Source organism: Pseudoalteromonas sp. NZS127, from assembly GCF_015864805.1.
GTDB lineage: Bacteria > Pseudomonadota > Gammaproteobacteria > Enterobacterales > Alteromonadaceae > Pseudoalteromonas > Pseudoalteromonas nigrifaciens.
The window spans coordinates 115,343-230,685 of sequence record NZ_JADYWN010000002.1 but is presented as its reverse complement, the minus strand read 5'-3'; the positions used below and the strand labels follow the sequence as shown (position 1 = coordinate 230,685).

Annotated in this window: 103 protein-coding genes and 1 tRNA gene (1 of these 104 cut by a window edge); 71 read left to right on the top strand and 33 right to left on the bottom strand. The window is 41.2% G+C overall.

Annotated elements, in window-relative coordinates:
* Positions 1-933, top strand: partial view of an acyl-CoA dehydrogenase family protein gene (locus I6E78_RS02940; RefSeq protein ID WP_197107685.1) — the 3' portion only. The gene continues 180 nt to the left of window position 1, outside the view; the window shows 933 of its 1,113 coding nt (coding positions 181-1,113); the start codon falls outside the window, past its left edge; it ends in the stop codon at positions 931-933.
* Positions 934-1,037: 104 nt separating this feature from the next.
* Here the strand turns inward: I6E78_RS02940 and I6E78_RS02935 are convergent, their stop codons facing one another.
* The 3 genes from I6E78_RS02935 to I6E78_RS02925 all read right to left on the bottom strand — a co-directional run bounded on the left by I6E78_RS02935 (position 1,038) and on the right by I6E78_RS02925 (position 4,997).
* Positions 1,038-1,826: an SDR family NAD(P)-dependent oxidoreductase gene (locus I6E78_RS02935; RefSeq protein ID WP_197181899.1), complete on the bottom strand. Its 789-nt coding sequence runs from the start codon at positions 1,824-1,826 to the stop codon at positions 1,038-1,040.
* 153 nt (positions 1,827-1,979) lie between these two features.
* Positions 1,980-4,100: an oxidoreductase gene (locus tag I6E78_RS02930; protein ID WP_197181898.1), complete on the bottom strand. Its 2,121-nt coding sequence runs from the start codon at positions 4,098-4,100 to the stop codon at positions 1,980-1,982.
* A gap of 42 nt (positions 4,101-4,142) precedes the next feature.
* The gene (locus tag I6E78_RS02925) at positions 4,143-4,997 is read right to left on the bottom strand and encodes an alpha/beta fold hydrolase (RefSeq protein WP_197181897.1); all 855 of its coding nucleotides are present in this window, start codon (positions 4,995-4,997) and stop codon (positions 4,143-4,145) included.
* Between the two features lie 270 nt (positions 4,998-5,267).
* Here I6E78_RS02925 and I6E78_RS02920 point away from each other — a divergent pair, with 270 nt between their 5' ends.
* The 16 genes from I6E78_RS02920 (at position 5,268) to I6E78_RS02845 (ending at position 22,083) form a co-directional block, all read left to right on the top strand.
* Complete coding sequence (locus I6E78_RS02920; RefSeq protein ID WP_011327587.1) at positions 5,268-6,011, top strand: SDR family NAD(P)-dependent oxidoreductase; 744 nt, start codon at positions 5,268-5,270, stop codon at positions 6,009-6,011.
* 8 nt (positions 6,012-6,019) lie between these two features.
* Entirely contained in the window at positions 6,020-6,655 is a 636-nt protein-coding gene (locus I6E78_RS02915) for a nuclear transport factor 2 family protein (RefSeq protein ID WP_011327588.1), read from the top strand.
* A gap of 20 nt (positions 6,656-6,675) precedes the next feature.
* Entirely contained in the window at positions 6,676-8,544 is a 1,869-nt protein-coding gene (locus tag I6E78_RS02910; RefSeq protein ID WP_197181896.1) for a long-chain-acyl-CoA synthetase, read from the top strand.
* Entirely contained in the window at positions 8,544-9,755 is a 1,212-nt protein-coding gene (locus I6E78_RS02905; RefSeq protein WP_011327590.1) for a thiolase family protein, read from the top strand. The genes I6E78_RS02910 and I6E78_RS02905 overlap by 1 nt, the downstream gene beginning before the upstream one ends.
* A gap of 1 nt (position 9,756) precedes the next feature.
* Positions 9,757-10,692, top strand: coding sequence for a bifunctional OB-fold nucleic acid binding domain-containing protein/MaoC family dehydratase (locus tag I6E78_RS02900; RefSeq protein ID WP_197181895.1), 936 nt, complete (start codon positions 9,757-9,759; stop codon positions 10,690-10,692).
* A gap of 192 nt (positions 10,693-10,884) precedes the next feature.
* A complete protein-coding gene (locus I6E78_RS02895; protein WP_011327592.1) occupies positions 10,885-11,775 on the top strand; it encodes a VOC family protein in 891 nt (296 codons plus the stop codon).
* Positions 11,775-12,650: a CoA transferase subunit A gene (locus I6E78_RS02890; RefSeq protein ID WP_058372859.1), complete on the top strand. Its 876-nt coding sequence runs from the start codon at positions 11,775-11,777 to the stop codon at positions 12,648-12,650. Before I6E78_RS02895 ends, I6E78_RS02890 begins: the two co-directional genes overlap by 1 nt.
* 14 nt (positions 12,651-12,664) lie before the next feature.
* Entirely contained in the window at positions 12,665-13,471 is an 807-nt protein-coding gene (locus tag I6E78_RS02885; RefSeq protein WP_011327594.1) for an acyl CoA--acetate/3-ketoacid CoA transferase subunit beta, read from the top strand.
* Positions 13,471-14,340, top strand: coding sequence for an enoyl-CoA hydratase (locus I6E78_RS02880; RefSeq protein WP_011327595.1), 870 nt, complete (start codon positions 13,471-13,473; stop codon positions 14,338-14,340). The genes I6E78_RS02885 and I6E78_RS02880 overlap by 1 nt, the downstream gene beginning before the upstream one ends.
* Positions 14,341-14,342: 2 nt before the next feature.
* Positions 14,343-15,458 carry an NAD(P)H-dependent flavin oxidoreductase gene (locus I6E78_RS02875; RefSeq protein ID WP_197181894.1) on the top strand — a complete coding sequence of 372 codons (1,116 nt, stop codon included), beginning with the start codon at positions 14,343-14,345 and terminating at the stop codon, positions 15,456-15,458.
* A gap of 3 nt (positions 15,459-15,461) precedes the next feature.
* Positions 15,462-16,214 carry an enoyl-CoA hydratase family protein gene (locus I6E78_RS02870; RefSeq protein ID WP_089367916.1) on the top strand — a complete coding sequence of 251 codons (753 nt, stop codon included), beginning with the start codon at positions 15,462-15,464 and terminating at the stop codon, positions 16,212-16,214.
* Between the two features lie 8 nt (positions 16,215-16,222).
* The gene (locus tag I6E78_RS02865; RefSeq protein ID WP_089367917.1) at positions 16,223-17,386 is read left to right on the top strand and encodes an acyl-CoA dehydrogenase family protein; all 1,164 of its coding nucleotides are present in this window, start codon (positions 16,223-16,225) and stop codon (positions 17,384-17,386) included.
* 11 nt (positions 17,387-17,397) lie between these two features.
* Positions 17,398-18,462: an acyl-CoA dehydrogenase family protein gene (locus I6E78_RS02860; RefSeq protein ID WP_197181893.1), complete on the top strand. Its 1,065-nt coding sequence runs from the start codon at positions 17,398-17,400 to the stop codon at positions 18,460-18,462.
* Positions 18,459-19,610, top strand: coding sequence for an acetyl-CoA C-acetyltransferase (locus I6E78_RS02855; protein WP_011327600.1), 1,152 nt, complete (start codon positions 18,459-18,461; stop codon positions 19,608-19,610). The genes I6E78_RS02860 and I6E78_RS02855 overlap by 4 nt, the downstream gene beginning before the upstream one ends.
* Positions 19,611-19,624: 14 nt before the next feature.
* Positions 19,625-20,506: an SDR family oxidoreductase gene (locus I6E78_RS02850; RefSeq protein ID WP_089367919.1), complete on the top strand. Its 882-nt coding sequence runs from the start codon at positions 19,625-19,627 to the stop codon at positions 20,504-20,506.
* Positions 20,506-22,083 (top strand): amidase, encoded by a 1,578-nt coding sequence (locus I6E78_RS02845; protein WP_197181892.1) that lies wholly within the window; start codon positions 20,506-20,508, stop codon positions 22,081-22,083. The genes I6E78_RS02850 and I6E78_RS02845 overlap by 1 nt, the downstream gene beginning before the upstream one ends.
* Positions 22,084-22,285: 202 nt before the next feature.
* On the opposite strand, the gene I6E78_RS02840 is transcribed toward I6E78_RS02845, so the two are convergent.
* Positions 22,286-22,531, bottom strand: coding sequence for a hypothetical protein (locus I6E78_RS02840; RefSeq protein WP_011327603.1), 246 nt, complete (start codon positions 22,529-22,531; stop codon positions 22,286-22,288).
* Positions 22,532-22,637: 106 nt separating this feature from the next.
* Entirely contained in the window at positions 22,638-23,081 is a 444-nt protein-coding gene (locus I6E78_RS02835) for a hypothetical protein (protein ID WP_182683967.1), read from the bottom strand.
* A 104-nt stretch (positions 23,082-23,185) separates the two neighbouring features.
* Here I6E78_RS02835 and I6E78_RS02830 point away from each other — a divergent pair, with 104 nt between their 5' ends.
* Positions 23,186-23,569 carry a response regulator gene (locus I6E78_RS02830; protein WP_011327605.1) on the top strand — a complete coding sequence of 128 codons (384 nt, stop codon included), beginning with the start codon at positions 23,186-23,188 and terminating at the stop codon, positions 23,567-23,569.
* Between the two features lie 174 nt (positions 23,570-23,743).
* Here I6E78_RS02830 and rpsT read toward each other — a convergent pair whose 3' ends face one another.
* Positions 23,744-24,004: a 30S ribosomal protein S20 gene (rpsT, locus tag I6E78_RS02825; protein ID WP_002958225.1), complete on the bottom strand. Its 261-nt coding sequence runs from the start codon at positions 24,002-24,004 to the stop codon at positions 23,744-23,746.
* A 295-nt stretch (positions 24,005-24,299) separates the two neighbouring features.
* Here rpsT and murJ point away from each other — a divergent pair, with 295 nt between their 5' ends.
* The 13 genes from murJ to I6E78_RS02760 all read left to right on the top strand — a co-directional run bounded on the left by murJ (position 24,300) and on the right by I6E78_RS02760 (position 39,188).
* Entirely contained in the window at positions 24,300-25,838 is a 1,539-nt protein-coding gene (murJ, locus tag I6E78_RS02820) for a murein biosynthesis integral membrane protein MurJ (protein WP_011327606.1), read from the top strand.
* 85 nt (positions 25,839-25,923) lie between these two features.
* Complete coding sequence (gene ribF, locus I6E78_RS02815) at positions 25,924-26,850, top strand: bifunctional riboflavin kinase/FAD synthetase (protein ID WP_011327607.1); 927 nt, start codon at positions 25,924-25,926, stop codon at positions 26,848-26,850.
* Between the two features lie 29 nt (positions 26,851-26,879).
* The gene (gene ileS, locus I6E78_RS02810; protein ID WP_197181891.1) at positions 26,880-29,708 is read left to right on the top strand and encodes an isoleucine--tRNA ligase; all 2,829 of its coding nucleotides are present in this window, start codon (positions 26,880-26,882) and stop codon (positions 29,706-29,708) included.
* Positions 29,709-29,718: 10 nt separating this feature from the next.
* Entirely contained in the window at positions 29,719-30,219 is a 501-nt protein-coding gene (gene lspA / locus I6E78_RS02805; RefSeq protein ID WP_058372872.1) for a signal peptidase II, read from the top strand.
* On the top strand, positions 30,216-30,656 hold the full coding sequence (gene fkpB / locus I6E78_RS02800; protein ID WP_011327610.1) for an FKBP-type peptidyl-prolyl cis-trans isomerase: 441 nt from the start codon (positions 30,216-30,218) through the stop codon (positions 30,654-30,656). The genes lspA and fkpB overlap by 4 nt, the downstream gene beginning before the upstream one ends.
* A complete protein-coding gene (gene ispH / locus I6E78_RS02795) occupies positions 30,656-31,585 on the top strand; it encodes a 4-hydroxy-3-methylbut-2-enyl diphosphate reductase (RefSeq protein ID WP_197181890.1) in 930 nt (309 codons plus the stop codon). Before fkpB ends, ispH begins: the two co-directional genes overlap by 1 nt.
* Before the next feature lie 47 nt (positions 31,586-31,632).
* On the top strand, positions 31,633-32,667 hold the full coding sequence (locus I6E78_RS02790; protein WP_089367923.1) for a sensor histidine kinase: 1,035 nt from the start codon (positions 31,633-31,635) through the stop codon (positions 32,665-32,667).
* Complete coding sequence (locus I6E78_RS02785) at positions 32,664-33,365, top strand: LytR/AlgR family response regulator transcription factor (protein WP_182678537.1); 702 nt, start codon at positions 32,664-32,666, stop codon at positions 33,363-33,365. Before I6E78_RS02790 ends, I6E78_RS02785 begins: the two co-directional genes overlap by 4 nt.
* Before the next feature lie 142 nt (positions 33,366-33,507).
* Positions 33,508-34,068, top strand: a complete 561-nt coding sequence (gene pilV, locus I6E78_RS02780) for a type IV pilus modification protein PilV (protein ID WP_182683964.1) — start codon at positions 33,508-33,510, stop codon at positions 34,066-34,068.
* A 1-nt stretch (position 34,069) separates the two neighbouring features.
* Entirely contained in the window at positions 34,070-35,065 is a 996-nt protein-coding gene (locus I6E78_RS02775) for a PilW family protein (RefSeq protein WP_197181889.1), read from the top strand.
* Entirely contained in the window at positions 35,053-35,556 is a 504-nt protein-coding gene (locus tag I6E78_RS02770) for a pilus assembly protein PilX (protein WP_086993274.1), read from the top strand. The genes I6E78_RS02775 and I6E78_RS02770 overlap by 13 nt, the downstream gene beginning before the upstream one ends.
* 1 nt (position 35,557) lies before the next feature.
* A complete protein-coding gene (locus I6E78_RS02765) occupies positions 35,558-38,758 on the top strand; it encodes a pilus assembly protein (RefSeq protein ID WP_197181888.1) in 3,201 nt (1,066 codons plus the stop codon).
* Positions 38,759-38,777: 19 nt separating this feature from the next.
* Positions 38,778-39,188, top strand: coding sequence for a type IV pilin protein (locus I6E78_RS02760; protein WP_011327618.1), 411 nt, complete (start codon positions 38,778-38,780; stop codon positions 39,186-39,188).
* Here I6E78_RS02760 and I6E78_RS02755 read toward each other — a convergent pair whose 3' ends face one another.
* Positions 39,189-39,725, bottom strand: coding sequence for a GspH/FimT family pseudopilin (locus tag I6E78_RS02755; RefSeq protein WP_197181887.1), 537 nt, complete (start codon positions 39,723-39,725; stop codon positions 39,189-39,191). It lies immediately after the preceding gene.
* Between the two features lie 75 nt (positions 39,726-39,800).
* Positions 39,801-40,352, bottom strand: a complete 552-nt coding sequence (locus I6E78_RS02750) for a GspH/FimT family pseudopilin (protein WP_197181886.1) — start codon at positions 40,350-40,352, stop codon at positions 39,801-39,803.
* Positions 40,353-40,512: 160 nt separating this feature from the next.
* On the opposite strand from I6E78_RS02750, the gene glnB reads away from it, so the two are divergent.
* Positions 40,513-40,851: a nitrogen regulatory protein P-II gene (glnB, locus tag I6E78_RS02745; RefSeq protein ID WP_011327621.1), complete on the top strand. Its 339-nt coding sequence runs from the start codon at positions 40,513-40,515 to the stop codon at positions 40,849-40,851.
* Between the two features lie 64 nt (positions 40,852-40,915).
* Here the strand turns inward: glnB and I6E78_RS02740 are convergent, their stop codons facing one another.
* A complete protein-coding gene (locus I6E78_RS02740; protein WP_182678528.1) occupies positions 40,916-41,680 on the bottom strand; it encodes an outer membrane protein assembly factor BamD in 765 nt (254 codons plus the stop codon).
* 141 nt (positions 41,681-41,821) lie between these two features.
* Here I6E78_RS02740 and rluD point away from each other — a divergent pair, with 141 nt between their 5' ends.
* The 3 genes from rluD to clpB all read left to right on the top strand — a co-directional run bounded on the left by rluD (position 41,822) and on the right by clpB (position 46,207).
* Positions 41,822-42,799 (top strand): 23S rRNA pseudouridine(1911/1915/1917) synthase RluD, encoded by a 978-nt coding sequence (gene rluD, locus I6E78_RS02735; RefSeq protein WP_058372884.1) that lies wholly within the window; start codon positions 41,822-41,824, stop codon positions 42,797-42,799.
* Positions 42,799-43,533, top strand: a complete 735-nt coding sequence (gene pgeF / locus I6E78_RS02730; RefSeq protein WP_197181885.1) for a peptidoglycan editing factor PgeF — start codon at positions 42,799-42,801, stop codon at positions 43,531-43,533. The genes rluD and pgeF overlap by 1 nt, the downstream gene beginning before the upstream one ends.
* Before the next feature lie 97 nt (positions 43,534-43,630).
* Complete coding sequence (gene clpB, locus I6E78_RS02725; RefSeq protein ID WP_182678524.1) at positions 43,631-46,207, top strand: ATP-dependent chaperone ClpB; 2,577 nt, start codon at positions 43,631-43,633, stop codon at positions 46,205-46,207.
* 61 nt (positions 46,208-46,268) lie between these two features.
* Here clpB and I6E78_RS02720 read toward each other — a convergent pair whose 3' ends face one another.
* Positions 46,269-47,816, bottom strand: a complete 1,548-nt coding sequence (locus I6E78_RS02720) for a methyl-accepting chemotaxis protein (RefSeq protein ID WP_197181884.1) — start codon at positions 47,814-47,816, stop codon at positions 46,269-46,271.
* 427 nt (positions 47,817-48,243) lie between these two features.
* On the opposite strand from I6E78_RS02720, the gene gshA reads away from it, so the two are divergent.
* Both gshA and I6E78_RS02710 read left to right on the top strand, forming a co-directional pair.
* Entirely contained in the window at positions 48,244-49,821 is a 1,578-nt protein-coding gene (gshA, locus tag I6E78_RS02715) for a glutamate--cysteine ligase (protein ID WP_197181883.1), read from the top strand.
* Positions 49,822-49,954: 133 nt separating this feature from the next.
* Positions 49,955-50,566 (top strand): transglycosylase SLT domain-containing protein, encoded by a 612-nt coding sequence (locus I6E78_RS02710; protein ID WP_058372888.1) that lies wholly within the window; start codon positions 49,955-49,957, stop codon positions 50,564-50,566.
* A 59-nt stretch (positions 50,567-50,625) separates the two neighbouring features.
* Here I6E78_RS02710 and I6E78_RS02705 read toward each other — a convergent pair whose 3' ends face one another.
* Both I6E78_RS02705 and I6E78_RS02700 read right to left on the bottom strand, forming a co-directional pair.
* The gene (locus tag I6E78_RS02705; RefSeq protein WP_140391177.1) at positions 50,626-51,894 is read right to left on the bottom strand and encodes an HlyC/CorC family transporter; all 1,269 of its coding nucleotides are present in this window, start codon (positions 51,892-51,894) and stop codon (positions 50,626-50,628) included.
* A 61-nt stretch (positions 51,895-51,955) separates the two neighbouring features.
* The gene (locus tag I6E78_RS02700) at positions 51,956-52,762 is read right to left on the bottom strand and encodes a cytochrome C assembly family protein (protein WP_011327630.1); all 807 of its coding nucleotides are present in this window, start codon (positions 52,760-52,762) and stop codon (positions 51,956-51,958) included.
* A gap of 252 nt (positions 52,763-53,014) precedes the next feature.
* Here I6E78_RS02700 and ffh point away from each other — a divergent pair, with 252 nt between their 5' ends.
* From ffh to rplS, 5 genes are all read left to right on the top strand, one after another.
* On the top strand, positions 53,015-54,394 hold the full coding sequence (gene ffh, locus I6E78_RS02695; protein WP_011327632.1) for a signal recognition particle protein: 1,380 nt from the start codon (positions 53,015-53,017) through the stop codon (positions 54,392-54,394).
* Positions 54,395-54,654: 260 nt separating this feature from the next.
* Entirely contained in the window at positions 54,655-54,903 is a 249-nt protein-coding gene (gene rpsP / locus I6E78_RS02690; RefSeq protein WP_011327633.1) for a 30S ribosomal protein S16, read from the top strand.
* 17 nt (positions 54,904-54,920) lie between these two features.
* Positions 54,921-55,457, top strand: a complete 537-nt coding sequence (gene rimM, locus I6E78_RS02685) for a ribosome maturation factor RimM (protein WP_011327634.1) — start codon at positions 54,921-54,923, stop codon at positions 55,455-55,457.
* A complete protein-coding gene (gene trmD / locus I6E78_RS02680) occupies positions 55,457-56,224 on the top strand; it encodes a tRNA (guanosine(37)-N1)-methyltransferase TrmD (protein ID WP_011327635.1) in 768 nt (255 codons plus the stop codon). Before rimM ends, trmD begins: the two co-directional genes overlap by 1 nt.
* 33 nt (positions 56,225-56,257) lie before the next feature.
* Positions 56,258-56,617, top strand: a complete 360-nt coding sequence (gene rplS / locus I6E78_RS02675; protein WP_011327636.1) for a 50S ribosomal protein L19 — start codon at positions 56,258-56,260, stop codon at positions 56,615-56,617.
* A gap of 536 nt (positions 56,618-57,153) precedes the next feature.
* Here rplS and I6E78_RS02670 read toward each other — a convergent pair.
* On the bottom strand, positions 57,154-57,987 hold the full coding sequence (locus tag I6E78_RS02670) for a mechanosensitive ion channel family protein (protein ID WP_086995304.1): 834 nt from the start codon (positions 57,985-57,987) through the stop codon (positions 57,154-57,156).
* A gap of 306 nt (positions 57,988-58,293) precedes the next feature.
* On the opposite strand from I6E78_RS02670, the gene tyrA reads away from it, so the two are divergent.
* Entirely contained in the window at positions 58,294-59,427 is a 1,134-nt protein-coding gene (gene tyrA, locus I6E78_RS02665; RefSeq protein WP_197181882.1) for a bifunctional chorismate mutase/prephenate dehydrogenase, read from the top strand.
* Positions 59,428-59,482: 55 nt separating this feature from the next.
* Here the strand turns inward: tyrA and I6E78_RS02660 are convergent, their stop codons facing one another.
* On the bottom strand, positions 59,483-60,643 hold the full coding sequence (locus I6E78_RS02660; RefSeq protein WP_086997942.1) for a chorismate mutase: 1,161 nt from the start codon (positions 60,641-60,643) through the stop codon (positions 59,483-59,485).
* Between the two features lie 439 nt (positions 60,644-61,082).
* On the opposite strand from I6E78_RS02660, the gene I6E78_RS02655 reads away from it, so the two are divergent.
* Complete coding sequence (locus tag I6E78_RS02655) at positions 61,083-64,091, top strand: EAL domain-containing protein (RefSeq protein ID WP_197181881.1); 3,009 nt, start codon at positions 61,083-61,085, stop codon at positions 64,089-64,091.
* A gap of 15 nt (positions 64,092-64,106) precedes the next feature.
* Here the strand turns inward: I6E78_RS02655 and I6E78_RS02650 are convergent, their stop codons facing one another.
* Positions 64,107-64,436 carry a stress response translation initiation inhibitor YciH gene (locus tag I6E78_RS02650; protein ID WP_089367934.1) on the bottom strand — a complete coding sequence of 110 codons (330 nt, stop codon included), beginning with the start codon at positions 64,434-64,436 and terminating at the stop codon, positions 64,107-64,109.
* Between the two features lie 130 nt (positions 64,437-64,566).
* On the opposite strand from I6E78_RS02650, the gene I6E78_RS02645 reads away from it, so the two are divergent.
* From I6E78_RS02645 to I6E78_RS02630, 4 genes are all read left to right on the top strand, one after another.
* Positions 64,567-64,872 carry an STAS domain-containing protein gene (locus I6E78_RS02645; protein WP_011327642.1) on the top strand — a complete coding sequence of 102 codons (306 nt, stop codon included), beginning with the start codon at positions 64,567-64,569 and terminating at the stop codon, positions 64,870-64,872.
* A 264-nt stretch (positions 64,873-65,136) separates the two neighbouring features.
* Entirely contained in the window at positions 65,137-66,786 is a 1,650-nt protein-coding gene (locus I6E78_RS02640; RefSeq protein ID WP_197181880.1) for a fused response regulator/phosphatase, read from the top strand.
* A 55-nt stretch (positions 66,787-66,841) separates the two neighbouring features.
* A complete protein-coding gene (locus tag I6E78_RS02635) occupies positions 66,842-67,501 on the top strand; it encodes a GAF domain-containing protein (protein ID WP_197181879.1) in 660 nt (219 codons plus the stop codon).
* 189 nt (positions 67,502-67,690) lie between these two features.
* Positions 67,691-68,884, top strand: coding sequence for an amino acid aminotransferase (locus I6E78_RS02630; protein ID WP_011327645.1), 1,194 nt, complete (start codon positions 67,691-67,693; stop codon positions 68,882-68,884).
* Between the two features lie 273 nt (positions 68,885-69,157).
* On the opposite strand, the gene I6E78_RS02625 is transcribed toward I6E78_RS02630, so the two are convergent.
* From I6E78_RS02625 to I6E78_RS02585, 9 genes are all read right to left on the bottom strand, one after another.
* The gene (locus I6E78_RS02625; RefSeq protein WP_089367937.1) at positions 69,158-70,009 is read right to left on the bottom strand and encodes a Tim44 domain-containing protein; all 852 of its coding nucleotides are present in this window, start codon (positions 70,007-70,009) and stop codon (positions 69,158-69,160) included.
* A 160-nt stretch (positions 70,010-70,169) separates the two neighbouring features.
* Positions 70,170-70,925 carry a DUF3379 domain-containing protein gene (locus tag I6E78_RS02620; protein WP_011327647.1) on the bottom strand — a complete coding sequence of 252 codons (756 nt, stop codon included), beginning with the start codon at positions 70,923-70,925 and terminating at the stop codon, positions 70,170-70,172.
* The gene (locus I6E78_RS02615; RefSeq protein WP_231613562.1) at positions 70,925-71,440 is read right to left on the bottom strand and encodes a sigma-70 family RNA polymerase sigma factor; all 516 of its coding nucleotides are present in this window, start codon (positions 71,438-71,440) and stop codon (positions 70,925-70,927) included. The genes I6E78_RS02620 and I6E78_RS02615 overlap by 1 nt, the downstream gene beginning before the upstream one ends.
* Positions 71,441-71,541: 101 nt before the next feature.
* A complete protein-coding gene (locus I6E78_RS02610; RefSeq protein ID WP_197181878.1) occupies positions 71,542-73,188 on the bottom strand; it encodes a BatD family protein in 1,647 nt (548 codons plus the stop codon).
* Positions 73,182-75,059, bottom strand: a complete 1,878-nt coding sequence (locus tag I6E78_RS02605) for a vWA domain-containing protein (protein ID WP_193038681.1) — start codon at positions 75,057-75,059, stop codon at positions 73,182-73,184. The genes I6E78_RS02610 and I6E78_RS02605 overlap by 7 nt, the downstream gene beginning before the upstream one ends.
* Positions 75,059-76,045, bottom strand: a complete 987-nt coding sequence (locus I6E78_RS02600) for a vWA domain-containing protein (RefSeq protein ID WP_197181877.1) — start codon at positions 76,043-76,045, stop codon at positions 75,059-75,061. The genes I6E78_RS02605 and I6E78_RS02600 overlap by 1 nt, the downstream gene beginning before the upstream one ends.
* The gene (locus I6E78_RS02595) at positions 76,038-76,472 is read right to left on the bottom strand and encodes a DUF4381 domain-containing protein (protein WP_197181876.1); all 435 of its coding nucleotides are present in this window, start codon (positions 76,470-76,472) and stop codon (positions 76,038-76,040) included. Before I6E78_RS02595 ends, I6E78_RS02600 begins: the two co-directional genes overlap by 8 nt.
* A 2-nt stretch (positions 76,473-76,474) precedes the next feature.
* Positions 76,475-77,419, bottom strand: coding sequence for a DUF58 domain-containing protein (locus I6E78_RS02590; RefSeq protein WP_086998270.1), 945 nt, complete (start codon positions 77,417-77,419; stop codon positions 76,475-76,477).
* A gap of 3 nt (positions 77,420-77,422) precedes the next feature.
* The gene (locus I6E78_RS02585; protein WP_089367942.1) at positions 77,423-78,379 is read right to left on the bottom strand and encodes an AAA family ATPase; all 957 of its coding nucleotides are present in this window, start codon (positions 78,377-78,379) and stop codon (positions 77,423-77,425) included.
* Positions 78,380-78,707: 328 nt separating this feature from the next.
* On the opposite strand from I6E78_RS02585, the gene fadI reads away from it, so the two are divergent.
* Both fadI and fadJ read left to right on the top strand, forming a co-directional pair.
* Positions 78,708-80,018, top strand: coding sequence for an acetyl-CoA C-acyltransferase FadI (gene fadI / locus I6E78_RS02580; protein WP_011327655.1), 1,311 nt, complete (start codon positions 78,708-78,710; stop codon positions 80,016-80,018).
* Positions 80,018-82,207, top strand: coding sequence for a fatty acid oxidation complex subunit alpha FadJ (gene fadJ / locus I6E78_RS02575; RefSeq protein WP_197181875.1), 2,190 nt, complete (start codon positions 80,018-80,020; stop codon positions 82,205-82,207). The genes fadI and fadJ overlap by 1 nt, the downstream gene beginning before the upstream one ends.
* Positions 82,208-82,549: 342 nt before the next feature.
* Here the strand turns inward: fadJ and I6E78_RS02570 are convergent, their stop codons facing one another.
* Positions 82,550-82,936: an MmcQ/YjbR family DNA-binding protein gene (locus I6E78_RS02570; RefSeq protein WP_011327657.1), complete on the bottom strand. Its 387-nt coding sequence runs from the start codon at positions 82,934-82,936 to the stop codon at positions 82,550-82,552.
* 192 nt (positions 82,937-83,128) lie between these two features.
* Between I6E78_RS02570 and efpL the strand changes: the two genes are divergently transcribed.
* The gene (gene efpL, locus I6E78_RS02565; protein ID WP_011327658.1) at positions 83,129-83,701 is read left to right on the top strand and encodes an elongation factor P-like protein EfpL; all 573 of its coding nucleotides are present in this window, start codon (positions 83,129-83,131) and stop codon (positions 83,699-83,701) included.
* Positions 83,702-83,840: 139 nt separating this feature from the next.
* On the top strand, positions 83,841-84,035 hold the full coding sequence (locus I6E78_RS02560; RefSeq protein ID WP_011327659.1) for a hypothetical protein: 195 nt from the start codon (positions 83,841-83,843) through the stop codon (positions 84,033-84,035).
* A 23-nt stretch (positions 84,036-84,058) separates the two neighbouring features.
* Here the strand turns inward: I6E78_RS02560 and I6E78_RS02555 are convergent, their stop codons facing one another.
* Together I6E78_RS02555 and I6E78_RS02550 are read right to left on the bottom strand one after the other, a co-directional pair.
* Positions 84,059-86,314, bottom strand: coding sequence for a sensor domain-containing protein (locus I6E78_RS02555; RefSeq protein WP_089367946.1), 2,256 nt, complete (start codon positions 86,312-86,314; stop codon positions 84,059-84,061).
* A gap of 64 nt (positions 86,315-86,378) precedes the next feature.
* The gene (locus I6E78_RS02550; RefSeq protein ID WP_197181874.1) at positions 86,379-89,102 is read right to left on the bottom strand and encodes an insulinase family protein; all 2,724 of its coding nucleotides are present in this window, start codon (positions 89,100-89,102) and stop codon (positions 86,379-86,381) included.
* Between the two features lie 192 nt (positions 89,103-89,294).
* Here I6E78_RS02550 and sixA point away from each other — a divergent pair, with 192 nt between their 5' ends.
* Complete coding sequence (gene sixA / locus I6E78_RS02545; protein WP_086998294.1) at positions 89,295-89,765, top strand: phosphohistidine phosphatase SixA; 471 nt, start codon at positions 89,295-89,297, stop codon at positions 89,763-89,765.
* 43 nt (positions 89,766-89,808) lie between these two features.
* Here the strand turns inward: sixA and I6E78_RS02540 are convergent, their stop codons facing one another.
* Together I6E78_RS02540 and smrB are read right to left on the bottom strand one after the other, a co-directional pair.
* Complete coding sequence (locus I6E78_RS02540) at positions 89,809-90,732, bottom strand: AEC family transporter (protein WP_086998297.1); 924 nt, start codon at positions 90,730-90,732, stop codon at positions 89,809-89,811.
* 41 nt (positions 90,733-90,773) lie between these two features.
* On the bottom strand, positions 90,774-91,331 hold the full coding sequence (smrB, locus tag I6E78_RS02535) for an endonuclease SmrB (RefSeq protein WP_041454372.1): 558 nt from the start codon (positions 91,329-91,331) through the stop codon (positions 90,774-90,776).
* Between the two features lie 123 nt (positions 91,332-91,454).
* Here smrB and prmB point away from each other — a divergent pair, with 123 nt between their 5' ends.
* The 3 genes from prmB to I6E78_RS02520 all read left to right on the top strand — a co-directional run bounded on the left by prmB (position 91,455) and on the right by I6E78_RS02520 (position 94,078).
* Positions 91,455-92,390 (top strand): 50S ribosomal protein L3 N(5)-glutamine methyltransferase, encoded by a 936-nt coding sequence (prmB, locus tag I6E78_RS02530; RefSeq protein WP_011327671.1) that lies wholly within the window; start codon positions 91,455-91,457, stop codon positions 92,388-92,390.
* Positions 92,391-92,495: 105 nt separating this feature from the next.
* On the top strand, positions 92,496-93,593 hold the full coding sequence (aroC, locus tag I6E78_RS02525) for a chorismate synthase (RefSeq protein ID WP_086998304.1): 1,098 nt from the start codon (positions 92,496-92,498) through the stop codon (positions 93,591-93,593).
* Positions 93,594-93,718: 125 nt separating this feature from the next.
* Positions 93,719-94,078 carry a DUF4112 domain-containing protein gene (locus tag I6E78_RS02520; protein ID WP_179807220.1) on the top strand — a complete coding sequence of 120 codons (360 nt, stop codon included), beginning with the start codon at positions 93,719-93,721 and terminating at the stop codon, positions 94,076-94,078.
* A 9-nt stretch (positions 94,079-94,087) separates the two neighbouring features.
* Here I6E78_RS02520 and I6E78_RS02515 read toward each other — a convergent pair whose 3' ends face one another.
* Positions 94,088-94,780 carry a 2'-5' RNA ligase family protein gene (locus I6E78_RS02515; protein WP_231617928.1) on the bottom strand — a complete coding sequence of 231 codons (693 nt, stop codon included), beginning with the start codon at positions 94,778-94,780 and terminating at the stop codon, positions 94,088-94,090.
* 303 nt (positions 94,781-95,083) lie between these two features.
* On the opposite strand from I6E78_RS02515, the gene I6E78_RS02510 reads away from it, so the two are divergent.
* The 4 genes from I6E78_RS02510 (at position 95,084) to I6E78_RS02495 (ending at position 98,767) form a co-directional block, all read left to right on the top strand.
* Complete coding sequence (locus tag I6E78_RS02510; protein WP_011327675.1) at positions 95,084-95,638, top strand: elongation factor P hydroxylase; 555 nt, start codon at positions 95,084-95,086, stop codon at positions 95,636-95,638.
* Positions 95,628-96,743 (top strand): ATP-NAD kinase family protein, encoded by a 1,116-nt coding sequence (locus I6E78_RS02505; RefSeq protein WP_089367957.1) that lies wholly within the window; start codon positions 95,628-95,630, stop codon positions 96,741-96,743. Before I6E78_RS02510 ends, I6E78_RS02505 begins: the two co-directional genes overlap by 11 nt.
* A gap of 30 nt (positions 96,744-96,773) precedes the next feature.
* Complete coding sequence (locus I6E78_RS02500; RefSeq protein ID WP_011327677.1) at positions 96,774-97,049, top strand: YfcL family protein; 276 nt, start codon at positions 96,774-96,776, stop codon at positions 97,047-97,049.
* Positions 97,050-97,210: 161 nt separating this feature from the next.
* Positions 97,211-98,767 carry an AbgT family transporter gene (locus I6E78_RS02495; RefSeq protein ID WP_011327678.1) on the top strand — a complete coding sequence of 519 codons (1,557 nt, stop codon included), beginning with the start codon at positions 97,211-97,213 and terminating at the stop codon, positions 98,765-98,767.
* Between the two features lie 481 nt (positions 98,768-99,248).
* Here I6E78_RS02495 and I6E78_RS02490 read toward each other — a convergent pair whose 3' ends face one another.
* Positions 99,249-101,099: a DEAD/DEAH box helicase gene (locus tag I6E78_RS02490; RefSeq protein WP_197181872.1), complete on the bottom strand. Its 1,851-nt coding sequence runs from the start codon at positions 101,097-101,099 to the stop codon at positions 99,249-99,251.
* 160 nt (positions 101,100-101,259) lie between these two features.
* Positions 101,260-101,523 carry a GrxA family glutaredoxin gene (locus I6E78_RS02485; RefSeq protein WP_011327680.1) on the bottom strand — a complete coding sequence of 88 codons (264 nt, stop codon included), beginning with the start codon at positions 101,521-101,523 and terminating at the stop codon, positions 101,260-101,262.
* 349 nt (positions 101,524-101,872) lie between these two features.
* On the opposite strand from I6E78_RS02485, the gene I6E78_RS02480 reads away from it, so the two are divergent.
* The 3 genes from I6E78_RS02480 (at position 101,873) to I6E78_RS02470 (ending at position 103,793) form a co-directional block, all read left to right on the top strand.
* Positions 101,873-102,319: an Hsp20 family protein gene (locus I6E78_RS02480; RefSeq protein WP_011327681.1), complete on the top strand. Its 447-nt coding sequence runs from the start codon at positions 101,873-101,875 to the stop codon at positions 102,317-102,319.
* 290 nt (positions 102,320-102,609) lie between these two features.
* On the top strand, positions 102,610-103,056 hold the full coding sequence (locus I6E78_RS02475) for an Hsp20 family protein (RefSeq protein ID WP_011327681.1): 447 nt from the start codon (positions 102,610-102,612) through the stop codon (positions 103,054-103,056).
* A gap of 290 nt (positions 103,057-103,346) precedes the next feature.
* A complete protein-coding gene (locus tag I6E78_RS02470; protein WP_011327682.1) occupies positions 103,347-103,793 on the top strand; it encodes an Hsp20 family protein in 447 nt (148 codons plus the stop codon).
* A gap of 80 nt (positions 103,794-103,873) precedes the next feature.
* Here the strand turns inward: I6E78_RS02470 and I6E78_RS02465 are convergent, their stop codons facing one another.
* A complete protein-coding gene (locus I6E78_RS02465; protein WP_197181871.1) occupies positions 103,874-105,427 on the bottom strand; it encodes a cryptochrome/photolyase family protein in 1,554 nt (517 codons plus the stop codon).
* A 290-nt stretch (positions 105,428-105,717) separates the two neighbouring features.
* Here I6E78_RS02465 and I6E78_RS02460 point away from each other — a divergent pair.
* The 8 genes from I6E78_RS02460 to pnp all read left to right on the top strand — a co-directional run bounded on the left by I6E78_RS02460 (position 105,718) and on the right by pnp (position 115,207).
* Positions 105,718-105,794, top strand: a tRNA-Met gene (locus tag I6E78_RS02460).
* A 279-nt stretch (positions 105,795-106,073) separates the two neighbouring features.
* Positions 106,074-106,529: a ribosome maturation factor RimP gene (gene rimP / locus I6E78_RS02455; RefSeq protein WP_041454374.1), complete on the top strand. Its 456-nt coding sequence runs from the start codon at positions 106,074-106,076 to the stop codon at positions 106,527-106,529.
* 38 nt (positions 106,530-106,567) lie between these two features.
* Positions 106,568-108,067, top strand: coding sequence for a transcription termination factor NusA (gene nusA / locus I6E78_RS02450; protein ID WP_011327685.1), 1,500 nt, complete (start codon positions 106,568-106,570; stop codon positions 108,065-108,067).
* Between the two features lie 25 nt (positions 108,068-108,092).
* A complete protein-coding gene (gene infB, locus I6E78_RS02445; protein WP_011327686.1) occupies positions 108,093-110,753 on the top strand; it encodes a translation initiation factor IF-2 in 2,661 nt (886 codons plus the stop codon).
* A gap of 109 nt (positions 110,754-110,862) precedes the next feature.
* Positions 110,863-111,363, top strand: coding sequence for a 30S ribosome-binding factor RbfA (rbfA, locus tag I6E78_RS02440; RefSeq protein ID WP_011327687.1), 501 nt, complete (start codon positions 110,863-110,865; stop codon positions 111,361-111,363).
* Positions 111,347-112,306: a tRNA pseudouridine(55) synthase TruB gene (truB, locus tag I6E78_RS02435; RefSeq protein ID WP_197181870.1), complete on the top strand. Its 960-nt coding sequence runs from the start codon at positions 111,347-111,349 to the stop codon at positions 112,304-112,306. The genes rbfA and truB overlap by 17 nt, the downstream gene beginning before the upstream one ends.
* A gap of 154 nt (positions 112,307-112,460) precedes the next feature.
* The gene (gene rpsO / locus I6E78_RS02430; protein ID WP_011327689.1) at positions 112,461-112,730 is read left to right on the top strand and encodes a 30S ribosomal protein S15; all 270 of its coding nucleotides are present in this window, start codon (positions 112,461-112,463) and stop codon (positions 112,728-112,730) included.
* A gap of 350 nt (positions 112,731-113,080) precedes the next feature.
* Positions 113,081-115,207, top strand: coding sequence for a polyribonucleotide nucleotidyltransferase (gene pnp / locus I6E78_RS02425; protein WP_011327690.1), 2,127 nt, complete (start codon positions 113,081-113,083; stop codon positions 115,205-115,207).
* The last annotated feature ends 136 nt before the right edge of the window (positions 115,208-115,343 follow it).

Sequence of the window (115,343 nt, the reverse complement as noted above, 5' to 3'; positions counted from 1 at the left end):
GAAGAGCTGGGTGGCCTAGATTTTGGTTATAAAGGAATGGGCGCAATATTTGAAGCTATGGGTAAACACCTGAGTGCTTCGCCAATGTTATCGTCGGTAACCCTGTGTGGTTCATTATTACAACAACTAGCCAACGCAGAACAGCAAACCTGGTTAACAGCAATAATGAGTGGTGAAAAACGCTTAGCCTTAGCGGTTGACGAACACGCAAGGCACGATCCCGACAGCATGCAAACAACGGCAACAACAGCGGTAGATGGCTTTGTGTTAAATGGTAAAAAAACCATGGTTATTGATGGTGTCAGCCCCGATGGTTGGATAGTTGCGGCGCAGCATAACGCTGGCTGTAGTGTGTTTATTGTGCCATTTAGTGAGCAAGTAAAGGTTAAGCGCCTTAACCTTATCGATGCACGCAATTACGCCGAGCTTACTTTTAATGACTTAAAACTACCCGCAGAAGCCTTATTAGGCGATGCTGGCAATAGCTTAAAAGCACTGCAACAAGCACTCGATTTAGGTCGTTTATGTTTAAGTGCTGAAATGCTTGGTGCTATTAAAGCGCTGTTTAATATGACTATAGAATACTTAAAGGTACGTGAACAATTTGGTGTAAAAATTGGTACTTTTCAGGCATTACAACATCGTGCGGCACGCTGTTATGTAGAATTAGAATTAGCTCAATCTTGTGTTATAGCCGCACTTTCGGATGCAGATAAGGCTGACGCAAATTTAGCCTCAAGCGCTAGTTTAGCTAAATGGAAACTATCAAAAGTAGCCGATTTAATCAGCGGTGAAGCGGTGCAAATGCATGGCGGCATTGGGGTTACTGATGAGCTAGACATTGGTCTTTACCTAAAGCGCATTCGCGTAGCACAAATGTGCCTTGGTGATGCCGATTACCATCAAGCGCGGTTTGCAGCTTTAGCGCCTTAAAACTCATCTTGAGTTAAACATAAAAAACCAGCCAACAGTTATTCACTGCTGGCTGGTTTTTTTGTTCATGCACTGAGAGCCTTAATGCGCGTTGAAGGTCGCTTTTACTGTGCTGGCGCGCCAGGTACACCATAATAATATTGACCAGCCGTTAGGCCGCCATCTACCACCATTTCGGTGCCATTACAGTAAGATGCCTGATCCGAGACTAAAAAGTTAACCATATTGGCTACTTCTTCAGGCTGACAACCACGTTGCTGTGGAATAAATTTATAGCGTGGGTTCAGCTCTTCGCTACTTAGCCCCTGTGGGTTAGTCATGGGGGTATTTACAGCACCAGGATGCACACTATTTACACGTATACCAAACGGGCCTAGCTCAAGCGCTGCGGTGCGAGTTAACCCTCTTACTGCATATTTACTTGCAGCATACGCACCTGTGCCATTGTTAGGTAAAATAGACGAGGCTGATGAAATATTAACAATAGCGCCACTGCCGGCTTTTTTCATGCAGGGGATCACGCTATGTAAGCCTAAAAAGGTGCCGGTAATATTAATATCGATTAATTTACGAAACTGCTGCGGCTCTGTGGTTTCGAGCGTTGCGAACAGTAAAATCCCCGCATTATTAACTAAAATATCTATTTTTTGGTGCTTTTCTAAAATTGCTGATACGATCGACTGCCATTGTAGCTCATCGGTTACATCGTGTGTCATTGGCGTAACCTTGTCGCCAAGCTCTTGCGCCATTTGGTTAAGCTCTTCAGTTAAAATATCAGTGGCTATAACAGTGGCTCCAGAGTCAACCAGTGCTTGGCATATTGCTCTACCGATACCCCGTGCGGCACCGGTAACTAAGGCGACTTTATTGGTTAAATGTGTAGCGTTTTTCATTGTTAGTTTCTCGCTTTAAAATAGTTGTAAGTATTATTGCTGAGGTTCTTGCTGAGCCATAAAAAGGCAGCAGCTTTAATTATGGTAATAAAATAGGGGCGAGTGCCCCTATGTTAAAAGTGTTAGTAGTTAGTAGTTAGTAATTAGTGGCTATTAGCAGCTTAAGCCAGCTTTATAACCGGCACTAATTGCACCCTCTATATAGGCAACGTTATTACAATCACCAATGTCTTTTACTGTATGGCCAGCTGCAATTAAGCTGTTTGTTAAGCTATTATCAGTGGTAATACCCGTTGCCATTACTACGGTATCGGCAAGGCAGCTGCGGGGTTGCTCGTCCACTTTATAGTGCACAGCGTGGGTATCGATAGCGGTAACGTCTGCCTGAGTAATTAAAGTAACGCCTAATTGCCTAACATGATCAAGTACCCGCCAGCGCCTAACAATACTCAGCTCGATGCCTAAGTTACGTCCGGCTTCTATAACGGTAACTTCGCGGCCACGCTCAGCTAAAAACTCGGCCAGCTCTAAGCCCACTAAGCCACCGCCAACAATAGTGACGCGCTTGCCAAGTGGCATCCATAAATGCGATAAACGTTGTAATTTATCTACGTGTTTTGTTAAGCCAAGGGTGTTGCCCGCTCCTAACATTAAGCGCTGTAGCGCGGTTAGCTTATTGCTAGTGTTAGTACTTACTTCGCCGGTAAGTAACTGTCTAAGTTGTTCGCCAGACCAAACGTGGCTTAACTCACAACCCTGTATGTCGGGCATGCCACGGCTGGCGCCGGTTGCTACAAACACTTCATCGGCATTTAGTGTGCTAATTAATTTCGGAGTCGCTGTGGTATTCAGTTTTACTGTAACCTTAGATTGGGCTAGTTGCCTTAAATGGTAGTCGAGTAACTTGCCATTTTCGGGATAGGCCAGCGCTGCAAAAAATAATGTGCCGCCTAAGCGTTTACTGCGCTCTAACAAGGTTACTTTATGGCCTCGTTCACTGGCGGTTACAGCAGCTTCTATGCCAGCAGGCCCGCCACCAACTACCACAATATGTTTGGGCTTATCGGTCATTATTACTTTTAGTTCAAATTCTTTACCAGTCGCGGCATTAACAGCACATTTAACGCGCTGATTAATAAATACTTGGCTTACGCATACATAGCAATAAATACAGGGACGAATGTCGGCTTCACGATCTGCGGTGAGTTTATTTGGTAGTTCGGGATCGGCTAATAATTTACGTCCCATTGCAATAAAATCACACTTACCGCTGGCAATAGCAGCATCGGCAATATCGGGCTCTAAGCGGCCAACGGCAATTACCGGTATAGACACTTCTTTCTTCACTGCTGCAGCCCAATCTAAAAAGCCTGCTGGTTTATGCACTAGCGGCGCGGCGGTAAATGCAGAGCCTGTGGTTAAGGTGGCATAAGCAGAAATACTAACGGCATTTACACCCGCTTGTTCAACCATTTTGCTCACTGCAATACAGTCCTCAAGGGTAATACCGCCAGGGGTGTTGAGTTCGTGCGCGTCTAGGCGTACCCACAATGGAAAATTTTGGCCTACGCGTTCGCGTATGGCGGCTATTACCTCTAGCAGTAAACGTGCGCGGTTTTCAATACTGCCGCCATATTCGTCATCACGTTTATTATAATAGCTCGATAAAAAGCCAGCCAAAATATACGAGTGCGCGCTGTGCAGCTCAATAGCATCAAAACCCGCTTGCTGAGCACGTTTTGCCGCTGCGGCAAACCATTCGACCATTTGGACAATATCGGCTTTTTCCATTACTTTTATGGTAATGGGTTTATCTGCTGGAGGTCTAACAAAGGTACTTAATTCTGTTGGTGTTACCGCTTGCATAATATCGCTTTGTGGTGGCGCAGGGGGCAGTGAAGGCACCCAAAGCTCGCGGCCTTCGGCTAAATCGCGTACTGCCGTTTTACCAGCATGCTGTAATTGCACCGCAATTTTTGCACCATGCTTATGCACCCGCTCGGTAAGTGCTTTTAATCCAGGAATAAACTCATCTTTAGAAATACCCACCTGATAAGGTTCGGCAGTTCCTGCGGGAAACGCAATAGCAATAGATCCCATAGTAATAAGGCCCACACCGCCTTTTGCTCTGGCTTCATAAAAAGCTTGAATACGCTCACTACAATGGCCATCAGGGTCAGCATAATTAGAGCCCATTGGCGCCATCATAATGCGGTTACGCAGCGTTAGTCCGCCTACTTTCCCTGGTTTAAGCAAGTGCTGATAATGTGACATAGATTATTACCTCTTATTATTTATGTTTTTTGAGGTGCTGTATTAGCCGTGTTGTAAAAAATCAATACAGCTGCTGTTAAACAGGCGTTGATGTTCTACTTGTACCCAATGACCACAACGATTAAGCATAATAAAGCGCGCTGTTGGTACGTTATTCAAAATTTTATGCATGCCTTGATGTGGATTAAATTTATCGTTAGTGCCCCAAAAGCCAAGCACTGGGCAGTTAAGCTCGCCAAGGCGTTCGGTCATGTTTGGCACCATCATAGTGCTAAATAAATTAGCCGGTTGAGTTACTGCCACTGCAGCGCGCTCTGCTAATATATCATCAGAAAGTACAGCTGAATCAAAAAGTTGTAACGACATCACTTCGCGCATTTGATCAACACCCATAGGGCCACGGCTGTATACTTCTACCATACGCACTATACCTTCCATTTGAAAATACGTTTCGCGCTCTTCAACACCACCCGGGGCCATTAAAATTAGGCGCTCTACCGTATCGGGATAATCGAGAGCTTGCCCCAGCGCAATAGCACCGCCTAAAGAATTGCCTAATAAAGTCACCTTAGGTAAATCAAGGGCGTTTATAAAACCATTAAGTGCTGTGACAAAAAAAGCTAAATCGTAATTAACGTCATCGGGTTTATCTGAGCGACCAAAACCAGGTAAGTCGAGCACAATATTACGATAGCCCGCATCAGCAAATTCAGGATAATTGCCTTTAAAGTTACTAAAACCACTGGCACCTGGGCCACTACCATGAAGCCAAATAACAATAGGGCCTTGGCCTTGCTCTAAATAATGTAATTTAAGGCCGTTTTCTAGGGTAACAAAGTGTCCCAGTGGTAACGGTAAATCCTGTGCTTTCTCTGGATTAGTTGTTTGCTGATTCAAAACTCTTACTCCTAATTTTGCCTTGCTAACAAGGTAATGAACGCTCACCACCTCTGCTTATTTATATAATTTTCCTACTCAATACTGCGTTGCTCGTTTGCTTAAAACATCGTCCATTTAGACCAGTGTTTTGTTTGTGTTGGTTAGTCTTATTGGACGATGCTGGTTTTTATTACATATCCCAGTATGAATTGGAAAATTAATATTGGTGCGACTGCAAATGTTGCTCTATATACGCCAAATTGGCTTGAGAAAAGCAAGGGGATAAAAATGAAACATCAGGATCAAGTTGTGCTAGTAACAGGTGCAGGGCAAGGCATAGGCCAATCAATAGTAAGTTATTTTGCTACTGCAGGCGCTAATGTCGCCGCGGTAGATATTAACGCCGACACATTAAATGCCAGCGTTAATGAATTAAATGCAAACGTTGCCGGCAATATTGTGGCTATTACTGCCAACATAGCAAAAAGCGACTCAGTACGTGATGCCATTGCCGCTGTAGTGGAAAAATTTGGCCGACTCGATGCCATTATTAATGTGGCTGGTGTGGGCTCTATTGATGCATTTGTTGATACCCCAGATGAGCACTGGGACAAAGTGATTGCAGTTAACTTAACCGGTACTTTTTTGTGTTGTCGTGAGGCGGCGAAAGTTATGCAAGCCCAAGGATCGGGTTGCATTATTAATGTTTCCAGCACGGCGGCATTAACCGGCGAAGGCCCAAGTCATTATTGTGCATCAAAAGCCGGTGTTATGGGGCTTACGCGTAGTATGGCACGCGAACTAGCGCCAGTGGGTATTCGGGTAAATACCATAGTACCAGGGCCAACCAATACACCCATGATGGCTGATATTCCAGAGGAGTGGACGCAGCAAATGATCGCGGCTATTCCATTAGCGCGCATGGGCGAAGGTGAAGACATTGCCAAAGTAGCGAGCTTTTTAGCGTGTGATGATTCTGGCTTTATTACCGGCCAAAATATCGCAGTAAATGGCGGCATGGCCTTTATTTAGGAGTGAATATGAGTGACTTAAGTTCAAGCCTTGAACAACGAATTGACCGCTTAGAGTCTATTGAGTCAATTCGTCAGCTCGCGGGTAAATACTCGTTGTCATTAGATATGCGTGACATTGACGCACATGTAGGCTTATTTGCTCCCGATGTACGTGTCGGGGGGGGGAAAAGCGGCCGAGCTCATTTAAAAGCCTGGGTTGACTCAACCCTGCGCGATCAATTCACCGGCACATCGCATCATTTAGGGCAGCACATTATTGAGTTTGTTGATGAGAACAACGCCATTGGTGTTGTGTACTCTAAAAATGAGCATGAAACCGGGCGTGAATGGGTACTGATGCAAATGCTGTATTGGGATGACTACCAACGCATTGATGGGGTGTGGTACTTCCGCCGTCGTCTGCCATGTTATTGGTACGCCAGCGATATAAATTCAGCGCCAATTGGCGATATGAAAATGCGCTGGCCGGGTCGCGAACCTTACACCGGCACCTTTCATGATTTATTCCCATCATGGCAGTCGTTTTGGCAGCATCGACCTAATTCAGATGAGTTACCCGAAGTGGCAACTCCTGCGCCACTTGAACAGTTTTTACGCACCATGCGGGGTGATACCCCAGCACCTAAAATCCGCGTTCGTTGATTAACACCAAAGGAGATAATATGTTGGACAATAATAAAATTCCTTATGCTGGAAGTCTCGACAACGCGCCAGTATCTAGAGCCGCCACACAACAAAAAATGGATAAGCGCGCACTAGCAGTACGCTCGGTTAGTCCGTCGCAAAAGTACAGCATTGCCGACCGCCTAGAAGCGCAAGCAGTAGCACATGGCGATGCGCCATTTTTGATTTATCAAGGTAAAAGCTACAGCTACAGCGAAGTAGATGCCCAAGCAAGTAAATTTGCTAAAGCGATACAGGCCCGTGGTTTAATGGAAGGTGATGTGTGTGCTATTGCGATTGAAAATCGCCCTGAGTTTTTCTTTGCGTGGTTTGGCTTAACCAAGCTGGGCGTAGTGGTCGCTTTTATTAACACTCAAGTACAAGGCAGCGTGCTTGAACATGCAATTAACACCACAGATGCCAATGTAGTTATTGTTGGTGAAGAATGTGTACAGCGTTTTATTGACACACCAGAGCTGGCAAATAAGTCAATTTGGCTGGTAGGCGATGATGAGGTAGTTGATAAACCGGTACTTCCTCAGTGGATTGATAGCAGCTTTGATAGCGATGTGGCTGCGCGCAGTGGCACAAGTTGTAAGCAGGCACGTGGCTCAACGGTGGGCGAAACCCCAACTTTACTTATTTTTACCTCAGGCACTACCGGGTTACCTAAAGCGGCGATTTACAGCCATATGCGTTGGTTAACCTCGGGTGATGTGATGGTTGAAACCATTGATGCCACACCAAATGACGTATTTTATTGTTGTTTACCTTTATACCACGGCGCTGCAGCCACTTCAGTGACTTCAACTGCGCTAGCGGCGGGGTCAAGCATAGTGGTTAGGCGTAAATTTAGTGTTAGGCAATTTTGGGATGATATTCAAACGCATAACATTACCGTTTGCCAATACATAGGTGAGATTTGCCGCTACCTGCTTAACTACGCCGAGGCCACGGGAATTAAGCCAAAAGATCATCAACTGCGCTGCATGTTAGGCGCCGGTTTAACCGAAACCAGTTGGCATCGTTGGCTTGAGTACTTTGGCGAAATGGACGTGCTAGAAGGGTGGGGATCTACCGAAGCGAATACTAACTTACTTAATTTAGATAACTATATTGGTTCGTGTGGTCGCGTGCCGCGCTGGGATCGCACCAATTTTAGATTAGTTAAATTTGATACCGAAACCGAAACTCATGTTAAAGATGCTAACGGGCATTATGTTTTATGCCAACCTGGCGAAGTAGGGGAAGGGCTGGGAATGATAATTAACATGCCTGATTTTGGTGGTGGCCGCTTTGAGGGCTATACCTCAAAACAAGGTACAGAGCAGAAAATTTTACGCAATGTGTTTCAGCAAGGCGACGCTTACTGGCGCTCAGGTGATTTACTGCGCTACGATGAAAATGGTTACTTTTATTTTGTAGATCGCATTGGTGATACCTATCGCTGGAAAAGTGAAAATGTATCATCGCAAGAAGTGGCTACCGCTTTGGCTGAATACGATGGCGCCGAGCTGGTTAATATTTATGGCGTACAGGTTCCTGAAAATGAGGGACGAGCAGGTATGGCGGCCATTGTTATGCAACCAGGGCGGCAGTTTGATCCACAAGTGTTTTATGCTTTAACCATAGAAAAAGTGCCTAATTACGCCGCCCCTCAGTTTATTAGGGTAAGCAAAGCCGCCGACATGACATCAACCTATAAACTGCGTAAAGTCGACTTACAAAAACAAGGTTATGACCCAGTAGCGTGTAATGAGCCAATTTACATACGTAACGATAAGTTAGGCTGCTACCAGCCATACTGTGAAAGTGCGTTGCAAGCGGCAGGATTTTTACCGTTCTGTAGCAATCAGGAGGAAAAATAATGGGCTTAGCAGGAAACGCCGCGATTGTTGGTGCGGCGCAATATAAACCAGAGAAATACCAAACCGCGCCGCAAATGTTTCATTTAGAACAAGTGGCCGACTTAGCCAATCAAGCATTATTAGATGCTGGGCTACAAAAAAGTGATTTAGATGGTTTGGTTATTAATGGCCCACATTTTCACGAGGCCTCAGTATTTGTGCCGGCAATGGCCGCAGAATATTTAGGAATAGAAGTAAACTTTGCCGAAGTAGTTGATTTAGGCGGCTGTACCGCAGTTGCACAAATTTGGCGTGCAGCGGCAGCGATTGAGCTGGGGTTATGCCAAGCGGTACTGTGTGTTATTCCCGCTCGCATGGCACCAATGGCACCAAATGAAGACCCAGCTTGGATGGCGCAAGCTATGCGTTATGGCGGCCACAGTACGGCATTTGGCGCACCAGAAGCAGAGTTTGATTTGCCCTATGGTCACATGGGGCAAAACACCGGTTATGCAATGATTGCACAGCGTTACGCAGCGCAATATGGCTACGATCAAGCGGCTATGGCTAAAATAGCAGTCGATCAGCGCTTTAATGCGCAATACCACAAAGACGCTATTTTTAAAGGCAAAGAGCTAACTATTGCACAAGTATTAGCTTCTAAAATGGTAGCCGACCCATTGCATGTACTAGAAATAGTCATGCCGGTATCGGGTGGCGCGGCGGTTATTGTGGCCTCTAAAGAAGTGGCTGCAAGAGCGAAAAAACGCCCTGCATTTATTACCGGTTTTGGTGAGCGTTTATCATTTAAATCGCCATCGTATGCGCAAGATATGACAGTGACGCCAGTTGCCGAAGCCGCAAAGCGTGCGTTTACTATGGCCGGGCTGTCGCCTAAAGATATACATGCAGCGCAAATTTATGATTGTTACACCATTACTGTGTTGTTATCACTTGAAGATGCAGGCTTTTGTCCTAAAGGGGAAGGCATGCGCTTTATTAAAGAGCATAACCTCACCTTTAAAGGCGACTTTCCGATGAACACCCACGGCGGGCAACTTAGTTTTGGCCAAGCTGCAGCAGCGGGCGGTTATTCTCAAGTTATTGAGGCTTTCCATCAAATTTCAAACTCTGCCGATCAACGACAGCTAAAAAGGTGTGACAATGTATTTGTTAGTGGCACCGGTGGCGTGATGAGTGAGCAGGGCGCATTGATATTACAAGGAGGCTAGTATGGCAACGTTAAAACCTATGCCAGTCGCAACAAAAATTTCTGCACCATTTTGGCAGGCGCTAAAAGAAAATCAGTTAAAAATTCAGCAATGTAAGCAGTGCGAAGGGTGGGTGTTTTTTCCACGTAATCATTGTAGTCATTGTTTAGCGCACGAGCTGCAGTGGCAACAAGTGAGCGGTGAGGGCACCTTATATTCATACACCCTTACACGTATTCCAACTATGCCAGAATTTAGTGACGAAATGCCGCAAGCATTAGCCGTGGTCGAACTAGCTCAAGGCGTTCGTATTAATACCACGTTAATAGATGTGGCAGAGCAAGACATTAAAATAGGCATGCCTGTTAAAGCGGTGTTTGATAAAGTGAGTAGCGATGGCGATACCTTGCTACGTTTTACCTCTATTAATAATGCCGGTGGTGTGCGTGAATATATTAATCCGCTCAATGGGCTTGAACGCAACGACAAAGGGCAAGTACAAGTACCGCTAAGTAACCTTGCTGCGCTTTATGCACTGGCCGATAATAAATATACCGACTGGAGTAATGTGGTTGTTGTTGATCAAGACCTGATTAACGCTTTTGTCGATTTATCGGGGGATGATTACTGGTTGCATACCGATCCTGAGCGCGCAAAAACAGATAGCCCGTTTAAAACCACCATTGCCCATGGCTCGTTAGTACAAGTGCTGCAGTCGCGTTTAACGATTGCACTACCATTTGAAATTATCGGCTTTAATAATATGGTTAACTATGGCTCAAACCGTTTACGTTTTCCTGCGCCAGTGCCTGCGGGCGCAACTATTTATGGCCGTAGTAAGGTAAAAGACATTAGCGTGTCGCACAAAGGGGTGCAATTAACCCTAGAAATGAACATTCATGTGGTTGGCAATGATAAACCAAGTGTGATCAACGATTTGGTGATCCTGTATCGCTAAACACTGTAAATAATTTGGTAAATATAAAGCCGCTGAGCAACATTATTGCTCAGCGGCTTTTTGTTTTTTTAGTTTTAAGCTTATGACTCTTAATGCTTTTTTTTCGTTTTTTTGGTTAGTCTCAATGGACGATGAAGCATTAGTAATTTGCCCTAATAATGAACCTAATCACAATTTTGTAAGAGAGGGTTCATGGATATTCGCGCATTAGGTTATTTCGTAGCACAGACTGACGCTCCACAAGAGTGGCAACACTACGCAGAGCAAGTATTAGGGATGATGACGGCGCCAACTGACGACGGTGGATTCTACATCAAAATGGATGAGCGCCCATACCGCATGTTGGTTATACCCGGCGCAGACAAGCGCTATTTTGCTTCTGGTTGGGAACTAACAGGTGCAAAAGCTTACAACAACGCTAAACAAACATTACTTGATAAAGGCATTGCTTTTGAAGAGGCTAATAAAGCCTTATGTGAGCAGCGCCGCGTACAAAATATACTCATAGTTAATGACCCAGCTGGTAATCGTCACGAACTGTATTGGGGTCATGTTTCAGATTGCCAACCGTTTACTTCTCCTCAAGGTGTACCCGCTTTTATTACCGGCGATATGGGCCTTGGCCACACCGTACTACCTGCGCCAAATTTTGATGAAACCTTTGCGTTTTTAACCGACGTATTAGGGTTTGAATTATCAGATTTATTTAATTTTAAACCTGCACCAGAGGCCGATCCAATTCGCATTTACTTTATGCATTGTGGCAACGCACGTCACCACAGTTTAGCTATTTGTGAGTTTCCGGTACCAAGCGGTTGCGTGCATGCCATGGTCGAAGTTGAAAACATGACAGAAGTAGGCCGCGCTCACGACAGACAACAACAACATCAAGTACAACTGTCGGCCACTTTAGGTCAGCACCTTAACGACAAAATGACCTCATTCTATATGAAAACACCATCAGGCTTCGATTTAGAGTATGGCTTTGGTGGTTTACAAGTTGAAAACTGGGAAGAGCATTGCGCTTTTGAATTTAGCCGAGTGAGCCTGTGGGGCCACGATTTCTCAGTAGGAGAAAAATAATGAATAAAGTAAAAACAACAGCGCAAATGGTGGCTGAGCTAAGTGATGGCATGACAATTGGCATAGGTGGTTGGGGCCCGCGCCGTAAACCTATGGCGCTTATTCGCGAAATTATAAAATCGGATCTTAAAGATCTTACTATTGTGGCGTATGGCGGCGCCGATGTGGGGATGTTATGCGCAGCCGGCAAAGTAAAAAAATTAATCTTTGCGTTTGTATCGCTAGACTTTATTCCACTAGAACCTTTTTTTCGTAAAGCCCGTGAACAAGGCGAGCTTGAGCTAATGGAAATTGACGAAGGTATGTTGTTACTTGGCCTTCGTGCTGCGGCGTGGGGCTGTCCTTATATTCCAACTCAAGTTGGTTTAGGTACAGATGTACTTACCCACAACCCAGATATTCAAGTGATTGATAGCCCCTATGACGATAAAGAATGGGTGGCAATGCCAGCGCTTAAACTCGACGCTGCACTGGTACATGTTGATCATGCTGATGAGCGTGGTGTGTGCCAGATTTCAGGTCCAGATCATTACCTAGACGATTGGTTTGTACGCGCAGCAAATAAAAGCTATGTCACCTGCGACAAGCTGGTTAGCAGCGATCATTTTTATGATCGCACAGCGGCAGATAAAGTATTTTGGGAACGCAGCTTAACAACGGCCGTAAGTGAAGTACCTGGGGGCGCGCATCCAAGCAGTTGTCCGCCATTTTACGGCATTGATAATAAACATTTGCTGCAATATAACAAATACGCAAAAGAAGGCGGCTTTAGTGCTTACTTTGATGAGTTTATTAACAATAAATCAGAGCAAGAGTACCAAGCTAAATTAGGCGGCATCGATGCGATCCGTCAAATCCCTAACACAAGTTACTAAGGCAGGACATTAAAATGACAGCAACTCAATACAGCTTGGCAGAATTAATGATTTGTGCCGCAGCAACCGCATTTGATAACGATGGTGAAGTGCTTGCCACCGGCATTGGGGTTATTCCGCGTTTAGCGGCGAGTATTTCTATGAGTACTAACAACCCAGATTTAATGATGACAGACTCAGAAGCCTACTTACTGAGTGAGCCAAATCCGATTGGCGCACGTGGCGATGATTTTGTACAGCGTAACGAAACATGGATGGGTTTTTCACGCATTTTTGACAATGTGTGGAGCCGTAAACGCCACGCCATGATAGGGCCAACGCAAATTGATAAGTACGGGCAAAGTAATATTTCAGCCCTAGGGGGCGACTACGACAAACCTAAAATACAAATGTTAGGCGTACGTGGTTTACCGGGTAACTCAATTAGCCATGCTAACTCGTTTTTTGTGCCAAGCCACAGTAAACGCGTATTTGTAGAGCAAGAATGTGATGTGGTGTGCTCAATTGGTTACAACCCAGCACGTTTGCCAAAAGGTTATCAGCTATCGGATGTCGATATTCGTTTAGTGATCACCGATATTTGTGTGATGGATTGGCAAGGTCCAGAGCATCAATTGCGCTTAGTGAGCGTTCACCCTGGTGTGAGTGTACAAGAAGTAATTGAAAAAACAGGCTTTGAAATTCACGTTGAGGCAAACACTCCAACCACACCAGCGCCTACAGCTGAGCAGTTAGCATTAATTGCTAAATTGGATCCTCACAATATTAGAGCTAAACAGCTAAAAGACAACCCACCGGGTGTACGCCCAGAGGAGTCGTAATGAGTGAAGTTCAAACAATAGATGACGTAGTGTTATACGAAGTGCGCGCTCAAGTGGCGGTTATTACCATGGATCGTCCTGAATATAACAACGCGCAAAACTCGCAAATGACCTACGCGCTAGATAAGGCTTTTCAGCTTGCGTGTAACGACGACGAAGTAAAAGTAATTGTACTTGCCGGTAACGGCAAGCACTTTTCTGCTGGTCATGACATTGGCACCCCTGGGCGCGATGTTGATAAAAGCTTTGATCGTACTAATCTTTTTTACGATCACGCTAATAAGCCCGGCGGTGAGTTTTTATATGCTCGCGAGCACGAAGTGTATTTAGGAATGTGCCGTCGCTGGCGCGATTTGCCTAAGCCAACGATTGCTATGGTACAAGGTGCCTGTGTGGCTGGTGGCTTAATGCTGGCGTGGGTATGTGATTTAATTATTGCCGATGACAAAGCATTTTTCTCTGATCCGGTCGTGCGCATGGGTATTCCTGGGGTTGAGTATTTTGCGCATGTGCACGAGCTTAATCCTCGTATTGCCAAAGAGTTTTTATTTACCGGCGATCGTATGTCGGCAGACCGTGCTTATCAAATGGGCATGGTGAATCGCGTAGTGCCAAGGGATAATTTAGAAGAGACGACCTTTACTTTAGCTAATCAGATTGCACAAATGCCACGACTGGGTTTGCAATTAACTAAGCAAGTAATTAATAACGCCGAAGATTTAATGGGTAAACGTTCAACCATGGATATGGCGTTTGGTTTGCATCATTTTGCGCATGCGCATAACGAAACAATATCGGGTGACCGCTTAGGTGGCTTTGACGCGAAAGCGATGGCTCAAGCCAATAAATCAGCAGCCAAGGAAAAATAAATATGAGCACAGAGCACAATAATGCCGATGGCCGCTGGAATACGCCGTTAACAGAGGCACTGGGCTGTCGTTATCCGATTATTCAAACGGCGATGGGCTGGGTCTCTGATGCAAACTTAGTAATAGCAACAACGCGTGCGGGCGGTTTTGGTTTTTTAGCTGGCGCGACGATGAACACTGAAGAAGTGGAAAGTGCCATAAAAAAAGTAATTGCTGCCACAGGGACCAGTAATTTTGGTCTTAATTTTCATATGTTTCAAGAAAACGCGCAGCAATGTCTTGATTTAGCTATTAGTTACAAATTGCGTGCGGTGAGCTACGGACGCGGCCCCGATAAAGCCACTATTGAGCGACTCAAAGCGGCAGGTGTGCTGTGCATTCCCACCGTAGGCGCAGTAAAGCATGCAGTAAAAGCGGTTGCCATGGGCGCCGATATGATCACCATTCAAGGCAGTGAAGGGGGCGGTCATACTGGCAGCGTACCGAGCACTATTTTGTTACCGCAAGTGTTAAATGCGGTGTCGGTACCAGTAATTGCCGCAGGGGGCTTTTCGTGCGGGCGTGGTTTGGCCTCAGTATTAGGCGCAGGCGCTGCAGGTATGGCAATGGGCACGCGCTTTTTGCTGACCTGCGATGCACCCACGCCAAAAGTCACCCAGCAGCGTTATCTTGATACTAAAGACAGTGCTGACATTCGCATTTCTACCGCGGTAGATGGCCTGCGTCATCGGATGATCAACACGCCATTTATTGATGATTTAGAGCGCTCGGGTGGTGTTAAGCGCTTATGGTTGGCACTAAAAAGTGCGCGCCATTGGCAAAAAGAAACCGGCATGACATCGCTGCATATGCTCAAAGTGTTTTTTAATGGCCTGCGTGAAGATCCCAAAGCCGCAGCAATATTGGTAATGTCGGCTAATCAACCGGTGTTAATTCAAAAATCTATGGTTGAAGGTAAACCCGACGAAGGTATTTTACCCAGCGGCCAAGTGGCGGCGGTAATAAATAACTTACCTAGCGTTGAGACACTAATAAACGAAATTATCGCCGAGGCAGACACCTGTCTTGAGCAATTGTTAATCCGCCGGACTAACCGGTCAGTCGAAGAAGAGGCCTAAGCTATGAACCCAGCATTTAAAAGCCATATCGAAAACGGTATCGCCGAAATAATTATAAATAAAGCACCGGTAAATGCACTCGACAGTGCTGAATGGCAAGCGCTCGCCGATCTGATCAACAGTATTGGCCAAAATTTGGCTGCTCGGGTATTAATTATTCGCTCAGAAGGGCGTGGTTTTTGTGCCGGTGTTGATATTAAAGAGTTAGATAAATACCCAGAGCGTATTGTTAGCGTTAACGCCGGCAATTACGAAACATTTAAAGCGGTACATTTGTGTCCAATACCAGTAATAGTTGCGCTGCATGGTTATGTGCTGGGTGGCGGTATTGGTATTACTGGTGCGGCCGATATTGTGGTGGCGTCAGAATGTACCACTTTTGCGCTACCAGAAGTAGATCGTGGCGCTATGGGCGGGGGCGCGCATTTACAGCGCTTATTTCCGGTGCAAAAAGTACGTTACTTGTTTTTTACTGGCGAAACTATTTCGGTACAAGATGCCGATAGATACGGCTTTATTGAACGCATTGTACCTAAAGAGCAATTACGCGATACCGCGCTGGAAATTGCCAGCAAAATTGCCGCAAAAAGCTCCGATATGATCCGCATTGCTAAAGAAAGCCTAAATGGTATTGAAGACGGTGACCTAGAAGCTAAATACCGTTGGGAGCAAGGGTTTACGCTGCAAGCTTATACCAGCCCAGATTCTGCTGAAACCCGCCGCGCGTTTGTAGACAAACGCGAAGCGAATTTTTGAGGCCGACTATGAAACTAACTTATACAACAGAGCAACAAAATTTCCGTATGGAAGTGCGTCAGTGGCTTGCAGAAAATGTACCTGCAGAAAAACTGCCCACTTACGACACCAAAGCAGGCTTTGAGCTGCACCGCCAATGGGAGCGCAAGCTACATAAAGCGGGTTTTTCTATGGTTATGTGGCCTAAAGAATATGGCGGCCGCGGGTGTAACTTAATTGACTGGCTTATTTTTGAAGAAGAATACTACGGCGCAGGTGCACCAGGGCGAGTAAATCAAAATGGCCAGCTATTACTTGGCTCTACTTTACTTGAATTTGGTACGGAGCAGCAAAAATCGCATTTTTTACCGCGTATGGCATCAAGTGAAGACATGTGGGCGCAAGCCTGGTCTGAACCTAATGCTGGCTCAGATATGGCCAACATTAGTAGTAAAGCAATTCGCAATGGCGACCATTACATTGTGAATGGTCAAAAAACCTGGTCTACCCGTGCCACTTACGCCGATTGGGCATTTGGCTTGTTTCGCTCAGAAGCCGGTTCGCAGCGCCACCATGGTTTGTCTTTTTTAATGGTACCGCTGGATGCACAGGGCGTAACTATTCGCCCAATTAAAGCGCTGGATGGCGAAGATGCCTTTGCAGAAATATTCTTTGATAACGTCAAAGTACCGGTTGAACACCGCATAGGCGAAGAAGGCAAAGGCTGGCATGTGGCAATGGCAACGGCAGGTTTTGAGCGGGGTTTGTTGCTGCGCTCACCGGCGCGTTTTCAGCAACCTGTGCGCAAACTAGTACAACTGTACCGGGATAACAAAGCGGCTGCCGATCGCGACCCAGCCATTGGTGCTGCGGTGGCTAAATGTTGGGCTGATGCAGAAGCCTATGCGTTGTCGGCTTACAACACTGTAGGACGTATTAGTCATGGCGATAAAATTGGCGCTGAATCGAGCCTAAATAAAGTGTTTTGGTCAGAGCTAGATTTGCTCATTCATCAAACGGCGATGGATATTTTGGGTACTTGTGGTGAGTTACTCTCATCGGCACCACTTGCCGAGGAGCATGGTTATTGGTTAAACGGCTTTTTATTCTCTCAAGCTGGGCCAATTTATGCGGGTGCCAATGAAATTCAACGAAATATTGTTGCTGAGCGTATGCTTGGCCTACCTAGATAGCGAGTGAAACTATGGATTTTACCTTTACTGAAGACCAATTAATGTTTCGTGAAGCTATCAGCCGTTTTTTAATGACTGAAGCAGCACCAGAAACACTACGCGAAATATGGGAAACCGACGCGGGTCGCTCTCCCGAATTAAGAAATAAAATGGCAGAGCAAGGGCTTACTGCGCTATCGGTGCCGGAGCAGTTTGGTGGTTTGGGAATGGGCGATATAGCGTGGTCATTAATGACTCAAGAGCTAGGTTATTACGCTATTCCTGATTCGCTTGCCGATACGGCTTATGTAGGCAGTGGCGTATTTTCAGCCCTTGATGATAGCGTGGTTTGTAAAGCTGATTACTTAGCTAAAATTTGTGATGGTGAGCTGCGCTTAGCTATTGGCCATCAATGCAGTGAGCTGGTATCGGATGCACATTTAGCGCAGGTGCTACTTATGCAACACGCTGATGAAGTGCATTTAGTACCGTGTGAGCAAGTGGATAACGTCGTTAATTTAAGTATTGATTCGTCGCGCCGCTTATCGCAAGTAACTTGGCAGCCAACAGCCGAAACCTGTATTGCACAGGGCGAGGCGGGCAAAAAAATATGGAATGACACGCTTAATCGCGGGGCGCTCTCGGTTGCTGGGCAATTACTCGGTTTAGCGCAGCGCATGCTCGATTTAACCGTTGATTATAGTGTACAGCGTAAACAGTTTGGCAAAGCAATTGGTAGCTTTCAGGCTGTTAAGCACCATTTGGCTGATGTAGCAGGAAAAATTGAAATTGCAAAACCAGTACTGTATCGCGCGGCGTGTTCACTAGAAAATAACCACCCTTTAACAGACGTGCATGTTTCACAAGCGCGTAATTTTTGCAGCGAAGCAGCCGCACTTGCAGCGCGCCACGGGATTCAAATCCACGGTGCTATGGGTTATACCTGGGAAGTAGACCTGCAAATGTTTATGAAACGCAGTTGGGCATTAAACAACACCTGGGGTGACAGTGTTTTTCATCGTGCACGAGTGCAAGATTATGTACTTAACTCTGATGTCGATTTGGCTCCTTCTAAAATTTTTGAGGCGATACTATGACCCATGCATATATTGTAGACGCACTGCGTACACCTACAGGCAGACGCAAAGGGGGCCTTGCCCATGTGCATGCCATAGACTTAGGTGCAGCAGTATTAAAGCCTTTGGTTGAGCGCAATAACATACCAGCAGAAGATTACGATGATGTGATTTTTGGCTGTGTAGACACGATAGGCTCGCAAGCAGGAAACATTGCCCGCACCAGTTGGTTAGCGGCGGGACTAGCAATGAATGTACCGGGTACAACGGTTGATAGACAATGTGGCTCATCGCAACAAGCCGTGCATTTTGCTGCGCAAGCGATTATGAGCGGCACGCAAGATGTGATAGCGGTAGGGGGCGTGCAAACAATGACGCAAATTCCTATTTCGTCAGCAATGCTTGCCGGGCAACCACTTGGCTTTAGTACGCCATTTGCAGAGAGTAAATTGTGGCATGCCCGCTTTGGCGATGCGCCGGTAAATCAGTTTTATGCCGCTCAGCGCATTGCTGAACATTGGGGTATAAGCCGCGCCGATATGGAAGTGTTTGCGCTAGAAAGTCATCGCCGTGCATTAGCAGCCGCAGCAGAGGGACGCTTTGATCGCGAAATAGTGGCGATTGAAGGATTAACATTTGATGAAACACCTAGAGAAAGTAGTTTGGCTAAAATGGCAGAACTTGAGCCGGTTGACCCTACTTACCCAAGTATTACCGCAGCGGTTTCGAGCTCAGTGTGCGATGCATCAGCAGCAATGCTTATTGTGTCTGAGCGCGCATTAAAAAAATATAACCTGACCCCAAGAGCGCGTATTCATCATGTTAGTGTGCTGGGAGATGATCCTATTTGGCACCTTAGAGCACCTATTCCAGCTACTATCGCGGCATTAAAAAAAGCGAATCTTACGCTTGATGATATTGATTTAGTAGAAATTAATGAAGCGTTTGCCTCTGTAGTAATGGCATGGCTAAAAGAAACCGGTTACAGCCATGAAAAAACTAATGTTAATGGTGGTGCCATTGCACTGGGCCACCCCCTTGGCGCTACCGGCGTGCGCTTAATGACCGGATTATTACATGAATTAGAGCGTACAGGCGGGCGTTATGGCCTACAAACAATGTGCGAAGGCGGCGGTTTAGCCAATGTCACTATCATTGAACGATTATAATTAAGGAGAAAGGTATGGGTATTTGCCAACAGCGTACAGTTATTATTACCGGAAGTGGCGGTGGATTAGGCCGTGCTTATGCACTTGCCTTTGCCGCAGAAGGCGCCAATGTGGTAGTGAACGACATTCGTCTTGATGCTGCAAAAGCAGTGGTTGATGAAATTATTACTGCCGGCGGTAAAGCGATTGCTAATAGCAGCGATATTACTACCACGGCTACGGCGCAGCAGATAGTAGATGATGCCATTGCCGCTTTTGGCGAAGTGCATGTGCTAGTTAACAATGCCGGCGTACTGCGCGATGGTATGTTTGTTAATTCAGATGAAGACGCCTGGGATATGGTAATGCGAGTGCACCTTAAAGGGCACTTTTGTTTAGCCAATATTTTAAGCCGTCGCTGGCGCGATCAGTCAAAAGCAGGTAACCCAGTAGCTGCACGTATTATAAACACCAGCTCGGGCGCAGGCTTACAAGGCTCGGTAGGGCAAGCAAACTATTCTGCGGCAAAAGGCGGTGTTGCTACGCTTACTTTAGTACAAGCGTCGGAATTGGCGCGTTACGGTATTACTGCTAATGCATTGGCACCGGCAGCACGCACCGCAATGACCGAATCAGCAATGCCAGATCTAGTGAAAAAGCCAGAAGATGATAGCTTTGATGCTTGGGCACCGGAAAATGTAGCGCCGCTGGTTGTTTGGTTAGGCAGTGAGGCATCATCTGCCGTAACAGGGCAAATATTTGAAACGCAAGGCGGGCGTATCTCATTATGTGATGGCTGGCGCACTGGGCCTACTATTGATAAAGGCGCACGCTTAAATGTAAATGAAATTGCCGGCGTGATTGATCAATTAAATGCCCAAGCTGTGGCACCACAAAAGGTATGGGGTAGTAAATAATGACTAAGATAGATTTAGATAGACGACGACTTATACAGGCGTGCGGCGCAATTGGTGGTGCGTCTATGCTAGGTTTATCACTTGCAAGTCAAGCATCGGCGGCTGCAACAGTAAACACCCCTAAACAGCCGCTTGGTGACTACGACAGTTGGGATATGTCGACCATGGCGGATTTATTACGCCAAGGCGATATTAGCCCATTAGAATTAACCGACAGTGCAATTGCAAGGTTTGAAACAAATGCTGCGCTTAATATGATAGCCGTTAATCATTTTGAGCAAGCGCGTGAGCAAGCACAAAAGTTAAACCAATTAAGCACAGCCCAGCGAACAGCTAAAATGGCCAGCGCGCCGCTGTTGGGAGTGCCGTTTGCGCTTAAAGATTTAGGCGTAACTATGGCCGGTACTATTACCACTAATGGTTGTCGTTTTTTTAAAGATAACCGTGTGGCTGAAAATTCAACCTTAGTTAATCGCTATCAAGCAGCGGGACTAAATATTATGGCTAAGCTTACCAGTCCTGAGTTTGGTCAAACGCCTACAGGTGAGTCGAGCTTACATGGCGACACGCTTAACCCGTGGGATACCCGCTATAGCAGTGGTGGCTCCTCGGCAGGCTCTGCAGTGGCGGTTGCCGCGAGAGTTTTACCCGCAGCTCATGGTAGCGATGGTGGCGGCTCTATTCGTATACCTGCATCGCATTGTGGACTATTTGGGCTCAAACCAAGCCGTGGCCGGGTGGCATCTGGCCCCACTAACTTAGAAAGCTCAATGGGGTTATCGGTTCATCATGCGCTTACCCGCAGTGTGCGCGACAGTGCATTGCTGCTGCAGCTAACACAAGGGGCAGAGCCAGGGTCGCGTGTTACCCTGCCCAACGATAATATGTTAGCTGCGGTTAACGCCAAACCAAAGCCTCTTAAAATAGCATTAATGCAAAGCCATCCGTTTGGTTACCCTGTGCATCAAGATTGTAGCGACGCCTTAGATAAAACCGTTAAATTACTGACTAGTTTAGGCCATATTGTTGAAGTAGCACAGCCAACCTTGCCACTTGAGCAAATGTTTAACGGCATGGGCATAGCCACTTCAAGCGGTATGCTTAATGCGGTACAAGCTAGAGAATTAAAACTAGGGCGTGCAGCACGCGAAAACGAATTTGAAGCCATTGTTTGGGGACACCTGCAGCGGGCTAAAGAATTTACAGCTCAGCAAATGCTAGCCGCCCGCAGTGCCTTTGATCAAGGCGGGCAAGCTTTTGACGTGTTTTTTAACGACTACGACTTTATTTTGACGCCAGTGACCACAGCGCCACCACCAAAAATTGGTGAACTTAGTTTAAATCAACCCTACGACTCATTTGTGCAACAGGTATTAAAAGCATCACCCATTGCAGCGTTATTTAATATGACAGGTTTACCAGCAATGTCGGTGCCACTGCATTGGAATAAGAATGGCTTGCCAATTGGTGTGCAGTTTGCCGGTGCGTATGGCAGTGAGGCGCAGTTGCTTACGCTGGCCGCGCAATTAGAGCAAGCCGCTCCGTGGGCAGATAAAAGGCCGCCTATATTAAGCTAAGGCACAAAATATAGAGATGCTAAGCAGCAAAAGAGCCAACTAGGCTCTTTTTTAGTTGTAAAGTAGTAACTATACGGCGTTAATTCAGTTGCAGTTAACTATCGTAATGAGTTAGCAGTAGCTGCAATCAGCTTGGTTGTTAAATATTAGGCAAAAAAAAGCCCAGCTAAGCTGGGCTATAAAATATTCTAAGGAGAAGTGCTTAATTTTGGGTTACAGTAAATTGCCCAAAAGTATAAACTTTAAACAAATAAAATGTATTGATTAACACCAAACTCATATTCGAAACAATACTCGACGACATAAGATCTAAGCTAAATGATAAAAATAGCAAACCACAGGCACTAACCGCGGCAATACGCAGTAATGTGAGTTGGTTAATAAAGAATGCACCTAAACCTAGTGCAAGTAATATCGTGTTTAAAAGCCAATCTAGCTCGTTCAGCATGGTAGTTTCAATAGTTCATTTGTTGAAAAAAGGAGCGCCATTATGTTGATCTTTTGCACACCTTTCAACCAAGTAATTTTAAATTTTCAGATTAGTTTTTTTAATGCTAAAAGTAAGCTTTTATTGCCGCAATAATTCCATTATCGGCAATTACTTTATATTTTTGACAGCTTTTTGAGTTAACCGTATCAGTACATAAATAAAGTGCCTTACGCTTACTGTCTAGCTGTGGCTGTAAGTTTGAATCGAGGAGCGTTGCGCCGTAACCAAATACCCCAGGCCAATAAATGCTATTACTCACCATACCTAATTTATGATAACTAAGCAGTGTAGGCTTAGGGATTATAATTATTATAAATAGTAATAGTCCAAGCGTGGCCAGCAAGCTGCTTTTAGACTTTTGCGCTGCTTTATTGTTAGCGCTTGTATTAGCACTTTGTTTAATATTATTAGGCTTTGTAGCCGTACTGCGGTTTTGCTTGTTTTTTGTTGTTTTTGTACTTCTAGGTGCTTTACCTAGTAATGATTGTTTTTTTGTATTTGTAGACATAAAGCAAATCTGGCCTTTTTGGTGTAGTTCTCTATAATAAATAACTGTATTTAAAGCAAATGATAGCATTTGCAAACATTGCTTTTAGCCTATAAGGATCAAATATGAACACGCAGCTTGCAATTTTAATCGTTGATGACGTTAGTACTGTGCGCAGCTTTTTAAGCCAAACATTGATGCATTTAGGCATAGAAAACGTAAAAGAAGCATCAACTGCCGCACAATGTATTAATGAGTGTCGTGCTGCAAATTATAACATGATTTTTTTAGATATAGAGTTACCTGATGGCGATGGTAAAGAGTTAATTGAGCAAATTAATCAACTGAACCCAGAAACAAACGTGGTTATGGTGTCGGCGCACTCAGGGGTTGAAAATGTAAAAGATGCAATTGATAAAGGGGCTAAAGGTTTTGTGGTAAAGCCTTTCTCTCCTAAAAAAATAGCAGCTATGCTGAAAAAGTTTTATCCCGAGCTAGAAGGGGTTTAATAACTTACGCGCCATTTTATTAAAAGCGCTTATTTAAGCGCAACTGCCCTAAATAAGAATATGTGATGATGGTGCTGTGTGAATTGGCTATATATCTGTTTAATGCTGTAAATATTAAATATAAAGCAAAAAAAAACCGGCCAAGGCCGGTTTTTATATTCTTGCAAAAACAAATTATAGTGCTTTAATTTTAGCAGCTATGCGGCTCTTATGACGAGCAGCTTTGTTTTTGTGAATTAGACCCTTAGTTGCGTAACGGTCTAGGATAGGTGTAGCAACAGAAAAAGCTTGCTGTGCAGCTTCTTTATCACCAGCTTCAATAGCTACGATTACTTTTTTGAAGTAAGTACGCATCATTGAACGACGACTTGCGTTGTGCTGACGGTTTTTTTCGCTTGTAATAGCGCGTTTTTTTGCAGACTTGATGTTAGCCAAGGTTTGCTCCTAACAATCTTAAATAAAGCTTAAATTAAAGGCCGTGGAATATGCCTGTTTTTATCATGAATGTCAATTTAATTTTGACAATCCAAGAAAAACTGCTCCTTATAACGAACATCAATTTGCCGCTCTAGCAGTTAATATCGACATTGTAACAAAGCATGAGGATTCAGCCTAGTGCTTTAAAGCGATTTATAAAAAAGACTATGGCATAATTACTTATCTTAATGATTTTTAGTGTGGGTTTGCGGTGTCAAAAGGTTTATTTCGCTCCGGTATGATTGTTAGTTGTATGACAATGATATCGCGTATTTTAGGGTTAGTTCGCGATGCGGTTGTTGCAAACCTCCTGGGAGCCGGTGCTGCGGCCGATGTTTTTTTGTTTGCTAATCGAATTCCTAACTTTTTACGTCGTTTATTTGCAGAAGGTGCGTTTGCTCAAGCATTTGTACCTGTATTAAGCGAAATAAAAGAGCAGCAAGGCGACGACAAGGTTAAACTTTTTGTTGCGCAAGCAGCAGGAACCTTAGGCACTATTTTATTAATAGTGACAATTGTAGGTGTGGTTGCGTCTCCGGTTATTGCTGCACTATTTGGCACAGGTTGGTTTATAGATTGGTGGCAAGGTGGCCCTGATGGCGAAAAGTTTGAACTTGCCAGTGCATTGTTAAAGCTGACATTTCCGTATTTGTTTTTTGTAAGCCTTGTGGCGCTAAGTGGGGCGGTTATGAATGTATATAACCGCTTTGCTGTGGCTGCGTTTACCCCAGTGTTATTAAATATATCTATTATTTTGTGTGCTATTTTTTTACATGACCAATTTTCGGTAGGTGCTTATGCATTAGCTATCGGTGTATTTATTGGTGGTGTGGTGCAGTTACTGTTTCAGTTACCTTTTTTATATCGGGCAAAAATGTTGGCGCGCCCGCGCTGGGCTTGGCAAGACGAAAATGTAAAAAAAGTACGTAAATTAATGCTGCCTGCTTTGTTTGGGGTCTCTATTAGCCAAATAAACTTATTGCTCGATACCGTTATTGCTTCATTACTCATGACCGGCTCAATTGCTTGGTTGTATTACTCAGACCGTTTAATAGAGTTTCCGCTGGGATTATTTGGTATTGGTATAGCAACGGTTATTTTACCGGCACTGTCAAAATTACACAGTAGTAAAAAAAGCAGTGATTTTCAGCATACCTTAGATTGGGGGGTGCGTTTTGTAATATTTTTGGGCCTGCCTGCTATGATAGGGTTAATGATTATTAGCCCACTTATTATTACTGTGTTGTTTGATCATGGTGCATTTAAAGAAGCGGGGATTGATCATGTTAAAGCGGTGAGCTTAGGGGTAATGGCTTATTCGGTTGGTTTAGTCAGCTTTATGCTAATAAAGGTATTAGCCCCTGGATTTTACGCCCGCCAAGATACTAAAACCCCAGTGCGCATTGGTATTATTACCTTGGTACTTAATATGGTGTTTAATATAATGCTTGCGCCTTTTATTGGCTATTTAGGATTGGCATTAGCTACTTCAATGTCGGCAAGTTGTAATGCATTTTTGCTTTACAGGCAGCTTAAAAAAGAAAATGTGTATCAGTTTTCGTCAATGAGCTTATATTTTACCCTTAAATGCTTTGTTGCAAGTATTGTTATGGGGTTACTGGTTTGGTTTACCAGCGAGCAGTATAGTTGGACGACTTGGCACTTTAGCGAACAGGTTATTTTACTCCTAGTGTTGCTAGCAATTGCAGGGTTAAGTTACTTTACGCTGTTATTTTTGATGGGTGTGCGACTAAATACGATAAAAAGTGTAGCAATTACTGAATCGAACTAAAAAAAAGATTATAATCGGCAACTCTGCAACTTCATTCAATTTTGAGTTGTGAATTAATAACTCGCTTAAAAAGGCATTGGGTGGCATGGAGTTAATTAGAGGTATACACAATATTCGCTCACAACATTTTGGTTGTGTGCTTACTATTGGTAATTTTGATGGTGTTCACTTAGGTCATGCTGAAGTATTAAAAGGCTTACTTATTGATGCTAAAGCAAATAATTTACCTAGTACGGTAATGTTGTTTGAGCCTCAACCACAAGAGTTTTTTGCTAAAAGTAATGCGCCAGCGCGTTTAACTCGCTTACGAGATAAACTGCTATTGCTCAGCGAGTTAGGTATTGAACGAGTTATTTGTATTAGCTTTAATCAGCAATTTGCAAATATGCATGCAGAGCAATTTGTTAGTGATATTTTAATTAAAAAGCTAGGCGTTAAAGCATTAACGGTTGGTGATGATTTTAGATTTGGCAAGCAGCGACAAGGTAATTTTGACTTACTAGTAAGTATGGGCAAACAAGCGAGCATGGATGTTAAAAGCACCGCGAGTTTTCGCCAATTAAATGCTAGAGTAAGCAGTACTTTAATTCGTGAAGCGCTTGCCGCTGGTGATTTAAGCACTGCAAAGGTAATGCTTGGTCACAACTATGCCATTTCAGGGCGTGTTATACATGGTTGGAAACGTGGCCGAGAGCTGGGTTTTAGAACCGCAAATATAGCGCTTAAACGTCAAGTTTGCCCGGTAAATGGGGTGTTTGCTGTGCAAGCAACCATAGCAGGGAAACAAGTTTATGGGGTTGCCAATATAGGCAATAAGCCCACCTTTAATGGAACTCGTGCCTTATTAGAAGTTCATCTTTTTGATTTTGCACAAGACATTTATGGACAATTTATGCATGTGGAGTTGATTAAAAAACTCCGCGATGAGAAAAAATTCGAGACATTAACACAATTAACGGCGCAAATAGCAACTGACGTTGCCGCCGCTAAGCAGTGTTTTGGTTTAAATTAGGTAGCCGATAGATACGGAATGTAGGATTAATGAGCGACTATAAACATACTTTGAACTTACCGGAAACACCGTTTCCAATGCGTGGCAATTTGGCACAACGTGAACCAAAAATGCTAAAAGCATGGTATGAAGACGACCTATATGGTCAAATTCGCAGTGCTAAAAAAGGTAAAAAAACCTTTATTTTGCATGATGGACCTCCGTATGCAAACGGCGATATCCATTTAGGCCATTCAGTAAATAAAATATTAAAAGATATTATTGTTAAGTCTAAAACCTTATCTGACTTTGACTCGCCATTAGTACCTGGTTGGGATTGTCATGGTTTACCAATAGAGTTAATGGTTGAGAAAAAAGTTGGCAAGCCAGGCGTTAAAGTAACCGCGAGCGAGTTTCGCGAAAAGTGCCGTGCATACGCTAAAAAGCAAGTTGAAGGTCAAAAGGTCGACTTTAAACGTTTAGGTGTATTTGCCGATTGGGATAAGCCTTACTTAACCATGAACTTTGACTTTGAAGCGAATGCTATTCGTGTACTTGGTCGTATTATTGAAAAAGGCCATTTACATAAAGGCGCTAAGCCTGTGCATTGGTGTACAGATTGTGGTTCTGCTTTAGCCGAAGCCGAAGTTGAATACCAAGATAAGCAATCACCAGCAATAGACGTACGCTTTATTTTTAACGACCAAGACGCAGTAGTAAGTGCGTTTGATTTAGCTGATGGTCATAAAGGTACAGGTAAAGTTGGTACTGTTATTTGGACTACCACTCCGTGGACGCTGCCTGCTAACCGAGCAGTAGCAGTACATGCAGAATTAGAATATGCACTAGTACAAGTTGAAGATGAAGGTAAGCAGCAACGCTTAATATTAGGCTCTGAGCTCGTTAAAGATGCAATGGACCGTTTTGGTTTTAATAACTTTCATGTATTAGGTTATGTTAAAGGTGCGGCGCTTGAAAATTTACAAGTAGCACACCCTTTTTATGACTTTAGTGTTCCTGTAATTGTAGCTGAACATGTTACGACCGACTCAGGTACGGGTGTTGTACATACGGCTCCAGGGCATGGTCAAGAAGATTTCGTGGCTGGACTTGAATACAAACTAGAAGTGGCTAACCCGGTTGGCGCAAATGGTGTGTACTTGCCAGACACTGAGTTATTTGCCGGTCAGCATGTGTTTAAAGCTAACGCGAGCATTGTTGAAGTGCTTAAAGAGCATGGCGCATTAATGCATCACCATGCTATTACGCATAGTTATCCACATTGCTGGCGTCATAAAACGCCAATTATTTTCCGTGCTACACCACAGTGGTTTATTAGTATGGATCAGGCTAATTTGCGTCAAGATTCATTAAACGAAATTAAAAACACGCAGTGGTTACCAGAGTGGGGCGAAAGCCGCATTGCAAACATGGTTGAGGGCCGTCCAGATTGGTGTATATCACGCCAACGTACTTGGGGTGTACCAATTGCATTGTTTGCTGATAAAGACACCGGTGCTATTCATCCAAATACGCAAGAGTTAATTGAACAAGCAGCACAATTGGTTGAAAAGTCAGGTATTCAAGCATGGTACGATTTAGACCCAGCGACACTGTTAGGTGAAGAAGATGCTAAGCAATACATGAAAGTGCAAGACACTCTCGATGTATGGTTTGACTCGGGCGTATCGCATGCGTGTGTTGTTGATGCGCGTGAAGACTTAACTGGTCCTGCCGATTTATACCTTGAAGGTTCTGATCAGCATCGTGGTTGGTTTATGTCGTCTATGATGACATCGGTCGCTATTAACGGCCATGCACCATACCGCCAAGTACTTACTCATGGTTTTACCGTTGATGAAAACGGTCGTAAAATGTCTAAGTCGTTAGGTAATGTTATTTCACCACAAAATGTGATGAATAAACTAGGCGCCGATATTTTACGCTTGTGGGTTGCCTCTACTGATTACACCGCAGAAATGACGGTGTCGGATGAAATATTTAACCGCTCAGCAGATCGTTACCGCCGAATTCGTAACACTAGTCGTTACTTATTAGCTAACCTAAATGGTTTTGATCCAAAAACAGATCAAGTAGCTGTTAATGATATGGTTGAGCTTGATAAGTGGATTGTTGGCCGTGCAGCACAATTACAAACAGAAATTTTAGCTGCCTACGATAGCTACCAAATGCTGTTAGTAACGCAAAAGCTAATGAACTTTTGTACCGGTGAGCTTGGCTCGTTCTATTTAGACGTAATTAAAGACCGCCAATACACAGCTAAGAGTGACAGCCACGCACGTCGTTCTTGTCAAACAGCGCTGTACCATATTGCTGAAGCAATGACGCGTTGGATGGCACCAATTATGAGCTTTACTGCTCAAGAAATTTGGGAAGCATTACCGGGTGAGCGTAGTGACTACGTATTTACATCAACCTGGTACGAAGGCTTACAAGCTCCTACTAACAGCCAATTTAGTAACGATGATTGGTTAGAAATTCTAACAGTGCGCGATGAAGTAAACCGCCTATTAGAAGCTGCACGTAAAGAAGAAGTGATTGGTGCAACGCTCCAAGCAACTGTTAATTTATATACAGGCAAAGCGCTCGCAGCTAAATTATTAGCACTTGGCGACGAGCTGCGTTTTGTATTTTTAACATCAGCAGTAAACGTAACCGAAGTTGATAGCCAGCCGGCAGATGCACAAACTACCGAAATTGATGGTCTTTATATTAGTGTTGCTGCAACCGACGCACAAAAGTGTGAGCGTTGTTGGCATTATAGCGCTGATGTAGGTGTTGAGCCTGCTCACCCTGAAATTTGTGGACGCTGTGTAAGCAATGTTGACGGTGAAGGCGAGCAACGTCAATTCGCTTAGGAGTTAATTAGTGAGCAAACTAGCCCAAAAAAGTGGTTTAGTGTGGCTATGGTTAAGTCTACTGCTGTTAGTAGTAGACTTTGCTAGTAAAACACTTGTTGTAAGTAGTATGGCTTATCAAGAGTCGATTAATTTACTGCCTGTTTTTAGTATTACTTATGTACATAACTACGGTGCAGCTTATAGTTTTTTAAGTGATGCGGGTGGTTGGCAACGTTGGTTTTTAAGTGCTATTGCAATTGCTATTAGTGGATTGCTGGTGTGGTGGTTAAAGCGCCTGCCAGCAACTAATAAAGTATTATGCGCTGCCTATTCATTGGTACTTGCCGGTGCAATTGGTAACTTATACGACCGTATTGCATACGGTTATGTAATTGACTTTATACACGTATTTTATGAAAACTCACATTTTCCGGTATTTAATGTTGCAGATTGCGCTATTTGTATTGGTGCAGCATTATTATTATTTGACGCCTTTACAGGCGAAAGTCCGAAGGAGCATAAAGCATGAGCCAAGCTGTAATTGGTGAAAACTCACAGGTTATTTTTCATTTTTCTATTAAGTTAGAAGATGGCTCTGCTGCCGACTCAACCAAAGTGCATAACAAGCCTGCTAAGTTAACTATGGGCGATGGTAGCTTAACAGCTAACTTTGAAAAGTGTTTATTAGGCTTAAACGCAGGTGAGAGCAAAACCTTTGAGCTAGAACCAGAAGATGCATTTGGTCAGCCAAATCCAGATAATATTTACTATGTTGATCGCAGTAAGTTTGGCCCAGAAACCCCAGCTAAAGTAGGTGCTATAATAGCGTTTACTCAGCCTGACGGTACCGAGCTTCCGGGGTTAGTGCGCGAAGTGCAAGGCGAGTCGGTAACGATTGATTTTAATCACCCGCTAGCGGGTCAGCGTTTAACCTTTGAAGTAGATATTATTGAGGTGCAAGGTTAATGGAAATATTACTAGCCAACCCACGAGGCTTTTGCGCAGGGGTTGATCGCGCTATTAGTATTGTTGAGCGCGCTTTAGATATTTTTGAAAAGCCAATTTACGTACGCCACGAAGTGGTGCATAACCGCTATGTGGTTGACGGCTTAAAAAGCCGCGGTGCGGTATTTGTCGAAGAGCTTGATCAGATACCTGACGACAGCATAGTTATATTTAGTGCGCATGGCGTATCGCAAGCGGTACGCACCGAAGCAAAGCGTCGTGACTTAAAAATATTTGATGCGACCTGCCCACTGGTTACTAAAGTACATATGGAAGTAACCCGTGCGAGCCGCAAAGGCATAGAGTGTATTTTAATTGGCCACCAAGGACACCCAGAAGTTGAGGGCACCATGGGGCAGTATGGCAATGACGACGGCGGTATTTACCTGGTAGAAACCGTAGAAGACGTAGCTAAGTTGAATGTAAAAAATGCTGACAACTTATTTTACTGCAGTCAAACAACGCTCTCGGTAGATGATACTGCTGATGTAATTGATGCGCTGCGCGCTAAGTTCCCTGCTATTGATGGGCCGCGCAAAGATGATATTTGTTATGCAACGCAAAATCGTCAAGACGCCGTTCGCGACTTAGCCGACAAAGTAGACGTGTTGTTAGTGGTTGGCGCTAAAAACAGCTCTAACTCAAATCGTTTGCGTGAACTTGCCGATAAAATGGGCACTAAAGCTTATTTAATTGACGATGCCACAAACGTGCAAGAGTCATGGTTTACTGGTGTTAATGCTGTAGGGGTAACCGCAGGAGCATCAGCACCTGAAGTGTTAGTGCAACAGGTTATAACCCGCTTAAAAGAGCTTGGTGGCAATCAAGTTACTGAAAATCCTGGCGAAGAAGAGAACATTGTATTTGCTGTTCCTATTGAGCTGCGCTAATCTAAATTAAATATATATTTAATTAATTAGCTTAAAAGGGAGCCGTTATGAGCAAATCGCCACAAGTGGATGGGTTGCTTTTTTCGGCTCTTTTTAATGAGCGAGGCGTACTAGCCTCGTTAGTTGTATCGCAAGTTGTTGCTATTGTTCTGGCTTTTGCACCCAATGTAGAAGGTGATATTTGGCTTCGCCTTGGAATAATAAGCTTATTTTTACACTTAATAGTGTTAGTCAGTACCTCTTCTTTATACTTCTGTAGGTTTTTTTTACAAAAACGTACTCAAACTTTTCAGTTAAGTTTGTTTTTTGTCTTTTTTTTATTATCTACATGCATTTTTAGTATTTTATTTTCTCATTTTGCTTTTGATATAGATGATACAAATAGCCTAATTTATTTCATACTTCGTAATTGTATTATAGTGGCTTTACTGACTGCTTTATTCGTCCAGTTTTTATTAATTTATTTTGAAAAAGAGCAGCAAACTAAAGCGCTTGCCCGCGCAGAGCTTGATGCATTACAAGCACGTATTCGCCCACACTTTTTATATAACAGTTTAAATACCGCTGCAGAGCTTACCCATCATGATGCAACCGCAGCTGAGCAGGCTATTTTAGCCTTAGCTGCCTTATCTCAAGCGGCAATGCGCTCAGGGCAAAGTGTGCCATTAGAGGACGAAATAACCCTTAGCAAGCAATATGTTGCACTAGAAGCATGGCGTTTTGGTAACCGCTTAAAGCTCGATTGGCAAATACCCAATGAGCTTCCCGCGCTTAATATTCCCTGTTTAACTTTGCAGCCTTTAATTGAAAATGCCGTGTGCCATGGCGTAGAGCCTAGCGAAACAGGCGCTGTCATTAAAGTTGAGCTGCATGTTACAAGTGGCTATTTAACTATTATAGTCACTAACCCAATAGCCGTGGCAACCACTAATACTCGGCCAAGTAACGGCATGGCGCTGGAAAATATTCGCCAACGACTTAATATTTATTACAAGGGTAAAGCGCAGCTCACTATTGCTAATAAAAATGGCGTATTTAGAGTAAAAGTAGTGATCCCTAAACATATTGAGAGTCAATTATGAATGTAATTATTGTTGATGATGAACCCTTAGCTAGAGCGCGTTTAGTACGTTTATTGGCGGCTCAAAATATAGTTGTACAAAATGAAGCGAGCAATGGCACAGAAGCACTTGCGTTAAGTAAAGTAAACCAGCCTGACTTAGTGTTTTTAGATGTTGATATGCCGGGTATTAATGGCTTGGAGGTAGCAAGTGAGCTTAACAAACTTGCAGTTCCACCCGCCATAGTATTTATTACCGCGCACCCTGAGCACGCGCTAGACGCATTGCAATTAAATGCGGCGGGTTATTTGGTAAAGCCTGTATCGGCGCAATCATTACAAAAAGTAGTTGAACAACTTGGGCGCTTAAATAAAGTACATATACAAAAACAACAAACAACAAAAATTACGTATCAGCTCGCGGGCACATTAAAAAGTATAGAAATGGAGTGTATTTATTATTTTGCTGCTGAAGAAAAATATACAAAAATGGTATTTAAAGGGGGCAGTGCGCTTATAGAGCAAAGTTTAAAACAATTAGAAACCCTTTATCCCACACATGTTTTAAGAGTACACCGCAATACGTTAGTAAATAAAAATAAGGTGGTTGCTCTGCACTCATTAAGTAGCGGTAGCCATGCTATTGAACTACAAAATTGCCAAGAGCTGTTGGCGGTTAGTCGCCGCGAGCTAAAAACAGTTAAATCTACCTTGTGTTAACTCATTTACTATAAAGCTATTTTGGCAAAAACAGTGTTTATTAACCGTTTATCAACAAAATCAACCGTTAGTCTTAGTAGTTCTTGAATCTATATTTTATTTGCATACACTTATAATTAGATAATATTTATTTGGTTTTATTATGCATTCACACCCAATTAAGCGACGCAAAGGCTTCACTTTAATAGAAGTACTTATTGCTTTTATCATCCTCAGCTTTGGTTTGTTAGGCGCCGTTGCACTGCAAGCAAAAGCCAAACAAGCCAGTTTTGACTCTATGCAGCGCGCCGCCGCTGTGGCTTTAGGTAACGACATTATTCAGCGCATTCGAGCCAACGACAGTCCTCAGTTAGCTACTCATTATAAACAAACATTAACCAGTGAAACGCCAATAGCGTCGTCAACTACGTGTTTTTCCGGTTCATGCACTGCGGCGCAAATAGCGTTACTCGATATTGAACAGTGGAAACGCGCCATTCGTGCTCGTGAAAATACCGGCTCATTAGATGATGCGACTGTGTGTATAAACCCGGCAGGAGTGGCCGGCACTGGCGGTAAAGCATTTAATTTAGAGGTAGTAATCTCCTGGCAAGGTCGTCAAGAGTTTAAAGCAAGTGATGCAACAGGAGATGTTAGCTGTGGTACTGCAGATAAAAAACGTCGATTAGTGGTATTAACTAGCTATATTTATGTGAGGAGCTAGCATGAAACAAACAGGTTTTACGCTCATAGAAGTAATGATTTCGCTATTTATAGGTGGGTTAGTACTCGGTGGCGTTATGTTTACTTATATTGGTATGAAGGTAACTACTAAAGACACTATGACCATAGGCGAACTACAAGAGTCGGGTCGCCTTGCAATTAATATAATGCAGCGCGATATTGAGCAAATTGGTTTTTGGGGAACCTATTATGAAGATTCATTTACAGCTGGAAACACATCAACTTTACCAGCTCCAACAAACGATTGTTTTGAAGGCTTAAATAACGGCAGTTTTCCAGATTTAGCCAGCAGCAGTAATTTTAGAACTATATATGCTAAAACGGCTGATGATACAGAAGAGCTGAATTGTATTAATGATCCAATTAAGGGCACCGACATTCTCCAGCTTAAATTTTTGCAAGGAAATCAGCTTACGGTAGAGGCAGGGACTAATGAAACACAAATAAATCAAAACTACTTTATTGCCGAACAAGAGCAAGCACAATTTGTACGCGGAGTTGTTGATCAAAGTACATTAAATACAAATGCGACAGTATGGCCTTATAGCCATCATACTTATTATATTACTGAGCAAACATATACAGTAAATAATCAAAGCTTGACTGTACCAGCGTTAATGAGAGAGCGTTTAGTAGCGGACGAGGTAAGAGCAGAGACTATTATGGAAGGGGTTGAAAACATGCGTTTTGTATTTGGTTTAGACACTACCAATGATAGTCGAGTAGATACTTACCGCAGCATTAACGACATGACTTCCACTGATTGGGAAAATCGAAAAGGCATTTTAACCGTACAATTATTTTTATTGATTAGAGCATTGCAACCCGATCCTGGAGTTAAAATTAAAAATCAAAAATATATACTGGGTGAAGATAGCGATAAACGAGAGCTAACATTTACCGATAATTACAGACGTACGGTATTTACTACCACTATTCGTTTAAATAATGTGGGGGCTAACTTATGGCGCATTTAAAAAATATACCGAATAAACAGCGGGGTGTAGTGCTTATTACAGCATTGATAATGGTAATAGCTGTAACAGGCATCGCTGTAACATTAATGAGTAGTAGCACTATAGATATTAAAATCACCAATGCAGCTCAAGAGCGTGAAGTTGCTGAAAATGAGTTGATTGGCGAAGTGCAGCGGATGATTTCGGGTGAAGCAAATAAGGGGGCAGGCAATCAGTTTTTTTTAACCCCAGACGAAGTAACCAGCATTGCATCAGGCGATGAGAGTGGCATGGTAATAGCTAAGCACAATGACATGCAAAGTAAAATGATTAACTTAAATAAAGGGGCGCTCAATTTAGAATGCCCGCGCCGATTTAATTTTACCGCAGGAGTATCCTGCAATATGGTGCAAGTAGCTACCACTATAGAATATGGCTCAAAAAGTAAGCATCAACTAACCATAGTTACTGGTGTAGCCCAAGAAATGGCTAGCACAGGTAAGGGGATTTAAAATGAAGTTTAAATTAAATATAGTGTTAGCCTCATTGGTGGGGTTGGCCATAAGTATGTCGGTTATTGCTGAAGATATAGAGCTTTATGTAAATTATGATGTAGAAACTAATGAAAAGCCAAGGGTGCTATTTATCTTTGATACTTCAGGTAGTATGGATTGGAGTGTTATTAATGGCAATAATCAGAGTTGTTATAAAAAAAAGAAAAATAAGAATAATAGATATGACAGAACCACTTGTTTTGAAAGTAAAAGCAGTTACTCAGATAGTGAACAGTGCTATATCAAAGAAGGCAATAAATATGTGCCAGAATGTCATGATAGGCGGATTGATGTTGCTCGTAATGCAATTACTCAACTTGTAAACGATAACGTCGATATAGACTTCGGTTTAATGCGTCTTCGTAGCAGCGATGGAGGCTATGTACTAGCAAGAATAGCAGCTGAGCGAGAGTTTTTATTAGACAAAATTGATAATTTGCCAGCCAGCGGATCTACCCCATTAAGTGAAACATTATGGGAAGCTTATTTATATATTACAGGTCAAGAAATTGACTATGCAGAAGGTGTAAATGATAGAGATAAAGCCGCAGAAACGTCCAGTAGTTCAGAAGTTTATAAATCACCTTTTATGCCAGTTACAGGTGAGCCACTACGATGTGATAATAGTGTGAATGTGATCATGATGAGTGACGGTGACCCAACTAACGACTCAAGCAGAGATAATAATATTAAAACGCTGTATAAAAATACTTTTAATTCAACTGATTATCCAATCTACCATAGTAATTATTTAGCCGTATTAGCAAAAGCGATTCATGGTACTAAAGATGTTGAGGTGGATTTATATCCTGCAACGCCAAATGTGCATGACCAAGGACGAGTCTTCACTATAGGTTTTGGTACCGGCATGAGCAGCAAAGGTAAAACGATTCTTGGCAAAACGGCAGAGTATGGTGGCGGGCAATACTTACATGCAAATACCTCAGCACAGCTATCTGATGCGTTAAAAAATACCATTTCGCGAATTCGCGAAGTAAACGACAGTTTTTCGTCACCGTCAGTGGCGAGTAATAACGTGGATCAAACCCGTAGTCGTGATGCGATTTACTTTGCCATGTTTTACCCTGAAACCGGCGCTCGCTGGAGTGGTAACTTAAAAAAATTAAAAGTTTCGGGTGATCAAATAGTTGATTCAACGGCTAAAGGAGCGCTGGATGATAATGGTTTAATTAGCAAAGATGCAAAAACGTTCTGGCTGCCAAGTAATCAGCCTGCTGATGGTAATGCAGTAGCGCAGGGAGGGGTTAATTTACATTTAACTACTTTAGATACCCAAAGTCGTAACTTATATACCGAGAACCAAGGAGCGCTTGTTAAATTTAGCCCTACAGTGGTAAGTGATATTCTTAATACGACTCCAGATAATACACTTAGCTTAGCAAGTGATGATATAAAATGGGCGATGGGGGTTGATGTTGATGATGAGGACAGAGACGGCTCAAAGCAAGACCAACGACAAGATATTTTTGGCGATCCGCTGCACTCTAAACCTGTAGCAATTGATTACGGTAATGATGACGTTCGTTTGCTTATTGGCACTAATGCTGGCTTTTTACATATGTTTAAAGACGCAGGTAATACAGTGAGTGAGAGTTGGGCATTTATTCCCTCTGCATTATACAAGATTATTAAACCACTGCGTGAAAACCAGGCTGAAACTAAAGTTTATGGTATGGATGGAGCAATCAGTGTTTATTTTAGTAATAAAAGTTTAAACGGTGAAGGATTAAATGACGGCATTATAGATGCAAGCAAAGGCGATGAAGTATGGGCTTTTGCAGGAATGCGCCGTGGTGGTAAAAACTACTATGCACTAGATATTACAGCACCAAATGCTCCGAAAAAACTCTGGGATAAACCAATTGAAGGCGGGAAAGGCGACTTTACTGAACTTGCTCAAAGTTGGTCTAAACCACAAATAGCCTACATAAAAGCATTTGGCGATAAGCCTCTGCTTGTATTTGGTGCTGGTTACGATACAAATAAAGATGCTGCTATTCGTAGTGAGGATAAGACTGGCCGCGGTATTTATATTGTTGAAGCTAAAACAGGTAAAAAAGTTTGGGCATTAACACCCGGTGAAAATGGCTTTACAGGCAAGCACAGTATTGCAGCCGATTTAACCACACTCGACTCTGATTATGACGGCTATATAGATAGAATTTATGCGTCAGATACAGGTGGTAATATTTGGCGGATTGATATGCCGGGCAGTGATACTAGTGAGTTCAGCCATTTTAAATTAGCTGAGCTAGGTAGTACAAGTGCTACCCAAGATAGGCGTTTTTTTTACAAGCCATTAGTTGCGCGCACTATGTTTAGTAAAGTGACTCAAACCACCGGCGAAAAAGGGGAAGTAGTTACCACGCGTTTAGATACTCCTTACGATGCCATAGTTATAGGTAGTGGTAATCGCTCTAAACCGACTGATACTAATGAGCAAGATCAGTTATTTATGATTCGAGATGAAAATACAGTGACTAAGTCATTTAAAACAGGGGCACCAGCAACAATCAAGGCATCTGATTTAATGCTGATGAATAGCGACCCATTTGGTAGTTTATTAGACGATGTAGATGGGTTTATTGAACTAGAGGCTGATTTAGCTAAAGTTAAAGGTTGGCGATATGAATTAGCAACCGGTGAAAAATCACTTGCCGCAGCTACAGTTGTGGGTGGAGTGGCGTACTTTACCTCGTTTACTCCGGCTTCAGATACAGCAACAGTAAATCAGTGTTCACTTAGTGGTGGTGGAGGCTCACTGTATGCGTTTCATTTACATTACGGCACTAAGGTATACGACGAGCTGAAATTTTCGACCAGTTACGACGTACCCGATACCCCGCAACTGTACTTTGGTGAAGGACCGTCGTGTGCTGATGGCAATGGTGATGGTAAATGTGACGATAACCCGACCGTTGATGTAAAACAGGAAAGCCAATTTTATTTAATTGGCCCGGGTATAAAAGGTAAAGATGCTCAAAACCCAATGAGACCAGTGGATGTTATTGGGCCGGGGTTAAAAGTAGTAGACGGAAAAATACAATTAGTAAATAAGGAGTCTGTCGGTTTTGGTTTTAAAACCCAGCAAACTTACATTTATAAGCGCGAAGAAAACGACGAAATCAAATCTAATTAAGATGATTAAGGGTGTTTAAATGAATAAAAAGCAACATGGATTTACCTTAATTGAGCTGATGATAGCAGTTGCTATCGTCGGTATACTTGCAGCAATTGCATTGCCTAATTATACAGAGTATGTGAAGCGTGCTTCGCGTGCAGAGGCAGTTGCTGCATTATTAGATGCAGCTAATAAGCAAGAGCAGTACTTTGTAGATAACAGAGAATATACAGAATTAGCGAGTGATTTAGGGATTCAAAGTAAAACAGAGAATGGGCATTTTGAATTAACGATTAAAGTCGTTGATAAAAATACTTTTACAATCACAGCAAAGCCCATTGCAGGCTCGGTGAAAGGGGACAATAATTGTAAAGAAATATGGATTACCGACACTGGGCTTAAAGGAAAAACTGGCAGTGGCGATGTAGATTACTGCTGGGGAAGGTAGCTATTTCTTCTGGCATTTATCAGTTGATTTAATACGAATTCTACCAGTTTGACTTACAGATAAAGCCAATCCTTCCAGATTGGCTTTATCGCTATTAGGGCAATATATAAAAGTCCCATTTTGAAAACCGTTTAATGAGCCATCGGGCCTAAAAGTAAGTGCCTCTCGGGGGTACTCTAAGCTATCAAACTCATGGGTGTGTTCAAAGGTGCTTAGCATTAGCTCATCGTTATTAAGAGAAGTAGATTTATCGTTATCGATAAATAACGATATTTGCTCCTCCCAATCACCTTTTTGACATTCATTGTTTTTTAACGCGCATAAAGTAACGTATGTACCGTTTTCTATGGCGTAAAGGCGAGCATAGTTTATATTGCGATGTAATAAGTTAACCTGGTTGTCTGCACGGTTTAGCGCTAAAAAATCAGGAAAAAACCACATAGAAAGCTGGCTAATAATAGCCACAATAGCAATTGTTACCATTAGCTCAAGTAAGGTTATACCATTATGCTTAGTTGAATATGTTATTAACTTCATCCCTGAAGCCTTAAATGGAGAGGTGATTATTTTAGTTTAGTAAACAATCAAAAAATAACAATATGGAGCTTGTTTTTAACTGCACTTAAGGTTGGTGTCTCCAACGTAAAAGGCAGTGCCCGATTGAGATACAGTTAATGCTTTATTATTCTCGTTATCGCTATTAGGGCAATATATAAAATCCCCAGGGCTTGTGGTAATGCGGCCACTGGTGTTAAAACGAAGGCTGTTAACTTTACCGCTATATTCCACTATATCATTTCTAGAAACGGCCTCCATTACACGCAATAGGCTATCATTATCTTTTTTGTAGTTGCCATCACGATCAGCATCGACAAATAAAATAACACTACTCGTCGCTCCCCATTGACTTTGACAAGTTAAAGTTGGCTGATTGCTTGCAACATTAGCGCTAGAAGCAGGACATACAACGACTATTTCATCGGTGCTTGCCGCTTGCGCGCGTGCATAACTAATATTACGTTTTAGTTCTAATAGAAAGTTCTCGGCGCGGTTTTCCTCTAGCATGTCGCTACTGTTCCACAATGCAATTGTGGCAATAATGCCTACAATAGCCACAGTCACCATCAGCTCTAGTAAAGTGAATCCGTATTGTATTTTTTTCATATTGATCCCGTAGGTTACTTATTGTTTTAGTATAGCTATTTTTATTAGCATAATCATAGCATGACAGATTGTTTTATCAGCGTAATACAGTCACTTTGTTTGCTATGAGCCTTGTGATTGTCTAAAATCGAGGCAACTGTAGCTTTAAAAAGTAATTAATATGAAAAAAATAGAAGCAATCATTAAACCTTTTAAGCTTGATGATGTGCGTGAAGCCCTATCAGAAGTAGGCATTACAGGTATGACAGTAACTGAAGTTAAAGGGTTTGGGCGTCAAAAAGGCCATACCGAGTTGTATCGTGGTGCGGAATACATGGTTGATTTTTTACCTAAAGTTAAATTAGATATTGTACTGGGCGATGATGATGTTGACCGTGCAATTGAGGTAATAATTAAAACGGCACAAACAGGAAAAATTGGTGATGGTAAAATATTTGTCACTGAGGTTGAGCGTGTTGTGCGTATTCGTACCGCTGAGGAAGATGAAGAAGCTATTTAAGCTTTATTACAACAAGTACGCTAAAAAGGCGCTTACTCAAGTTAGTAAGCGCCTTTTTAATTAATTATTTATTTCTGCTGTTAAAAATTCGTGTTTGTTTAGCGTCTTCGCTAAGCTCACTTAAGCCTAGCTTATCGTAGCTTTTTTCCATCATTTCAAGTGCAGAGTTTAAGTAGCTGCTTTGAGAGTAATGTTCTACTACAAACTTACCGCGGTTAGCAGCTGCTAAGTAGGCTTCACGTTCATAATAGTAATTGGCCACTTTTAGCTCATACCTTGCCATACGGTTTAACAACCACACTAAACGACGTTTTGCCTCTGGGGCGTAGTCACTTTGTGGGAAACGCTTAACCAAGGTTGATAAATCGGTAAAGGCCACACGTGTACGGTTAGCATCGCGGTCAGCTCTATCAACACCAAAATATTCTTGGAATGCGTTTTTATCGGCTTTAATGTTAACTAATCCACGCATGTAATACATGTAGTCTAAATCTTTATGATTTGGGTTTAAGCGAATAAAACGGTCGATTGTTGCTAGTGCTTGCTCGGTATTACCCGATTGGTAATGCGCATAGACTAAATCCATTTGTACTTGTTTAGAAAATGGGCCAAACGGGTAGCGAGAGTCAATAGCACTTAAAAGTTCAATTGCGCGTGCATATAAACCAGAATCTAAAGTTTGCTTGGCATCTTCATACAAAGCGTGAGCCGATTTATTAGGTACACGTTGAATGTCTTCTTGGTCAGGAGCCGACGAACAAGCACCTAAACTAAGCACTGAAACTGAAAAAACAATGGCGAATGCACGTTTCCCTATTTTATTTATCATTTTATTTGTTACCTTCGTTGTCTACGGCTAGGCCAAGTCGGTAAAACCGAGTAAACTATGCGTATTATATTATGCTTTTATTAAAAGCGATTCTAACCCAGTCGAGCAAAGCTTGCACTGGTAAATTGGGTAAAATTACTAATGTCAGAGCAAATTTCTCTTCAAGCCGACGTTCCAACCGATTTAGGTGGTAAACGTCTAGACCAAGTATTAGCACAATTGTTCCCTGATTATTCACGATCAAGGATAAAAACGTGGATTTTGGATGATAAAATCACCGTTGATGGCGAAATATTCAACACACCGCGCACTAAACTGCTTGGTGGTGAAGTACTTAATGTTGAAACAACCATTGAAGCACCTCGTGAATACATAGCGCAAGATATCAAATTAAACATTGTTTATGAAGATGATGATATTTTGGTAATTAATAAACCTATGGGCTTGGTAGTTCATCCTGGTGCAGGTAATCCAGATGGCACAGTGCTAAATGCATTGCTACATTACCACCCAGAAATTATTAATGTACCTCGCGCGGGCATTGTGCACCGATTAGATAAAGACACTACTGGCCTTATGGTGGTAGCTAAAACTATTCCGGCACAAACGCATTTAGTAACCGCACTGCAAAAACGTGAAAATTTCACGCGTGAATACGAAGCGCTTTGCAATGGCACAATGACCGCTGGTGGTATGGTTGAAAAGCCTATTGGCCGCCATGCAACGCAACGTACGCATATGGATGTACATGAACAGGGTAAGCCAGCCATTACGCATTACCGTGTTGCTGAAAAGTTTCGTGCTCATACACGTTTACGTTTACGCCTTGAAACCGGTCGTACTCACCAAATACGTGTGCATATGGCTTATTTAAATCATCCGCTTATTGGCGATCAGTCTTATGGCGGCCGTCCGCGTCCACCTAAAGGGGCAACGCCTGAGTTATTTGAATTGCTGCGTAGTTTTAAACGCCAAGCATTACATGCGGTTAAATTAAGTATTGCGCACCCAATTACGGGTGAAATGATGACCTGGCAAGCACCTATTCCAGATGACATGGTTGCTATGACACTGGCACTGCGTGAAGACACAAAAGCTAATCCTGACATAGATAGATAATGCAGTTTTTATCAGCAGCATGGCAAGTCCCTATAACAGGTGTGAGTACATTAAGTACCACACGTGTAGGCGGTGTTTCAGAAGCGCCGTTTAAGAGTTTAAATTTAGGGCTGCATGTTGGTGATAATAAACAACAGGTATTAAAAAACCGTGCATTGTTGAATAAGCATTTACCAAATAGTGCTGTATGGATAGATCAAGTTCATAGTGGCGATGTACTCATTGTTGATGAGCAATTTAAATTTAACGCTCACCATCAAGGAGATGCACTATATACACAACTCGTTGCTCAGCCTTTGGCAATAATGACCGCCGATTGCTTGCCCATTTTACTTGCCAGTAAAGATGGAAAAGAAGTAGCTGCCATACATGCTGGTTGGCGTGGATTAGAGCAAAGTGTAATTAAAAATACGCTAAACTGCTTTAATGCCAAAAAAAGTGAAATAAGTGCCTGGTTAGGTCCCGCAATAGGGGCTGATAAATTTGAGGTAGGTAGCGAGGTGTTTGCATTGTTTAATGCCCAAAACCCTTTGTTTGCCAAAGCGTTTAAAGCGTGTGCAAACCAAAAGTACCTTGCCGATATTTATCACCTTGCACGTATTCAATTGCGTCAATTAGGGGTTATAAATATTACCGGTGGTGAGCACTGTACGGTTTCTCAAACTGAACAGTTTTTTTCGTACCGACGCGACGGCCAAACCGGACGCATGGCAAGCTTGATCTGGCGCAACTAATTTATCAATATAATGATTATATTTTCTGCAACACCTTGAACAACCCCCCTAACATACCCATTATTTAAGCAATGAGTTTTATTAATAGGTAACCCCAATGCGTTTAGATAGATTTACCAGTAAATTTCAGTCTGCGCTTTCTGATGCGCAATCTTTAGCCCTTGGCCGCGATCATCAATTTATTGAGCCGGTACACTTAATGTATGCTTTGTTAAAGCAAAGCGGCTCAAGCGTGCGCGCGTTATTAGCACAAGCAGGTGTTAGTGCTGACGAGCTTAATACTAAGCTTTCCCAAGAAATAGAAAAACTATTTAAAGTGGAAGGCGTAGGCGGCGATGTGCAGCTATCGAACAACACTATATCCTTGATCAACTTATGCGATAAGTATGCGCAAAAGCGTAAAGATAAATATATTTCTAGCGAACTGTTTGTATTAGCTGCTTGCGACGATAAAGGCCCGCTGGGTAATATTTTTAAAACCTTAAATATCACCTCCGACAAAATAGAAACGGCCATTAATGCAGTGCGTGGTGGGCAAAAGGTTGATGATCCAAATGCCGAAGAAACACGCCAAGCACTTGAAAAATACACCATAGATTTAACCGAACGTGCAGAGCAAGGTAAGCTTGATCCGGTTATTGGTCGAGATGATGAAATTCGCCGAACAATTCAAGTTTTACAACGCCGAACTAAAAACAACCCAGTATTAATAGGTGAACCCGGTGTAGGTAAAACTGCGATTGCCGAAGGTTTAGCACAGCGTATTATTAATGGTGAAGTACCAGAGGGATTAAAAAACAAGCGGGTACTTTCGCTTGATTTAGGCGCGCTGGTGGCCGGTGCTAAATACCGCGGCGAATTTGAAGAGCGATTAAAATCAGTATTAAATGAACTGGCTAAAGAAGAAGGTCAAGTGATTTTATTTATTGATGAAATACACACAATTGTAGGCGCAGGTAAAAGTGATGGCGCAATGGATGCAGGCAATATGCTAAAACCGGCGCTTGCCCGTGGCGAATTACATTGCGTAGGTGCAACCACTCTTGATGAATATCGTAAATACATTGAAAAAGACGCCGCCCTTGAGCGTCGCTTTCAAAAGGTATTAGTAGAGGAGCCTTCGGTTGAGGATACTATTGCTATATTACGTGGCCTAAAAGAGCGCTACGAGCTGCATCACTCTGTTGAAATTACCGATCCTGCTATCGTTGCTGCTGCGCAATTATCGCATCGTTATATTAGTGACCGTCAATTACCCGATAAAGCAATTGACCTAATAGATGAAGCGGGCTCTTCTATTCGTTTACAAATAGATTCAAAACCAGAGTCATTAGATAAGTTAGAGCGCCGTATTATTCAATTAAAACTTGAAGATAACGCACTCGCCAAAGAAAAAGACGAAGCAAGTTTAAAACGCCGTACTGAAATGCAAGAGCTGATCACCGAGCTTGAAGGAGAGTACAATGAGCTTGATGAGATATGGACTGCCGAAAAAGCATCTTTACAAGGTACTCAAGTTATTAAAGCTGAGCTAGAACAAGCACGACTTGATTTAGATGTAGCTCGAAGAGCCAGCGATTTACAGCGTATGTCGGAGCTACAATATGGCCGCATACCAGAGCTTGAGCGTAAACTTGATTTAGCATCGCAAGCAGAAATGCAAGAAATGACCTTGCTAAAAAACCAAGTGGGCGAAGATGAAATAGCCGAAATACTCTCTCGTTGGACCGGTATTCCAGTATCGCGGATGCTACAAGGTGAGCGAGAAAAACTATTGCAGATGGAAGAAAAGCTACATGAAAAAGTAATCGGACAAGATGAAGCCGTTGTAGCGGTAGCTAATGCTATTCGCCGCTCACGTGCAGGGCTTGCCGATCCTAATCGCCCGATTGGCTCGTTTTTGTTTTTAGGCCCAACCGGGGTCGGTAAAACAGAATTAACCAAAGCACTCGCCGGCTATATGTTCGACACCGAAAGTGCCATGGTGCGTATTGATATGTCTGAGTTTATGGAAAAACATTCAGTAGCACGTTTAGTTGGTGCGCCTCCTGGGTATGTTGGCTACGAAGAGGGCGGGTATTTAACCGAAGCCGTGCGTCGTAAACCTTACTCAGTTATTTTATTGGACGAAATAGAAAAAGCACACCCAGATGTGTTTAATATTTTGCTACAGGTTTTAGATGATGGACGTTTAACCGACGGTCAAGGACGCACGGTTGATTTTAAAAATACCGTTATCATCATGACCTCAAACTTAGGCTCAGATATAATTCAAGAGCAAGCGGGTAATAACGATTACGTTACTTTGAAAGAAAAAGTGATGAATGTATTAATCAATGAGTTTAGACCTGAGTTTATTAACCGTATTGATGAAACCGTTGTTTTCCACCCACTGGCTAACGAGCACATTAAAGAAATTGCTGACATTCAGTTGAGCAAATTACGTGAGCGTTTAACGCAAATGGGTTATTTACTCGAAATAAGCGACGCTGCTTTAGATCGTATTGCCGCAAGTGGTTTTGATCCGGTTTATGGTGCGCGTCCGTTAAAACGAGCTATTCAACAAACGATTGAAAATCCATTAGCGCAAAAATTACTCAATGGTGATTATATGCCAGGGAGTGTTGTTGTAATTGATGCAAATGACGACGGTTTAGTGTTTTCAAGCCGTTAAGCGTTATAAAGTAAAAACGAAAAAGCCGCTAACATAGCGGCTTTTTTATTTGTGCTGACAATTAAATTTTAAAAGTAAGCAGTAAGTCGTTGATCTTTCTTGAGCCTTCAACTAACTCAGCAGCGCCCCTGGCAACATTAAAACTTAAGTTTAAATTATCATCACCTAGGTTTTTAATCTGCTCTACATTAGTACCTATGTCGTGGCTCACTACTTGTTGTTCTTCTGCAGCAGCCGAAATACCAGTAGCGAGTTGCGCTATTTCGCTAATTTGAGTGAAAATGCTATCAAGCTCTTGCTGTGTTTGCGTTGTAGTATTTACACAACTGTCGGCTTGTTGCTTCGTGTTTTGCATTATTTTTGACCAGCTAAACAAGGTGTCTTGAATTTCCTTTATTGAGCTGTGAATTTGCGCAGTGGCATTTTGTGTTCTTGATGAAAGCGCTCTTACTTCATCGGCAACTACAGCAAAACCACGGCCATGTTCACCTGCTCTTGCAGCTTCTATGGCAGCATTTAGCGCAAGTAAGTTAGTTTGCTCGGCAATACCTTCAATTTCACTCATTACTTGGCCAATTTTATCGGCTTCTGAAGCTAGGCTGTTAGCGGTTGTTGCTGCTTGCTCTACCTGAACGGCTAAATCAGAAACCATGGCATTATTATCGGCAATGTGTACTTTTATATCGGAGCAACTTTGATAAGTAACACTTACTTTATCGGCAGTGGTGCAGGTGTTACTTGATATTTCACCTATGGTCGAACTCATTTGCGCCATTGCAGATGCTATTTGCTCAAGCTGCGAGCCTTGCGATGAAATGCCTTGCTCTGTGAGCGTTGACTGTTGATCTAAATTTAAAGCAATATCATTAAAGCTTAAGGTAGAGTCTTTCATACGCCCCAGTACAGTGCGTAATTTAGCGCTTAGCATTTGCTCTCTGTAATCACTAATACTGTGAGGGTGTCGGCCACTATAAATATAACGAGATATAGAATCGGCTTGTTGTTTTTGCTGCTTTAATATTCTTGGTGTTGTTATTAGCTCATCATAGTTTAAAGCAAGTGTAACTAAGCAAACCACTAAGCTAATTAGTGCAATAGCAAATGAAGCCCATACAGCAGTTGCAACTAACCAACATAATAAAGCAAATACACTTAAGTTTTGTCTTAAACTTGTGCGTTCGCGCCAATTAAAGAATGACTTTTTAGCATTTACTTTACTGTAAAATAGTTCTGCACGGCGTTTTAACTGTGGGCTTAATTTGGTTCTTACAGATTGATAACCAATTAATTGGCTGTGCTCAAAAATAGGAGTTACAAATGCATCAACCCAGTAATAGCGGCCATCTTTACAACGGTTTTTAACTGCGCCGCGCCAAGAGTGGCCTTGCTTTAATGTTTCCCACATTTCTTTAAATGCAGCTTTTGGCATGTCGGGGTGGCGTACTATATTATGGTTCTTACCCATAAGTTCTGCTATATCATACCCGGCTATAGTACAAAACGCTTGATTAGCATAAGTAATCACTCCGCGTAAGTCAGTTGTTGATACCAGTTCTTGTTGTTCTTCGAAGGTCACTTCTTCATTTGTTAAGCTTTGATTACGACGCATATTATTCTTTAATCATCCTTTGTAATACTTACTATTATACTTGCTTATATAAAGCGGTAGTAGGGTAATCCCATTATGAAGGTCACTCAGTTTATTTATTGCCTGTATTTATGATCTAAATCAAGATTAAAGTTATATAAGCTATATATAACATACCAGTATGGGACTAATACGGCTAATAGTTAGCTAATTATTTACTTTAGTACGGTTAGTTTTTGTTTTGATAAGATAAATAATAGTGCAAAGCAATTGTATATTTTGTATAGCAATGGCAAGATTATCGTTTATGGCGTTAAATAAAGCGTGTTTAAAGCAAAGCAGATACAATAGAACTATAAATAGTATTTTTTCTTAGTATTTATCTTGAGTATAGGTAATTAGACCCCATAACCTTATGATTAAGCCACTTGGCTCGAGGAAGTATTTTTTGGCAACACATGATCTAACAAACGCGCTTGACGCTCTTTCAGTAACACAGCATAAACATGCAATTAACGGAATAAAACGTGGTATTGAGCGTGAGTCACTAAGAATCAAAAGTGATGGCGTTATCTCTGCACAAAAACACCCAGAAGGGGTGGGCAGTGCGCTTACCAATGGCCAAATTACGACCGATTTTTCAGAGTCGTTACTTGAATTTATTACCCCAGTTAGTGAATCGTCCACACAAACGCTGCAGCAATTAAAAGACTTACAAAAGTTTACCCTAGAAAAAATGGGTGACGAATTACTTTGGCCTATTAGTATGCCGTGCTTTATTGAACATCAAGACGACATAGTTATTGCGCAATTTGGTAGTTCAAATGTAGGGAAAATGAAAACACTTTACCGTGAAGGGTTAAAAAACCGTTACGGCAGTATGATGCAAGCTATTGCTGGTGTGCATTTTAATATTTCGTTTCCAGATTCATTGTGGCAGTCATTACATACGCTAAAAAATAGCGACCTTAGTTTAGAAGATTTTATATCTGATGGTTACTTAGCGCTTATTCGTAATTTTAAACGTGAATTATGGCTGATCAGTTATTTATTTGGTGCATCACCTGCTTTATGTAGTTCGTTTTTACAGGGTAGAAAAACCGATTTACCATTTAAAAAGCTAGGTAAAGGCACCCTGTATTTAGAAGTAGGCACTGCGCTGCGCTTAGGTAACTTAGGTTACACCAATAGCGCACAATCATCACTGCGTGTAATGTATAACTCGTTAGATGAATATGTAGCTGGTTTGAAAAAATCAATTAACACACCTTCAGATATTTACGGCAACCTTGACGATTACACCAGCGAAAATCCAAAACAGTTAAATAAGAATATTCTGCAAATAGAAAACGAATTTTATTCGCCAATTCGCCCTAAACGTAATGCTAAAAACGGTGAAACACCAACAGATGCACTACTTAGAGCCGGTATTGAATATGTCGAAATTCGCGCATTAGATGTTAATCCATTTAGTGAAGTGGGCATAGATATAGAGCAGTTCCACTTTTTAGATGTGTTTTTAACTTATTGTTTATTAAAAAGCTCACCGGCAATGGATTGGGAAGAGCAAACACGCAGCACAGAAAATCTTGATACAGTAGTAAATAAAGGGCGAGAAAAAGGCCTTGAACTTAATTACTTTAATCAACCGCGTACCCTTCAATCTTGGGGTGAAGATATATTTTCGCAATTAAGTGAAGTGGCAAAATACATGGATACTGCCTACGGCGTTAGTTATTATTCAAGTACTATTGAGCGCATGGCAACTTGGATTAATAACCCAGGACTTACATATTCTGGGCGTTATGTAGCTGAGTTAGAAGCTTCTGGGCTAGATAACGGCCATTATGCGCTAGCAATTGCTGAAAAGTATAAGCAAAGCCATCAAGCTGCAGACTATCAAGTGTTTTCAAAGCAATGGTTAGAGGAGCAAGTTACACGCTCTAACGACGCTCAGCGTGCTATTGAGCAAAGTGACTCAGTATCATTTACCGCATTTTTAAATGCTTATTTTGATCCTAAATAAATAGTTAGTTTTAAGCAAAAAAAACGCAGCTCAAGGTAGCTGCGTAATTATTTTAGGGAAGAAACAATGCTGCTCTGCTGCATTGTTAAAATCAGACTACTGATTTTTGCAAAAGTTCAGCGAGATAAACCAAATGAAAAAAAATGTAGTTGTTTTATCATTAGCGCTTAGTTTAGCCGGTTGTGCCACAGCTCCACCAAAGCAGCCTGATGATATTTGTAAAATTTTTGAAGAAAAAAGAAGTTGGTACTTTGGTGCCAAAGATGCTCAAGAAAAATGGGGCGCTCCCAAGCACGTACTTATGAGCATGATGTACCAAGAAAGCTCGTTTAAACATGACGCAGCTCCACCAATGCAGTATTTCTTATGGATTATTCCTACCGGTAGAGCAAGCTCTGCTTATGGCTACTCACAAGCAAAAACGATGACCTGGTCTGATTATATTCGTGAAAGTAAGAATAGTGGCGCCGATAGAGACGACTTTGATGATGCTATCGACTTTATGGGCTGGTTTGCTTATAAAACCCATAAAATAAACGGCGTATCTAAATGGGATGCCTACGGTCAGTATCTTAATTATCACGAAGGGTGGGGCGGTTACAAACGCGGTACTTACAAAAAGAAAAAATGGTTAATGGGTGTGGCTAATAAAGTAAAACACCGTGCGAGCCGTTATGGTGCGCAGTTAAAGCGTTGTGAAGCAGATTTAAATAAAGGGTGGTTAGAGCGTTTGTTTTTTGGCTAATAACATCTGTTGTATTTATTTAGCCTACAAAAAAGGAGCCAATTGGCTCCTTTTTTAGTTTATTTTTTACGTTTTTTCGGCTGTATTTTAACCAGCTTTATCATGTTTTCTTTTACTTCAAGTACTTCAATAGGGTAGCCGGCAATACGCAAACTTAAATTGGCATCAGGAATGTTTTCTAAATACTCAACTATTAAGCCGCTGAGTGTTTTAGGCCCGTCGAGTGGAAACTCCCAGCCCATTTCTTTATTTAAGTCGCGCACGTTAGCACCGCCATCTACAATGCACGAGCCATCGGTTTGTGTGGTTACTTCTTCGCTTGGCGTACGAGTTTGGGTGGTGGTAAAATCGCCTACCACTTCTTCAAGTATATCCTCTAGGGTAACTAAACCTTGAATGTCGCCATACTCATCTACCACCAAGCCAATACGCTCTTTAGATTGCTGAAACTTTAATAGCTGCGTATTTAGTGATGTGCCTTCAGGAATGAAATAAATTTCACGTACAGCGCGTAGCAACGATGGTTTATCAAATTGCTCTTTTGTAAGTAACCTAAGCGCATCACGCGAATGAATAAACCCCACCGCGTCATCTATGTTATCTCTATATAACAATACACGCGTATGTTGTGCATGAGTCAGTTGGCGGCTAATAAGTTTCCATTCATCGTTAATATCTATGGCCACAATTTCGTTACGTGGGATCATAATATCTTCAACGGTTACTTGTTCTAAATCTAAAATTGAGGTCAACATGCTTTGGTGACGCGCAGGAATAAGTGCACCAGACTCATTAAGTACTGATTTTAGCTCTTCTTTACTCATGCTGTGCTCATCTATTTGTGCCGCACTAATACCAAATAACCGCAATATGCCGTTGGTTAGCCAGTTAATAACAACGACAAATGGGAAAAGGATTTTTAGTAATCCTTTAAGCACAACAGAACTTGGGAAGGCAACTTTTTCAGGGTAGAGAGCAGCAAGTGTTTTTGGGGTTATTTCTGCAAAAATAAGCACTACTAAGGTTAACGCACCTGTTGCCACAGCAATACCTAAATCACCGTATAAACGAATACCAATAATAGTAGCAACTTGTGCAGCGGCAATGTTAACTAAATTATTACCGATTAAAATTAAACCAATGAGCCTATCCGGACGACTAAGTAATTTACTGACACGTTTAGCAGCGCGATGATTCTCTTTGGTGAGATGTCGCAGGCGTATACGATTGATTGACATAATTCCGGTTTCTGAGCCAGAAAAATAAGCAGAAAAAAGTACCAAAAAACCTAAAATGATAAACAAGGTACTGGTCGATATGGCGTCCAACGATGGATCCTTTTATTATAAACTAGCGTGTATTAGGCTAGAGTGAGTTAGTAGAGTCAAGTTAAAATTTATTTAGAATAACTTCTTGTATAAAACGACTGCCAAAATAAGCCAGTGTAAGAATAAAAGCAGCAACCATAATAGCAATAACCACAGGTTTACCACGCCAGCCTTTTTTCATATGGCCAAGCGCAATCACAGCAAAAATACACCATGCAACAAGCGATAATATCGTTTTATGGATAAATTGAGTAGCGAACATACCATCGAGAAATACAAATCCCGACAATAGTGCCAAAGTGAGTAATATAGTACCTAAGTTAACCAATTGATACAGTTGGCGTTCAACCACCATTAGTGGTGGTAAATGGCTGTGTACAATAGCTAAATCTTTACGCTTTAAGCGCTTATCAATAAAGTAAAATTGTACGCCATATAAAGTAGCAATAATTAAAATACAGTAAGCGAGTAATGATAACGAAATATGGGTTACTAAGCCCACATCAACATCAATACTTTGCAGTAAAATATGGTGTGGTATAAACAAGCTTGCCATAGTTAGTAGTGCAGCAAAGCCGTACACGACCGGCAATAATAAGGTCGCCGGAAACTTTAACGATACCGTAGTGACAGAAATCACAATAACCCAGCAGGTTAAAAGCGCCACATTGACAATACTTAAATCTTGTCCGTCTGCTCTAAAAACCGAATTTACTAACAACAGCATGTGCGCCAAAATAGCCACAGTACTCAATATAATAGTTAGCTTTTGGCTAGGGCCTTGTTGATGAAACAACCGTGAGAGCACGTAAGACGTTGCTAACACATAAAATAAACTGGCAATAATAGTTAAGCTAATAATCAGCATTGTGCTTGGGCCACTTAATTTGAGTCAAATAATTAATGATTGTTATATAGCCATTGTATTTTATAGCAAAGCAAATGCATAGACCTTAAAAAAAGAAACTCAACAAGCTGCACTTGAACACTGTATTGTAAGACACCATTTACGGTATACTGCTTTTAATTGAAATTTAATAATATTAATTCTATTAATACAGCGCACAGAGTTAAAGGCGCTTTAATTGGATTGGTATAAACGTCTTATCGGAACCGTAATATGTTTGAGAATCTCCAAGAACGATTAGGTAAAACCTTAAAAAACATTAGTGGCCGTGGCCGCCTAACAGAAGAGAATATTAAAGACACTCTTCGTGAAGTGCGCATGGCATTTTTAGAAGCCGATGTGGCGTTGCCCGTTGTTCGCGATTTTGTAAAACAAGTTAAAGAGCGTGCGGTAGGTGTTGAAGTTACAAAAAGCTTAAGCCCAGGCCAAGTATTTGTAAAAATAGTACGTGAAGAACTCGAAAAAGCCATGGGTGAAGCCAACGAAGAGCTAAGCCTAAATGCACAACCCCCTGCTGTTGTTATGATGGCGGGTCTGCAAGGTGCTGGTAAAACCACCAGTGTTGCTAAACTGGCTAAGTTTTTAAAAGAGCGCAAGAAAAAATCAGTACTTGTAGTAAGTGCCGACGTATACCGCCCTGCAGCAATTAAGCAACTAGAAACGCTCGCTGCTGAAGTGGGTGTTGATTTTTTCCCAAGTGATATTTCGCAAAAGCCGGTTGATATAGCAACCGCAGCTATTTCTCATGCGAAAAAGAAATTTATTGATGTGGTATTAGTCGATACTGCAGGTCGATTGCATGTTGATAGCGACATGATGGATGAGATTAAAAATCTTCACAAAGCAATTAACCCAATCGAAACCTTGTTTGTTGTAGATGCAATGACAGGTCAAGATGCGGCAAATACAGCTAAAGCATTTGACGAAGCCCTGCCACTAACTGGTGTTATATTAACTAAAACTGATGGTGATGCACGCGGTGGTGCTGCTTTATCTATTCGTCATATTACCGGTAAGCCAATTAAATTTATGGGTGTGGGTGAGCGCATTGATGCACTTGAGCCTTTCCACCCTGACCGCATAGCGTCACGTATTCTAGGCATGGGTGATGTACTTTCATTGATCGAAGAAGTCGAAATGAAAGTAGATAAAGAGCAAGCTGCCAGAGTCGCTGAAAAAGTATTTAAAGGCGCTGGTTTTACCCTTGATGACTTTGCGGATCAACTTAAGCAAATGAAAAACATGGGCGGCATGATGTCGATGCTAGATAAATTGCCAGGTATGTCTAACTTACCCGATGCTGTTAAAGGCCAAATGGGCGATAAAACCTTCATTCAAATGGAAGCCATTATTAGCTCAATGACAAAAAAAGAGCGCGCCCGCCCAGAAATCATTAAAGGGTCACGTAAAAAACGTATTGCAGCAGGTTCTGGTACGCAAGTACAAGAAATTAATAAACTACTAAAACAGTTTACCCAAATGCAAAAAATGATGAAAAAAATGAAAGGCAAAGGTGGCATGACCAAAATGATGCGCGGCATGAAAGGTATGTTACCGCCGGGAATGATGGGTGGCGGTGGCCCTAAATTTTAAAGTTGAGTTTAACGTAGCTTAAATGTAACGATATAAAATATATGAAAAGGAGCAAATGGCTCCTTTTTTGTTGAATAAATTATGCGTGCTAAACGCTATTAACGCTAATTTAAAGTTGGGATCACGCTTTAACCTACTAAACTGGCTTTTAGCATCACTTCTTACTTGCATTGTTGCTAAAAACTCGTACAATTCCCCAGCTCCCCATTCTGGGGAGTAAATCTTATTAATGAAAACAGTCAATCTTTATAGAGGACGGTATGGTAACTATTCGTTTGCAACGTGGTGGCGCTAAAAAACGCCCTTTCTATCAAATTGTGGTTGCGGATAGCCGTTTCTCGCGTGACGGTCGCTTCATCGAGAAAGTAGGCTTTTTTAACCCAATTGCTGCAGGTCAAGAAGAAAAAATTCGTTTAGATTTACCACGTGTTGAACACTGGGTAGGTCAGGGCGCGTCTCTTTCAGATCGCGTAGCTAAGTTAGTAAAAGACGCTCGTAAAGCGGCTTAATAGGCGTAAGTGTAACCATGAGTCAAGAGAACACCTCATCAATAATTGTCGTAGGAAAGCTCGGTGCCCCGTATGGTATAAAGGGCTGGCTTAAGGTACATTCATTTACTGATGATCCCGCAGGGATCTTCGATTTCAGCCCGTGGTTGATAGGGCAGCAAGGTAAATGGCAGACCTTAGAAGTGGTCGACTGGCGTCGCCACAACAAAGGCTTTATCGCTAAATTTGCGCAAGTAAACGATCGAGACGAAGCAGTGGCTTATACCCACGCAGAAATCTCAATGGATTCAGCGCAATTACCAGAACTCCCGCAAGGTGAGTTCTATTGGCGAGATCTCATTGGCATGTCGGTTGTAACTGATAAAGGTTACGATTTAGGCATTGTTGATGACCTAATGGAGACAGGGTCAAATGACGTACTGGTTGTTAAAGCAAACAGTAAAGACGCATTTGGTCAAGCAGAGCGTTTAATTCCGTTTTTAACTGATACAGTTATTATCGAAGTTAAACACGACGCAAGAGAAATTACCGTAGACTGGGATCCAGGGTTTTAATGACGCAAACGAGTTCATTATGGGTAGGGGTGATAAGCCTTTTTCCTGACATGTTTGACGCTATTACAGACCAGGGTGTTACCGGTCGCGCAGTAAAAAGTGGCTTAATTGATTTTAACTGCTGGAATCCGCGAGACTACGCTTTAGATAAGCATAGAACCGTGGACGATCGTCCTTACGGGGGCGGACCAGGTATGTTAATGATGGTTGAGCCATTAAAAAAAGCGATTGCCGAGGCTAAAAAAGCTGCAGGTGATGGTGCTAAAGTAATTTATATGTCCCCACAAGGGCGCAAACTAGATCAGCAAGGAGCTAGCGAACTCGCAAGCTCTAAAAAACTGATTTTGATTGCCGGTCGCTATGAAGGTATAGATGAGAGAATAATAGAGTCATACGTTGACGAAGAATGGTCAATTGGTGATTTTATTTTGAGTGGTGGTGAACTACCAGCCATGACATTAATTGACGCAGTAGCGCGATTAGTGCCTGGCGTATTAGGTCATAACCAATCAGCAGAACAAGACTCATTTTCGGATGGCTTGTTAGATTGTCCTCACTATACACGGCCAGAAACATTGGACGACAAACAGGTGCCTGCTGTATTGCTTAGCGGAAACCACCAAGAGATAGCAAAATGGCGGCTTATGCAGTCATTAGGCAGAACTTGGCTACGCCGTCCTGACTTGTTGCATAACCTAGCTCTGACTGAGGAGCAAGCGGTATTACTCGCGAAATTTCAGCAAGAGTACCAAAAAGCTTGTGGCTAGAAGACAGTTACACCTAGGAAAGTGAGAAACATAATGGCAAAAGTAAACCAAAATATTATTAAAGCGCTTGAAGATGAGCAGCTTAAAACAGACGTACCTGCATTCGGCGCTGGTGATACAGTAGTTGTACAGGTAAAAGTAAAAGAAGGTGCTAAAGAGCGTCTACAGGCCTTTGAAGGTGTTGTAATCGCTAAGCGTAATCGTGGTCTTCACTCAGCATTCACAGTTCGTAAAATTTCGAACGGTGAAGGCGTTGAGCGTGTATTCCAAACGCACAGCCCTCTTATTGATAGCGTAACAGTTAAGCGTCGCGGTGCAGTTCGTCGTGCTAAGCTTTACTATCTACGTGAGCGTTCTGGTAAATCTGCACGTATTAGAGAAAAACTTAACTAATACGCGCTGTTTATCAACGCAAAAAAACGGGTTGCATCCTTCGGGTTGCAACCCGTTTTGGTTTCTATAACATAAAATTTCAGGCTAAATACTAAAGCTTAAACCACAGCTGTCGGACTAGGAGTCGCACTGTCGTAATATTCACCAGTATAGTTAGGCCTCCTTTATTGCTAAACACAAAGTGCACCTCGATAAATTTTTATCAATATGTGTTTTAAACACCTTTTCAACTTACCCGCAGAATACGTAATAACCCAATTAACGCCAGTATGAGCATAACTTTGCTCAAGCAAAACTTAAGCTAAATATACCTAAGCCAAATAAAGCACAGAAAATAAAAATTTGGCAGATGAATTATAGTATTTAACCTTGAACTCTGGTTATTTAAGGAAGTAGGGTGATGAAAATAGCTCAAAAAGTGGAGCCAAGTGTAACTAGGTATAACTTGAAGGGGTATTGGATGGGCAGTAAGGGCGCTTTATACGACCTTACCGCGACTAAGTTATTAGGCTAGTTGAACCTATGCACAATACAAATTACTTAACGTTATGAACATGTACATCGCGTTGTGGGAAAGGAATAGAAATACCTTCTTTATCAAACGCTTTTTTCACTTTTTCTTGCATATCCCAGTAGTAAGGCCATAAGTCACCTGTTGCAACCCAAGCGCGAAACATTAAATTAACTGAGTTATCGCCAAGGCTGGCAACACAAATACGTGGTGCCGGATCTGTTAAAGAGCGCTCGTCTTCTTCAAACAGGCGTTTTAAGATAGCTTTTGCCGTATCTATGTCGTCGTTATACGAAATTCCAAAGGTCATATCACAGCGGCGTTTGTCATAAATACTTACGTTCACTAGTGTCGCATTCGATAGGCTACCGTTTGGAATAACAATGCGGCGGTTATCGAAGGTATCTACTACTGTGTATAAAATTTGAATTTCGACGACTGCGCCCATAAAGCCCTGTGCTTCGATAGTATCGCCAACCTTGAACGGTTTAAAAATTAGCAACAGCACACCGCCAGCAAAATTAGCTAGACTGCCTTGCAGTGCAAGACCTATTGCCAGGCCTGCAGCACCAATCACCGCGATGAATGAGGTGGTTTCGATACCTACCATAGAGGCCACCGAAATAAGCAGCATAATTTTCACTACAGCGCTAATTAAGCCACATAAAAACTTGTTTAGTGTTGGATCTTTTTTGCCTAGTCGATTATCTAAAACCTTAACAAAGCGGTTGATCAGCCATAGGCCAACCAGTAAAGTAATAATAGCGAGCACAAATTTTGGTGCGTAAGTCATAACGAGTGATATGGCTTGGTCTATTAATTGTGAAGCGTCTACATCTGTTCCTAAAACTTCTTCCATTTTATGGATCCTGTTTATTTTAATTACTATATGAATAATATAAGAATAAACGTGATAACTCTACTATGCAACAAATGCAGGCTTTTTAGCTTGCTAATTTACTTTTATTGACTGCGGCTTTTAGGGTAAATAATTAATATTTACTTTAAAGGTATTCGTTGCTTCTCAAAGTATTGTTTTTCAATTTAACCTTTTACTTATTTAGTCTTTTATCAGGCTATTGATCCTGTTAGTATTTATCGTATTGATTAGTTTACTTTAATGTAAACTTAAGTTGGCGTTTTTGCTTTTTAAGGTGGTATGCAAGTGGCGGATATAAATGATTTAGCCCAGTTAAGAGTGGGTATTGATGAGTGTGATACACAGTTGGTGGCACTGCTGGCAAGGCGTAATTCGCTTACTCAAAAAATTGGCGCAATAAAGCAGCAAACTGGTGCGCCACTTCATGCACCCGATCGTGAAGCTGATTTATTAGCTGCAAGGCGCCAAGAAGCAATTAATCAGGGAGTAAGCCCAGAGTTAGTTGAAGATATTCTTAGGCGTATGATGCGCGAAGCGTATCAGAATCAGCAAGCTAAACTTGCATGTGCTGCACCGCATTTATCACCCATTGTTATTGTGGGTGGGCAAGGTGCTATGGGGCAATTATTTGCTAAGCAATTTCAGCGCTCTGGTTACGAAGTGAAAACCCTTGATAAGCAAGATCAAGTAAACGCTGCAGCAATTTTAAAAGGCGCTAAATTAGTACTATTAAGCGTACCTATTAATGCGTTAGAAACTGTAGTTGCTGAACTACCTAAGTTAGATGAAGGCTGTTTATTGGTAGATATAACATCGGTTAAGCAAGCGCCAATTAAAGCACTAAAAGCAGCGCATAGCGGCCCAGTTGTAGGGCTGCATCCTATGTTTGGCCCAGATATTTCGCACTGGGTTAAGCAAACAGTGGTGGTGTGTGAAGGGCGTGACCACGATGTTGCACAGGGCTTGTTAGCACAGTTGCAAGTGTGGGGTTGCCAGCTAGTTGAACTTGATGCGAAAAAACATGACGAAGCAATGCAAATAATTCAGGTAATGCGCCATTTAACCACCTTTGTATATGGGCAGTTTTTAGCAAAACAAAGCCATACATTAGCGGAGTTACGCAGCTGTTCATCACCTATTTATCAATTAGAGTTAATGATGGTTGGGCGCTTATTTGCGCAATCGCCAGAGTTATATTCAGATATTATGTTAGCGCAATTTGATAACGTAGAGAGCTTACTGGCGCAGTATCAACAGACTTTTGCAGACACACTTAAAAAGTTAAAAGCAGGAGATAAGCCCGCGCTTATTAATGCCTTTGCTGATGCAAAAGCTTATTTTTCAGATTCGACAGCGCACTTTTTAACCCAAAGTCGCAGCCTGTTAAATAAAGCGAATGACGCAAAAGTGCTAGATTAAAACAGAAAAACAAAAAAGGGCTTAATTAAGCCCTTTTTACATTATAAGCTGTGCGTTATTGCGTATTTACACTCACAGCTTGGAGCGTTTCGCTTTGATAGCAGCCTAAAATACGTACATACTGAGTGTATTCTTTTAGCTCCTCTAATGCATTTTTTACTTGGCTGTCGGCAAGGTTCGCTTCTAAGTCGACGTAAAATACTTCTTCCCATGGGTTACCCGGCATAGGGCGAGACTCTAACTTAACCAAATTAATTTTATGTTGTTTAAAAATCATTAATGCATCGGCAAGTGAACCAGCCTGCTGTTTAGTGGCCATAATTAAACTGGTTTTAGTGGGTATTTGCTTTGATACCTGTAATGGCTTACGCGCTACAACAATAAAGCGGCTGTGGTTTTCGCTTTGGTTTGCTAAGTTAGATTTAATCACTTCTAGGCCTACATTTTTACCTGCTTGGGCAGAGCCAATAGCGGCACTATTTGGCGTATTTAGTGCTGATTGCAGGGCACTTGAAGTTGAGTCGCAGGTTTCGTGTTGCAGCTCACCAAGGCCTTGTAAAAAGCGGCTACATTGAGCAAACGGTTGCGGGTGAGCAAATATTTTTGTAAGTTGGCTAAGCTCAGTATCTGGGTTGGCAAGTAAACAATGTTCAACACTGTGCGTTACTTCACCAACAATAGACACTTGTGCATGTTGTAGTAAATCAAATACTTCGTTGATACTGCCTGAACTGGTGTTTTCAATAGGCAGCAAACCAAAATCGGCTTGGCCGTTTTCTACTTTACCGGTAATTTCGTCAAACGAGCTACAGCCTATTTCAACTAACTTACCTGGGCGACGGCTAAAGTATTTATGACAGGCCAACTGGCTGTATGAGCCTTGCCCACCTAAATACGTAACACGATGGGTTTCGCTTAACGCATCTGGGTTAAGGTTTTTTTGCAGCATAGCTTGTTGATGCAATACAGAGTCTTCTAAAATAGTTTGAAAAACATTATTTACGTAATAGGCGTCTAACCCTAACGATTTCCCATAACCTATCAGCTTTTCTAGAAGTGCTAATTCACGGGCTTCATCACGAATCGGTTTATTGTTCGCTATTTTATATTCCACCACACCATGGCTAATACGACGTCGTTTGGCTAGTAAAACCAGTAAATCAGAATCTATCTCATTTATATCGTGTCGAAGTGTATTTAGTACATCATTGCTCATTTGGCTTTCCTCATTCCAAAAGTATGCTGTTCATACAGCAAAAACAAAAAAGCCTCCCGGTTGGGAGGCTTTGCTATTCGATTGATTTTATCTCACAAACAGTTCAGCCTCTTCTATATAAAGAAGCTAAAAAACGAAAAAAAAGTAACTGCGTAAGTAATGTTCATGCTGATAATGTATGGAGAGTTACTGTTAATGTCAACAGCGCTTTTGTTAAATAACTTAAGCTCTGAAAAATAAATCTATCACTAGTGGCTATTTTCAAGGTTAACTGTGTTGGATTTACTTGTAATAGGCCGTGATTGTTGCATAAATTTCTCTTGTTCCCTTTGTTTTTTTTATATAGTTTACAAATAATTTATAAATATGATCTTGGATCTGGTATATTTCAATTACTGGTTCAAATAATAATTATTATTAATAATAAAAAGGTTAGCCTGTGGTGTATCGACGCCCCCCATCTCGTTTCGGGATAAACTCACTTAGCGTCAAGTTGTCATTGTTGATTTCTGCAATATGTTTAATTGCTGGAGTGTGTGCGGCCGCGTTAATGCTCAAATCTGAAGAAAAACAACTGGTTTTTGAAGAGCATGAAGTATTAAAAGAATCTAACGAATTACTTATAAAACAATTCAAAAACTTACTAAACACTAAAATTAAAGTTGCTCAGCAAGCAAATATAGTCGTGGGTGAGCAGTTATTTAGTGATCAGTCATCGTTAATAAGTAATAAAGTAAATACACTGCAATTAAATAATGACGGTACGATACGCAGTGCCTCTACTGATGGGCTTTCGGCTGCATTTATCCCACAAACTAGCTATTCACCTTTTTATAAACAATTAATATCAGACTCTGAAACGCTCTGGAAAATTATATCGCCAACACTAACTCAAGATTTTTTTAATTTTTACCTTATTACTAAAGATAACTTTATTCGCATAACGCCGCCTAACGAGGCTTTAAATGCGCCAGCTAATTATACATTTACGCAAAGTACGCGCTTTAATTACGCTAAGGCGCTTACTAATCCTCAACATAGGCCTGTTTGGTCTAAAGTTTATTACGATACTATATGGCATAAATGGGCTATTAGCTTAACGGTTCCTATTTATAAAGAGGGTGAGTTTTTAGGTGTTACTGGCAGTGACATCGCGCTAAAAACATTAATATCGCAATTGCCAATTGGCGGGAAAGAAAAACAGTTAGTGGTATTTGACAGCCAAGGGCAGTTATTAGCGCACCCCAATTTAACCCAATCAAGTTATGCACAATATGGTAAAGCAGGTAAAAAACTACTCCCTGAGGACTTTATTGATCCCACATTACAAGTAATTGTAGATGATGCGATTAAAATGCAACGGTCTGAATATGCCGACTCATTCAAATTAAATAATGAAGCGCATATTATTAATATTCATAAAATAGATGGCTTAGATTGGTATGTAGGGGTATATAAAAAACGTTCTTCAACATTCTCAGCATTAGCAGATTTAAAGATGAAGTTTTTTGGGCTATTTATACTCTATGCCATTTTAGTCGCCTTACTCTTACATCAAGCACTTTATCAGTTAGTACTTAGGCGTATACATTCTTTGGTTTATGCCGTTACAAACTTTGGTCAAGGCCAGTTACAAATAGAATTTCCAAAAGAAAACAAAGATGAAATAGGCACTCTCAACGGCTCATTTAAAGACATGACCATTGAAATTAGAAAGCTAATAGATGGGCTTAACCAGCGTATTATTGAAAAAGAAATTGCAGAAAAAGCAGCCAGGCGACTATCCAAAGCCGTGGCGTTTTCTGGTACTGGTGTGGTGATCACCGATAAAAACTTTGTCATTGAATACGTAAACCCTAAAATGCTTGAAATGACCAGCTTTTCAGAGGAACATTTTAATCGAGCGCCTTTATTAAGCATTATTGCAAGCGAAATGGCTATATTAATTGATGATATAGATGTTGATTTACGCAGTCGTAATTGTTGGCGTGGCGACACCTTAATTGAAAGCAATAATAAAGCGCCTATTTGGGTTTCTTTAAGTATTTCACCTATTCGCGAAGATGACGGAACAATTACCAGTTACGTAGCCTCTGCGCAGGATATTTCGTTTGTTAAAGAAAGCCAGCGTAAAATGGAACAGCTTGCTTATTTTGATACTTTGACAGGACTTGCTAATCGAACATTTTTTAGAATGCAGCTGCGTAAATCGATGGCGCTCGCTGAACGCGGGCATTATGCCTTTGCATTGTTTTATTTTGATTTAGATGAATTTAAACGTATTAACGATACCTTAGGCCATAATGCAGGCGATCAATTACTCGTTGAAGTTGCAAATAGATTAAAGCAACGCCTAAGAGCCGAAGATACTATTGCGCGTTTAGGCGGTGATGAGTTTGCTATATTACTCAGTGGCATTGAGCATCAAGAGCATGCAACTCAAGTGGCAAATACGATTCAAAAAACCCTTAATGAGCCTATTCAACTTGGCAGTAACGAAGTTATTATTAGTGCCAGTATTGGCATTACTATGGCCCCATACGACAGCCAAGAAGAAGACCAACTGTTAAAGCATGCCGACTTAGCCATGTATGAAGCAAAAGCAAAAGGGCGTAACACCTTTCATTTTTATAGCCAAGAGCTCAATACTGCTGCAAATGAACGCTTGTTTATTGAAAACGAGCTACGCCAAGCTATAAAAGATAAACAACTCACGGTTTATTATCAGCCGCAGATTGATAGCCGCACTCAGCTTGTAATGGGTTACGAAGCATTGTTACGCTGGTTTCATCCAACAGAAGGGGCGATTGCACCCACTAAATTTATACCTATTGCAGAAGCTACCGGTTTAATTGTTGAACTGGGAGAGTGGGTATTACACCAAGCATGTAATTTTGCAGTTAAGTTAGAGCGCCAAGGTAGAGCGAGTAATATTGCGATTAACTTATCGGCCAGACAGTTTAAAGATGCCAGCTTATTACCTACACTGAAAAAAATAATAGCCAGTACACAGGTGTCGGCTAAAAGCCTACATTTAGAATTAACCGAAAGTATGCTGATGGGCAATGTAGAAGCTGCTATAGCACAACTACATGAACTAAAGGGACTCGGGGTTTCTATTTCTATAGATGACTTTGGTACTGGTTACTCTTCATTAAGTTACTTGAAACGTTTTCCGGTGGATATTCTTAAAATTGATCGCTCATTTATAAAAGATATTCCAGATGATAATAATGATATGGCAATAACAGCGGCAATTATAGCCATGGCACAAAAGCTAAAACTCGATGTGGTTGCCGAAGGGGTAGAAACCGTTGAGCAAGTAGAGTTTTTGAAAAATAACAATTGCTTTATAGTGCAAGGGTATTACTTTAGCCCGCCAATTGCAGAGCGCGATTTACCCACGCTTTTTGAACGATTGGAGCAAATGGCGAAGGACGAAAAATAAAATTAAAATGCGGGTTTAACCACCCGCAATTTTTACTTTAAAGGTTAAGCTTTCTAAAATAGCTTTTAGTTTATCGCGATCATCACCTTGTACTTCAATAAGACCGTCTTTTACTGCGCCGCCTTGGCCCATTTTACTTTTAAGTGCTTTAGCTAATTTTTTTAAATCATGCTCTTTAGGATCGACTCCAACTACCAGCATAACGCCTTTGCCTTTGCGTCCTTTTGTTTGGCGCTCAATACGCACAAATCCGTCTTTAAATAGTTTACCTGCAACTTCTTTCTCTGGTTTTGGTTGCTCTATTCGCCCCGTTTGTGTTGAATATACTAAGTGACTATCGCTCATCATTACCCTATACAAAAATTGAATCAAACAATGGCGTAAATAATAGCAAATTTGTGTATTGATGTTTTTATTTTTGCTAATTAGTTTTAAACAGTTATATTTGATTCAAAGAATATTAATAGGACATAATATGAGTTTAACTAAAAGTATATCGGCCGATGCAGCTACGTTAACAATACATATAAAGGGTAAGTTTGACTTTAATTTAGTGCAATCTTTTCGCCAAGCGTATGCGCAAATAGATAAAAGCATTACTAAAGTAATTATCGACCTAAGGGAAACCGATTACATGGACAGCTCAGCATTAGGTATGCTGCTAAATATGCAAAAAAGCATAGATACACAGGTCAATAAATTTGAGATCAGCAACTGCCAACCACAATTAAAAAAAATATTACAAATATCTCGGTTTGATAAGAAGTTTGATATTAACTAGGGCCTGTTGACCTTTCAGGATTAAAATTTGTTCAATCTAGGGGCGATTAAATCGCGGCGCGAGGTTTGTAACCTAGTGGGCTAAGTAAAAACCGAACAACAAAGAGTTAATCGTCCCTAGAAAGAACCCAAAGGGCAGCGCATGTTTGGCATTTATGCTGCGTTATCGCCTATTTATGGGGAATAACCACACTACATAGGCTCTGCTTTGCCTAAATACCAAACATACTGCTGCAAATTTAACCTCGAAAGATAAACAGGCCCTATGATGCATATTTTAGTTGTTGATGATCAAGCCCTTAACCGAATATTACTGCAAAGGCTATTAACACAAGAAGGCTATACAGTTTCTTTGGCGTATAATGGTGTTGCCGCTCTAAAGATACTCGCGCAAACCCCAATTGATATTGTGCTGCTTGATGTAGTAATGCCTATTATGGATGGCTTTGAAACGGCAAAAATAATAAAACAACGCTTTAACGATATTCATTTACCTATTATTTTTATTACGGCACTGGATGATCACGCCAGCTTTGAGCGTTGTTTAGCGGTTGGCGGTGATGACTTTATTCAAAAGCCGTTCGAAAAAGTAATTTTACACGCCAAAATTAAAGCCCACTGCAGAACCCGTGAATTAAGTAAAAAGGCTAACCAGCAAAAAATATTACTTGAGGAGCATCAAAATCAGCGTGAGCGAGAGTATGAAATTATTGAGCATATTTTTAATAACTCCCTCGAAAATCAAGATCAATTTAAAACCCACCTCGATTTTAATTTATCGCCTGCCACCATGTTTAACGGCGATATGTTTTTAGTCGCGCAAAGTCCTATAGGTAATTTATATTGCATGTTGGGTGATTTTACCGGTCATGGTTTAGCGGCGGCAATAGGCGCTTTACCTGCATCGCGTGTGTTTTACACTATGGTTAAAAAAGGTATGGCGTTACACGACATTGCCCGCGAATTAAACTTATTATTATACAATTTACTGCCCGGACATATGTTTTGCGCTGCAACTATTATAGAGCTAAGTGTATCTGGTAAAAGTATATCGGCATGGCTAGGCGGACTTCCCGATACTTACTTAATAGATAAGCAAGGTAACCTTAAAAAAACGCTAGAATCGCAACATATGGCATTGGGTATATTAAACAATCAAGAGTTTGAACATGAGGTTATTCACTTTGAAGTAAATGAGCAAACACGGCTTGTACTTGCAACCGATGGCATAATTGAAACAACGAATAAACAAGGTGTTTTTTTTAGTGAACAACGCTTTATCGAAACCTTAAAAATGAACCCGATGATCAGCAGCGAAAACATCGTTAATAGCGTAAGTCAGTTTGCTGATGGTACTAAACAACAAGACGATATAAGCATAGTGTTACTCAATTGTTTACCACTAAGTGTAAAGCCGGAACCCAGAGAGGCATTTTCTAAATTAGCGTTTAATATGTCATTGAGTTTAGATTCGAAGCAAATAAAAAACACCGATCCGGTTTATGATTTAGTAAATATGCTCAGCAGTATTAGTGGTTTAAAAGCACATAGCGCGAATATATTTTTACTCCTATCGGAGGCATACAATAATGCGCTTGATCATGGTGTACTTAAATTAGACTCACAATTAAAAACTCAAGATGATGGCTTTTTTAAATATTACGAATTGCGCGCAAAAAAACTTGCAGAACTTAGTAATGCAAAACTCTCTATAGAGGTAAGTTACTGCCCTGATAGCTTGAACTTATACTTTATTATTTGCGACAGCGGCTGCGGGTACACTCACCAGCAAGATACCCTATTTAATGACGCAGCTGAGTTTGGTCGCGGGCTGTCACTGCTTGACGAAATAGCACAGAGAGTGACTTATAACAGCAGTGGGAACCAAGTTGAAATGTGTTATAAGTTGAGCTAGCACTGTAAAAAAATCCATGCTAATATTTGCACACTATAGAAGTATGGATGGCCAAATGATTAGTTCCTATTTACAACAAGCACAACTCAGTGCTGACACCCGTTTAATTTCAGCAGAGCTAACAGCGCTTGAGCAAGCACTTGTAAGCACTAGCTTGCCTGAAGTTCGCTGGCAGTATCAAATTCCACAGTTAGGTGAGGGCGGAGCATGTAGTTTATTTGGTTATCTGCAAGATGAACCGTTTAAGTTAACTACTTACGTAACTAACAATGAGCAAACGCACACTAAGCTTGCTAACTTACAGGCTATTGTAAACTACATACAGCAGCAAACTGGGGTTGATTGGTATGGTATTTATCAAACTCACGATACTGCACAAGGTAAACAGCTTTTAAAGTTAGCTTATCATGGCGCGCCAAGTAGGCCACTTTTTCCGCTTACAGCCGATTTTGCCGCGGGCAGTAACAACGTGCAAGTTGCGCTCTCTAAAACGGGCCGTATTATTAATAATGTTGAGCAATACTTAAGCCAAGGAGGGGAGTATTATACTTGCGACCCAAAGGTTAAGTCTGAGGTGTGCTTACCTTTATTTAATAGGAGTGGTGAATGCGTAGGAATTATTGATGCTGAGGCGTTTCATAATGATTTTTTTGATGAAAAAGTACTCGCAGTCCTAATTGCATGCTGTATTAAAATTCCTCAATTTTTAGTTTAAATAACAAAAATAGACTATGTTGAGGTTTTTAATAATGATTTTTTGCATGCACAAGGTATTAACTGTATTAATGGCATGCTGTATTAAAATTCCTCACTTTTTTGTACCAATAACACTAGTCAACCTAGCGTGTTTTTATGATAAGCTTAAGCTCACACCAACCCCCTAAATAATGATAAGAGATAGTCAATGTTCTCAGTATTAAAACCATTACCCACAGATCCTATTCTTGGCCTTATGGCGGCCTATAAGCAAGATACTAACCCTAATAAAATTGATTTAGGTGTGGGTGTCTATAAAGATGAGCTAGGCAATACACCGGTACTTAAAGCGGTAAAAAAAGCAGAAGCGTTTCGTTTAGAAAATGAAACCAGCAAATCTTATATTGGTTTAGCGGGTAATTTAGATTACTGTCAAAAAATGGAAAGCTTACTATTAGGTGAGCACAAAACATTACTAGCTAACCGTGTACGTACGGCGCAAGCGCCAGGTGGTACTGGGGCATTACGTGTTGCTGCTGAATTTATTATGCGTTGTAATCCAAAAGCAACAGTGTGGGTAACTACGCCAACATGGGCTAATCATATTAGCTTATTTGAAGCAGCGGGCTTAACAGTAAAAGAATACCCTTATTACGATTACGAAAATAAAGATTTACTATTTGATGAGATGATCAACACGCTTAAGCAAGTGCCTAAAGGCGATGTGGTTTTACTACATGCGTGTTGTCATAACCCAAGTGGTATGGATTTAAACGAAGCACAGTGGAAGGTAGTTGCTGAGCTTGCAAAAGAAGTGGGCTTTACGCCGCTTGTTGATATTGCATACCAAGGTTTTGGCTCTTCACTAGAAGAAGATGCACGTGGTTTACGTATTTTAGCTGACGCAGTTGAAGAGTTAATTATTTGTTCTTCATGTTCTAAAAACTTTGGTCTTTACCGCGAACGTATTGGTGCGTGTTCACTAATTGCAAAAGACAGCGCAACTGCTGATATTTCAAACTCAGTATTACTTAGTGTTGTACGTAGTATTTATTCAATGCCGCCAGCGCATGGTGCTGACATTGTAAATACAATTTTAAGCAGCACTGAGCTTACGCAAATGTGGCATCAAGAGCTTGATGAAATGCGTAGCCGTATAAATGGTTTACGTACACAAATTAAAGAAACACTAGCGACTAAAGACATAGCGCAAGACTTCTCGTTTATTGAGCGTCAGCACGGTATGTTTTCTTTCTTAGGAATTAATAAAGAGCAAATTACTCGCCTACAAAAAGAGTACGGCATTTATATTGTTGGCTCAAGTCGTGTAAACGTAGCGGGCGTGAGTGATGCAAATATTGAATACTTTGCAAATGCAGTTGCCGACGTATGTAAATCATAATAGTTAACCTGAACTCTGGTTAAGAGATTTACTAACATATTGAATCATCGTTATATTTAATTTTATTTTCTCTAGCCAGAGGTTTTCAGTGAAAACAAGGCGAATTTACGCGTCAATAGCTGGCCTATTGCAAGTAAATTCAACGCAGTTAGCGCTGAAAACAGCTGCTTGAGATAAGTTTATTATCCGGAGCTCAGGTTAGTTAAATTATTTAACTAAAAAAACCGCACAACCTTAGGTTAGTGCGGTTTATTTTTGCCTCGTATTTAGAGCCTATGCGTCTATTAAATCTTCAACGCCAACAATCAGCCAAGGTGCATCAGTAAGCGTTAAACGCTCTAAATGCCAAATCTCTAAAATAGGTTGTTCTTGTTTATCTGCTAAATCGCGATACTTACCTTTAAAGCGTACGCTTACTTGCCACTTGTCAGTCAGCGTATCTGCGCGTACTAGTTCTGCATCTATAAACATCACTTCAGTAGCTACGCTTGTAATTGCTTCGCGCTCTGCTTTAAATTCGGCCACTAATTCAGGGCTTAAATACTCAGCCATAGTGTGATAATCAGCTTCGTTCCACGCATTTTGTAGTGTGTGGTAATGCTCACGAGCACCTTGTAAAAAGCCGTTTGTATCAAAGCCAGGCGGTAAGTTAAAAGGCACATCGTCGCCGTGCGCAGTACTATTAGCAAATCCTGTACTTGTTGTTTGTTCATGCTCAATAGGTGCTTGTTTAAATGCATTTTGTGACATGCCAGCACTGGCCAGTTGAGGCGACTGCCTTGCGCGCATAAAGCCACGAACAAGTTTAAATATTATAAAGGCTGCACCCGCAAGTAAAATCATCTCTAGCAGCTGAAACCCTTCAAAATCACCACCTAACATAGCAGCAATTAAGCCACCAGCAAGCAGTCCACCAAATACACCCGCCATAATGCCTTTTTTATTAGATGCTGGCTTTGCCGCAGGCGCAACTGCCTTGGTATCTGTTTGTTGCTTTTGTGCGGTTTGTTGCGTAGCTGGAGTTTTACCACGTTTGCTACTACCAAACTTTTTACGTGCTTGTGCATCAAAGCTTGCAGTCATTAGCAAGGCCAACAAAGATAAAATAACGACAAAATTCTTCATGAAAATCCTTAAATAAAATAAAGTGTCGATTATACCTATAGAAATATTATTTACTTTAAAAATCAGTTGGCTGGTTGGTAATATTTAAGGGGCAGGAGTGAAATTATTAAATATTAAGCGCACCGCTTAGCTGGTCTAAGCGGTGCGAGAAGCTACAAGGTTACAGCCAGCGAATAGCGCCAGAAACACGTTCATTATACATATTCACCGGCGCACCTAAGCTGGCAATTAATACGGTATCGGCTTGTTGGCCTCTATTAATATGGCCTTCAAATCTGTCATCATGAAAGTCATCAGAGCCCATTTCAAACACTTTATTTTTAGTCGGCACAATAAATACCGTCATAGGGCCAAAGTCAGATTCAAACACTAAATGTATGCCTTTCTCCCCTTTAAAGTCACAAAACATAGCGTAAGTAATTTTACCGGGTAGCTCACTTAATTGTCCGCCAAGTAAGGCGAGCTTTTCATTCACGCTTTGCAGGCTAATTGCTTGTGTTTTATCGAGAGAATTTATTTCGTGATAAACGTGGGCTAAAGCATGCTCACCTGCGCCATAGGTATTTTGCTCAGAACTAAAAAAGAATGCACTTATAGTAACAACAAACGAAGCGGCTAGGGCTAAATGTACTCGGTCAAACTTAAAGCGCGATCGCGATGCAATAACGTTTTTATTAGCCGGTATTTGCGCTTGTTGCTGTGCTTTTTCTTTTAAAGAGGTGTTTAAAAGAATTCGCTCGGCTAGGTTTTCAGGTACCGGAACGTCATTAGCTGCACTTTGTAAATATTTATCGAAATCTTTCATGTCGTTAATAAACCGTTGTCGCTCTGAGTTGTCTTTAGCAAACTCGGTAAGCTCATTGTCAATATCGTTTGGCTGCGCAATAGTGCGGCGACGAAACTCAAGCTCATCCATTATTTTGATGCCCCTTTAAGTTGCTCATCATCACGGCTTAAAGCCTCTTTAAGTTGGTTTCTAGCACGGTATAGACGTGTCATTACCGTGTTTTTATTTAAATCGAGTATATTCGCAATTTCTTCGCCTGAGCAGCCCATTACTACTTGCAGTAATAACGGCTCTTTGTATTCATCAGGCAAGAGTGCAATTTGGCGCTGAATAACAGTTTGCTCCATTTCATCGTCTAAAGAGTGGCTGCTTTCATCAACCAATAATTCATCTTCTATATCGCTATAATCAAATTGTTTGCGCTCAAATCGTCGCGCGTTTTCGCGACGTAAAATCGTAAGTAACCACGACTTTGCTGCTTTTTGATCCAGTAAAGAGTCGAGCGAGCGCCAGGCACGCAAAAAAGTCTCTTGTACTAAGTCATCGGCAATGTGTGGATCACGGCATAACCAATAGGCAAAGCGGTAAAGCTCTTTATGGTAAACATGAACCAAGGCTTCGTAGCGCTTTTGCTTTTGTGCCATATCAATTAAGACCTGATTATTCGATTTTTTATTTCCAAACATAAGTTCTTTTTTTAGTTAAATATTATTTAATGTAATAAAAGGCCTATACGCATTAAAATTTAATGGTAAAGGTCTTTTAATACAGCTTGTTGCGACTTTAATGTTTGAGCCTGATACTTTTTAAGTAATTTAACTATAGCTGTAAGATCGCTGGTTGTTTTTTTATTACTGTATAATTGTGTTTGTAACTGCATCACGTTATTAGTTAGTTCTGCATCATTAATAGCACGGCATAAAGTATCAATAGCGCCCATATTTTGCTTAGTTACTGTTTTTGCATATATATTTAATGCGCTATAAAACATTTTTGCATCGTTTTTATTTGCTGCATGTAATAAGTTTTTCAAACTAGGCAGCGCGGGTGTTTTATCAGTTGTAGCTACTACATGCACATTATGAGTAGAACGGCTTAACCAATAAAAAATTGCAGTCACAATCCATAATAAATAGCCCAGTACAGCAACAATTATTAACCATAATGGTGTTGAGCTTTGTACTTGCAGCGGATTAGTTGCATCTATACTATTTTGTCCTGCTGCTTGGTTATTGGTATTTTGCGAATCATTTATAACCACAGGATTAGCAGCATTGCTACTAGGGATCACAGTAATAGTGCGCTCTGGTAAAGTGGCAAAGCTAATACGATTTATTTTAGTGTTATACCAAGGCAGTTTTATTTCGGGTAGCGTATAGGTGCCGGGTGTTTGTGGTAATAAAGCATAAGAGGCAATTTGCTGCGATACTACACGGCCATTACGCACCGCATTGTTATTTTCTTTTTGATCTGGGTAGCTACGGATCCCTGTAATATCGGGCATTGATATTTCGGGGAGTTGCTCTTTGGTTACACCAAGTGCCGTTAAGGTAATTGTGCGTGTGATAGGAGTGCCTACCTCAACAGTATTATCCTCTGGTTGCCATTGCTCATCTAAACTTACTAACTCACTAGGCAGCCAAGCGCCATTGTAATTACTTGGAATAGGCTTTATTTCTATTTGCTGATCATTGCCAAGTGCCGATACTTCTAACTGGCGGTAATTTTGTTGCACACGGCCTTGAAAAGCTGGGCCGGCAATAGTGTAGTCACCACTTTTTTGCGGCTGAATTAAATACTCTCGGGTAATTACTAAGTAACGTTTACCGTCAACCAGTTCATAATCTTCCGTTTGTTTACCTAGTTGGCTAAGTTGTGCATTTTCCATGCTAGGCGTGCCTAAACTGCCGTCGAGTAGCTCTTTGGCTAAATAAAGTTTAAGCGTATAAACACCGGCTTCTTGTACAAACAAAGATTTACTTGAGAGCGATGTTTTTAAAAATATATCGTTATTTTTATCGGCTTCAGCTGCGCGCTTGGCTACTTTTAAAGTAATAGGCTGCGAGCTAAGCCCTGCAACAGTAAACGACGGTATAGTGTATTCACCTTCACGGCGGGTCATTAGTTTAACCGACCAGGTAGTTTGCTTGTTCATACTGCCATTTATAATATTGGTGCGAGTACTTAAGCTAGTAGGGCCAACCACAAAGCTTTTTAACAGCATTGAGGTATCGGGTTGTTCATCTTTAATTGTGTCGTCTACTGTAATATTAAGAATAAAAAACTCACCCGCTAACACCGGGTTTTTATTTACACTGGCTTCGAGTTTGGTGGCAGCCATCAATGGCATCGCACTTAATAGCAATAAACAGCAAAATAATCGCATTACCATGACTTTTCTACTCCTGTGGGGCGACGTTGATATTGTCTTTTTTGGGCTTCTAATTGCATTTTGTTCCGTAATAAAATAGCGGGATCGTCGGGCACTTTTCGCAGTAACTGATTAAGCTGCTGTGCTTGTTCTTTTTCTTCGTTAGTCAGCTCACTGGCTTGTACTGCTTGCGCTTGTTGCTCGGCAGTTTGTTGTTGCTCGTCGGGGACAGGTTCGTTTGCAGCCTGTGGCTCACTTTGTTGCTCAGCGTTATCATTTGGCTGTTCGGCTGGTTGATTTTCACTTTGCTCGTTTTGCGGCTCAGCTTGCATGTCAGGTTTATTTTGTTGATCAGCTTGCTCTTGTGCTTGCTCAGAGTCTTTATCCGATTTATCGTCACTGTTTTTTTCACTGTCGCTTTGCGCTTCGCCTTGCTCATCATTTTGTTGCTGATCTTGCTTGGCTTCATCAGAATTTTGCTGTTGGTTTTGCTCATCACTTTTTTGCCCGTCTTGTGATTCGCCGCCGCCTTGGTTTTGTTGCTCTTGCTGCTGATTCAGTAATTGCTCAACCAGTGCTTGGTTGTCTGCGGCTTGTGTAAAGTTAGGGTGTAATGCTTGAGCTTGTTGATAAGCATTAATTGCTTCCTCTAGCTTGCCCGCTTTAGCAAGTGCGTTACCAAAGTTATAAAAACCGGTTGCCGATTTATCATCACTAAATTGATTAACCGCGGCCTCAAAGTTCCCTTGCTGATAAAGCGCAGCGCCTTTTAATTGGCTCGATTGGGCTGTTATTGCTTGCTCATAATCTTTATTGTTATAAGCATCAAGCGCTCGCTGATCGGTGTTTTTTAAAACTGTGGGCAGCTCTACGGCATACGCATTTTGCTGTGGTAAAAAGCTAAACACTAAAAACACACTCAGCAAAGCCGCACGTCTAAATAAATAAAGGCTTAAAGGTAGTAGCAGTAACAAGCCATAAATACCGGCGTCTATACGCCAAAGCGCATGGTTTTGTTTTTCATCTTTTAACAACTCACCATTAGCGCTAGGTGCAAAAACAGCAATGTCGGCGCTACTTGGCTGATAACTAGCAAATTTACCGCCGCTGTTTGTAGCTAAACTTTTTAGCTGGCTGGTATTAATAGTCGGCACTACAATTTGCCCGTAGTGGTCTTTTAAAAATCCGCCTTCGGGTAGTTTAATTGGCGCACCTTGGGCGGTGCCTACACCGTAAATATTTAATCGGTATTGGGTGTTTTTAGTAAAAGTGCTCACCTCACTTTGCTCTTGCTGATCAATGCCGTCGGTTATTAAAATAATATCGCCATCTAGGTAACCGGCTTGTCCTAATAGCTCTTTTGCTATATCAAGGCCAGCTAAAACATTAGAGCCTTTGTCGGGCATTATTTCTGGGCTTAAGCTAGGTATTAGGTTTTCAAGTGTAGTGGCGTCGTTGGTTAGCGGTGAAATGGTATAAGCACTGCCAGCATAGGCAACGAGCGCTGTGTCACCTTCTTTAAATAAATCAATCATATCGAGGGCTTTAAAACGCGCCTGCATTAATCTATTTGGTAAAATATCTGTGCTGTACATAGAGTACGACATGTCCATAACAATAACGCGAGCATTTTTGCTTTGAAACACAGGTACTTGTTTTTCTTCAAAGCTGGGGCCGGCACTAAATATAATCCCTAAGCTACAAAATAGCGCTAATAACCAAAGTGGCTGGTTAGTTTTAGTGCTTGCGTCGCTCATAATAAACTGTGCTAAATGCGGTGCAATTAGCTGCTCATTGGTGGCTTTTTTGCGCTTAATTAAGGCAACAAAAAACAACCCAACTGCGGGTATGAGTAACCACAAAATAGCAGGGCGAATAAATTCAAAATCCATTAGTTAGGCTCCTTTATTGCGCGCAGGGTTGTTAACATTACTTTTAAGCTAATTAATAAAATAGCGATTAATAACGGCAAGTAAAATAATGAGCTTTGCGGGCGAAAGGTTTGCTCATCTACACTAATGGGCTCTAATTTGTCTAGTTCGGCATAAATTTGCTGTAAACCGGCTACATCTTTAGCTCTAAAGTACAAGCCGCCAGTTTGCTCGGCTATGCGTTTTAATAACCCTTCATCTATTGTGTCGCCGTTCATACCGCCCATATTAAATAAACTAAACCCACGAGGATTATCTGAGCCAACGCCAATGGTATACACTTTTATACCAGCATCGCGGGCAAGCAGTAGGGCTTCTTCGGGTTTTAAATTACCTGCAGTGTTTTGCCCGTCGGTTAGCAGCACCACAATACGATTGCTTTTATCTTTGTTTGCAAAACGTTTTACCGACAACCCTAAAGCATCGCCAATGGCAGTGGCGCGGCCAACTAAACCAATTTGTGCCTCAGAAAGCATTTTACTTACGGTTTTTACATCACGCGTAAGGGGGGTTTGTAAAAAGGCGGTGTCGCCAAATAAAATAAGGCCGAGCCTGTCGCCTTGGCGCTGCTCTATAAAATCAGTTAATACCGCTTTAACCATAGTTAAGCGGTCAACATATTGGCCATTGTAAGCCATGTCTTGCTCGGTCATAGAGCCTGATAAATCAACCGCCAGCATTATATCGCGGCCTTCGTTTGGCATTGAAATAGGATCATCTAACCAAGTAGGGTTTGCCGCAGCTATTACCAGTAATAGCCATATAACCCACTCGAACGGGGTTAAGCGCCGTGCATGAGCTTCAACGCTTTGGCTGGTTAAGTTATGTTTGGCAAAGCTTGGGATCCGCAGTCGAGTGTGTGCATTGTTTACAGCCGGTTTTAGTAATAATAGTAATAAAGGCAGGGGGAGTAATATAAACAGCCATGGCCAGCTAAATTCAAACATTAACCACTTCCTTTAACTTAAATTGCTTAATTGCTTGGCGAAACTTATATTCTAGCGCGCTATTGTTTTGCTCAAGATTATAAACACTGAGAATTTCTTGTTCGCTAAAACTTAATCCGGTTAGTGTATTAAGCGTATTACACCACTGCTTGGTAGATTGCGTAGCAAGGCGTTTATCGTAATAGGCAATGACTAAGCGTTTTAAAATAATATGTAATTGCTGAGGATCAGTGTGCTGTTGGCTTAAATTAACCGCGAAGCGTTTTGGTTGTTTAAATTTATAACGCTTATAAGCCATATAAATTGCGGCGCTTAGCAGCAATAACAAAACGGCAATAATAACCCACCAAGCAGGGGCAAGTGGCCACCAATTTACTTGGCTTGGCGCTATTATGTCGTGTAGGCCATCAAGTGGAGACGTTTGCATGGTTATTTTCTCACTAATTGCAGCTCAAGCGGTGTGGCTGCATTGAATGATATTAAATTAAGACCCGATTTAGTTAAGCGATTAAAGCGTGTGCTAAATGCCTGTTCGGCATTTTTAGCAAAGCGCGCTCTAAAACTACTATCCATAAGTGGTAGGGCAAAGTCTTGGCCATTGGCGCTTACTGTAACGGCTTGTTTAAATGCCGGTAACTGATGCTCAAATGGATCGCTTATGTGGCAACCAATTAGCTCGCAGTGACGGCTTAGTATTTCGAGCTGTTTAAAGCTGGCGTCGTCTAGGGCATTAAAGTCAGAAATTAAATACACTAAACTACCGGGTTTAGCCAAATGGTTAAGGCGCTTTAAGTTATCGCTAAAGTTGTTAGTGGCTTGCTCGTCAATTGCGTTAAGGGCTTGCTGGTGGCTATCACACAAATTATGACACAGCTTTAATACCGCTTTTTCACGGGCGCTGGGCTTGAGCTCTAAATGAGAGTGCTGATTAAATACAATGCCACCAATACGGTCACCACGTTGGCAGGCCGACCAAGCAACTAATGCGCTAATGTGCGCGGCTTGCACCGATTTTAATAACAACTGCGAGCCAAATAGCATCGAGTTTGAAAAATCAGTAAAAATAAACACCGGGCGCTCTTTCTCTTCTTGAAAAAGCTTAGTGTGTGTTTCGCCAGTGCGCGCAGTTACACGCCAATCAATAGAGCGAATATCGTCGCCTTGTTGATAGTGGCGTACTTCAGCAAACTCCATACCACGGCCTTTATGCGGCGCAAGGTATTGCCCGGTTAAGGTGTTTTTAATTTTTACTTTAGGAGCCAGCTCTAGCAATTGCGCTTTGGCTTTGTAATACATCAGCTCTTTAAGCGCTAAATTAACACCGTGGCTATGGCTTTGTGCAAGCCATGCTTGGGGATCTAATGGTGTTTGCATAAGTTACGGTACGGCTACAAGTTCAACAATACGGCTAATTACCTGATCTTTAGTAATGCCATCGGCTTGGGCTTCGTAACTTAAAATAATACGGTGGCGCAATACATTATGTACTACTGCCTGAATATCGTCGGGCGCTACAAAATCGCGGCCTTGCAACCAAGCATGCGCACGGGCACATTTATCAAGGGCAATAGTGGCACGTGGGCTAGCACCAAACTCAATCCAGCTACCTAGTTGTGCATCTAACTTAGCGCCTTCACGGGTAGCTATAATAAGCTGCACTAAATACTGCTCAAGTGGTGGTGCTAAATAAAGGCCTAAAATAGCTTTACGAGCGGCAAATAAATCGCTTTGACTAATTTTTTGCATTACCGCTGGTTGCTCGTTTAATGCTTCGCCTCGGGTTAAACGCAGTATGTCTAATTCGTGCTCTGCGCCGGGGTAACCTATACTCAAATGCAGTAAAAAGCGGTCAAGCTGCGCTTCAGGTAGCGGGTAAGTGCCTTCTTGCTCCAGCGGGTTTTGTGTGGCCATTACTAAAAATAAGTCACTTAGCGGATAAGTATTTTTACCCACAGTTACTTGGCGCTCTGCCATGGCTTCTAATAAGGCTGATTGTACTTTAGCTGGGGCACGGTTTATTTCATCAGCTAAAATAAGATTATGAAACAGTGGGCCTTTTTCAAATACAAACTCACTGGTTTGCTGACGATAAATATCAGTACCAGTAATATCGGCAGGGAGCAAGTCGGGCGTAAATTGCACCCGCTGAAACGAGCCTTCAATGCCTTTAGCTAAGGCGTTTACGGCGCGCGTTTTTGCAAGGCCAGGAGGGCCTTCTACTAATAAGTGGCCGTCAGCTAAAATGGTAATAAGTAGCGCTTGAGTAAGCTCTGGCTGGCCAATAATTTGTGTATCTAAGTACGTTTTTAATTGTGAAAATGCGTTAGCTGCCATAATAAATAGACTGTCCTCGTCAGCTGGAATAATACCAAAGTTATTTGGGTACGAAATACTGACCTAGTTATAAGGTTTAAAATTGGATAACTCAAGAGTTAGACTGTATTTTTAAAAATAGTTCGTTATTTATTAACGACTTTTAGCCTATCACAAAACTTTGTAAATGCGTCTAAAAAAGCCTATTGTAGTACTTATATAGTAGGTCTTAGAGAATTTTATTTGCCTACTAATCGATAAATTTCAGTTTATCTATTGGCTTTAGTACACGGGTTGTTTAGAATCGAGTAAAACAAACAGGTCAGACCTGTCAGCGGGAGCATAATTAATGTCTGAGCAAAACATACTTAAAACACCAAAAGGCGATCGTATAGCCATAGTTAGCGGCCTACGTACACCTTTTGCCAAGCAAGCAACAGCGTTCCACCATGTACCTGCACTTGATATGGGTAAACTTGTGGTTAACGAAATGCTTGAGCGATTAAATTTCAACAAGTCAGAAATTGATCAACTTGTATTTGGTCAGGTAGTACAAATGCCAGAGGCACCAAATATAGCACGCGAAATTGTATTAGGTACTGGCATGCCGGTATCGGTTGATGCGTATTCAGTATCACGTGCCTGTGCGACTAGTTTTCAGGCTATTGCCAACGTTGCTGAGTCTATTATGGCCGGCTCTGTTACTGTAGGTATTGCTGGTGGCGCCGATTCTTCATCGGTACTACCCATTGGCGTGAGCAAAAAATTAGCTGGCAGTTTAGTTGATTTAAATAAAGCGCGTACCTTAGGTCAGCGCTTAAAAATATTTTCAAAGTTGCGTTTAAAAGACTTATTGCCAGTGCCTCCTGCGGTTGCAGAGTACTCAACAGGCCTTTCAATGGGGCAAACTGCTGAGCAAATGGCTAAAACACATAACATTAGCCGTGAAGATCAAGATGCATTAGCGCATCGCTCGCATTCATTAGCAACCCAAGCATGGGCAGATGGAAAATTAAAAGATGAAGTAATGACGGCGCACTTACCGCCATATAAAAGCTTTATTGAAGAAGATAACAACATTCGTAAAAACTCAACGGTTGAAGGCTACGCTAAGCTTAAGCCAGTATTTGACCGCCAACACGGTACAGTAACTGCAGCAAACGCCACCCCATTAACCGACGGTGCAGCTGCGGTATTAATGATGAGCGAAAGCAAAGCAAAAGCACTGGGTTACGAAATCCTTGGTTATGTACGCAGTTTTGCGTTTTCAGCCATTGGTGTTGAAAAAGATATGCTTATGGGTCCAGCTCATGCCACGCCTATCGCACTAGATAGAGCGGGTATTACCCTTGCCGACCTAGACTTAATAGAAATGCACGAAGCGTTTGCATCGCAAACACTCGCTAACATGAAGATGTTTGCCTCAGATAAGTTTGCGCAAGAGCACTTAGGTCGCAGCAAAGCGATTGGCGAAATTAACATGGATAAGTTTAACGTATTAGGTGGATCGCTTGCTTATGGACATCCATTTGCAGCAACCGGTGCTCGCTTAATTACGCAAAGCTTATACGAGCTTAAGCGTCGTGGTGGCGGTTTAGCATTAACAACAGCCTGTGCTGCAGGTGGTTTAGGTGCAGCTTTTGTATTGGAGAGTGCGTAATGTCAGATTCAGTATTTAATTTAACGGTTGATGAAAATAAAATCGCCGTAGTAACTATAGATGTGCAGGGCGAAAAAATGAATACCCTGCGCAGTAGTTTTGCCGATGATTTAAAAGCCTTACTAGCCGAAGCTAAACAGCAGTCTGTAAAAGGCATGGTATTTATTAGTGGTAAAAGTGATAACTTTATTGCTGGCGCTGACGTTAAAATGCTTGATAGTGTGCAAAAGCGTGAAGATGCTTTAGCTATTAGCGAGTTATGTCACCATGCATTTTTTGACATGGAAAACCTACCTTTCACTACGGTTAGTGCTATTCATGGCGCTGCTTTAGGTGGTGGATTAGAGTTTGCATTAGCCTGTGATTATCGCGTAGGCACCGACAGTAGTATTACCATAATTGGTTTGCCAGAAGTGCAGTTAGGTTTATTACCTGGCGGTGGCGGTACTCAGCGTTTAACTAAAATAATTGGCATTCAAAAAGGCTTAGAATGGATGCTAACTGGTAAGCAAATTCGTGCAAAGCAAGCTAAAAAAGCCGGTGTATTAGATGATTGCGTACCACATAGCGTGCTATTAAAAGTAGCGAAAGAATTTGCCGCTAAAGGCAAAGCACCAGCTAAAGAGCCAAAACTCGACACCGTGAGCAAGCTGCTAGAATCAAACCCGTTTGGTCGTAACTTTATCTTTAAAAAAGCAAAAGAAAACGTGATTAAACAAACGGGCGGACATTACCCTGCGCCACTTTTAATTATTAAAGCAGTACGTGCAAGCGTAGAGCTCGATAAGCTAAAAGCGTATAAAACCGAAGCGGAAAGCTTTGCAACGCTGGTAATGAGCGACGAATCAAAAGCGCTGCGCAGTGTATTTTTTGCAACCACAGAAATGAAAAAAGACTGGCGCAACGGCGACGCACCAGCAATTAACAAAACCGCAGTGTTAGGTGGCGGACTAATGGGCGCAGGTATTGCGCACGTAAGTGCCGTTAAAGCTAAAGTACCGGTACGTATTAAAGATGTAGCAGAGCAGGGCATTAGTAATGCAATGAGCTACACCTATAAAATTTTAGATAAGCGCTTAAAGCGCCGCATTATGTCTAAAGCCGATATGCAGCTAACAATGAGCCGTATTACAGGCGCTACCGATTACAGCGGTTTTAAAAATATAGATTTAGTAATTGAAGCGGTATTTGAAGATCTTGAGCTTAAACAAGGCATGGTTGCTGATGTAGAACGTGAATGCCAAGAAAATACTATTTTTGCGAGCAATACCTCGTCATTACCTATTTCGCAAATTGCAGCTCAAGCTCAGCGCCCTGAAAACGTGATTGGTTTACATTACTTTTCACCAGTAGAAAAAATGCCACTGGTAGAAATTATTCCACACGCAGGCACCTCAAAAGAGACCATTACTCGTGTGGTAAACTTTGCGCGCAAGCAAGGTAAAACACCTATTGTAGTAAAAGATACCGCCGGCTTTTATGTAAACCGTATTTTAGCGCCTTACTTAAACGAAGCGGCTAACTTAATGCTAGCAGGCGAGCCAATTGAAAAAATTGATGCAGCCTTAGTTGAGTTTGGTTTTCCGGTAGGTCCACTGGCATTACTTGATGAAGTGGGTATTGATATTGGTTCTAAAATTGCGCCAATTTTAGAAAAAGAGCTAGGCGAGCGTTTTAAAGCACCCGATGCATTTACTCGTATGATAGAGTCAAAACGCCTTGGTCGTAAAACTGGTCGTGGCTTTTATGAGTACGATAAAAAAGGCAAAAAGGTTGATGAGTCAGTTTACGAACTACTAAACGTTACCCCAGCTCCACGTTTAAATAAAAGCGAAATTGCCAAACGTTGTATCGCACAAATGCTAAATGAAGCGGTTCGTTGTTTAGACGAAGGCATTATTGCCAGCCCGCGTGATGGTGATATTGGTGCTATTTTTGGTATTGGTTTTCCACCGTTCTTCGGCGGACCATTTAGCTATATGGATAAACTAGGCGCAAGTAAAATAAGCTCAGACATGTCTACATTAGGCAGTAGCAATGCAATTTTTACCCCTTGCGACACGCTTGTAGCAATGGCAGAGTCAGGTGCTAAGTTTTATGCCGCTCAGCCAAGCGCAGAGCCAACAGTTGAGTCAGAGCCTGCAGAGCAAGCCACTGACGATGCTGCAGCGCCAAGTGCTAAAGAATAAGTAAATAAGCATTTACTAATAAAAACCGCATTTTATATGCGGTTTTTTTATGGCTAAATTATTTAAGCGAAAGCCTATTAAAAAGTTTACTAACCACTCAAATTATTAAACTCACTAAATATCACTCGAATAAGTAATAAACCATACCCTTAGAGAGTATTGTCTACTGCTTGAAAGTGGGTTTTTGTACTTGCTGATATTTAAAGGTAAACGCTGTGTGTTGAAAAGTGTTTTGGCATCGAGGTATATAACAGGAAGTTTGAATTTAGCTTTAGGGGGGCTAAATATTGGTAATAAATACGCTTGAAGTACTTCAAGCGTATTTAAAATAAAATGGTATATTTAAAGATGGGCGGCGATAATTTTTTTATCTTTTTCAGGCATGTTATCTACCACTAAATCAAATGAATTATCAATCATTCGCTTAATCTCATTTTGCGGGATTGTGCCATCTAGTATTATGGTATTCCAAAGGCGTTTATTCATATGATAGCCGGGGATCACTGCAGTAAACATATCTCTTAATGCTAGTGCTTCGTCGGGGTCACATTTTAAATTTAACCACCAAATAGGCTCGCCATTGGCGTCGTTATTATCATCATTACCCAGTGCAAGGGTGGCAAACATTTTATGGTTTACCTTGTAAACATCAACTTCTTTAGAAAAAGGTTGGGTTACTTTAACTAGTGGTTTGTTAACTAAATACTCATGTACAGTTTGTTGGTCCATGATCCATTCCTTGAAGTCATACTCGATGAAACTACCATAACAGTTTTTTTAATGTTTGATTATATGTATTTTTGTAAAAATCATAATTTTATGAGTTAATCCAAGGTATAGCGGGGTTTTGAAGCAGTTTTAGTTGAACAAAATCTAGTTCGTGGTATGTTTCTCAGAGTCAAAAATAATAGGAATATATTCATGCCAAAGGCGAGTGAAGTTAAAAAAGGGACAGCCATTGATTTTAATGGTCGCGTTTTAGTTGTAAAAGATATAGTACGCTCAGTTCCACAAGGTCGTGCTGGTGGTAGTTTGTACCGTATGCGTTTATACGACGTAGTAACGGGCAGCAAAGTGGATGAAACATTTAAAGACAGTGATATGTTAACACTTGCTGATTTAACTCGTCGTGAAGCTATGCTTTCGTACATTGATGGTGACGAGTATGTGTTTATGGATAACGAAGATTACACGCCATATAACCTAAGTAAAGATGCGATTAGCGAAGAGATTTTGTTCGTAAATGAAGAAACTCAAGGCGTGCACGTTATTGTAATAGATGGCGCACCGGTTGGCCTAGATTTGCCATCAAGTGTTGAACTGGTTGTGGAAGAAACCGACCCATCTATTAAGGGTGCTTCGGCGAGCGCACGCTCAAAGCCGGCGCGTATGTCTACAGGGTTAAATATTTCAGTTCCTGAGCATATTTCTACAGGCGATCGTATTCGTATCAATACTGCAGAGCATAAATTTATGGGCCGTGCTGAAAAGTAAGCGCCTAATTATTTATATTAAAAAGCCGACTTGTTCGGCTTTTTTTATTGCTTAGATTCAAATAGTAAGTGCATAGCTTTAAAAATAGTCATTTTATGGTTAAAATACGCGGCTTGTTTTTACAGGTTTAGGTATTGCTTTGATTTTTGTTTTATTAAGCGCAGTGTTTATAGCGATTATGTATTTAGAGGCGATTAAAAAGGGCATGCCGGTTAAGCGTTGGCTGTTGTTAGCGGGTTTACTTGGGCCGGTTGCATGGTGTTTGTTTAATTTACATTATCGCCGTGCGTTACTGCGAAGTGTAGGCATTAACCCTTGCATATGGCGTCCTTAATTTTTTATTTCTGTTTTTTAACTTTAATTAGTGACAGCTACTTTTTTAATCTGGCTAATTAAACTAGGTACAGACTTGCTGTGCTGGAGTTTTAAAAATTCGGTAAACTCATCTTTTGATAGCGGCTTAGAGTAATAGTAGCCTTGTACTGTTTCACAGTTTAATTGTTTGAGTATTTCTATTTGCGACGCTTGCTCTACGCCCTCTGCAACCACATGTAGGTCAAGGTTATGGGCAATAGTAACAATTGAGTCGACCATATTGCGGCCGCGCTCGTTTTTCATGTCATCGATAAAGGCTTTATCAACTTTAAGCGTATTAAGCGGAAACTGCTTTAAATAGGCCAGCGAAGAGTAGCCGGTACCAAAGTCGTCCATTGCTAAATGAATACCTCGGGCGCTGAGTGAGCACATTATTGCGATAGCATCTTTAGGATCGTCCATTACCGTGCCTTCGGTAATTTCTAGCTCTAAAAAGTAAGAGGGCAATGCATTTTTTTGTAAAATCACATCAATACGTGTTGTTAGGTCGGGTAAACTAAATTGCTTTGCCGATAAATTCACAGCAACTCTGCCATTAAATAAGCCCGCATCAAGCCACTCTTTTACATCGCGACAGGCTTTATTTAAAACCACTTCACCAATTTCTATTATTTGCCCTGTTTCTTCTGCTATTGGGATAAAAACACCCGGGCTAATAATGCCTTTTTTAGGCGTGATAAAGCGTACTAATGCCTCCATTCCCACAAGTTTACCGGTATGAATATTCATTTTTGGTTGGTAATACACGGCAAAATGATTTTCTTTTAAACCAAAGCGCATTAGGTTTTCTATTTGCAGGCGCTTTACGGCTTCACGATTCATGGTGTCATTAAAAAACAGATAACTATTACCTTTCTTTTTAGCGTGGTACATAGCTGTGTCGGCATTTTTTAATAGTAGCTCTGGGGTATTACCATCTTCAGGGAACAACACAATGCCAACGCTTGAGGTAATGGCAAGCTCATGTCCGGCCATTTTAAAAGGCGTAGCAATAGCCGCTAAAAACTGTTTAGCGGTGCGGGTAATAGTATATATGTCGTTAGTATCAGACATTACCAGTGCAAACTCATCGCCGCCTAAACGATAAAACACGTCATTTTCGCGAGTGAGTTTATTTAGCCGCATAGCGAGTTTAGCTAATAAGCTGTCACCTAGTTGGTGCCCTAAAGAGTCATTTATTTTTTTAAAGTTATCTAAGTCGAAAACTAACAAAGCATGGTGCGAGTTTAGTTGCCCTAATTTTTGTAAGTCGGTAAAAAACAAATTACGGTTAGGCAGGTTGGTGGTGCGGTCTCTATTGGAGAGGTTATGCAGTTGCGATTCGGCTTTTTTACGCTCGGTTAAATCAGAGTATACAACGACATAGTTAGTTATTTGGTTTTGATCATTTCTAATTTCATCAATCGAAATTTCTATGGGTAATAAAACATGTGCACTATTACGTAATTTAACTTCTTGTTGCAGGCTATCTCGCTGGTATACGGTTTTTTTAATGGTGTTAATGTAACTTTTATCGTAGCCGGGCAAATTAAAATCTTTTTTAAGGTACTGCTCGCGCACGCCACCAAATAAGGTTAAAAAGCTGGGGTTAATATCCACTAACTTAAAGTTTTTATCGTAAATAGCCAGGGCATCGGTTAGCGATTCAACGCATTTTGCAAAAAGGTTTAAGCGCTCTTCGGTTAGCTTTAATTGTGAAATGTCGCGCACTGTGCCTGTCATGCGTAAGGGACTAAGGTTGGTGTCTTTTTCTATTATTTTTCCGCGATCGAGTACCCAGAGCCAGCCGCCAAAATGATCTTTAATCCGATAAGTCGCTTCAAAAAAAGGAGTTTGTTGAGCAAAGTGTTTTTTAAGTAAATATTCTACTTGGGTAATGTCGCTTGGGTGAATAAGGCTTTTATTAGGTGGAAACTCTGTTGATAATATTGAATCCATTAAGTACTTATCGTTAATACGAAGTACTTTACCGGTTTTTATATTCCAATCCCAAAGGGTATCGCCACTGCCTTCAACAGTGCTTTTTAAGCGTTGTTCAGAAAGCATAAGTTGATAGCGCGAGCGCTTAAGTTTATATATAACCGTTAGCATGTAGCATAAAACAAGCACAATTATTGCGCTTGCCGTAACTGCAACGGTATTTAAATTTAAGTTAAAAGTTGCCTCTAAGGCATATAGGCTATGCGAGGCAACTAATAGGGCTAATAGTAAGCTTATTTTTATTATTATTGTGATCATTATTTTTATTGTTTTTATAACATTTAATTTTCAAACGACAATCTAAATCAAGCGTTACTCACTGTCAAAGAGAATGCGAGTAAAGGGCCTGATTATGCGCTTTATTAGGCTTTGCAGAGCTTAAAAACTCATATCTAGGTCTATTTTCATTAAAAAGGCTTAGCGCGTATGCTTTTATATCTGCAAGGGTTAATGCATTTAATGCATCAAGCAAGCGTTGTTGCATATGAAACTCGTGATCGCGATTACCAATAGCTAACCATAATCGTTGCGAGCGCAGTCGCAGGTTTTTATCTGCTTCGGCTATATGTGTGGTTAGACCGTGCTTTTGTTGTAACCAATCTTGTGGGGTTAAATTATCGATATTGGTCAAATAGTCATGAATAAAGTTATTATGGCGCTGCAGTATTGTTTTGGCTTCAAACTTGGGTGATTGCACATAAAAAACAATGCCCGCGCGGGTGTTAAAAGGCGCGTAACCGGCACCAACTAAATAGCCTAATTGTTGCGTGGTGCGTAGTTCGTTAAAATAATCTTGATTGATTAGATGATTTAGCGCCATCATTTTTACTTTTTCACTTACACAGTCGGTTTGTGCTTGATAGTAAATAAGCATAGCGTGATCATTACAAGGAAGCGTTAACTCAAAGCGCGTTACTTTGTTAATTTCAAATAATGGCCGTGTTAAATCGGCTATTACAGCGGCGCTTTTTAAGTGCGCGGCTACTTTTTTCTGAAAACTAATTGCATCAGCTTGTTGCCAGTTACCATGTAAAAATGACTCTACATGCAGGGCTTTAAAAAAGTCTTGTCTAAATTCATTAAATTGCTGAAAACACGTGTTTTTTAATGCGTCAGCCAACTCGTCTGGCTGTGGATTCCACGGCATTATTTTTGCGCCTAACATGCTAAACAGCTCACCTACGGGCTTATTTTGATTACTGTTACGCCAATGCCTTACTAATTGCTTTTTATACTCGGCAAAACGTTTAGAGCAAATTTCTACGTTAAATAAAGCATCAATGAGCTCATCAACCAGCTCTAACTGGCTTGATGAGAGCCCCGCTGTATGTAGTGTTAACCCACCTTGATGAGACGTTAAGTGATAACTAAGTCCTGCAAGTTCGGCAGGGTAAAATTGCTCGCTAACGCTATCCATAAATAAATCAGAAAAGAGGCGGGTGAGTGCCATGTGCTTTACATCTTTTATTGCAAAGTCTGAGTCCATTGCCAAGTAAAAATGACCTTTGGCAACGCGAAAGGTGTTGTCTTGTTTAAACCAAAAATCAAAACCAGGCTCTGTGACTATTAGCTCAGGTTTTGTTTGTGGCTCAATTATATCAAACAGCTCAACGTCTTTGGTTAAATAAGGATTAACAACAGGTAAGCGCATTTCATTGAGTGGTTTATTAATGTTACTTAGTGCATCGAGCCAACTAGTCGAAATTTTTTCAACCTTGTAAGGTGTATTATACCAAGCTGCTTTATGTTGAGGCTCAACCCCGGGGTGAATAAGTACCAAGCGCATATTGTGTGGCTTTAACCATTGCATGGCCATTTCATGGGGGGCGTGTTTAAAGCCTTCCATTAAATAGTCGCCTTGTAAGTAGTTAGGCTGATCGTAATGTTGCATATTAATGCTTAAGTTACTTACCCAGTCTATTAAGCGCGATTGTTCTTGGTTATCGAAGGCAATTTGCAATAGCTTCTTTTTATCTTGGTATAAGCGCGGTAGCTGTTCAATATTGTTATTAATGAGGCAAATATACTCAAAGATCATTTCAATAATATCTTCAAAGTATTCAATACCTTCATCCGTTAGTGCCATACTAATATTAAAGTCTTTAAAATTACTGCCATTAATGCCACCCCCGGCAGAAAGTGCATTTATCCAGCCTTGCTGTTTTAAAATAGAGTATAACGAGCCCGCACCTTCATAACCGAGTAAGTGTGCAATAAAGCTCACTGTTTTGTGACGATAAAAGTCATCAATATTAGGCATTGCAAAGCTCACTATAAGCTTTTGCATATGCTTATGAGGCTCAATGTGCAGCAGTTTTCCTAGGTCTTGCGCTCGGTATAGCGGCGCACTAATTGCGGGTTTTGGTTGCTTGGCGTTACCACAAACCGCAGTAAAGTATTGTTTTGTCCATGCTTGGAGAGTGTCGAGCTCCTCATTAGCGCATATGACCAAAGTCATGTATTGAGCTTGGTAAAACTGCTTAAAAAAGTCTCTTAGCTCGTCGCTAATGCAGCGCTCTCTGTCGGCTAATGTTTGTAAATTACCTACCGAAAATTTAGCAAAAGGGTGAGCCGGATTAACCGTTTCTTTATGTACTTGGTATATACGACGGCCGTCGTCTTTAATTTTTAATTTAAATTCTGCTTCTATCGCGTTACGTTCTTTTTCTGTTTCTGCAGCATTTAATAATGGCGCAATAAAAAACCGGCTAAATTGCTTTAGCGCATGTTCAAATTCTTGATTATTAATGTCAAAAAAGTAGCAAGTGTGCTCAGTTCCGGTCCAGGCATTGGTATTGCCGCCCGCTTGTGATACAAAATTATTAAAGCTACCTGAGTCAGGAAATTGATCTGTGCCTAAAAATAGCATGTGCTCTAAAAAGTGTGCTAAGCCTTGTCTATCAACAGGGTCGTCAAAATGTCCAGCATTAACAGCCATAGACGCAGCGGCTTTTGTTGCATCTTTATCTTGCACTAAGAGTACTTTTAGACCATTGTCCAGTGTTAGAGCGCGGTAGGCTCTGTTATCATTGCGACTGATATTCAAATGATGCTCCTGAAACTAAATGTTTACTTGTTAACAACAGATGATAACTTCAGGACAGAGAAATACAGCGATAAGATTTACCTGAATATCATGACAGAACTATTTAAGAAATAAATAGTGTTACCTTGTTAATATAGCGGAAGAACGGGCAAATTGGCTACTGTTTTATATTCTTTAATTGGTTGATTTATTATGAAAACAATCTTAATAATGCGCCACGGCGAAGCAACGCCAATGCAGGCCGATGATGCAGCGAGACAGTTAACCCAAAAGGGTCATATTGAAGCTGAAAAAATGGGGCTGTGGCTGGCAAAAAACTATGCACCCGATGCGCTGTTAGTTAGTCCTTACATTAGAGCTCAACAAACAGCAAAAGGGGTTGCTAAAAATAACACGTTTAAATTTAGCGAAACCTGCAAAGACATTATACCTGAAGGTAAACCGCAAATTGCAGCCGATTACATCGAGACGTTAATAGCGGCGCACCCTGCGTGCAATACTTGGCTAGTAGTGGCGCACATGCCCATAGTAAGTTATTTGGTTGATCAGTTATGTGTGGGCCATATGCCTATTTTTAATACCGGTGCAGTTGCCGTAATTAATTATAATGAGCAAACCCAGCGCAGCGAATACCTTAGCATTCATGCTCCGGGTAACGTGTAATGCAATGAGTTAGCTGATTAGCTGATTAGCTAATAGCAAGGCTCTATAATAAAAATGCCAGCCAAAGCGTAAAGCTTATACCACTTAAAACGGTCGACATAACTACAGTGCTGGCAAGCGTTGCTTGGTGCTGTTTTATTTGATTAGCAATAAGGTAGGCATTAACACCTAAAGGCGATGCGCTTAATAATATAAGTACGTTGAGTAGTTGCGCCTCTAGCATAAACACAAATCGGCCTAACAATAATACTAAGCAGGGTAGCAATACTAGCTTTAATAATGTGGCGATTAGCGCGGGTTGCCAGTTTTGGCTTATTTTATAAAATGCTAAATTAGCTCCCAACACAAATAGTGCGCAGCCAATAGCGGGTTGTGAGAGTAAATCTAAGCCATTAATAATATCCAGTGGCAATGTAAGGCCTAAAACATTAGCCAATAACCCTAGGCTAATGCTAAGTACCACAGGGTTTAACAGCATGTTTTTGGCAAATTGTTGCCACGAAAACGCACTTTTTTCGCTTTTTGCACTCACTAAAAAGGTGAGAGTAAATAACAATGCACTATGAAAAGTGATAATCATAAACACTATACCAATCATTTCGCGGCCAATTGCTGCAATAATTATTGGTAAGCCAACCAGTACGGTATTTGAATAGCTACTGCCAAGAGCAAATACGCTATGGCGTTGATAATCACTGTGCTTAGTAATTAAAAATCGGTCTATTAAAGCGCCAATTATAAAAACACCCACAACCGCAATATAAAAACTTAAAAAGCCATTTAAGCTCACACTATTGTGTAAGTTAGCTTGCGCCATATTTAAAAATAAAAAAGCGGGAATACTAATATAAAAGGTAAATTTACTAATACCAGTTATATGTTGTTGTTCTAAAAATTGTGACTTAGTGCTAATAAAACCAGCAGTAACAATAAATACCAGCGGAAATATAATTGAAAAAATAGACACTAATGTCGCCTTAAATAGTATTTAACCAGAGCTGTGGTTATTTAACGCCTAAATTCATCACTTTGCGGTAAATTAATTAAAATAAGTACAGCGCCTTTACCACCATATTCAAGCGGTGCTTGGTGCATTGCAATTACGTCTGGGTGTTGTACTAAATACTGCGGTACTTTGTGCCTGAGTATATGCCCACCAATGCCATGAATTATGCATGCACAATAGTAATGTTTCTTTTTGCATTCGTGGATCAAACCAGCTAGCTCATCTTTTGCAGACTCTTTATTTAAGCCATGCAAATCTAGGGTTAAATCAGGAACAAAGTCACCACGGCGTAGTTGCTTAGCTAAAAAGCGGTCTTGGCCATCTTGTACATAATTAACCGTACCATTGGTATCAATATCAGGTATATATTCATCCGAAAAGAAGAATTCTGACTGTTGTTGCTTTTTTTGCTGGGCAAACTGCTTTGCTTGTGACACTTTAGGCTTATTAGTAAAGCGGTGAGTGTCTTGTTTAAAAACGCGCGCACCAGTGATACTTTGACGAAACATGTCAATGTCATCATTGCTAATTGGGCTGTTTGAATAAGGATCTTTTTTCATAGCGGCAGTCTAAACAAAAAAAGGGTAAAAATCGAGATAAAAGGCGTTACAATAGGGCAATCGGGAGGCGATTGTGGCCTCGATTGAATTAATAATTTTGAAAGTAGCAGGCAGGCAATACACATGAGTGAATTACAAATAGAAGAAGCAACGCTAGAAGAAGCTGTAGCAGAACTTTCAACCTTACACGACTGGTTACGTTGGACTACAAGCCAATTTGCCAGCAGTGGTATTTTTTTTGGTCACGGTACTGATAATGCGTGGGACGAAGCGGTAAATTTATTATTACCCGCATTAAGCTTACCAATAGATGCGCCGAAAGAATTAATGCATGCGCGTTTAACGAGTACAGAAAAAAACAGCTTAGCGGGCTTAATTGCTGAGCGTATTAACGATTTTACCCCAGTGCCGTATTTAACCAACATTGCTTGGTTTGCGAATATGCCATTTTATGTAGACGAGCGCGTGCTTATTCCACGTTCGCCATTTGCAGAGTTAATTAATAACCGCTTTACCCCTTGGCTTGAAGAGCCTGAGTCGGTTAAGCGTATTTTAGATTTATGTACGGGTTCTGGTTGTATCGCGATTGCACTTGCACAAGCGTTTGAAAATGCGCAGGTAGATGCGGTTGATATTTCTTATGAAGCTCTAGAAGTAGCCGACATAAATATTACAGACTACCAGTTAAGTGAACGAGTACTGCCAATTCAGTCAGATGTGTTTAGTGGTGTACCAGGGCAAACATACGACCTGATCATAGCTAACCCGCCGTACGTTGATGCTGAGGACATGGCCGACTTACCGCGTGAGTTTCATCATGAACCAGAACTTGGTTTGGCTTCAGGCCACGACGGCCTAGACGTAACCCGCACTATATTAAGCGAAGCAAGTAAGCACCTTACTGCAAACGGCTTGTTGTTTGTAGAGGTAGGTAACTCTATGGTACATATGGATGCATTGTATCCGGGTGCGCCATTTGAATGGGTTGAGTTTGAACAAGGTGGTTTAGGTGTGTTTGTTATTAGCAAACAGCAACTTGATGAGTATTTTGCACAATAAAAATCAATATCATTTATAGAATATGTATTTGAATATAAATTGATATAAGTAAATAGCCGAGTGTAAAGCTCGGCTATTGGTAGTCATTAGGAATGAGGAAAAGTAATGGCAGGTAATAGCATTGGACAGTTATTTAAAGTGTCTACTTTTGGTGAGAGCCACGGCGTTGCATTAGGCGGCGTTGTTGATGGTACACCAGCAGGTCTTGAAATCACCGAGGCCGACCTACAAATAGATTTAGACCGTCGTAAACCGGGGCAAAGTCGTTATACCACGCAGCGTCGTGAAGACGATCAGATAAAAATTCTTTCAGGCGTATTTGAAGGTAAAACCACAGGTACTAGCATAGGTTTACTTATTGAAAACACCGATCAACGCTCAAAAGATTACGGCAAAATTAAAGATGTGTTTCGCCCAGGTCATGGCGATTACACCTATTGGCATAAATACGGCCTGCGCGATTATCGCGGTGGTGGTCGCTCGTCAGCGCGCGAAACGGCAATTCGTGTTGCTGCGGGCTCTATTGCTAAAAAATATTTAAAACAATTTCATGGTATCGAAATAAAAGCCTGCTTAAGTCAGTTAGGGCCAATTAAAGCAGACGTTTTTGATTGGAACGAAGTTGAAAACAACTTATTCTTTTTTCCTGATGTGAGCAAGTTAGAAGCGCTTGATGAATATATGCGCGGCCTTAAAAAGCAAGGTGACTCAGTAGGCGCAAAAGTAAAAGTAGTGGCAAGTAATGTACCTGTAGGCCTTGGTGAGCCAGTATTTGACCGCCTTGACGCCGAACTTGCGCATTCGTTAATGAGCATTAACGCGGTTAAAGGTGTTGAAATTGGCGACGGCTTTGATGTAATTGAGCAAAAAGGCTCAGAGCACCGCGATGAACTAACACCACAAGGGTTTACCTCTAACCATGCGGGCGGCGTATTAGCCGGTATTTCTACGGGGCAAGATATTATTGCTTCTATTGCGCTAAAACCTACCTCAAGCATTACCATACCGGGTAACAGTATAAATACTGAAAACGAAGCGGTTGAGATGATCACCAAAGGTCGTCACGATCCGTGTGTAGGTATTCGTGCTGTGCCAATTGCTGAGGCGATGATGGCCATTACTTTAATGGATCATTTGCTACGTCAACGTGGACAAAACCCACATGTACACCACGAGCATGGGCCGATACCCGGTTCGGTATAATTGCAGTTACATTAAGTAGATAATAAAAACGCGGGCGATCCGCGTTTTTTGTATTTGTTTATCAGTGCAAGTTCAACTTTTTTACTAAAGTTAATTAAACAGGTTTGAGGGAGCTAAATGTGACAATGACAAATAACGTAAAGGCTCAGCAACAAGCTGCACTGAAAAGGCTGGAGCGATTTAGCTTCATTACCGACAGTAGTTTAAAAATTCCTTTTACTAATTTTAAAGTTGGTGCCGATGCGATTATTGGTTTATTGCCTGTTGCCGGTGATATGGCCGGTTTTATTTTATCTGCTTATGTATTAATTGAAGCGCAGCGCTTAGGTGTTAGCTGGACTATAAAACTTCGTATATTAGCTAATATGCTTATCGACTTTGTGGGCGGTTTACTACCCATAGTAGGTGATATTTTTGATGCTTACTTTAAAGCAAACACCCGAAATACCCAGCTGCTAAAAAAATACTTAGCGCAGCAAAAGTAATAAAGCAATTTAGCTTTTACCTTTGTTAAAAAAGTATTCTGCAATAACCTGCTTTTGTTGACCAAACTGATCTGAAATCCCTATACCTACACCTATTATTTGCCCCTGTGCTTTAGGTGGATTAGCCTGTATTTGTTTATTTATAACAGCCAGTTGAGGGCTTTTCTCGTTAGCTAACAATGTTAAATGTGGCTGAAAGTTTTGAAAAACGTTAGGGCTGCCGTAGCGCTTAAATGCAGTTAACTTGTTGGGGTAGTTTTTAACCCAAGTAGGCACAGTAGCATTTCGCTCGCGCAGCGGTTCAATGGCAAGTGTTACCTCGTCAGATAGTCTTTGTAATTGGCGCGACGGCTGTAAATTAATAAAAGCCCAATTACTTTTAGTTACGCTAAAGCCTTCAGCGGTTATGGGAAATGGTTGCTGTTGCGCTACGATGTTTTTTACCGCAAGTTTAATTGCCTCCTCTGTACCGGGCGCAAAGTCAGTTAAATATAAAGTAGCGTGTACCGGCATGCCTTTATCGTAAAAGCTAACCATACCCGCTTGTTTTAATACATCACTGGTTTGCGCCATTAAAGTAATGATTGGTTGCGAAGGAATAGCAAACACATTAATACTGATGTTTTTTGCAACAGCAGGCAGTGATACACCCATAAGCCCAAGCAGGGCAATAAATAAAAATTTAACCTTTTTTATACTCATTAGTTTAAACATAATTTTAGTATTTCATTAAGCAGCTCTGTCGTTATAGTGATGGTAAGGGTTATTGCTCAAGCAGTAAATACGCCAAACAGTATAAATACCAGCTATTCGACAGCACCTTATATAGCTATTATTAGCTAACCCCACGGGCTTTATAAAACGCCGTTACATGGAAGTGTTAACCCGCTATCCAATTTTTTACATTCGCTGCGAAAGCCCGTACAATTCACCTCGTTTTTAGCGCGCACATTTTTAATATAATGAGCAGTAAGCCCTATATTCAGAGTAAGTAATTAAACTTTTATGCATAAAATTGCTGATTTAATTTCTATTTTTGCAGCCACTTTTGACCAAAGCTATAATACGCGGCTGGTTAAAGGCGAGCACGAACCTATTTATATTCCTAGTTGTGATAAAACGCCGTATCACCAAATTGTGTTTGCTCATGGTTTTTACGCCAGTGCCTTACACGAAATTGCACATTGGCTGGTGGCGGGCGATAAGCGCCGTTTACTTGAAGATTACGGCTATTGGTATTGCCCCGATGGCCGCGATAAGCAAAAACAAGCCGAATTTGAAAATGTAGAAATAAAACCGCAAGCCATTGAGTGGCTATTGAGTACCGCCGCAGGTTTTGAATTTAATGTGTCGGTAGATAATTTAAATGGCGAGCAAACGTGTCGTTTTGATTTTCAGCAGCGAGTACACCAACAAGTTTTAACACTTATTAATAACGGTTTTAACTCCCGTACCGAGGCATTGCTAAAAGCACTAAGCCATTTTTATAATACGCCATGGCCAATGAGTGCACAGCAATTTAATTGGCAACATCCCAAGGAGCTCACGGATGCAGTTTAAGTTAGGTTTAATTATAAACCCGCTAGCGGGTTTAGGCGGCACTGTAGCGTTAAAAGGTAGCGATGGCGCAGCAACTGCAGCCAAAGCGCTAGCACTTGGCGCTCAGCCTAAAGCTAATAGTCGTACAAAAGCCGCACTTGAAGTATTACTGCCTTATAAAAACCAATTAACTATTTATACAGTAAATGGCGATATGGGCGAGCACTGTGCTAAAGCACTCGGCTTTAAGGTGCAAGTAATATATAACAGCAATGCTATAACCACAGCCAACGACACAGAGCAGGCTGTAAAAGCACTTAAAGAGCTAGGTGTAGATTTAGTTTTATTTGCTGGAGGCGACGGCACAGCGCGTAATATTTGCCATGCTGTTGAGGACACAATACCCGTACTGGGTATTCCTGCTGGCTGCAAAATACATTCAGGGGTATATGCAATCACGCCAAAAGCAGCAGGGCGTGTAGTCGAAATGCTGGTAAAAGGCGATTTAGTTACCTTAGGTGACGCCGATGTAATGGACATTGACGAAGAGGCATTTAGACAAGGCACAGTTAAAGCTAAACGTTATGGCGAAATGCAAGTACCAAGCGAAGTGCGTTACATGCAAGCGGTTAAAAATGGCGGTAAAGAAACCGACGAGTTAGTGCTTGTAGATATTGCCGCCTATGTGGTGAGTGAAATGGATGAGGACACTTTTTACATTATGGGCAGTGGCTCAACCGTTGCTGCAGTAATGGAAGAAATGGGGTTAGAAAATACACTCTTAGGTGTCGATTTAGTTAAAGATCAAACCCTTATAGCGCAAGACCTAACCGCAGCGCAATTACTTGAGCATACGCAAGGTCAAAAAACTAAATTAGTGATCACCTTAATTGGCGGCCAAGGACATATTTTTGGTCGTGGTAATCAACAGCTTAGCCCCGCGCTTATTCGCGCTATTGGCACCAATAACATTATAGTAGTAGCTACAAAAACAAAATTGCAGGCTTTAAATGGCCGCCCACTTATTTGTGACACCGGCGATAGCAGTTTAGATGATGAACTAACCGGTTATATTAAAGTTACATGCGGATTTAACGACCACATTATGTATGCAGTAGGGTATTAATACCCATTGCAAAACCAGGAGACAGAATAAATGAGTTTAGTAAACTATATTGATGCAGCCCAACACTATTTTGATGATTTAGTGATTAAAGCCACCGATGATGAATTATTTGCAGGAGGCTATTTGCGAGGTCACTTTGACTTAGCAGTAGGGTATGCGCAAGTAGAAAAGCTAACTATTAGCACAGATGAACTTAACGAAACCGTAGAGCAAAGCTTAGTGAAGGCTTATCATAATGGTGAACTTAATGAAGATGACAAAACCCTTGTTGCTCGTTTGTGGGAAGAAGTAAAAGCATTGGCCTGAGTAAACCTAGGCTAAAACTAATTTAAACGCGATACGCTACTGGCTTATCGCGTTTTTTTTGTTTAAAAGTATTGATATGAGGGAGTTAGCCTCAGGTTAATTTACTGTTGTGTAAAGATAGGATATGGTTATTGAAAATATGATTTAGAGAGCTTTAAAGAATGAATAATAACCAAAGTGCAGTGCCAACTGGTTTAATTGCACGATTTTTAAATTTTGTTGAACGGGTAGGTAATAAGCTTCCTGATCCGGCCATTATATTTTTGTTTGCCATGTTACTAATTTGGTTTTTGTCGTGGTGGTTTTCAGGCGTAAGCTTTGATGCAATAGATCCACGTACCGGCGAAGCCATTATTATCAATAATATGCTAGCAAGTGATTCGCTCGCCACCTTTTTATCCTCTATGGTAAAAACCTTTACCGGCTTTGCACCCTTAGGCGTAGTGTTAGTGGCTATGTTAGGTGTGGGGGTTGCAGAGCATTCGGGCTTTATTAATACCGGCCTTAAGTTAATGCTTAAAGTGACGCCTAAAAAGTTATTAACGCCTTCAATTATTTTAGTGGCCATTGTAAGCCATACCGCAACTGATGCAGGTTATGTATTAGTTATTCCACTAGCTGGGGTTATATTTTATGCTGCAGGGCGCCATCCGCTTGCGGGTATTGCTGCTGCATTTGCTGGTGTGAGTGGTGGTTTTGGGGCTAACTTTATTCCATCGGGTATCGACCCATTGCTACAAAGTTTTACCCAAAGTGCGGCGCAAATAATTAATCCTGCAATGACAATTAACCCGTTAAATAACTGGGCATTTGCTTCAGCATCTAGCTTATTTATAGTGGCATTAGGCTGGTATATTACCGATAAAATTATAGAACCACGTTTACAAAAAACCGCAGTAGATGGCGCTAAAGAAGATTTACCCGTATTTGAAGATGCCCGCAGTGATGAAAAACGTGCATTTATAATTGCCAGTTCAGTTATGGTTGCAGGCCTTGCGTTACTTGCTTATGTATCGGCAGATAGTAACTCGGCAATGCGCAGCAGCGATGGCTCGTTAACTAATTTTAGCTCGCCATTAATGCAATCTATCGTACCGTTAATCTTTTTATTATTTTGGATACCCGGCGCGGTTTACGGCTTTACCGTAGGCACCTTCAAAACCTCTAAAGACATGATAGATGCCATGAGTAAAGCGATGAGCGGCATGGCATATTATATTGTAATGGCATTTTTCTGTTCGTTATTTATTGCCGCATTTAGTAAATCAAACTTAGGTGCATTGCTAGCAATCGAAGGCGCGCAGTTATTAAAAGCAATGCAGTTGCCAAGTGCAGTAACGGTTGTGGGAATTATCTTTTTAACCGGCTTTGTTAACTTATTTGTAGGTTCAAGTTCAGCAAAATGGGCATTACTTGGTCCCATATTTGTACCTATGCTAATGCAACTTGGTATTTCGCCAGACTTAACTCAAGCGGCTTATCGTGTTGGTGACTCAAGCTCTAATATTATTACACCGTTAATGCCCTATTTCCCATTAGTGGTGGTGTACTGTCAAAAGTATGTGAAAGGCACCGGCATAGGCACTTTAATTGCTATTATGCTACCGTACTCAATCGCCTTTATGATTGGCTGGAGTATCTTTTTATTAGGTTACTGGGCACTTGGTATCCCACTAGGGCTTGATGCCAGCTACGTTTACCCAGCGCTAGCGCCTTAACGTAAAACAAATAGATAATATAAAAGTAAAAGCCTCATCATGAAATTGGTGGGGCTTTTTTGTGTTAAGAGATCAGATTTAACCGTAGGGCAAACACTGTACCCCGAATAAAGTAACCTTAATAAAAGTAATGCTAAAAGTTACTATGGCATTGCCTTCCTCATTTACTGCTGATTGTCTGCTCTTTGTTTAAATGCTTTTAAGTGAGTTATTCACCAAGAGGATAGGAGACACTGCGCTTTAGAGAAGTAATAGAGCAGTGCAGATAAGAAAGGGGTGTGCAGGCGAGAATTTAGCTGTGAGGTAGAAATAAAATATCGGGTTTATTTTCTCAGGGGAATATTATTTTTTGCCTAGAGCCTAGAGCCTAGAGCCTAGAGCCTAGAGCCTAGAGCCTAGAGCCTAGAGCCTAGAGCTTTATTTTAGGCACAAAAAAACCTTGCTCACTTACGTGGCAAGGTTTTTATTAAAGAGTCGTTGCTTATTTCGGCGTTGTAAAGCTTACTGGGCGACGTTCTTTACGAGGACCGCTGCGCTTATCACCGCGTGCGCTGTCATCTTTATTAAAGCTGCGTTTTTCGCCGCCAGCTGGACGCTCAGAGCGTTCGCCACGTGGCTCAGCAGGACCTTGATCAGCAGTGATTGTTAAGCCCATAGGACGTTTACAAATAAACACTTTTTGGAAATGATCAAGTACATCTTTAGGCATGTTTTTCGGTAATTGAACCGTGCTGTGATTATCGTGTAGACGAATATCACCAATAAACTTGCTTGAAATGTCAGCTTCGTTAGCAATAGCGCCAACAATGTTCTTAACCTGAACACCATGTTCACGACCTACTTCGATACGGTATGTATCCATAGGACCTGCCTCACGGCTGTTACGCTCACGAGGTTTACGTTCAGCGCGCTCGCCACCACGTTCACCGCCACGTTCGTTACGACGACCACGATCACCACGGTCATTGCTACGTGGGTTACGATCATTGCGCTCGTTACGTTCGCGAGGTTGAATCTTAACTTCTTCAACCTTAATTGGTGATTGTTGCTGTGCTAAACACAGTAACGCACCAGCAAGGTCTTCAGCAGAAAGTTCAAGCTTTTGAGCCATGTTTGCTGCTACTTCATTAAAGAAAGTAATATCTTTGTTTTCAAGAGCAAGTGTTAACTTGGCTTGTAACGCTTCGATACGTTTTTCTTCAACAATTTTAGCTGTTGGTAATTCAACTTGTGCAATATCTGAATTCGTATGACGAATGATATTTTTAAGTAAATAACGTTCGTTATGTTTTACGAATAAGATTGCTTTACCAGTACGACCAGCACGACCTGTACGGCCGATACGGTGAACGTAGGCTTCAGAATCTTGTGGAATATCGTAGTTGATAACTAAACTTAAACGGTCAACATCTAGACCACGTGCCGCTACGTCTGTTGCAATAACAACATTTAGCATGCCGCTTTTTAAGCGCTCTACTGTGCGTTCACGTGCTTGCTGGTTCATGTCACCGTTAAGTGGAGCGGCAGAGAAACCTTCGCGCTCTAATAATTCAGCAAGTTGTACTGTATCGTTACGCGTACGTACGAAAACAATAGCGCCTTCATATTGCTCAGCTTCTAAAAAGCGAACAATGGCTTTATTTTTATGAATGCTTGCATTCCAAAACACTTGCTCTACTGATGAAACAGTTGAGTTACGCGCAGAGATATGAACCTGTTCAGGATTGTTCATATACTTGCTGCTGATGTTTTGAATTTGCTTAGGCATGGTCGCAGAGAAAAGACATGTTTGCTTTTCGCGCGGTGTTTTTTCCATGATGCTTTCTACATCATCGATAAAGCCCATACGTAACATTTCATCGGCTTCATCAAGTACAAGTGCTTGTAGAGCATCAAACTTGATAGTGCCACGGTTAATATGATCGATTAAGCGACCTGGAGTAGCTACGATAACTTGCGCGCCACGACGAAGTGCACTTAGTTGGATACTGTAGCTTTGGCCACCATAAAGTGCCAATACTTCAATACCACGAACATGTTTAGCATATTGTTCAAATGCCTCAGCAACTTGGATCGCAAGCTCACGGGTTGGTGTGAGTACAAGGATCTGTGGCTGTTTCACAGACGGGTCAATATTATTTAATAGTGGTAGTGCAAATGCTGCGGTTTTACCTGTACCCGTTTGAGCTAGTCCCAGTACGTCCTTTCTTTCTAGCAATAACGGTATACATTGAGCTTGGATTTCAGATGGTGTCTTGTAACCCAACTCTTCAACTGCCTTCAAAATTGCAGGAGAAAGATTTAGAGATTCAAACGTGACTGGTTCTGACATTAATACGCCTCAACGAATTTAAAGAGGCGCGCATTATAAAGGATAAATGCGGTAAATGCTTGTAGAAATTACAACTAATTTATAGGTGATTGATGTTGGTCGAAATTTAACCAGCTAAGTAACTAGATTACTTAACTGGTTAACATATTTGATACAGAACTTATTGATAAAGTCCAAGATTCTCTTTGGCGTAGGCCTCAAACTCTGTAAAACCACCAATGTGTTTTTGGTCTACAAAGATTTGCGGCACTGTTGGGCAAGGTTTGCCGGCAGACTTTTCAAGATCTTCTTTACTTATGCCTTCTTTAATAATGTCGATATAGCGAAATTTAAAATCATCACGTTCATTTGATAGTTGTTCTGCTACGTCTTTAGCACGAACACAAAATGGGCAGCCTTCACGACCAAAAATTACAGTTAACATAGTGAACTCCTCAATTAAATTGCTACTAGTGTAACCAATTGAGTTAAATATTAAAGAGCAAACAAGCGATTAAGCTGTTCGCTTTTATTGATATGCCTTAGGGATCAGCGTTTTTAAATAATCGCTACTGTTATTGGGCGCTTAATGTGGTGTTAAAAGTAAAATAAATAATTTTTTGAAAAATCATCTTGAAAACAATTTTGCAGTCCATATATAGATAAGTAGAGGACGCCTGATGGGTCCTTGTTAAACAGAAGTAATTGAAATTTATATTATTAATTAAACTTCATTTGTGTTTGTTCACTAGAAAAGCACAACTGAAATATCGCTTAAATATGAGGATATTATTATGCGTACAGTAGATTTATCACCCCTTTATCGTTCATTCATCGGTTTCGATCATTTAGCGTCTTTAATGGATGCGGCAGCGAGTTCAGATAAGCAGCCAAGCTTTCCTCCTTACAATATCGAAGCGCTCGATAAAGACAAATATAGAATCACTATGGCGGTTGCTGGTTTTAGCAATAGCGAACTGACAATCGAGTCAGAAAATAACACCCTAAAAGTTAGCGGGGTTAAACAAAGTAAAGACGATAGTAAAGAGCGTAAATTTATTCACCAAGGCATTGCAGATCGCAATTTTGAGCGTAAGTTTCAGTTAGGAGATCATGTAAGAGTTATCGCTGCTGATTTAGCCCATGGTTTACTCAGCATAGATTTACAACGTGAAATACCTGAAGCGTTAAAACCGCGCAAAATAGCAATCGGTGGCAATGATTTGCTCGAAGATAAGTAATTCACTTTAAATATTTTCCACTGTTTTAGCCGCCTCGCTTGAGGCGGTATTTTTACCATTGTAATTTATGTTTAACGACCTTGTTGTGTATTTTAAAAGAGTAAATTTAAAAAATTATTTGTTATTTGCTTGAAAACAATTTTAACGTCCATATATAGATAAGTAGAGGACGCCTGATGGGTCCTTGTTAAACAGAAGTAATTGAAATTTATATTATTAATTAAACTTCATTTGTGTTTGTTCATTAGAAAAACACAACTGAAATATCGCTTAAATATGAGGATATTATTATGCGTACAGTAGATTTATCACCCCTTTATCGTTCATTCATCGGTTTCGATCATTTAGCGTCTTTAATGGATGCGGCAGCGAGTTCAGATAAGCAGCCAAGCTTTCCTCCTTACAATATCGAAGCGCTCGATAAAGACAAATATAGAATCACTATGGCGGTTGCTGGTTTTAGCAATAGCGAACTGACAATCGAGTCAGAAAATAACACCCTAAAAGTTAGCGGGGTTAAACAAAGTAAAGACGATAGTAAAGAGCGTAAATTTATTCACCAAGGCATTGCAGATCGCAATTTTGAGCGTAAGTTTCAGTTAGGAGATCATGTAAGAGTTATCGCTGCTGATTTAGCCCATGGTTTACTCAGCATAGATTTACAACGTGAAATACCTGAAGCGTTAAAACCGCGCAAAATAGCAATCGGTGGCAATGATTTGCTCGAAGATAAGTAATTCACTTTAAATATTTTCCACTGTTTTAGCCGCCTCGCTTGAGGCGGTATTTTTACCATTGTAATTTATGTTTAACGACCTTGTTGTGTATTTTAAAAGAGTAAATTTAAAAAATTATTTGTTATTTGCTTGAAAACAATTTTAACGTCCATATATAGATAAGTAGAGGACGCCTGATGGGTCCTTGTTAAACAGAAGTAATTGAAATTTATATTATTAATTAAACTTCATTTGTGTTTGTTCATTAGAAAAACACAACTGAAATATCGCTTAAATATGAGGATATTATTATGCGTACAGTAGATTTATCACCCCTTTATCGTTCATTCATCGGTTTCGATCATTTAGCGTCTTTAATGGATGCGGCAGCGAGTTCAGATAAGCAGCCAAGCTTTCCTCCTTACAATATCGAAGCGCTCGATAAAGACAAATACCGAATTACTATGGCAGTTGCTGGTTTTAGCGAAAGCGAGCTGAGCATAGAGTCAGAAAACAACACACTTGTTGTTGCGGGTATTAAAACGGGTAAAGAGCAAGCCAGTGAGCGTAAATTTATTCATCAAGGTATTGCAGAGCGCAACTTTGAGCGTAAATTTCAGCTGGGGGATCACGTAAAAGTACTTGGTGCCGATTTAGCAAATGGCTTATTGAGCATTAACCTTGAACGCGAAATACCAGAAGCACTTAAGCCACGCAAAATTGAAATAGGCAGTGGTAGCCTTATAGAAGGCAAGTAATTTAAATAAGCTTAGTTTTTGATTATCCCCGTAAAGCCGCTTTTTAGCGGCTTTTTGCTGTCCTGATAAGAAGTTAAAAGTTACAGGCTTGCTAGATTGTTCAAATAGTAAGTGGCTTGCTGTAATGTACTTTGCTGTAACGTATTCTCTTGTTTATCCCAGTTTTTATACACCATGCCAATACGTGGGTTTTTTTCTAACTTTGCTCTGTGCGTGTGCATAAAATGCCAGTAAAGGCTATTAAACGGGCAGGCGCCAGCGCCCACTTTTTGTTTTACTTTATAGTGACAATTTTTGCAGTAGTCGCTCATTTTATTAATATAGTTACCGCTTGCCGCATAGGGTTTGGTGGCAATAATTCCGTCATCGGCAAATTGGCTCATACCCCGAGTATTGGGCATTTCTACCCATTCAATAGCATCTATATAAACGCCCAAATACCAAGCATCAACGTCATCTGGGTTTATAGCCGTTAATAAACAAAAATTACCAATAACCATGAGGCGCTGAATATGATGGGCGTATGCAGTAGTTAAGCTTTCACAGAGCGCATGGTGCATGCAGTTCATTTTAGTTTTAGCATGCCAAAAATACGGCGGTAATGTATTTTTGGCTTTAAGCTGATTTTTAGTTGCGTAATCAGGCATGTTAATCCAGTAAATTGCGCGTACGTACTCTCTCCAGCCCAATATTTGCCTAACAAACCCCTCTACTTGAGCAATAGAAATATCATTAGGACGTTGTTCGTACTGGGCTATTACGCGCTTTATTACATACAGTGGGTGTATTAACTTTGCATTTAAAGCAAACGATAAGCGGCTATGGTACAAGCTACTGTTATGTTTACTTTGCTCTGTCATTGCATCTTGAAACTGGCCAAAATGAGGCAGTAAATACAAGCAAAAATAATCTAAGCAGCTAATAGCTTGTTTTCGGGTTGTGGGCCAAGGAAGTTGCTCTGCGGCTTTACCAAAGTAGCTAACATTATGTTTATTTAAACGCGCAATTATAGCACTTACATCGTTATTAAATAATTTAGGCGGCGGGATTTGAGCTAAGTCGGCGGCTGAAAATTTATTTCTGTTATTACTATCAAAGTTCCACTTTCCACCGTGTGGTTTGTTGCTATCCATTAATATATTAAATTGTTTGCGCATTGCGCGATAAAAATGCTCCATTGTTATGTGTTTATCTTTTATAAAGCGGTGTTTTATTTCCTCAAAGGGCAGTAAAAAATGCTCGCTGTCAACACCGCTAACCGTTAATGGGCTGGTGTTTGCAAAGTGGGCTAACTGGGTTTTTAATCTATATTCGTCTGGGTATTGGTACTCAATAGTATTGCATTGATGTTGCGCTGCTATACGGGTAAGCAATGCGGGTAAATCTTCATCATTACAGGTTTCGTTTAATGTTAAATGTAGTACATTAAATCCGGCTTGGTTTAATGCTGTTGCAAAGTTTTCCATAGCGCAAAAAAATGCACAGATTTTTTGAATATGGTGCTTAACATAGCTGGTTTCTTGTTTTAGCTCTGCAATAACATACAAGGTATTGGTTTTTTTATCTTTATACCATGAGTGAGCAGGGTTGAGCTGATCGCCCAAAATGAGTCTAAGAGTATTAAAGTGTGTCATGCCTAAGCCAAATAAATTTAATACGCAAAATTATTACATCAAGATCGCTTACTTTATAAAAACATAGATTTAAAAATTCCTAAATTTGGATAATAAGTGCAAAAATTAACAAAATTAAATAATTACGCGTTAAATTATAAACACGCTATTTGGTGTCACTTTTTTTATAAACTTATTACTTATTATGGTTGCTAATTACGGCGTACATACTTATAATACCCGCCATTGTTTAGTATGTTGAAAGATATTACTAACAGCGATATTAAATTATTAAGTTTAGTATCTATTGGCGCGGGATGGAGCAGTCTGGTAGCTCGTCGGGCTCATAACCCGAAGGTCGTCGGTTCAAATCCGGCTCCCGCAACCAATCATAATAGTGGGTTTAATCTTACTAATTTATATCGCGCATTCTAAGTAATGCGCGTTTTGCGTTTAAGCTACTGTAGTTTAATTTAGTCAGATTTTTGACTCGCAACCAAGCTTGGCCCTAGGCCACACAGTTTTGTGCTTTTTGGTGTGACGCCCCGCTTGGTTCGGGGCGTTGTTGTATCTGCACTGTTTGATTTGTGACATGGTGATCAAATCAAAATTTAAACTCAATATTTTAGGGCTATAAGCCCTTTTTTTGTTTGTATGGAGGATTTTCGTGACAAAACTTGAACAAGATTTAGTAGCTATGTTAACGCCAGCGGTAGAAATGTTAGGTTTTGAATTACATGGTCTTGAGTTTGTACAAGCGGGTCGCCATTCTACCTTAAGAGTTTATATTACTCATGAGGCTGGGATCTCAGTTGATAATTGTGCAGATGCGAGTCGCCAAATAAGTGCGATTTTAGATGTCGAAGACCCAATTACAAATGAATATGATTTGGAAGTATCGTCTCCTGGTGTTGATCGTCTATTATTCAAACAAGATCACTACGAGCAGGCGCAAGGAGAGGAAGTACAATTACGTACTAAACTTCCACAAGACGGTCGTCGTAATTTTAAAGGCGATTTAATAGCAGTTACTAGCGATATGATTACACTATCTAGTGATGGTACAGAGCATTTAATTATGCTTAGCAACATTGAGCGTGCGAACATAATTGCAAAGTTTTAATTCGAGCGCAAAGGAATAGGGCAAGCGAGGCATAACCCATGGCAAAAGAGATATTATTGGTTGCTGAAGCCGTCTCCAATGAGAAAGCGGTTCCAAAAGAAAAGATTTTTGAAGCTTTAGAGTTCGCTCTAGCAACAGCAACAAAGAAAAAGCACGGTGGTGACATCGACGTACGTGTAGCAATTGACCGTAAAACAGGTGACTACGATACTTACCGTCGCTGGCAGATTGCTGCAGTATTAGAAGATGGGTCTTTAGAGAACCCATACAGCGAAATTACCCTAGAAGCAGCGCAAGTTGAAGAACCTGACTTGCAAATGGGTGACTTCGTTGAAGAGCAAATAGACTCAATTAAATTTGACCGTATTACAACCCAAATGGCTAAGCAAGTTATCGTACAAAAAGTACGTGAAGCTGAGCGTGCTTTAGTTGTAGAAGAATACAAAAGTAAAGAAGGTGAGTTAGTAACGGGTGTGGTTAAAAAAGCCACTCGTGACGCGATCGTTCTTGATTTAGGTAATAATGCTGAAGCGGTAATTTACCGTGACGACATGCTACCGCGTGAAAACTTCCGCCCAGGCGATCGTATTCGCGGTCTTCTATACGAAGTTAAGCCAGAAGCACGTGGCGCACAATTATTTGTAACGCGTTCTAAGCCTGAAATGCTAATGGAATTGTTCCGCATTGAGGTGCCAGAAATCGGCGAAGAAATGATTGAATTACGTGCCGCTGCACGTGATCCAGGTTCGCGCGCTAAAATTGCGGTTAAGTCTAACGACAAACGTATTGACCCAATTGGTGCTTGTGTAGGTATGCGTGGCGCACGTGTTCAAGCTGTATCGTCAGAACTTGGCGGTGAGCGTGTTGATATCGTACTTTACGATGATAACCCAGCACAATTTGTTATTAACGCAATGGCACCTGCAGAAGTAGCTTCAATCGTAATGGATGAAGATACGCACTCAATGGATATCGCTGTAGAAGCTGATAACCTAGCACAAGCTATTGGTCGTAATGGTCAAAACGTTCGTTTAGCTAGCCAATTAACTGGCTGGGAACTAAACGTAATGACTGTTGAAGACATGCGTAGCAAAAACGAAGCTGAGTCAGATAAGTTACTTAACTTATTTACTGAAAATTTAGAAATTGATGATGAATTTGCTTCATTATTAATTAACGAAGGTTTCTCGTCACTTGAAGAAGTTGCGTATGTACCGGCATCTGAATTTTTAGAAATTGATGGCTTAGATGAAGAAACGGTTGATCTATTGCGCTCACGTGCAAAAGACGCATTAACCACTAAAGCACTTAAAACGGAAGAAAGCTTAGATGGCGCAGAGCCAGCTGAAGACTTACTTGCGCTTGAAGGCTTAGAACGTCATTTAGCATTTGTTATGGCAAGCAAGGGTGTAATTACACTTGAAGACTTAGCTGAGCAAGGTATTGATGAATTAGTGGATATTACAGAACTATCACCTGAAAAAGCAGGTGAACTGATTATGGCTGCACGTAACATTTGTTGGTTTGCAGACGAGTAATTTATTAACGGAGGTATTAGAGACTATGGCAGAAGTAAATGTTGAAAAACTAGCCGGTGATATAGGTACAACTGTTGATAAATTGCTACAGCAGTTTTCACAAGCCGGTATTACCAAGCAAGCAGGCGAAAGCGTAACCGAAGCTGAAAAAGCGACGTTACTTGATCACTTAAGCAAGCAGCATGGCGGCACAGGTTCAGATGGCCCAGCGCGTATGACATTGCAACGTAAGAGCAAAAGCACATTAAGTGTGACTGGCTCAACGGGCAAAGCAAAGTCTGTTCAAGTTGAAGTTCGCAAAACACGTACCTACGTGAAGAAAAGCGCAATGGAGCAAGAGCAAGAAGAGCTACGCCTAGCCGCTGAAGAAAAACTGCGCCTTGAAGAGCAGCAAAAAGCTGCACAAGAAGCCGCAGAATTGAAAGCGAAACAAGAGGCAGAACGTAAAGCGAAAGAAGACGCTGATCGTAAAGCTAAAGAAGAAGCTAAACGCAAAGCTGATGCAGAGCGTAAAGCGAAACAAAAGCAGATGACCCCAGAGCAAAGTGCTAAGTCTGAGAAAGATCGCATCGAAGCTGAGCGTCTGCAAAAAGAAGCAGAAGAGGCCGCATTGAAGAAAGCTGAAGAAGAAGCGAAACGTCAAGCAGAAGAAGCAAGAAAGCTAGCTGAAGAGAACTCAGCACGCTGGAAGAAAGAAGAAGAAGAGCGTAAGAAGCGTGAAGAAACATCTGATCACCACCTTACAACTTCTACTTACGCACGTGAAGCAGAAGATGTTGCTGATGCTCGTGATGAGCAAGGCACACGCCGTGCGAAGAAAAAGAAAAAAGCGCCAGCAAAAGATAAATTTGCAGCGTCTAAAGGCCGTAATAAAGGCAAGTTAAAAGCACCTACATCGCTACAGCATGGTTTTACAAAACCAACTGCTGATGTTAAAAATGAAGTGCGTATTAGCGAAACAATTACAGTTGCAGAGCTTGCGTCACGCATGGCTGTTAAAGGCGCTGAAGTTGTAAAAACAATGATGAAAATGGGCGACATGGTTACTATTAACCAAGTGATTGACCAAGAAGCTGCACAACTTGTTGCAGAAGAAATGGGCCACAAAGTTATCATTGTTAAAGAAAACGAATTAGAGCAAAAAGTACTAAACGATCGCCATGAAGATGGTAAGTCTGAGCCACGTGCACCAGTTGTAACTGTTATGGGTCACGTTGACCATGGTAAAACATCTACACTTGATTACATTCGTTCAGCTAAAGTAGCCTCAGGCGAAGCCGGTGGTATTACACAGCACATTGGTGCATACCATGTTGATGTTAATGGCAACATGATCACTTTCTTAGATACTCCGGGTCACGCCGCATTTACTTCAATGCGTGCTCGTGGTGCTCAAGCGACTGATATCGTAATCTTAGTGGTTGCAGCTGATGATGGTGTTATGCCACAAACTAAAGAAGCGGTACAGCATGCACGTGCTGCTGGCGTTCCTTTAATCATTGCTGTAAACAAAATGGATAAAGAAGGCGTAGACCCAGATCGCGTTAAGAACGAGCTAGCTCAGCTTGACGTTATTCCTGAAGAATGGGGCGGCGATACGCAGTACGTTCATATCTCTGCAAAAACAGGTTTAGGTATTGATGAGCTTTTAGAAGCGGTATTAAACCAATCTGAACTACTAGAACTTACGGCTCCAACTGTTGGTATGGCTGCAGGTGTTGTTATTGAATCACGCTTAGATAAAGGCCGTGGTCCAGTTGCATCGATACTTGTTCAATCGGGTACGCTTAACCAAGGTGACATTGTATTATGTGGTCTTGAGTATGGTCGTATTCGTGCAATGCGCGATGAAAACGGTAAAGACATTAAGTCTGCGGGTCCTTCTATTCCTGTAGAAATTTTAGGTCTTTCTGGTATTCCGGCTGCAGGCGACGAAGCAACTGTAGTTAAAGATGAGCGTAAAGCGCGTGAAGTTGCTTTATATCGTCAAGGTAAATTCCGTGATGTTAAACTAGCGCGTCAACAAAAAGCTAAGCTTGAAAACATGTTTAGTCATATGACTGAAGGCGATGTGTCTGAAGTTAACGTGGTACTTAAAGCTGACGTTCAAGGTTCAATCGAAGCAATCTCTGATTCACTAACTAAACTCTCTACTGATGAAGTGAAAGTGAAGATAGTAGGTTCAGGTGTTGGTGGTATTACCGAAACTGATGCAACACTTGCAGCAGCGTCTAACGCAATTGTGGTTGGCTTTAACGTTCGTGCTGATGCTTCTGCTCGTAAAGTAATTGAGTCTGAAAACTTAGACTTGCGTTACTACAGCGTAATCTACAGCTTGATTGACGAAGTTAAACAAGCAATGTCGGGTATGTTGGCACCAGAATTTAAGCAAGAGATTATTGGTCTTGCTCAGGTTCGTGACGTGTTTAAGTCTCCAAAAATTGGCGCAATTGCTGGTTGTATGGTTACTGAAGGTGTTATTAAACGTAGCGCTCCAATTCGTGTACTTCGTGATAACGTGGTTATCTACGAAGGTGAACTTGAGTCACTTCGTCGCTTTAAAGACGATGTTGCTGATGTTCGTAACGGCATGGAATGTGGTATCGGCGTTAAGAACTACAATGACGTTCGTGTTGGCGACCAAATTGAAGTATTTGAAACAGTTGAAATACAACGTACTCTTTAATTGTTAGCTAGCTAGACTAATAAATGGGGGCTTAGCCCCCATTTGTGTATCCATTATTTAATTAACTTATTATTATATTCCAATAGGTTATGATTTTAGGACAAATGCAATGAGAGAATTTTCTCGTACAGATCGTGTTGCTCAGCAAATTCAAAAAGAAATTGCGGTAATTTTACAACGCGAAATAAAAGATCCACGCTTAGGTATGGTGACAGTGTCAGCGGTAGAAGTATCGCGCGATTTATCTTATGCGAAAATATTCATTACGGTATTTAATACGCAAGATGATAATGCAGCGAAGCAAAGTGCAAACGTACTTAACGAAGCGACCGGTTATATCCGCTCGTTATTAGGTAAGCGTATTCGTGCACGTATTATGCCTGAGTTAAAGTTTTTAGTTGATAACTCACTAATGGAAGGTATGCGTATATCTAACTTAGTTGATTCCATTATTCGCGAAGACAACGCTAAACATGTTGCAGATGAAACAGATGTTGAAGACAGCACTGATCATGAAGATGACGTAACTAACAGCGAAGATGAGACTAAGCACGTAGATATTGATACAGATAGCGAAGAAGGCACTAATACAGATGGCAAAGCGCAGTAAAGGCCGTCCAGTTGACGGTATTTTGTTGTTAAACAAACCAATTGGCATTTCATCAAATAAAGCACTACAGCAAACAAAAGGTGTGTACTTTGCACAAAAGGCGGGGCACACAGGTGCGCTAGATCCATTGGCAACCGGTATGCTGCCTATTTGCTTTGGTGAGGCAACCAAGTTTACACAGTTTTTACTCGATACAGACAAAACCTATGTGGTACGCGCTAAATTAGGCGAGAGAACAACGACATCAGATTCTGATGGTGAAATTGTTAGCACTAAAGATGTAAATGTAACGCGTGAACAACTGATTAAAGAAATTGCCGCTTTTGTTGGTGAGTCAGATCAGTACCCGTCAATGTACTCGGCGCTTAAGTATCAAGGTAGGCCTTTATATAAGTATGCACGCGAGGGTATTGAAGTACCACGTAAATGCAGAAAAATAAACGTGTTTAGCTTAACGTTTGACGAATTTGATGAAGTGAATAACGTAATACAAATGACGGCGCATGTATCTAAAGGCACCTACATTCGTACTATTGTTGACGACTTAGGTGAAAAGCTAGGTTGTGGCGCACACGTTGTTATGCTGCACCGCACTGCGGTTGGTCAATATCCTGCAGAAAAAATGGTGTCGCTAGATGAAATTGAAGTGTTATTAGCAAAAGCTAAAGACGAAGAAGTTGCACCTTCTACTTATTTAGACGCGTTGTTATTGCCACTCGATACAGCTTTAGTTGATTTACCGGTTGTTGAGATAAGTAAAGAGCAGGGCAGTATTTTTAGTCACGGCCAAGCAATAGACCTTGATATAGATTTGCCTGAAGGCGCAATTAAGGTTGTAGCTGACGGTATTTTTATTGGCACAGGCGAGCGTAATGCCAGCGGCCATTTAAAAGTTAAACGTGGCTTGGCCAGCCAACAAGATGATTATGTAAAACCCGAATAAATAGTTGCTTTAAATATTTTCAGCAGCTTATTTATATTGATGGGATAATTAACTTGTAGTTATTTGTACAATTGGTAGAATACGCCCGCTTAATCGTTTTGGCTGAATTAGTGATCGGCTAAAGCACCTTTTAAATTTAATTTTTGGAGTTATTATGTCACTAAGCAATCAAGAAAAAATCGATATCATTGCTAAATTCGCACGTGCTGAAGGCGACACTGGTTCACCTGAAGTACAAGTAGCATTACTTACTTTTGATATCAACAAGCTTCAAGGTCACTTTGCTGATCACAAGCATGACTTCCATTCACGTCGTGGTCTGCTTCGCAAAGTTAGCCAACGTCGTAAATTGCTTGATTACCTTAAAGGTAAAGACATCACGCGTTATACTGCGTTAATCAAAGAACTTGGCCTACGTCGCTAAGCACTTGATTATCAAAAAAGGAGCTTTTTAGCTCCTTTTTTTGTGCCTAAAATTCAGCACGACGTTTTATAAACACCTTAAATTATAAAATAAAATCTCCATTTAATAGGTAAGCAAAGGTCGTCATTTTTAGCCTTCATAAGGCTTAGCTTTTATCTAATAGCTAGACTCGCATTCTAACGGCGCTTTGGTATATACTATGCGCGTAGCTAAAAAGGTTTAGTTACGTTTATTTACGTCATCGCCAATTGTAGTACTTAATTGATTTTAAAATAAATACAATTATGTACTGTAATTGGTACTTAGATGACAACTTAAAAACATTTTAAAACATTTAAGGAATATTTTAAGTGCAAGCAATTATTAAAGAATTTCAACTAGGTCAACACACAGTGACACTAGAAACTGGTGCAATCGCTCGTCAAGCAGACGGCGCTGTACTTGCAAGCATTGGCGACACTTCAGTACTTGTTACTGTTGTTGGTAAACGTGAAGCGCAACCTGGCCAAGACTTTTTCCCACTAACAGTTAACTACCAAGAGCGTATGTACGCTGCTGGTCGTATCCCTGGTGGTTTCTTAAAGCGCGAAGGTCGTCCTAACGATGGCGAAACACTTATTGCACGTCTTATTGACCGTCCAATTCGTCCACTTTTCCCAAGTGGTTTTGTAAACGAAGTACAAGTTATTGCTACTGTTGTTTCTGTTAACCCTGAAATTCAACCTGATATGGTTGCGTTAATTGGTACTTCAGCTGCACTTGCTATCTCTGGTATTCCGTTCAGTGGTCCAATTGGTGCTACTCGCGTTGGTTACATCGACGGCGAATACGTACTTAACCCAACACTAAAAGAGCTAGAAGAAAGCAAGCTAGACTTAGTTGTTGCTGGTACTGATAACGCAGTATTAATGGTTGAGTCAGAAGCAGACGTACTTGCAGAAGACATTATGCTAGGTGCGGTTGTTTATGGTCATGAGCAAGCTCAAGCGATCATTACAGCAATTAAAGAATTTAAAGCAGAAGCAGGCAAGCCTACTTGGGATTGGACTGCACCAGCTAAAAACGTATCACTTGAAGAGAAAGTAGCGTCTATTGCTGCTGATAAAGTGGGCGAAGCTTACCGCATTACAGATAAAGTAGCGCGTAAAGAAGCACTTGGCGTAGCTAAAGATGAAGTTGTTGCTGTATTAACAAGCGAACTTGCTGAAGGCGAGTCTTTAGATAAGCAAGAAATTGGTAAAATCTTCGGTTCACTTGAGAAGAAAATCGTTCGTGGCCGTATCGCTGCTGGCGAAAAGCGTATCGATGGTCGTGAACCAGATATGATTCGTGCACTTGACGTAATGACTGGCGTATTACCGCGTACTCACGGTTCTGCTATCTTTACTCGTGGCGAAACTCAAGCACTTGTAACAGCTACACTTGGTACAGAGCGTGATTCACAGTTAATCGACGATTTAACTGGCACGCACAAAAACCACTTTATGCTTAACTACAACTTCCCTCCATTTTGTGTAGGCGAAACTGGTTTTGTTGGTTCTCCTAAGCGTCGTGAAATCGGCCATGGTAACCTTGCTAAGCGTGGTATTGCAGCAGTAATGCCAACATTGACTGAATTCCCATATTCAATCCGTGTAGTATCTGAAATCACTGAATCAAACGGTTCATCTTCAATGGCTTCTGTGTGTGGTACTTCACTTGCACTTATGAATGCTGGTGTACCAATTAAAGCGTCTGTTGCGGGTATCGCAATGGGTCTAGTTAAAGAAGACGATAAGTTTGTTGTACTTTCTGACATCTTAGGTGATGAAGATCACTTAGGCGACATGGACTTTAAAGTTGCGGGTACTGCTGGCGGTATTACAGCACTACAAATGGACATTAAGATTGAAGGTATCACTCAAGAAATCATGCAAATTGCGCTTAAACAAGCAAAAGCTGCACGTTTACATATCTTAGAAGTGATGGACAAAGCAATTTCTGCACCGTCTGAAGAGCTTTCTCAGTTTGCTCCACGTATTTATACTATGAAGATCCCACAGAAGAAAATCGCTGAAGTTATTGGTAAAGGTGGCGCAACAATTCGTCAACTTACTGAAGAAACTGGTACAACGATTGAAATTGGTGATGATGGCACAATCAAAATTGCAGCAACTGACGGCGAAAGCGCAGCAAATGCAATTAGCCGCATTGAACAATTAACTGCTGAGCTTGAAGTAGGTACTATCTACGAAGGTAAAGTTGTACGTATTGTTGATTTTGGTGCGTTTGTAAATATTCTTCCTGGTAAAGATGGTCTAGTACATATTTCGCAAATTAGTACTGAGCGTGTTAATAACGTGACTGATCACCTTTCTGAAGGTCAAGAAGTTAAAGTTAAAGTACTAGAAGTAGACCGCCAAGGCCGTGTACGTCTAAGTATTAAAGAAGCAATGGAATCTGCAGCACCTGCAGCTGATGCGCCAACTGACGCATAATTGCTAATACTTAATCCGGTTATATTTACTGGATAACATAAAAAGGGGCTGTTTAGCCCCTTTTTTTATGCTTTAATGAAACTAACTGCTTATAGCAATTGAATTTAAAGTTAATTATTTTAAGCGCTTAAGTTGA

Bases quoted from the DNA above. Each gene is read 5' to 3' on its own strand.
- I6E78_RS02750 (WP_197181886.1), bottom strand. From the start codon at position 40,352: ATGAAAAAAATACAATACGGATTCACTTTACTAGAGCTGATGGTGACT.
- I6E78_RS02590 (WP_086998270.1), bottom strand. From the start codon at position 77,419: ATGCAAACACCATTAGATCCCCAAGCATGGCTTGCACAAAGCCATAGC.
- fadJ (WP_197181875.1), top strand. From the start codon at position 80,018: ATGTCAGATTCAGTATTTAATTTAACGGTTGATGAAAATAAAATCGCC.
- I6E78_RS02505 (WP_089367957.1), top strand. From the start codon at position 95,628: ATGCAGTTTAAGTTAGGTTTAATTATAAACCCGCTAGCGGGTTTAGGC.
- I6E78_RS02720 (WP_197181884.1), bottom strand. From the start codon at position 47,816: ATGCGTCGTAATCAAAGCTTAACAAATGAAGAAGTGACCTTCGAAGAA.
- I6E78_RS02870 (WP_089367916.1), top strand. From the start codon at position 15,462: ATGAACCCAGCATTTAAAAGCCATATCGAAAACGGTATCGCCGAAATA.
- I6E78_RS02875 (WP_197181894.1), top strand. From the start codon at position 14,343: ATGAGCACAGAGCACAATAATGCCGATGGCCGCTGGAATACGCCGTTA.
- I6E78_RS02470 (WP_011327682.1), top strand. From the start codon at position 103,347: ATGCGTACAGTAGATTTATCACCCCTTTATCGTTCATTCATCGGTTTC.
- I6E78_RS02520 (WP_179807220.1), top strand. From the start codon at position 93,719: ATGACAAATAACGTAAAGGCTCAGCAACAAGCTGCACTGAAAAGGCTG.
- rimM (WP_011327634.1), top strand. From the start codon at position 54,921: ATGAGTCAAGAGAACACCTCATCAATAATTGTCGTAGGAAAGCTCGGT.
- I6E78_RS02920 (WP_011327587.1), top strand. From the start codon at position 5,268: ATGAAACATCAGGATCAAGTTGTGCTAGTAACAGGTGCAGGGCAAGGC.
- infB (WP_011327686.1), top strand. From the start codon at position 108,093: ATGGCAGAAGTAAATGTTGAAAAACTAGCCGGTGATATAGGTACAACT.
- pgeF (WP_197181885.1), top strand. From the start codon at position 42,799: ATGCAGTTTTTATCAGCAGCATGGCAAGTCCCTATAACAGGTGTGAGT.
- I6E78_RS02485 (WP_011327680.1), bottom strand. From the start codon at position 101,523: ATGTTAACTGTAATTTTTGGTCGTGAAGGCTGCCCATTTTGTGTTCGT.
- rpsP (WP_011327633.1), top strand. From the start codon at position 54,655: ATGGTAACTATTCGTTTGCAACGTGGTGGCGCTAAAAAACGCCCTTTC.
- fkpB (WP_011327610.1), top strand. From the start codon at position 30,216: ATGAGCCAAGCTGTAATTGGTGAAAACTCACAGGTTATTTTTCATTTT.
- I6E78_RS02645 (WP_011327642.1), top strand. From the start codon at position 64,567: ATGAGTTTAACTAAAAGTATATCGGCCGATGCAGCTACGTTAACAATA.
- murJ (WP_011327606.1), top strand. From the start codon at position 24,300: ATGACAATGATATCGCGTATTTTAGGGTTAGTTCGCGATGCGGTTGTT.
- I6E78_RS02480 (WP_011327681.1), top strand. From the start codon at position 101,873: ATGCGTACAGTAGATTTATCACCCCTTTATCGTTCATTCATCGGTTTC.
- I6E78_RS02890 (WP_058372859.1), top strand. From the start codon at position 11,775: ATGAATAAAGTAAAAACAACAGCGCAAATGGTGGCTGAGCTAAGTGAT.
- I6E78_RS02860 (WP_197181893.1), top strand. From the start codon at position 17,398: ATGGATTTTACCTTTACTGAAGACCAATTAATGTTTCGTGAAGCTATC.
- I6E78_RS02500 (WP_011327677.1), top strand. From the start codon at position 96,774: ATGAGTTTAGTAAACTATATTGATGCAGCCCAACACTATTTTGATGAT.
- efpL (WP_011327658.1), top strand. From the start codon at position 83,129: ATGCCAAAGGCGAGTGAAGTTAAAAAAGGGACAGCCATTGATTTTAAT.
- I6E78_RS02510 (WP_011327675.1), top strand. From the start codon at position 95,084: ATGCATAAAATTGCTGATTTAATTTCTATTTTTGCAGCCACTTTTGAC.
- I6E78_RS02855 (WP_011327600.1), top strand. From the start codon at position 18,459: ATGACCCATGCATATATTGTAGACGCACTGCGTACACCTACAGGCAGA.
- I6E78_RS02905 (WP_011327590.1), top strand. From the start codon at position 8,544: ATGGGCTTAGCAGGAAACGCCGCGATTGTTGGTGCGGCGCAATATAAA.
- I6E78_RS02935 (WP_197181899.1), bottom strand. From the start codon at position 1,826: ATGAAAAACGCTACACATTTAACCAATAAAGTCGCCTTAGTTACCGGT.
- prmB (WP_011327671.1), top strand. From the start codon at position 91,455: ATGAGTGAATTACAAATAGAAGAAGCAACGCTAGAAGAAGCTGTAGCA.
- I6E78_RS02910 (WP_197181896.1), top strand. From the start codon at position 6,676: ATGTTGGACAATAATAAAATTCCTTATGCTGGAAGTCTCGACAACGCG.
- I6E78_RS02865 (WP_089367917.1), top strand. From the start codon at position 16,223: ATGAAACTAACTTATACAACAGAGCAACAAAATTTCCGTATGGAAGTG.
- I6E78_RS02555 (WP_089367946.1), bottom strand. From the start codon at position 86,314: ATGATCACAATAATAATAAAAATAAGCTTACTATTAGCCCTATTAGTT.
- truB (WP_197181870.1), top strand. From the start codon at position 111,347: ATGGCAAAGCGCAGTAAAGGCCGTCCAGTTGACGGTATTTTGTTGTTA.
- I6E78_RS02670 (WP_086995304.1), bottom strand. From the start codon at position 57,987: ATGGAAGAAGTTTTAGGAACAGATGTAGACGCTTCACAATTAATAGAC.
- I6E78_RS02740 (WP_182678528.1), bottom strand. From the start codon at position 41,680: ATGATAAATAAAATAGGGAAACGTGCATTCGCCATTGTTTTTTCAGTT.
- I6E78_RS02895 (WP_011327592.1), top strand. From the start codon at position 10,885: ATGGATATTCGCGCATTAGGTTATTTCGTAGCACAGACTGACGCTCCA.
- I6E78_RS02850 (WP_089367919.1), top strand. From the start codon at position 19,625: ATGGGTATTTGCCAACAGCGTACAGTTATTATTACCGGAAGTGGCGGT.
- trmD (WP_011327635.1), top strand. From the start codon at position 55,457: ATGACGCAAACGAGTTCATTATGGGTAGGGGTGATAAGCCTTTTTCCT.
- I6E78_RS02770 (WP_086993274.1), top strand. From the start codon at position 35,053: ATGGCGCATTTAAAAAATATACCGAATAAACAGCGGGGTGTAGTGCTT.
- I6E78_RS02650 (WP_089367934.1), bottom strand. From the start codon at position 64,436: ATGAGCGATAGTCACTTAGTATATTCAACACAAACGGGGCGAATAGAG.
- I6E78_RS02710 (WP_058372888.1), top strand. From the start codon at position 49,955: ATGAAAAAAAATGTAGTTGTTTTATCATTAGCGCTTAGTTTAGCCGGT.
- sixA (WP_086998294.1), top strand. From the start codon at position 89,295: ATGAAAACAATCTTAATAATGCGCCACGGCGAAGCAACGCCAATGCAG.
- ribF (WP_011327607.1), top strand. From the start codon at position 25,924: ATGGAGTTAATTAGAGGTATACACAATATTCGCTCACAACATTTTGGT.
- I6E78_RS02930 (WP_197181898.1), bottom strand. From the start codon at position 4,100: ATGTCACATTATCAGCACTTGCTTAAACCAGGGAAAGTAGGCGGACTA.
- I6E78_RS02775 (WP_197181889.1), top strand. From the start codon at position 34,070: ATGAAACAAACAGGTTTTACGCTCATAGAAGTAATGATTTCGCTATTT.
- rbfA (WP_011327687.1), top strand. From the start codon at position 110,863: ATGAGAGAATTTTCTCGTACAGATCGTGTTGCTCAGCAAATTCAAAAA.
- I6E78_RS02790 (WP_089367923.1), top strand. From the start codon at position 31,633: ATGAGCAAATCGCCACAAGTGGATGGGTTGCTTTTTTCGGCTCTTTTT.
- I6E78_RS02885 (WP_011327594.1), top strand. From the start codon at position 12,665: ATGACAGCAACTCAATACAGCTTGGCAGAATTAATGATTTGTGCCGCA.
- I6E78_RS02495 (WP_011327678.1), top strand. From the start codon at position 97,211: ATGAATAATAACCAAAGTGCAGTGCCAACTGGTTTAATTGCACGATTT.
- ispH (WP_197181890.1), top strand. From the start codon at position 30,656: ATGGAAATATTACTAGCCAACCCACGAGGCTTTTGCGCAGGGGTTGAT.
- I6E78_RS02600 (WP_197181877.1), bottom strand. From the start codon at position 76,045: ATGTTTGAATTTAGCTGGCCATGGCTGTTTATATTACTCCCCCTGCCT.
- I6E78_RS02625 (WP_089367937.1), bottom strand. From the start codon at position 70,009: ATGAAGAATTTTGTCGTTATTTTATCTTTGTTGGCCTTGCTAATGACT.
- rpsO (WP_011327689.1), top strand. From the start codon at position 112,461: ATGTCACTAAGCAATCAAGAAAAAATCGATATCATTGCTAAATTCGCA.
- fadI (WP_011327655.1), top strand. From the start codon at position 78,708: ATGTCTGAGCAAAACATACTTAAAACACCAAAAGGCGATCGTATAGCC.
- I6E78_RS02630 (WP_011327645.1), top strand. From the start codon at position 67,691: ATGTTCTCAGTATTAAAACCATTACCCACAGATCCTATTCTTGGCCTT.
- nusA (WP_011327685.1), top strand. From the start codon at position 106,568: ATGGCAAAAGAGATATTATTGGTTGCTGAAGCCGTCTCCAATGAGAAA.
- I6E78_RS02515 (WP_231617928.1), bottom strand. From the start codon at position 94,780: ATGAGTATAAAAAAGGTTAAATTTTTATTTATTGCCCTGCTTGGGCTT.
- glnB (WP_011327621.1), top strand. From the start codon at position 40,513: ATGAAAAAAATAGAAGCAATCATTAAACCTTTTAAGCTTGATGATGTG.
- rluD (WP_058372884.1), top strand. From the start codon at position 41,822: ATGTCAGAGCAAATTTCTCTTCAAGCCGACGTTCCAACCGATTTAGGT.
- I6E78_RS02610 (WP_197181878.1), bottom strand. From the start codon at position 73,188: ATGGTAATGCGATTATTTTGCTGTTTATTGCTATTAAGTGCGATGCCA.
- I6E78_RS02755 (WP_197181887.1), bottom strand. From the start codon at position 39,725: ATGAAGTTAATAACATATTCAACTAAGCATAATGGTATAACCTTACTT.
- ileS (WP_197181891.1), top strand. From the start codon at position 26,880: ATGAGCGACTATAAACATACTTTGAACTTACCGGAAACACCGTTTCCA.
- I6E78_RS02700 (WP_011327630.1), bottom strand. From the start codon at position 52,762: ATGCTGATTATTAGCTTAACTATTATTGCCAGTTTATTTTATGTGTTA.
- ffh (WP_011327632.1), top strand. From the start codon at position 53,015: ATGTTTGAGAATCTCCAAGAACGATTAGGTAAAACCTTAAAAAACATT.
- smrB (WP_041454372.1), bottom strand. From the start codon at position 91,331: ATGAAAAAAGATCCTTATTCAAACAGCCCAATTAGCAATGATGACATT.
- I6E78_RS02845 (WP_197181892.1), top strand. From the start codon at position 20,506: ATGACTAAGATAGATTTAGATAGACGACGACTTATACAGGCGTGCGGC.
- aroC (WP_086998304.1), top strand. From the start codon at position 92,496: ATGGCAGGTAATAGCATTGGACAGTTATTTAAAGTGTCTACTTTTGGT.
- I6E78_RS02615 (WP_231613562.1), bottom strand. From the start codon at position 71,440: ATGGCACAAAAGCAAAAGCGCTACGAAGCCTTGGTTCATGTTTACCAT.
- I6E78_RS02760 (WP_011327618.1), top strand. From the start codon at position 38,778: ATGAATAAAAAGCAACATGGATTTACCTTAATTGAGCTGATGATAGCA.
- I6E78_RS02585 (WP_089367942.1), bottom strand. From the start codon at position 78,379: ATGGCAGCTAACGCATTTTCACAATTAAAAACGTACTTAGATACACAA.
- I6E78_RS02880 (WP_011327595.1), top strand. From the start codon at position 13,471: ATGAGTGAAGTTCAAACAATAGATGACGTAGTGTTATACGAAGTGCGC.
- I6E78_RS02900 (WP_197181895.1), top strand. From the start codon at position 9,757: ATGGCAACGTTAAAACCTATGCCAGTCGCAACAAAAATTTCTGCACCA.
- I6E78_RS02660 (WP_086997942.1), bottom strand. From the start codon at position 60,643: ATGAGCAATGATGTACTAAATACACTTCGACACGATATAAATGAGATA.
- I6E78_RS02465 (WP_197181871.1), bottom strand. From the start codon at position 105,427: ATGACACACTTTAATACTCTTAGACTCATTTTGGGCGATCAGCTCAAC.
- I6E78_RS02830 (WP_011327605.1), top strand. From the start codon at position 23,186: ATGAACACGCAGCTTGCAATTTTAATCGTTGATGACGTTAGTACTGTG.
- I6E78_RS02840 (WP_011327603.1), bottom strand. From the start codon at position 22,531: ATGCTGAACGAGCTAGATTGGCTTTTAAACACGATATTACTTGCACTA.
- I6E78_RS02605 (WP_193038681.1), bottom strand. From the start codon at position 75,059: ATGGATTTTGAATTTATTCGCCCTGCTATTTTGTGGTTACTCATACCC.
- I6E78_RS02620 (WP_011327647.1), bottom strand. From the start codon at position 70,925: ATGGATGAGCTTGAGTTTCGTCGCCGCACTATTGCGCAGCCAAACGAT.
- I6E78_RS02765 (WP_197181888.1), top strand. From the start codon at position 35,558: ATGAAGTTTAAATTAAATATAGTGTTAGCCTCATTGGTGGGGTTGGCC.
- I6E78_RS02915 (WP_011327588.1), top strand. From the start codon at position 6,020: ATGAGTGACTTAAGTTCAAGCCTTGAACAACGAATTGACCGCTTAGAG.
- pilV (WP_182683964.1), top strand. From the start codon at position 33,508: ATGCATTCACACCCAATTAAGCGACGCAAAGGCTTCACTTTAATAGAA.
- I6E78_RS02835 (WP_182683967.1), bottom strand. From the start codon at position 23,081: ATGTCTACAAATACAAAAAAACAATCATTACTAGGTAAAGCACCTAGA.
- I6E78_RS02595 (WP_197181876.1), bottom strand. From the start codon at position 76,472: ATGCAAACGTCTCCACTTGATGGCCTACACGACATAATAGCGCCAAGC.
- I6E78_RS02490 (WP_197181872.1), bottom strand. From the start codon at position 101,099: ATGTCAGAACCAGTCACGTTTGAATCTCTAAATCTTTCTCCTGCAATT.
- I6E78_RS02635 (WP_197181879.1), top strand. From the start codon at position 66,842: ATGATTAGTTCCTATTTACAACAAGCACAACTCAGTGCTGACACCCGT.
- rplS (WP_011327636.1), top strand. From the start codon at position 56,258: ATGGCAAAAGTAAACCAAAATATTATTAAAGCGCTTGAAGATGAGCAG.
- I6E78_RS02785 (WP_182678537.1), top strand. From the start codon at position 32,664: ATGAATGTAATTATTGTTGATGATGAACCCTTAGCTAGAGCGCGTTTA.
- I6E78_RS02640 (WP_197181880.1), top strand. From the start codon at position 65,137: ATGATGCATATTTTAGTTGTTGATGATCAAGCCCTTAACCGAATATTA.
- clpB (WP_182678524.1), top strand. From the start codon at position 43,631: ATGCGTTTAGATAGATTTACCAGTAAATTTCAGTCTGCGCTTTCTGAT.
- I6E78_RS02475 (WP_011327681.1), top strand. From the start codon at position 102,610: ATGCGTACAGTAGATTTATCACCCCTTTATCGTTCATTCATCGGTTTC.
- I6E78_RS02570 (WP_011327657.1), bottom strand. From the start codon at position 82,936: ATGGACCAACAAACTGTACATGAGTATTTAGTTAACAAACCACTAGTT.